Origin of the sequence: Sphingomonas hominis (assembly GCF_013328205.1) — a bacterium.
Classification (GTDB): domain Bacteria; phylum Pseudomonadota; class Alphaproteobacteria; order Sphingomonadales; family Sphingomonadaceae; genus Sphingomonas; species Sphingomonas hominis.
Genome location: NZ_JABULH010000004.1, coordinates 226,201 through 334,397, shown reverse-complemented (window position 1 = coordinate 334,397; position 108,197 = coordinate 226,201). Strand labels below are relative to the sequence as shown.

The following is a 108,197-nucleotide window of genomic DNA, read 5'->3' as shown; positions in this document are numbered from 1 at the left end:
CGTGTCTTCAACCGGCGCTTCCTGGTCATGGCCAACCACTACATGGTCGAGCCGACCGCCTGCTCGCCCGCGTCGGGTTGGGAGAAGGGTCAGGTCGAGAACCAGGTGCAGACCGCGCGCGGCCGCTTCTTCCAGCCACGCCTGCGCTTTACCAGCCTCGCGGAGCTGAACGGCTGGTTGGAGGCCGAGTGTCGGCGCTGGGCCGACATGCACCAGCATCCCGAGCAGAAGGAACTGACGGTCGCCGAGGCATGGGCAGCCGAACAGGCTGTACTCCAGCCTGTTGTCGCACCCTTCGACGGCTTCCACGAGAGCGAGCATGCGGTAAGCGGCACATGCCTCATCAGCTTCGACCGCAACCGCTATTCCGTTTCTGCCAGGGTGGCGCGACGCGCGGTGCAGGTTCGCGCCTATGCCGACCGCATCGTCGTGCGCTGCGATGGTGAAGTCGTCGCCGACCATCCCCGGTTCTTTGGCCGCGACCGGACCATCTACGACCCGTGGCATTATCTGCCGGTGTTGGCGACCAAGCCGGGCGCCCTGCGCAACGGCGCACCGTTCCAGGGCTGGGAGCTGCCGCCTGCGCTGGCACGACTGCGGCGCAAGCTCGGCGTCGGTGACGATGCCGACCGGCGGTTCGTGCGGGTGCTGGCAGCGGTGCTCGACGACGGACTGGAGGCGGTGGAAGCGGCCGTGCGAGAGGCGCTGCTGGCCGGCACCGCCAGCGACGACGTCATCGTCAACATCCTGGCCCGCAGGCGAGAACCGCCACGACCGCTGACCATTGTCACCCCCGAGGACCTGGCGCTGCGCTATCCGCCCCGTGCCGACTGCAACCGCTATGACAGCCTGCGAGGCCTCCATGCAGCGGCATGAGATGATGACGGCCATGACCGAGTTGGGGCTGAAGGGCATGGCTGGCGCCTTCGACGAGGCGGTGACCACCGGTCTCCAGCGCAAGCGCACGACCATGGAGGTCCTGACCGACCTGCTGCGTGCCGAGGCGACGCACCGCCATGCAGCGTCGGTTCGTTACCGGATGTCGGCCGCCAGGCTGCCGGCGGTGAAGGACCTCGACGCCTTCGTCTTCGGCGACACTCCCATCAACGAAGGACTGGTGCGCTCCCTGCACAGCGGCTCGTTCCTCCCCGGCCGGCGCAACGTCGTGCTGGTCGGTGGGACGGGCACCGGCAAGACGCACCTCGCCACCGCCATCACCGCCAATGTGGTACGAGCCGGCGCCCGCGGGCGCTACTTCAACACGGTGGACCTGGTGAACCGGCTCGAGGAGGAAACGCGCCTCGGCAAGGCCGGCACGTTGGCGGCCCAGCTCTCGCGTCTCGACCTCGTGGTGCTCGACGAGCTTGGCTACCTGCCGTTTGCACGCTCGGGCGGTCAGCTGCTCTTCCATCTCGTCAGCAAGCTCTATGAGCAGACCTCGGTCATCGTCACCACGAACCTGGCCTTCGGTGAGTGGCCGACCGTCTTTGGCGACCCCAAGATGACCACCGCGCTGCTCGACCGCATTACCCACCACTGCGACATCGTCGAGACCGGCAACGACAGCTGGCGATTCAAGCACCGCAGCTGACGCGCGGGACCACCGGCAGAAGATGCTTCGCGCTGGTTGCGCCTCCGGTCGGGCTACGCCCGCCCTACGCCGCAACCAGCGCGAACGGCACGCCCGCCATACCCGTCACACCGCTCGACAAACGGGGTCCCTTTTGGACGCCGATAGGGGGTCCTTTTTGGACGCCGATTGACAGCCGCGTCGATCACGCAGGGCATCTCAGCACGAGGCAGTATGCTCGACTGGTGGATGAGTGGGTTGTTGCGGCCGGACTCCGCCGGGCCGAGTACGGCACGCACTCGCTTCGCCGCACGAAAGCATCGATGATCTACAAGGCTACCGGGAACCTTCGGGCAATCCAGATCCTGCTGGGCCACACGAAGATCGAGAATACTGTCAGGTACCTTGGCGTGGACATCGAGGATGCTCTCGTCCTCGCAGAACGGACGGAAATCTGACAAGTGGGGGGCGGCCCATCTCAATGAGAGGTGGGTCGCTTCCGCGCCAGACCGCTTTCGACCCACTTCCAGTCTTTCCAGCGTTGCCTTGGGGCACCTAACTTCTGCCATTATGCCGGGCGCGGAATGCGTCAGACGCGATTGCCGACGAACACAGGATATAACGCGGCCAAGCAAGAGGCCGCCCGCTCCTCACATCGCCGTTGCAGGGGGCTCGAGCATCCCCAGCCAAGCAACCAGCGCCAGGATCGTGACGGCACAGCTCGCCTCGATCGCGAGGCTGCGCCGCAGAGTACCGAGCGCAGCCCGATGATCGCGCGCGGCAACTGAGCGCTCGAACGCCGGCGTCAGCCGAAAGCGATTGAGGGAGGCCAGCCCCAGCATCGCGCCGAACAGCGCCAGCTTAGCGAGGAGGAGCTGGCCGTACAGGGAGGTGGGAAGTCTTGGCAGATTGCTGGCACCGACCAGCAGCCAGCCATTCACCAGACCCGTCACAACGATCGTGCCGACAACGATCGTGCCGACCATACCGAAGCCGTGGAGCGCCCGGTGGGTCAGTCTGAGATGCGCGACGTCGACGCGAGCTGCCGGCCGCACCACGAGGAGCGTCAATCCGAGCAGTGCACCGAGCCAGGCTCCGGCCGACAACAGGTGCAGAATATCGGCCAGCAGATGGACCCAGCCCGTCGCGCCCTCATCCATCGCGCCATGGCCCGTCCAAGCGAGCGTCGCGAGCGCAATGCCCGCCGCGAGTACCACCAGGCCGAGCGGCGCGGTACGTCCTGCCGCGATCAGCGCCGCGATCACGGCCACAATCAGTGCGACCATGCGCGCTTCCCACGCCGTGCCCGTCGCGGACCCGGTAAGCAGCATCCCGATCGCTTCCCGATCGATCGGCCATGCCGGCGCACCGGCCATCGTCGCTGCAAGGAGGACGAGCGCGATGCCGGAAAACAGAAGGCCGAGCAGCCCGGTCCCCACCAGCCAGGGGCGCAAGGCGAGTGCGTCTGCGCGCGCCCCGGCCTTGAGCCCGTAGAGGCTGAACGCCGACAGGCCGAACAGCCCGCTCAACGTCGCATAAAGCGCGAAGCGGACCCCGATCAGCGGCCAGTCGGCGTCCACCTCACTTCACCGCGAAGGCGAAGCTGCCGGACACCCGATGCGTGTCGGCCGAGACGACGTGCCATGCGACGCTGTAGCGGCCCGCACCGAGCGGCGACTTGGGCACCACGACCAGCGTTCGACCGTCGGGTGCAACCTGGGTGGTGGCTGCTACCTTCATCGGCGAGTGCTTGGCGCCGCCATGCCCCGTCATCATCAGGTCCGCACCGGAGAATTTCGGCATCAGCTTCTCGCTGAACTGCAAAGCGACACGCGCGGGCTTGGCAACGGTCGCGTTGGGCGCGGGGGAGGCCACAACGAGCTTCGGGTGGGCCTGCGCCGCACTGGCGAGGCTCAGGAGAGCGAAGGCGGCAGGAAGGGCGAGACTACGCATGGTTACTCCGACGAGGTTCGTGCACCCTTCTACGCGGCGCGCTGCCCGACCCCTCACCAGCGGTTGAGGGGTGATGGGCAGCGATGCGTATCCGATGATAGAGGGGCGGAGTGGAAAGCATGGACGATCTAGACAGAGCATTGGCGCGACTAGCGGGCGCACCCGCTCCGGCCGCGTTGGAGGGTATCGAGGACCAGATCCTCGCGCGGATCGGCAGCCGCCCCGCCGTGCGCGGAGCAGGGCTCGGGATCGGTGTGATAACCGCCGCGGCGCTCGGTATCGGGATCGCCGGTGCCGAGCTGCCCGCGACGGCAAGCCCTGCTGTCTCGCTGGCGCCGCTCGGCGGAGCCTCCCCCCTTGCCCCTTCCGCGTTACTGATCGGCGAGCCATGACCTCGACCAAGCGGGTTGTCCTGTGCGCCTTGCTCGCCTTCCTGGCAGCGATCGGTGGTGTCTTTATCGGGCGCGCGCTGCTGCCGCAGCCCAAGCAACCCGGTGCGGCGCTTCACGAGGTGCTGCACCACAAGCTCGCGCTTGATGGCGACCAGCAGGCCCGATTGAAGGTGCTCGAAGACCGGTTCGCGGTGCAACGCCGCGCCCTCGAGCTGGAGATGCGTGCCGCCAATGCCCGCCTTGCCGAGGCGATCGAGGCCGAGCATGGCAATGGTCCGCGGGTGGCCGCTGCGGTCGACCAGAGCCATGCCGCGATGGGCGAGCTGCAGAAGGCGACGCTGGCGCACATCTTCGCCATGCGTCAGCTCCTCCGGCCCGATCAGACCTCTCAATTCGATGACGCGGTGGTGAAGGCGCTCACCGACGGCGAGGGGTGAGCCTCGTTTGGACCGCGTTGTCGGATGGCGAACTGGCGACGCTCAGCATCGCCGGCCGACAAGCCGCTTTCGCCGAGATCGTGCGACGCTATCGGCAGCCGATGTTCCGGCTTTCGCGCGCCTTCCTCGGCGATGCCGACGACGCGATGGACGTGACCCAGGAAGCGTTCGTGGCCGCACATCAGGCATTGTCGCGCTACGATCCCAACCGCTCGATGCAGGCGTGGCTCACGACCATCGCCGTCAACAAATGCCGCGATTGGGCGCGCAAGCGTGCCGTGCGCCGGTTTCTGTCGTTCGCGCTGCCGAACGACGAACAGGTCCAGAGCATCGTCGACGAACAGGTGCCGATCGACGACGCGGCCGGCGATCGGCAGGAACTCGATCGTGTGACCCGCGCGATCTCGACCTTGCCCGCGAACCTGAAGGAGCCTTTGGTACTTCGGACGATCGAAGGCCTGAGCCAGGCCGAGACGGCCGAGGTGCTGGGGATCAGCCAGAAGGCGGTCGAAACTCGCCTCTATCGCGCGCGAGCACGGCTGCTTGAAAAACTAGGGAACCGCTGAGGGCTGGACGGATCGGCCGCGTAGAAGAAGCGACGGCCCTTTTACGGCCCCATTCTTAGGAGCTTGCATGTCGCGCGTTCTCGACCGCCGCCAGGTGCTGCGCGGTGCCAGTCTGGCAGGCGGCGGCCTCGCCTTGTCGGCCTATATGCCGGCATGGGCACAGCCCGTCTCTGCCGGCATCGCCAAGCCGTTGCCCACGGTCTCGGGCGAGGACATCACCCTCAAGGTCGCGCATCAGATGATGATGATCGACGGGCGTCAGAGCCACGCCATCGGCATCAACGGTACCGTGCCCGCTCCGCTCATCCGCCTGCGTGAGGGCCAGAACGTCCGCCTCCACGTCGTCAACGAGCTCGACGAGGAGACCTCGATCCACTGGCACGGGCTGCTGCTTCCCTTCCAGATGGACGGGGTGCCCGGCATCGCCTTCCCCGGCATTCCAGCGCGCTCGACCTTCACCTACGAGTTCCCGATCATCCAGAGCGGGACCTACTGGTATCACAGCCATTCCGGGCTTCAGGAGCAGGAGGGACACTACGGCCCGATCCTGATCGATCCGAAGAACCCCGATCCCGTGCAGTTCGACCGGGAGCACGTGATCGTGCTGTCCGACCACAGCTTCCATCACCCGCACTACCTCTTCGATCGGCTGAAGAAGGAGTCGGGCTATTTCAATCGCCAGCGCCAGACCCTCGCCGGGCTTCTCGCCGGCAAGGATCAGTCGCTCAAAGAGCGGTTGGAGTGGGGCCAGATGCGGATGGACCCCGCCGACGTCGCCGACGTCACGGGCTCGGTCTACACCTACCTGGTCAACGGCTACGGCCCCAAGGACAATTGGACCGCGCTGTTCCGCCCCGGCGAGCGGGTACGGCTGCGCTTCATCAACGCCTCGTCGATGACCACCTTCAACGTCCGCATTCCGGGCCTGCCGATGACCATCGTCGCGGCCGACGGCTTGAACGTGCGCCCGGTCGAGATCGACGAATTCCAGTTCGGCCCGGCGGAGACCTATGACGCGATCGTCACCCCGCCCGACCTGCGCGCCTATACGCTGGTCGGTGAGAGCATCGATCGCTCCGGCATGGCCCGCGCGACGCTCGCCCCGCGCGAGGGCATGGCGGCTGAGGTGCCCCCGCTCCGCAAGCGCCCGCTCGCGACCATGAAGGACATGGGCATGGGCGGCATGGATCATGGCACGATGGACCACGGCGCTATGAGTCATAGTGCTACGGGCGGCGCCGCGGGATCGATGTCCGGCATGGACCATGCTGCGATGGGGCATGGCGCAGGTACCGGCGCGATGCCGGGTATGGATCATTCGCAGATGAACCACGGCGCGGCCGGCGCCGCAGCAAGCGGCATGGCGGGCATGGACCACGGCCAGGCTCAGGGCGGCGCCATGGCCGGAATGGATCATGGTTCCGGCACGATGCCGGCGATGAACGGCGATCAGATGGGCGGGATGGACATGGGCGGCATGAGCCATTCCATGCGCGATTTCAGCAATGCCCCCGAGGTGAAGAAGGGACCTGGCGTGCAGACCATCTCGCCGATGCCGGTCGATCGGACCGGCGATCCCGGGCAGGGGCTGGAGAACGTCGGGCACCGCGTTCTCACCTATCGCGACCTGATGGCGCTCGACCGCAACCCGGACACACGCGCGCCGGAGCGAGAGATCAAGCTCCACCTCACCGGCAACATGGAGCGCTACATGTGGGGCTTCGACGGCGAGAAGCTGTCGGAGAACCCCGACCCAATCACGCTGCTCCACGGCGAGCGAGTACGGGTGACGCTCATCAACGACACGATGATGGGGCATCCGATCCACATCCACGGCCACTTCTTCGACCTGGTGACCGGCAAGGGCGCCTACGCGCCCCGTAAGCATACGGTGCTGGTGCAGCCGGGAGGCACGGTAAGCTGGGACGTGACCGGCGAGGAAGGCGACTGGGCCTTCCACTGCCACATGCTCTACCACATGCACGCAGGCATGATGCGTGTCGTCCAGGTCCGCAAGGCCGGGGAGGCCGCGGCGTGATCCGGGCGCTCCTCCTCGCCGGTATGGCGCCGCTCGCCCTTGCGACACCCGCATTGGCGCAGACCATGGACCATTCCATGCACAACATGCCGGGCATGACGATGCCGGCAAAGCCGGCGGCCAAACCGGTAGCCAAGCCGAAAGCGAAGGCTGCGGCCAAGCTCGCGACTAAGCGTAAGGCCCCTGTCCGACGCACCGCGCCGCGGCGCGCGCAACCGGCGAAGACGCAGGCTGCCGACCCTCATGCCGGGCATGACATGAGCGGAATGCAGGGGATGGATATGGGCGGTCAGCAGCAGGCTGCGCCCACCCAAAACCCCCATGCCGGGCACGATATGTCGGCCATGCCCGGCATGGGTGCATCTACAGGCGCGGCGCAGGACCCCCACGCCGGGCCCGACATGAGCACGATGCCGGGCATGGCGATGCCCGGCGATCAGCCCGCTGCCAAGGTCGGAACCGACCTTCCTCCCGGCAACAAGCCCGCTCCCGCTCCGGCCGGAGACCACCTAGCCGATCGCTTCTGGGGCGCTGACGCCATGGCCAGCTCGCGCGAGAACGATCTGCGCCGCGAGCATGGCGGGATGACCGTCTACCAGGTCCTCTTCAATCTCGCCGAATATCAGGCACGCAAGGGCGGCGACGGCTATCGCTGGGACGGAGAGGCCTGGATCGGGGGCGACATCAATCGCTTCACGCTGAAGAGCGAGGGCGAAGGCACATTCGGCAAGCCGCTCGAACAGGCCGAGGTGCAGGCGCTCTACAGCCGCGCTCTCGACCCCTATTGGAACCTCCAGGCCGGCGTTCGCTACGATTTCAAGCCCAACCCTTCGCGCACCTATGCGACGGTAGGGATCGAGGGGCTGGCCCCCGGTTGGTTTGAGGTGGAGGGCGCATTGTTCCTCTCCGACAAGGGTGACGTGCTTGGCCGCGCGGAGGGCTATTACGACCAGCGCATCACCAACTGGTTCGTGCTGCAGCCCAGGGTGGAGGCCAATTTTTCCGCGCAGGACGTTCCCGAGACGGGGACCGGCTCGGGGCTGACCGATCTGGAAGCCGGCTTGAGGCTTCGCTACGAGGGTCGCCGCGAGTTCGCGCCCTATATCGGCGTGTCGTGGGAGCGACAGTTCGGCGACACCGCGCGCTTCACCCGCGCACGCGGTGACGATACGGGCGGCTTCAGCTTCGTCGCGGGCGTGAGGACCTGGTTCTGAGCCCGCGGCTCCGCCTCCATGTTGGGGCAAGCAAGGTTCACCGCTGGCTTGCGCTCCTGATCGGGGCGCAGGCGATCGTCTGGTTCACCAGCGGGCTCGTCATGAGCCTGCTGCCGATCGACACGGTGCATGGCGATCACCGGATCGACCGGAACGTCGAACCGGCCCTGATCGCGACCCAGGACTTCGCGCCCGTCCCTGCCCTTCTCGCATCTGCCGGAGCGCCGGTGCGTCAGCTTCAGCACCGGATGCTGCTGGGGCGGCCGATCGTCGAAGCCCAGCTCGGCGACGGCAAGGTGCGTTTGCTGGACGCCCGCACCGCAAAGCCGCTCCCCCCGGTCGACGGCGCATCCGCAGCGCTGATCGCAAGACAGGCGTATCGCGGCGATTCCGGCTCGGCGCCCGTCGTCGAGCGGATCGACCGCGCGAACACCGAGTACCTCGGTGCCCTCCCCGCCTGGCGGGCCTCTTTCCCCGATGACGACGGGGACCCGCATCTACGTGGCAGCTGAGACGGGGAGGCTGACATCGGTGCGAACCGGCACCTGGCGGCTCTACAACTTCTTCTGGGGCCTCCACATCATGGATTGGACCGAGCACGAACGGTTCAACACGCCATGGCTCAACGCTTTCGCAGCGGGCGGACTAGTGTTCGCTGTCGCCGGGGCGATCCTGCTCTTTATGCGCTGGCCCCGTCGACGCCGCAGAAAAGCTCAAGGGATCCAGTAGAGGGCCACGTATCCTTCAGTGGGTGGGGTCGCACAGGAGAGCGCATGATGAACCACGACGACCCCAGCTCCAAACAGGGCGGTATGGGGATGAGCTACGGGCGCTTCGCCGCGATGATCGCGACGTCGACGGTCGTGATGTTCGGGCTCATGTACCTCAACACCTACGCGCTCGCCCATGTCGAATACAGTCAGACCCGGACGTGGATGGCGATCGTCATGGGCGCCACCATGGCGCTCATCATGATCGGCTTCATGTGGGGCATGTACCCCGACCGGCGGGCTAATCTCGGCATCGTGGCGGCCTCGATCGCGGTGTTCGCTGGTGCCTTGTGGCTTGTCCGCAGCCAAGAGACGGTCGGCGACGTCGCTTATATGAAAGCCATGATCCCGCATCACTCGATCGCGATCATGACCAGCGAGCGCGCGCACATCAAAGACCCCGAGGTACGCAAGCTGGCGGACGGGATCATCGATGCTCAGGTCCGCGAGATCGCGCAGATGAAGCGCTACATCACCCGGCTCGAGGCGCATCCCACGTCCGATAATGCGCCCGACCTCCCGTCCTATCGCGACAAGCAGGTGCCTCCGCCGCCCCCCGAAACCGACGAGAGCGTCGGCATCAACACGCTTCAGCCGATCCGCTGAGCAACATCGTTTGAGGGCTAATCGTTTGAAGCCCGTAACCCTGTTGAGCGGGGGGCCTTGACGCAGGAGCGACACGATGAAGAAAATGATGATTATGGCCGTCGCGGCCGCCCTCGGCGCGGTCCCCGCGGTCGCCCAGATGCAGGGCATGGACCATTCCGGCATGAACCACGGGCAGATGATGCGGCCGACGCCGGCGAACCCGTACCCGCAGGCCGAGATGGACATGCATCAGAAGATGATGTCGGCGATGGGTGCTGATGCCACCGAGACGTGGGTCCGCAAGATGGTCGAGCACCACCGTGGTGGCATCGCCATGTCGCGTATCGTGCTGCGCGAGACAAAGGACCCCAAGGTTCGTCAGATGGCCACCAAGACGATCGCAGAGCAGACCCGCGAAGTCGGCGAGCTGAACGCCTGGCTGCGGGCGCATGGCAAGAGCGCCCAGTAAACGATTATCGTCCTCCCCCCGCCGCCGTGCGGGGGGATGAGCTTACGGGGATTCACACATGGCTCGCTTTCGCATTCTCGCCGCCGCGCTGGCGTTCGCTGCCCCTGCGGGCGCTCTCGCCGCGGGCCCCGTCCTGATGCACCGTGATCCGGGTTGCCCTTGTTGCGAGAAATGGGCGCAGCAGGTGAAGGCGCAGTTCGGCCGCGCCGTCCGCGTCGTCGACGATGCGAACCGGCGGGCGTTCATGAAGACGCGCGGCGTGCCTCAGGACCTCGCCTCCTGTCACACTGCCATCATTGACGGCATGACCTTCGAGGGCCACGTCCCGATCGCCGACATGAAGCGCGTCTTGGCCACGCATCCGAAGGGCGTCACCGGCCTCGCTGTCGCCGGGATGCCGATGGGCTCTCCCGGTATGGAGATGCCGGGCATGAAGGCTCAGTCCTATGACGTGGTGGCCTTCGGGCCCGGTGGGCGCCGCGTTTTCGCGCATCACGGAGCCTGACGTATGCATCACGACCACCGCAGCGAGCACGTCCACGACCACGTCTTTCTGGGCGACGCACACGACGCGCACGAGAAGCGCACCCGGTATGTCGTCGCGCTGACGGCCGGCATGATGGTCGTTGAGATCGTTGCCGGGTGGCTCACGGGATCGATGGCGCTGCTCGCCGACGGCTTCCACATGGCGACCCATGCCGGCGCACTCGGCGTCGCGGCGCTCGCCTACCGCTATGCCCGCCGGCACGCTTCCGACAGGCGCTTCACCTTCGGCACCGGCAAGGTCGGCGAGCTGGCCGGCTTCGCCAGCGCACTCGTCCTGGCGCTGATCGCGCTGGGGATCGGAGTGGAGTCGGTCGGACGGCTCTTCGCCACGCCTTCCATCGCCTACGGCGAGGCACTCTGGATCGCCGTGCTGGGCTTGGGCGTGAACCTCGCTAGCGCATGGCTGCTCGGGGGTGATCATCACCACCATGGGCATGGCCACGACCATCACGGCCATCATCATGGGCACGAGCACGGCCACAGCCATGCCCACCACGACAACAATTTGCGATCGGCATACTTCCACGTGCTGGCCGATGCGCTCACGTCCGTGCTCGCCATCCTCGCCCTTCTGGCCGGGCGCTATCTCGGATGGAGCTGGGCGGACGCCGCAATGGGCGTCGTCGGCGCGATCGTCATCGCACGCTGGTCCTGGGGCCTGCTGCGCGACACCGGACGAGTCCTGGTCGACGCCAGCGCGAACCCCGGCCTCGAGGAGGAGATCCGCGAAGGCATCGAGGACGGCGATGCCGTCATCACCGATCTACACGTTTGGCAGGTCGGCCCTGGCAAGTTCGCGGCCATCGTGTCGCTGGTAGCCGAGCGGCCGCTGGCGCCTTCAGATTATGCTTCCCGCGTGACCATCCATGAGGAGCTGGTGCACGTCACCGTTGAGACGCACCGCTGCCCGGGCGAGCACAGCCACCTCAGGGCGGCTTGAAGGCGGGGGCGCCGGAACGGCGTCCCCCACCCGACGTGTCACTTTTTCTGCATGCCCGACATGTCGTGACCGGCGTGCTTGCCGTGCTTCATGTCCTTCATGTCGGCGCAGCAATCCTTCTTCGCGCCGTCCTTGTCCTTGCAGCAATCGGCGCCGTCCTTGCAGCACTCCTTGCCTGCACAGCAGTCAGCGGCGGCGAAGGCCGTGGCCGGAACGAGAGCGAGCGCGACGGCCGCACCGATGAACTTGATGGTCTTCATGTCTGATTATCCTCAAATGCATTGATTGATCGGAAGTCTAATCGATCAGGGAGTTCGAGGAGGTGGCGGCGCAGGACCGCCCGACCGACCAACAAGGGCATGAGGCTCGGGGGCGGGCGGGGCCGTCCGCAAGGCGATCTGCAGCGCCGGAGACGTGTGCACATCGAGGGCGGTTGCGATGCAGGCTCCTAAGCAGTCCACCGGAGGAGCCTTTTTCGCGGGAGTGGGCGGCGCGCGATCGCAATCGGCCATGCCGGCATGCGCCTGCGTAAGCGGAGCCGCCTGCGCCATGGCCTCGCACATCGGCCCCATGCGCACGAGCAGCATCGCGCCCAGCAGGACCAGCGCGAACGTGCGGACGAGGCGGCCGAAGCTCATGCGGCCCTTGTAGGTTGCGCCGGGCCGCCGCGCCAGATCAGTGCGCGACGCCCAGCATCATCCAGATCGCCATGGCGACCATCATCACGTTCTCGGTCAGCGACAGAAAGCCCAGGGGCACATTGCTGTCACCGCCCACGCACGCGCATTTCAGCTCGCGCTTGTCGACATAGACGGCCTTGATGACCGAGACCGCCCCGATCGTCCCGATCACCAGCGCGATCGGCACTGACAACCAGGTCAACACGCCGGCCGCCATCAGCACGCCCGCCGCGCCTTCCGCGTAGGGGTAGATATAGGAGTATGGCACCCAGCGCTTCGCGAGCAGGTCGTAATTGAGGAACATGGTCGCGAACTTCTCGACGTTCTGGAGCTTCAACATCGCCAGCACACACATCGAGAAGGCGATGAACCACTCACCTGCCCGTACCGTGAAGGGTGTGCCGAGCACGGCATAGCTGGCCGCAAGCGCCATTAATGCCGTCATCGCGAACACAACCGCGACGGGCCGGTATGTTACCGCCTTGGGGTCGGCCACGGTCTTGCCGAAGAACCGACGCAAATCGTCATAGCCGCCTACCCGCTCACCGTCGATGAAGGTCTGCGGTGTCGTTTTGACCCCGTGCTTGGCTTTGAACGCGTCGGTTTCCTCGCGCGTCCTCAGCCAATGGTCCTCGACCTCATAGCCGCGTCGTTGCAGCAGGTCCTTTGCCTTGAGGCCGTAGGGGCAGGTGTGCGTCGGCATCACCATGCGGTAGATCGTTGCCTTCTTGGGCACCGCGGTCGCCATGTTCTTCTCCACCATGTTCGCGACGCCTATATGGGGGCCGTACTATGGTACGGGGTCAAGGCATGGCCGACGTGACAATTGCAGGACTCGCGCGCGAGGGTGGCGTCGGTGTGGAGACGGTGCGCTATTATCAGCGCAGAGGATTGCTCAAGACGCCGGAAAGGCCGGAAGGGTCGGGCGCGAATGGCGGTATCCGCCGCTACACAGCAGACGATGTTCGCCGGCTCCGGTTCATCCGATCGGCGCAGGCCGCTGGCTTTACGTTGGAGCAGATCGGAGAACTGGTGGCGCTGGACGCGACCGACGATCGCGATCGAGCACGCCAGCTTGCCAATGAGCGGATCGCGGCGCTGGACGCGAAGATCAAGGAGCTGGAGCGCGTGCGAGTATCACTCCAGCGGCTTGCTCATGAATGTGGGTCCGGCACGAATGGCGCATGTCCCATTCTCAAAGCCTTCGACGCAGATCGATCTACGGACTCTTAGCCTGCTCTCGTCATCCACAGGTCAGAAGGCGACAGCCGAGGGAAACTGCCGGCCAGCGCTTGGTTTCGCTCAGCACCAGAACCGGGCAGACCGACTGCTTGTGACGGTTGTCGTCGGAGACCGGATTGGCAGCTACGTCCCCAGCCTCAGTCACCCCGCTCTATGCCCGGAGCAAGATGAACAAACGGGCGGTTTCTGGAAAGCGCTGAATCAGGCCGAACGTCGGGAACTGGGTCGGAAGCCGTCAGGCAGCTCTACGGCGGACGTGGATCGAAGTCGGTCATCCGGGCAGGTTCTCAGGTGCGAGGGACCGCGACAGCTGCGTTGAGCAGTGACAAGGCAGCCGGTCTGCGTTGCAGACCTTAGAGGCGCTGCATACATCTGTGACGGGTAAAACGTCGACGCGCGAAGGCGTGCGCCCATCCTTTTCTATCTAGGTGTAGCTTGACACAACCGTAACAGGTTGTGGGCGCCCGCTGCCGCGATCTCCAGGGCGCGTTTCGCTGTTTCCTGCCCCTTTACCTGGCGCAGGTCGGGGCCACTGCGCGTGTCGATCACCTCACCAGGGCGAGGCATCGCGAGCAGTTGCTCGCCTTTCAGGTGATTGAGCAGGCCGAGCAGGTCGGGCGCGGCAACCAACTCGATCCCGGCGCTCCAGGCGGCTTCGGGTCCTTGCGCGGCGGGGCAGATCAGGCCCTTCCCCATCTCCGCCGCGTGGATCGCGGCGAGCAGCACGCCCGGCGAAGGTGCTAACCGGCCGTTCAGCCCCAACTCGCCGACGATGACGTAATCGGCGAGCGCCTCGGCATCGACCACGCCCATTGCGGCGAGCAGGCCGAGCGCGATCGGAAGGTCGAAGTGCGATCCTTCCTTCGGCAGATCGGCGGGCGACAGGTTGACCGCGATCCGCTTGGGCGGCAGCGAGAGGCCCATGCTGGCGATCGCGCCGCGCACGCGCTCGCGGCTCTCGCCCACCGCCTTGTCGGCGAGCCCGACGAGGTTGAATGCGGGCAGGCCGGCGATCAATTGCACCTGCACCTCGACCGCGCGCGCCTCCAATCCCAGATACGCCACGGTGGATACGATCGCGACCATGTTGCTGCCCCCCTGCCCGACGTCATAGCTTGCTCGTATCAATTGCGAAGCCGACAAGACTTACCGTAAGGTCAGCGCGCGACGTTGACTTGGAGCCGTGCTTTGCCTATGCGGCGCAGCGTTGGGGCTGCCCGTGTGGTGGCCCCTTGATATTTGTATTCGGGACATGAACGATGAAGCGGACCTTTCAGCCGAGCAACCTGGTGCGTGCACGCCGTCACGGCTTTCGCGCGCGGATGGCGACGGTCGGCGGCCGTGCGGTGATCCGGGCGCGTCGCGCACGCGGCCGCAAGAAGCTGTCGGCGTAAACGAGAAAAGCTCCCCGCGCATGACGCCGGGGCGCATGACGAAGCGGCCGGACTATCTGGCCGCGAACGCCGGGCGTCGGGCTCCGACGCCCGGCTTCGTTTTGTTGGTCAAGGATCGACGCGACGACGATCCCGCGATGCGGATCGGCATCACCGTGACCAAGAAGGTCGGCAACGCTGTGGTCCGCAACCGGATCAAGCGGCGTTTCCGCGCACTAGCGCGTGAGGTGTTGCCCGAGGCGGGATGCGCGGGCGCCGACCACGTGCTGATCGGGCGTGACGCTGCGCTGACGCGCGACCATGCCGCGCTCAAGCACGATCTGGTGCGCGCGCTGGAACGTGCGGCCAAGGCGCCCGAGGGCGACAACCGACCGCCGCGGCGCAAGCGGAAATGATCGCACGCGCGCTGATCCTGGTCGCGCGCGCGTGGCAATTGGGGCCGAGCGTCATGCTGCCGCCGTCGTGCCGGTTTCAGCCGTCGTGTTCGGCCTATGCAATAGAGGCGCTGCGCCGCTATGGAGCGGTCAGGGGCGGATGGCTGGCGGTCAAGCGGATCGCGCGATGCCATCCTTGGGGCGGACACGGACCCGATCCGGTGCCGTGATGACGATGTGGAACGCCAGGTGAACAACGACAACAAGAATTTCATCGTGTTCGCGGTGATCGCGGCGCTGATCCTGTTCGGCTGGCCGCTGGCGCAGAGCCGCTTCTTTCCGACTGCCAACCCGCCCGCGACCAAGATCGTCGACGGCAAGTCGAAAGCATTGCCGCAGCCCGGTGCCGATCCGACCGCCGATGGCCCGGCCGCGATCCGCGACCGACGCGCGGTGTTGTCCGAGAGCCCGCGCGTGCGCATCCAGACGCCGCGGCTGCAAGGATCAATCAACCTGCGCGGCGCGCGCATCGATGATCTCGTGCTGACCGATTACAAGGAAACGGTGGCGAAGAACTCCGCGCCGATCCGGCTGTTGTCGCCCGCCGGGGCGCCAGAGGCCTATTTCGCGCAGTTCGGTTGGCGTGACGGCGGGTTGATGCCGCCCGCGGCCGACGCGACCTGGACCGCGTCGTCGACCGTGCTGTCGCCGGATCGTCCGGTCACGCTGACCGCCGCCAATGCCAACGGCCAGCGCTTCCGCATCGACCTGTCGGTCGACGGCGATTACCTGTTCACCGTCCGCCAGACCGTCGCCAATGCCGGCCGCACCGCGGTGCCGGTGGCGAGCTACGGACTGGTCAATCGCACCGGCGTGTCAAAGGACCCCGATAGCTGGACGATCCACACCGGCCCGATGGCGGTGTACGACAATGCGGCGCATTACGGCCCCAATTTCAAGGACGTCGACGAGGGCGCGCAGCGCTTCGCATCGAAGGGTGGCTGGCTCGGCTTCACCGATAAATATTGGCTGACCGCGCTGATCCCCGATCAGTCGCGCGGCTTCGACGGGCAGTTCCGTGCCGGTGCGAACAAGGCGTATCAGGGCGACTTCACCGGCGCGGCGCAGTTGCTCGCACCCGGCGCGCAGGTGTCGCAGACGACACGCTTCTTCGCGGGGGCGAAGGAAGTGAAGCTGCTCGACCAATATACCGACAACGGCACCGCGGCGAAGCTCGACTATTCGCTCGACTGGGGCTGGTTCCGATTGGTCGAAAAGCCAATCTTCTACTATCTCGACCTGCTGTTCCACCTGGTCGGCAATTTCGGTGTCGCGATCATCCTGCTGACGCTGACGATCCGCCTGCTCGTCTTCCCGATCGCGCAGCGCCAGTTCCGCAGCATGGCGGCGATGCGCGCGATCCAGCCCAAGATGAAAGCGATCCAGGAGCGTCACAAGGACGACAAGCAGCGCCAGCAGCAGGAGATCATGGCGCTGTACAAGGCGGAGAAAGTCAACCCGCTCGCCGGCTGCCTGCCGACGCTGATCCAGATCCCGATCTTCTACGCGTTGTACAAGGTGCTGCTGCTGACGATCGAGATGCGGCACCAGCCGTTCGTGCTGTGGATCAAGGATTTGTCCGCGCCCGATCCCCTCACCCCGCTCAATCTGTTCGGGCTGCTCGACTTCACCCCGCCGCACGTGATCGCGATCGGCGTCGTGCCAATCCTGCTCGGCATCTCGATGTTCTTCCAGTTCCGCTTGAACCCGGCACCGATGGACGACGCGCAGAAGCAGGTGTTCGCGATCATGCCGTGGGTGCTGATGTTCGTGATGGCGCCGTTCGCGGTCGGATTGCAGGTCTACTGGATCACCACCAACTGCATCTCGATCATGCAACAGAAGTGGCTCTACAGCCGGCATCCGCAATTGAAGCAGGCGCCAGTAAAAAGCGGGGCCAAGTGAGCGACGAGCCCTCCGACATCGGCGGCGACGCGTTCAACGCGGAGCAGATCGAGGCGGCGCGCAAATTGTTTGCAGGCCCAGTCGAGTTCCTGAAGTCGGCGCCCGCGCTTAACTTCCTGCCCCCGCCGGTCGTGCCCGAGGTGGCGTTCGCCGGACGATCGAACGTCGGCAAGTCGTCGCTGCTCAACGCGCTGACGGGGCGCAAGTCGCTCGCGCGCACGTCGGTCACGCCGGGGCGGACGCAGGAGCTAAACTTCTTCGACGTCGGGCAGCCGCTCGCCTTTCGACTGGTCGACATGCCGGGCTACGGTTTCGCCAAGGCGCCCAAGGACATGGTCAAGAAGTGGCGCTTTCTGGTCAACGATTTCCTGCGCGGGCGGCAGGCATTGAAGCGCGCGTTGGTGCTGATTGACAGCCGCCACGGCATCAAGGAGGTCGACCGCGAGATCCTGGAGATGCTTGACCGCGCCGCCGTCAGCTACCGGCTGGTGCTGACCAAGGCGGACAAGGTCAAGGCGACCGACCTCGCCGACGTGACCGCCGCGACCGCGGCCGAGGCGCGCAAGCACGCGGCCGCGCACCCCGACATCATCCAGACGTCGAGCGAGGGCGGGATGGGCATTCCCGAACTGCGCGCGGCGGTGCTGGAAGCCGTAAACAGCTGACGCGGCGGGTGGGGCAAGCGGGCGCTTGTGGTCCCCTGCCCGGCCCCGTATCGCTGGCGGCCATGAAGCTCATCATCGGCAACAAGGCCTATTCGTCGTGGTCGCTGCGCGGCTGGCTCGCGTGCAAGCAGTCTGGGCTCGCGTTCGAGGAGGTCGTCGTGCCGCTCTACGACGAGGAGTGGGACAAGCGCCGCGAAGGTGACGAGTTCGCGCCTTCGTCGGGCAAGGTGCCGATCCTGTGGGACGGCGACGCTGTGGTGTGGGATAGCCTGGCGATCGTCGAGTATCTCTCCGACAAGGTCGGGCGCGAACGCTTCTGGCCCGAGGATGAGGCGGCGCGCGCGATGGCGCGGTCGATGGCGGCGGAGATGCACTCGAGCTTCGCCGCGCTGCGTCGCAAGCACAGCATGAACATCCGCCAGATCTTCGCGCCCAAGCGGCCCGACGACGATGTCATCGCGGACCTGTCGCGCATCATGGAATTGTGGGCGCAGGCGCGCGCGCGCTTCGGCGGTGACGGCGATTTCCTGTTCGGCGAGTTCGGCGCGGCGGACATCATGTTCGCGCCCGTTTGTACGCGCATCGTCACCTACTCGCTGCCGACCCCGCGCTTCGCCGCCGCCTATGTCATGGCGGTGCTGTCGCATCCGTTCATGCAGGACTGGATCGCGGGGGCTCAGGCGGAGGATTGGGTGCTCGAACAATTTGAGCAACCTGCGGCGTGAGTGCGCCCGCGACGGTCAATGTGGTGGCGCTGGCCCGCGCGCTGATCGACGCGGAGAGCGTGACGCCGGCGCGCGGTGCGGTGTTCGACGTGCTGGAGGCAGCACTGCTGCCGCTCGGCTTCGCGGTCGATCGCTTCGTGGTCGGCGAGGCGCCCGACGGACCGGTGGAAAATTTGCTTGCGACCCGCGGAACGAGCAGACCCCATCTCGCCTTTGCCGGTCACGTCGACGTCGTGCCCGCGGGTGACGGCTGGACTAGCGACGCCTTTGCCAGCCAGGTACGCGACGGCCTGCTCTACGGGCGCGGCGCGGTCGACATGAAGGGGGCGGTCGCCGCGTTCGTCGCAGCCACCGCCGCGTCGTCCGACGTGGGTCAGGTCACGCTGATCATCACCGGCGACGAGGAAGGTCCTGCTACCTACGGCACCGAGTCGCTGATCGAGCGGATGCGCGACCGCGGGATTGCGCCCGACCTGTGCCTCGTCGGCGAGCCGACCTCCGCGCGCGCGCTCGGCGATACGATCAAGATCGGGCGGCGGGGATCGGTGAACATCTGGATCGAGGTGCCGGGCCGACAGGGGCACGTCGCCTACCCCCACCTCGCCGACAACCCGATCCCCAAGCTGGTCGCCGCACTGGCCGAACTCGACGCGCTGGTGCTCGACAAGGGCAGTGAATGGTTCCAGCCGTCCAACCTGGAGGTGACCGACATTACCGTCGGCAATCCGGCGACCAACGTCATCCCGGCGGCGGCCAAGGCGCGGGTGAGCATTCGCTTCAACGACCTGCACCAGGGCGACACACTGGCGACGCGCGTGGCTGAGATCGTCCGCCGTCACGCACCCGAGGCGATCGTCACCTCGCGCGTGTCGGGCGAGGCGTTCCTGACCGAGCCGGGACCGCTCTCGGCGATGCTGTCCGCGGCAATCCTGCATGAGACGGGGCTCACCCCCGAGTTGTCGACCACCGGCGGCACCTCCGACGCCCGCTTCCTTCGCGCGCTTTGCCCAGTGATCGAGTTCGGCCTGCTCAATGTCACGATGCACCAGCGCGACGAAGCGGTGGCGATCGACGACCTTCACGCGCTCACCCGTATTTACGCCGACCTGCTGCGCCGCGCGTCTTCGGTCGGGTAGCGCGCAACCGGTCACGCCTGCCGCTCGTTGAACTTGGGATGGGCGGCAAGGATTGAGCAATATGAGCGACGCGACCAAGCTACTTCGCGGGCTAGTGGCCGGAGCGATTGCGGGCGCCGTGGCGTCATTCGCCATGGACAGATTTCAGGCAGCGGTGTCTGCGTTCACCACCGATGATGACGACACGCAGTCGGAGCCGGCGACCGAGAAGGCTGCCGACGCGGTCGCCAGGCAGGTTACCGGCCGAGAGATCGCGGAGGCCGACAAGCCGCTCGCCGGGCAGACGATCCACTATGCGCTCGGGATCGGGTTGGGCATCGCCTACGGAATCGTGGCCGAGTTTCGTCCCGCGGCGACGGCCGGCTACGGCACGGGCTTCGGCGTCGCCACCGCGACGATCCTCGACGAAGGCGCAGTGCCGGCCGTGGGGCTTGGCGCCGCGCCGTGGAATACCGATCTATCGGTCAACCTGTATTCTTACGCCTCGCATCTGGTGTTCGGCGCGACGAGCGAGCTGGTGCGGCGGCAGGTTGCCGCCACGCTGGCCGCCTGATCGACGACGCGACGTCCGGAGCTGACAAGGAGCGATCATGACCGATTATAGCAAGACCGAAGAAGCCATCGCGCGCCTGACGCCCGAGCAATTCTATGTCACCCAGCAGAGCGGCACCGAACGGCCGGGCACGGGCGAGTATCTCTACAACAAGAAAGTCGGCATCTACGTCGACGTGGTGTCAGGCGAGCCGCTGTTCGCCTCGGCTGACAAATATGAGTCGCATTGCGGCTGGCCCAGCTTCACCAAGCCGATCGAGCCCGCACGCGTCAACGAACTGTCCGATCGCACCCACGGCATGGTGCGCACCGAAGTACGCTCGGCGGGCGGCGACAGCCATCTCGGCCACGTGTTCGACGACGGTCCGCGCGACCGCGGCGGCTTGCGCTATTGCATCAACTCGGCGGCGCTGCGGTTCGTGCCCAAAGAGCAGATGCAGGCGGAGGGCTACGGCGATTACCTCGACCAGGTGGAGGACGCCTGAGGCGTCAGCGTTTGCGCCTGAGGATGACGTACAACGCACCCGCGCCGCCGTGTCGCGGGTGCGCGTTGCGCACCGCTGCGATCATGTCGGCGTGACGCGATAGCTGCAGCCAATCGCCGATCGCCGCGCGGATCGCACCACGCGCGTGCGGACGCTCGCTTTCCTTGCGCGGCAGGCGTCCGGTCACCAGCAGGATCATGCGCTCGCCCTGCCTGATCGACTGGTCCAGCTGATAGTCGAGCATCGCATGTGCCGACGCGAGTGTGTGACCGTGCAGATCGATGGTGCGATCGGGCGACGCCATGCCGGTCGACAGCTTACGATCCCAGCTACGATCGAGCGTATTTCCGGTTGCGCGCGCCAGCGGCGCGGCAACGCGCGCGGGTGGCGGCATCTGCACGGTCGTTGGCGGGGCTGGTTTCGCCTTCACCGGCTTGGACGGTGCGCCCACGATCGGAATTGGAATGAGCTTCTCGGGTCGAAGCGGTCGGACCGTGGCGCGGACCTGCGCCCAGGCACTCGTTTCCTCAGGGGCGAGGCGTCGTCCCATCGGTCGCCCCCTTGCCGCGCAGCCGTTGAAGCGCGCCGCGCGGCAGCAGCAGGAACGCAGTGCCACGCGCGCTCATGCCTCCGGCGATCGCGCGCGCTTCGGCGCCCGCGCCCCAGAAGGTGTCGAACCGGTTCGCTCCCTTGATCGCGCCGCCGGTATCCTGTGCCACCCAGATGCCGTTGGCGTCGGTCCGATCCATCGACAGGAACACCGGCGCGCCGAGCGGGATGAACTTCGGATCGGCGGCAACGGTCGCACCACCCGTCACCGGCAGTCCCAACGCACCCAGCGGTGCACCGTCGAGCACGCGGAAGAACACGAAGCTCTTGTTCTCGCGCATGATCGCGCGGCCTTCCTCGGGATGATCGTGCAGCCATTGCACGATGCCCTGCATCGACGCCTGATTGGGGCCGATCAGCCCGCGCGCGCGCATCAGCGCGCCAATGCCGGTATAGTCGCGCCCGTTCTGCGTGTCGTAGCCGATCCGCAGCAGCGATCCGTCCGCCATGCGGACGTTGCCCGAACCCTGCACCTGCAGGAAGAAGAACTCGACCGGATCGACCGCGTAGCCCAGCACCCGCGCGCGACCGTTCAGCACGCCTTGTTCGATCGCGGTGCGATCGAAATAGGGCACGAACTTGCTGCCATCGACGCGGCCGCGGATCTTCTTGCCCGCCAGATCGGTCGAGAAGGCGCCGAGATCGACGTCGATCAGATCATTCGGCCGGGCGTAGATCGGGGCGTAACCGGCGCGTTCCTCGCGTGAGCCGCCAATTTCCGGGATGTAATAGCCGGTGGCGTAGGCGCGGCCGTCACCGACCTGCACCGGTTCGAGATAGCGGCGGAAGAAATCGACCGCCTCGCTCGACTGCGTGGCCGATGCGGCGGCACAGGCCGACTGCCAATCGGCGGGTGCGGTCAAGCCCGATTGGTCGGCGCGTCGCACCAGACTCGGGCACGAGGTGCGAAACGCCTGCAACGCCGCCGCGGCATTGTCGGCGGTGATCGGAAGCGACGCCCAATCGACCCCGCTCGTCGTCCCCGCCTGCGCGGCGGTCAGCGCGCCCGGGGTAGCGATCGCCGGCACCGGCAGGATCGGCACCGACGCGACCGGCTGGCGTGGCGGCGACTCGTTGTATCTCTGTGTCTCGCCTCGATCACGCGACGGAAGCGGCGGCGCCGCGCTGGACTGCCCACCGATCTGCGGCCGCGGCGGTGGATTGCCGCCGCCCACGCACGCGGACAGCGCCAATGCGATGGCGAGCGCCGCACCCCCCTGCCGGTAGCTCACGCTTCGTCGGTATCCGCGAGCAGCCAGTTCGGGTCAGCGCTCTTCACGGTGCGCGTGAACGTCCACAGATCGTGCGTCTGCACCGCGTCGCTGGTCGAGCCCGCAACCACGTCTCCATCGGCATTGCGGGTGATCGCGGCGATATCGGCGTCGAAGCGCACCGCGATGCGCGCCTCGCGCCCTTCGAGCGCCGCCGACACGATTGACGCGCGCTCGATCACGACCAGGCGATTGTCGAGCACGTGACCGGCATCGCGCCGCGCCTCGATCGCTTCGACAAAGGCATCGCGCACGTCGGGTACGACCAGCTCGGCCAGCGCGTCCTCGTCGCCGCGCCAGAACGCTTCCAGGATCATGCGGTAGGCCGACTGCGATCCGTCGATGAAGCGCGACACGTCGAAACCCGGGTCGGCGGCGGCGATCGCGCGCAGCCCGGTTTCCGCACCGCTGTCGAACGGGCGAACCGTTGGCGTGCGCGCCTCGGCAACCTTCTCGACCGCGCGCGACGCGACTGGCGCAGCCACACGCTCATCGGCCGGACGCGGCAGGGGTTGTTCGTGCCCGCCACGCTTGCCGAGCACCGAATAAAGGCGAAGGGCCAGAAACGCGGCGACCATCGCGAGCAGGACTACGTAGAACACCGGGCCTCCGATCAGCTAGGGCGCAACATAGTCGTGTCGCGTCCGAACTTCAAATCGCCGAGCGGGCACGTTGTATCCGTGGATCGGCGCTGCTAGGCGCGCGGCACTTGGGCGCGAGCGCCCCGATCACGAGGAATAGGATCATGGACGAGCAGGACAACGGCGGCGCGCAGGGCAGCGACGCGTTCGCGAACGGTGCCGATCAGGCGCCCGCCGCCGGCCTTATCTCGCAATACGTCAAGGACTTGTCGTTCGAGAACCCGAACGCGCCCGCGATCTACCAGAACGAGACCCCGCCCGAAATCAACGTCCAGTTCGACATCGGCGCCAATCAGGTCGGCGAGGAAGTGCACGAGGTCGTGCTGAAGATCGAGGTTCGCGCGACCTCTAACGGGCAGACCGCGTTCATCACAGAGTTGAGCTACGCCGGGCTGTTCGGCCTGCGCAACATCCCGGCCGAGCACGTTCAGCCGTTCCTGCTGGGCGAAGGCCCGCGCCTGCTGTTCCCGTTCGCGCGCCGCGTGGTGTCGGATGCGATCCGTGACGGCGGCTTCCCGCCGCTGGTGCTCGAGCCGATCGACTTCAACGCATTGTTCCTCCAGCAGGCGCAGCAGCAGGGCATCCAGTTCGGCGACGGCCAGGTCGGCCACGCCTGATTTCTGACGGGCCAGGGGCAGATTAAGCGATGAACCTGGCCCGCGCGCTCGGCTCGGTCGGCGGGCTGACGCTCGCCAGCCGCGTGCTGGCATTGGTGCGCGACACGTTGCAGGCGGCGTACGTGGGCGCGAGCTTCGCGTCCGACGCCTTCTTCGTCGCGTTCCGCCTGCCCAACATGTTCCGCGCGTTGTTCGCGGAAGGCGCCTTCTCCGCCGCGTTCATCCCGCTGTTCAACCGCAAGGTGGCGGAAGGCGGCGGAACCGCGGCCGGCGTCGACTTCGCCGAGCGGGCGCTGGCATTGCTGTTCCCGATCCTGGTCGCGTTCACCGCCCTGATGCTGATCGCGGCCTATCCGATCACCTGGGGACTGTCGGGCGGGTTCGAGCGGCAGCACCCTTCTCCGACCGATTTTGCCTTCGCAGTGACGCTGTCGCGCTTCACCATCCCATATTTGATGCTGATCTCGTTGGTGTCGCTACTCGGTGGCATTCTCAACTCGCTCAACAAATTCTGGGTCAATGCCGCTGCGCCGATCCTGTTGAACGTGGCAATGATCGCCGGGCTGGTCTTCTTCCACGGCGACGACGCGTATGACACCGCGCGTGCGCAGGCGATCTCTGTTACGGCGGGTGGCGCGTTGCAGCTCGCCTGGCTCGTGTGGGCGTGCCGCCGCGCGGGCGTGCACTTGCGGTTGCGCTTCCCCAAGCTCGACGACGACGTGAAGCGATTGCTGAAGCTGATCGTCCCCGCCGCCGCCGGCGCAGGAGCGGCGCAGATCAACCTCGCGATCTCGACCGCGCTCGCGGGTGGATTGCTGTCGGCGGGGTCGATCTCGGCAATCTATTATGCCGATCGCCTCAACCAGTTGCCGCTGGGGATGATCGGTATCGGGCTCGGCACGATCCTGCTGCCCGTCGTGTCGCGGCTTTTGAGCGAGGGGCGCGAGGCGGAGGCGATGGAGACGCAGAACCGCGGGCTCGAACTCGCGTTGTTCCTGACCCTGCCCGCGACCGCCGCCTTCGTCTTCGCCGCCGAACCGATCGTGCGCGGGCTGTTCCAGCACGGCGCGTTCGACGCCGCTGACACGACGCGTGCCGCGCTCGCGCTGTCGGCGTTCTCGATTGGCCTGCCCAGCTACGTGCTGGTCAAGGTGCTGACTCCCGGCTTCTACGCGCGCGCCGACACCAAGACGCCGGTGCGGCTTGCGCTATGGTCGGTCGGCATCAACTTGGTCGGCAACCTGATCCTCATTCCGCTGCTCGGGCGTTACGAGATCGGGCAAGTCGGCCCACCGCTCGCCACCGCGCTCGCCTCGACCATCAACGTGGCATCGCTCTACGTCACGCTCGCGAGACAGGGGCATTTCACGCTCGACGCGCAGGTGCGGCGCAAGGTACCTCGGCTCGCGGTCGCGGCGGCGCTGATGGGCGCTACGCTGCTGCTCGTTACACCGCCGATCGATCCCTATCTGACCGGCAGCATCGTGACGCGCGGGTTGGCGCTGGCGGTGCTGGTCGGCGCGGGCGTGCTCGTCTACGCGGTAGCCTGTTTCGCGACCGGCGCGTTCCGCGTGTCCGATCTCCGTTTCCTTCTTCGCCGCAGAGCCTCCTCCCGATGAACCCCGACAGTCCTGCCAGCATGCGCGTCGTCTCCGGCATCAAGCCGACCGGCAATCTCCACCTCGGCAATTACTTGGGCGCGGTGAAGCAGTGGGTTGCGATGCAGGACCAGATCCTGTCGCAGGGCGGCGAGACGATGTACTTTATCGCCGACCTGCACGGGCTGACCGAGTGGATCGCGCCCGCCGAGCTGCGCGCTAACACGATCGAGATGACCGCGACGCTGGTTGCGGCCGGGATTGATCCCGAACGCTCGATCCTGTTCAACCAGGCGCGCGTGCCGCAGCACAGCGAGCTGTCGTGGCTGCTCAACAACGTCGCGCGGGTCGGCTGGCTCAATCGCATGACGCAGTTCAAGGACAAGGCGGGCAAGAATCGCGAGGGCGCGAGCGTCGGGCTGTACGATTACCCGGTGCTGATGGCCGCGGACGTGCTGCTGTACAATGCGACGCACGTGCCGGTTGGCGAGGATCAGAAACAGCATCTGGAGCTCGCGCGCGACATCGCGACCAAGTTCAATGCCGATTACGCGACCGAGCTGTTCACCCTGCCCGCCCCGCTGGTCAGCGAAGCGGCACCGCGCATTATGAGCCTGCGCGACGCGGGCGCGAAGATGTCGAAGTCGAACCCGTCCGAGCAGTCGGTGGTCAAGCTGATCGACACGGACGAGGTGATCGCGGACAAGTTCCGGCGCGCAAAGACCGACCCCGACCTGCTGCCCGAGACGTGGGAAGAGCTGGAAGGCCGCGCCGAGGCACGCAACCTCGTCACCATCTTCGCGGCGCTGGCGGATCGCACTCCGGCTGACGTCGTGGCGGAATATGCCGGCAAGGGCTTCGGACAGTTCAAGCCCGCGCTCGCCGATCTCGCGGTCGCGAAGCTCGCGCCGATCCGCGACGAGATGACGCGCCTGCTCGACGACCGCGGCGCGATCGACGCAATTCTGGAGCGTGGCGCCGAGCGCGCGCGCGACCTGGCGGCGCCGCTGCTGCGGCGCGCGCAGGAGGCGATGGGGCTGCTCGTCTGATCCTGGCGCACCTCGCGCCAACTTATGGCGTGCGGCGCCACCGACTTGAGCCAAAACGCCATGGCTTGCATGCGAGATCAGCGGCTTAGCGGATTGGCACGATTGGTGCTCAGCAACGCGCATCGAGGCTGCGGCCTCCTATGAAGCGGAGCGAAGACCATGACCGATCGAGCAATCACCAGCGACAAGCTGAAATCCGACAAGCCTGCTCGCGACAGCATCTTCGGCGTGTGCGCCGCACTCGCCGCCGATTTCGGCTTCAACCCGCTGTGGTTGCGACTCGCGATCGGTGCGGGGTTGATGGTGAACATGGAGGCGGCGCTCGCCGCCTATGTGGTACTGGGCGTGATCGTGCTGATCAGCCGGCTCGCCGCGCCTGACGTCAAAACCCGTCAGATCCCCGCGGCCGAAAACGTCGCCTTGGTCGCGTCCGAACAGGATATGGACGAGGTGCCGCTCGCCCACGCTGCCTGAGCGGCGTCAGGCCTCGAGCTGGTGAATCAGCGTGCGCACTGCGCCGTCGACGTCGCGGTCGGTGTCGCGCAGCTCCTCGATCCGGCGCACGGCGTGGATCACCGTGCTGTGATCGCGCCCGCCGAACTTGCGCCCGATCTCGGGCAGCGAGCGCGTCGTCATCCGCTTGGCAAGGTACATCGCAATCTGGCGCGGGCGGGCGACGGCACGCGCGCGGCGGGCGGAGAGCAGGTCGATCTGCTTGATGTCGAAATGCTCGGACACGAGCTTCTGGATCTCGTCGATCGTGACGCGCCGCTGTGCGCCGCGCAGCGTGTCGCCGAGCACGCTCTGAGCGAAGCTGAGGTCGATCACCTCCCCTGTTAGCGAGGCATAGGCGACGACGCGGTTGAGCGCGCCCTCGACCTCGCGGATCGAGCTGGCGATGCGGCAGGCGATCATGTCGACCACCTCGGCGGGCACGATCGCGTCGGGCAGCTCGGCCAGCCGCTGTGCGAGTACCGCGCGACGCAGCTCAAGCGTCGACATCTTCACGTCGGCGACCAGCCCCGCGCTCATGCGGCCGAGGATGCGCGTCTCGACCCCGTCGAGCGCCTGCGGCGCGCGGTCGGCGGAGATCACCAGCCGCTTGCCCGCGGCCATGATCTCGTTGATCGTGTGGAAGAACTCCTCCTGTGTCGCGTCCTTGCCCGCGATGAACTGGAGATCGTCAATCAGCAGCAGGTCGCAGCCGCGCAGGCGCGACTTGAACGCGTGGGTGTCACGCGCGCGCATCGCGGCGACGAAGTCGAACATAAAGCGCTCGGCCGACATGCACAGCACGCGCGCGTCGGGACGTGCGTCGAGGAAGGCGTGGCCGATCGCGTGCATCAGGTGCGACTTGCCCTGCCCCGTGCCGCCATGGATGAACAACGGGCTGAAGCGAACCGGACCAGGTTCGGCAAGCGCACGCGCGGCGTTGAGCGCGACGAGGTTCGAGGGGTCGGCGACGAAGCGGTCGAAGGTGTAACGCGGGTCGAGCTGCGGACGCTCGATGAACGACGCAGGCTCGGACACCGGCGGCCGAACTGCAGGCGTGGCGGCGACGAGGTCGAGCAGCGGCGCGGCGACCGCAGCCGGGCGGGCGGCGACAGGTGCTGGCACCGCGATCGTCAGCACCTCGGGCGCGGGTGTCGCACGGCGCGTCTCGATCGTAACGCTGCGTACGCGTGGCAGCAGGGCACGGAACTCGTGCACCAGCCGCTCGGCATAATGGTTGCGCACCCAATCGGTCATGAAGGCGGACGGCAGCGCCAGGCGCACGTCCTCGCCGTCACACGGCTCGACCAGCGACATCGGCGCGAGCCATTGGTCGAACAGCCGTGCGCCCGCGGACAGGCGCAGGTTGGCGCGAACGCGGGACCATGCTCGGCCCGCATCGCTCAACCCAGTCTGTCCATCGGCATGCGTCACACAATATTCTCCCGGTTCCGCGAACAGGGTGTTCGCGGATCGACACTCACGAAGGTCAGAACTTCCCACCACACGGTCCCCACCGCGTCGGGTCGCCAAGCTGATCCGTACTGTCCCAACCGAACGATGCGTCGGCCTGGAGGGACAGGGATAAGAACAGCGGCGTGAGTCGATCAAGTCCGGCCGCGGACACAAAAACGAAATAAAGCGGATTGACACGGATTCCGGCGCGCAAACGCGTCGGAAATCTTATAAGTGTCTGTATAGACTCAGTTTTGTTAGCGAGCGGCAAAGCCCGGAGAGCACGAATCGCGGATTAAACTGGGTTTTCTGAAATGCTCGATTTCGCTGCGTTCAACGATGCTCGAATGTTCCGCGGGACGACTCCGGACAAGAAAAAAGGCCCGTCGGGCGGGTCCCGACGAGCCTTTAATTTCCGGTAAAAATCAGATCAAGCGAGCGCGGACAAACGCTTCGTCAGGCGCGAGAACTTGCGCGACGCCGTGTTCTTGTGAAGCACGCCCTTGGCCACGCCGCGCGCCAGCTCCGGCTGCACTGCGGCCAGCGCCGTCGTTGCGGCCGTCTTGTCGCCGGCCGCGAGCGCTGCCTCGACCTTCTTCACGAAGGTACGGATGCGACCGATGCGGGCACCGTTGACTTCGGCCCGACGCTCGTTGCGGCGGATGCGCTTCTTGGCTTGCGGCGTGTTCGCCATGTAGGTCCTCTGATCTGCTGAAAACGTTGACAAAGGGCGCGGGAACGGCCCGCCACCCTGTTGAAGGTGCTGCGCATAGCGATGCGCGTGCGAAGCGTCAACTCTTGCGGCGGCGCTTGAGCGGTTTCGTGCCCTGGCAGGCGGGACACCAGAAGGTCGACCGCCCGCCCTCGGCATAGCGCGCGACCAGCCCGCCGCACGCGCACGGTTCACCCTCGCGCCCGTAGACTGCGAACTGCTTGGAGAAATAGCCGAGCTCGCCGTTGGGCCGCGCGTAATCGCGCAAGGTCGATCCGCCCGCCGCGATCGCTGCCTCCAGTACGAGGTGAACCGCGTCGACCAATCGAACGAGCGCGTCGTGGCCGATGTCGCCCGCCATCTGATGCGGGTCGATCCGGGCGTCGTACAGCGCTTCGCACACGTAAATGTTGCCGAGGCCGGCCACGACGCACTGGTCGAGCAGTGCGAGCTTGATCGAGGTCCGCTTGCCCGCCAGCGCCGCGCGAAGGTAGACCGCATCGAACGAGCGGTCGAGCGGCTCTGGACCCAGCAGCTGGAACGCGGGAAATGCCGCCAGTGTCTCGGTCGGCACCAGATCAACCGAGCCGAAGCGCCGCGCATCGTTGAGCGCGAGCCGGCGCCCTTCCTCGGTCTCGATCACCAGATGGTCGTGGAGCTGAAGCTCAACCGGGTCGACGCGCCACCGCCCCGACATGCCGAGATGAAAGAGCATCGTGTCGCCGCGATCGGTGCCGATCAGCCCGTATTTGGCGCGGCGATCGAGGTCGGTCACGCGCGCGCCGGTCAGCCGCTGTCGCAGATCGTCGGGGAACGCGCGGCGCAGATTGGCGCGGCGCGTCTCAATGCTGCGGATCACCTGTCCTTGGAGGACCGGACGCAGCCCGCGCACGGTTGTTTCAACTTCTGGAAGCTCTGGCACCACGGCGAGCTAGGTTGGGTTTGCCCGCCCGGCAAGGCTTGGCTAGAGCGGCGGGGTTTCCGCCTCGCGCGGGCGGCGCGCGTGCCAGGACCATCCAGGCCGCCGGTCATGAACGGATGTGAGAGTTGAGCGACCAACAAACCGTCTCCTTCGGCTACGAAGACGTGTCCCCGACCGAGAAGACCGAGCGCGTGCGCGGCGTCTTCTCCAACGTGGCGAGCCGCTACGATCTGATGAACGACGCGATGTCGGGGGGCATGCACCGGTTGTGGAAGGACCGCTTCGTGCGCCGTGTAAAGCCGCGCAGCGGTGAGCAGATCCTCGACATGGCGGGCGGCACCGGCGACATCGCGTTCCGCATGGCGCCGTCCGGCGCGGCGATCACGGTTGCCGACATCAACCCGGAGATGCTCGGCGTCGGCATGAAGCGCGCGCAGGAACGTGGGTTGACGGGGCTGGTGTGGACCGAGGCGAATGCCGAGACGCTGGCGTTCCCCGACAAGTTCTTCGACGCATACACGATCGCGTTCGGCATTCGGAATGTAACTGACATTCCGAAGGCGCTGCGCGAGGCGCACCGCGTGCTGCGGCGCGGTGGTCGGTTCTTCTGTCTCGAATTCTCCACCACCACTTGGCCGGGGTTCGGCGAAGTATATGATGCTTACTCGCACAAGGTGGTGCCGCAGCTCGGCAAGCTGCTGGCGAACGATCCCGATAGCTACCGCTACCTGATCGAGTCGATCCGCCGCTTCCCCGACATGCCGGCGTTTCAGCGGATGATCGGCGAAGCGGGCTTCGTGCGCACCCACGTCGAGCCGATGCTGGGCGGGCTGGTCGCGATCCACAGCGGCTGGAAGATTTGACCTCCGCGATCGTTCACACCTGGCGGCTGCTGACCTGGGGCCGCACGCTGGCGCGGCATGGCGCCTTGCGCGGGATCGAGCGCGATCCCAACACGCCCGCGCGGCTGCGTCGTTTGCTGCGGCTCGCGCGGTTCGGCGCGCGCGTGCCCGCGGTCCCGCGCTACGCCGACGCGTTCGAGGCGCTGGGGCCGGCGGCGATTAAGCTCGGGCAGACGCTCGCGACGCGCCCAGACATCGTCGGCGAGGATGCCGCGACGAGCCTGTTGCGGTTGCAGGATGCGGTGCCGCCGATCCCCTTCTCGGTCGTGTGCGCGCAGATGAAAGCGAGCTTCGGCCGGCCGCTTGACGAATTGTTCAGCGAGATCGAGGAATCGCCGGTCGGTGCGGCCTCGATCGCGCAGGTGCACCGCGCGCTCACGACCGACGGGCGGCGCGTCGCGGTCAAGGTGCTGCGCCCCAACGTCGAGGAAGATTTCGCGCGCGCGATCGACACCTACGAGTGGGCGGCGGCGCAGATCGAGCCGATGGGTGGCGAGCTCGCGCGGCTGCAACCCCGGCTGGTAATCGAGACGTTCAAGCGCTGGACCGCGCGCGAGCTCGACCTGCGCCGCGAGGCCGCGTCGTCGTCGGAACTCGCGGAGACGATGTCGGCCGAGCCCGGCTTCCTGGTGCCCGCGATCGACTGGCAGCGCACCACGGGCAAGGTGCTGACCAGCGAGTGGATCGACGGCATCAAGCTGTCGAACCGGCCTGCGCTGATCGCGGCGGGCTACGACCTGCCCGAACTGGCGCGTGTGCTGATCCACGCCTTCCTGCGGCAGGCGATCGCCGACGGTTTCTTCCACGCCGACATGCACCAGGGGAACCTGTTCGCGATGCCGGGCAACCGCGTGGTGGCGATCGATTTCGGCATCATGGGGCGGATCGACCGGCGCGCGCGGGTGTGGCTCGCGGAAATCCTCTACGGCCTGATCACCGGCAATTACCGGCGCGTGGCGGAGATACACTTCGAGGCGGGCTACGTGCCCGCGCACCACGACGTCGGCGAGTTCGCGACGGCGCTACGCGCGGTGGGCGAGCCGATGCGCGGGCTGCCGGTCAAGGAGATGTCGATCGGGATGATGCTCGACTCGCTGTTCTCGATCACGCGCGACTTCGACATGATCACGCAGCCGCACCTGCTGCTGCTGCAGAAGACGATGGTAATGGTGGAAGGCGTGGCGACCAGCCTCGACCCCGACATCAACCTGTGGGAAACCGCCGGGCCGTTCGTCGAGGAATGGATCCGCACTGAATTGGGCCCCGAAGCCGCCATCGCCGACCGCCTGGTCGCCGACGTGCGCACGCTCGCGCGGCTACCCGACCTCGTCCGGCGGATCGAGGCGCGCTACCCCGCGCCGGGCGGTGCGCCCCCTGCCCCGCCGCTGCGCGAGATCGAGGTGGTGCGGATCGGCGGCGGCTGGCGCTACGTCGCGGTGGCGGTGGCGAGCGCAGCGCTCGCGGTCGGTGCGACGTTGGTCGGGATCGCGTGGTAGCGGAAACGCTCTCGTGGTTGCGTGAACCAAGTCGCCTTGCCGGGGTGCGCCTCCAATCTGCGCGATGGCTGCTGGCGATCGTGGCAGTGGTTTCAGTCACGGCGGCCATGCTGGCTGACCCGGTCACGCTGGGCGATAATGATCACGCTGCTGTCGTCGCTGCGATGCGCAGCGGAAGCGATTTCTACGGATTGATCGGCGGCATCGTGCCGGCGGGTGCGTTCGCGGGTCGCCTCATTCCCCTGCCCACGCTGGCCCTGGTCGAGATGGTCGCACGCGCGTTCGGCACGGTCGTCCTGCTCTGCGGCGTGTTGGCGGCAGTGCTGCTGGTCGGGTGGGACCGGCTTGGCGAGGTGTTCGCGGATAAGCGCGGTCGCGTGCTCGGCGCGCTCATGCTGCTGGGTGGCACGACTGCGACGGCGCTGCTGGTCATCGCCGAGCCTCACGCCGGATGGTGCGCGCTGCTCGCCGGTTGGTCGCTGCTATTACGTCGACGCGGGCGCTGGATCGAGGCGGCCGCCATCGCCTGCATCGCGGCGACGATCGACCCGTCGGCGATCGTGCTCGCGCTCGTCATGGGTGCCGCGGCGTGGCACGAGGGCGAGCGGCGCGAGGGGCTGGGATGGCTAATCGTCATCACGGTCACCGGGGTGGCATGGGCAGCGCACTGCGTTGCGCTTGGGCGAGTGGGACTTGGTGCGGTGGCGGACGGCGCGCAGATCGGGCCGTTCGACATGGTCGCCGCGGCATTCCTGCCGATGATGCCGCCGGCGCTCGCTGCAGCGGCGCTGGTGATCGCGATCGTAGGATGGAGCGTCGTTCGCGGCACGCTGGCTGTCAGGACAGCGGCGGTGGCAGTCGTCAGTCCGATGATCGCGTACGTGCCGGGCATGCAGTCGGCGGCCGCGCTCGCGCTGACCCTGCTGCCGCTCGGGTTGGTGTTCGCGGTGGAGGCTGGAGCCTTGCTGGCGACGGCGGCGATCAGTCGGCGACGGATCACGGTGACGAGGGTGACGCGATGAGAGTTTGGGCGTGAGCCGTATCCTGCTGATCGTCGGCGGTGGAATCGCCGCGTACAAGGCGTGCGAGATCGTGCGTACCTTGCGCAAGCGCGGTCATTCGGTGCGCTGCGTGATGACGGAGGGCGCAGCGCACTTCGTGACACCAATGACGCTCGCCGCTTTATCCGAGGACAAGGTCTACACGACCTTGTGGGACCTGAAGGACGAGGCCGAAATGGGTCATATCCAGCTCAGCCGTCAGGCCGACCTCGTGGTGGTGGCGCCGGCCTCCGCCGATCTGCTCGCGCGGATGGCAGCGGGGCTGGCGAACGATCTGGCGACCACCTTGCTGCTGGCGACCGACAAGCCGGTGCTTGCTGCCCCCGCGATGAACGTGCGGATGTGGCATCACCCGGCGACGCAGCGCAACGTCGCGCAATTGCGCGCAGACGGCGTGACGGTGATCGAGCCCGACGAGGGTGCGATGGCATGCGGCGAATGGGGGACCGGACGCCTGCCCGAACCTGACGCCATCGTCGCGCGGATCGAGGCCATGCTGGCTCCCGCTCCGATGCGGTCGCTCACTGGGAAACGGGTGATCGTTACCGCTGGACCGACACACGAGCCGATCGATCCAGTACGCTACATCGCCAATCGCTCCTCGGGGAAGCAAGGCTTCGCGATCGCGGCTGCACTGGCGCGGCTGGGTGCGGATGTCCGCTTGATCGCAGGGCCGGTGATGCTGCCGACGCCCGCCGGCGTGACCCGGATCGATGTGGAGACCGCGCGTGAGATGGCGCAGGCGGTCGACACGGCGCTTCCTGCCGACGCGGCGGTGATGGTGGCGGCCGTCGCCGACTGGCGCGTCGACGCCATCGCCGGGCAGAAGATCAAGAAGGGTGACGCGCAACCCGCGCTGACGCTGACCGAGAACCCTGACATCCTCGCCGAGCTGGGGCGCAGCGCGCGTCGCCCACGATTGCTGATCGGCTTCGCGGCCGAGACCGAGCGGGTGATCGAGCACGCCGCTGCCAAGCGCGCGCGCAAGCAGGCCGACTGGATCGTTGCCAACGACGTATCGGGCGACGTGATGGGCGGCGATGCCAACACGATCCACCTCATCACCGCCGACGGTGTCGAGCACTGGGCCAAATTGCCCAAGGACGAGGTCGCCGCACGCCTCGCAGGAAAGATTGCCGATGCCCTCCAATGAAGTAACCATTGCCGTTCTGCGTCTCGTTCATGGTGCAGACTTGCCCCTGCCCGATTATGCGACTGCGGGCGCCGCTGGCATGGACGTCATCGCCGCCGAGAACGTCACGCTCGCACCCGGCGCACGCGCCGCGATCGCGACCGGTTTTGCGCTCGCGATCCCAAACGGCTATGAAGTGCAGGTGCGTCCGCGATCCGGCCTTGCCCTCAAACACGGTGTCACGTGCCTGAACACGCCGGGCACGATCGACAGCGATTATCGCGGTGAGGTGAAGGTGATTTTGGCGAATTTGGGCCAGGAGCCGTTCGTGGTCGGGCGCGGTGATCGCATTGCGCAACTCGTGCCTGCGCCGGTGCTGCGCGCCGATCTGGTCGAGGTGGACTCGCTTGACGCGACGACGCGCGGCGCTGGCGGGTTCGGATCAACGGGACGCTGATGCTGCTCGCGCTCGCCCTGCAGGTCGCGGTGGTGACGATCCCCAGCCCGCCGTTCGACTGGAGCGGGCTGCCGCCGCTGCGGGTGCCGCGCGCGGAGGCGAGCGCGTCGGTTGCCGATTTCGTGCGCGAGGAAGTGCGTGCGGGCCGATGCGCCGCGCCTCAGCCCAATTCGATCGCGGTCGACCTGGCGATCTACGTGACTGGTGACGGCAAGGTTCGCCGCATCGTGCCGCGGGCAATCAACTGTCCGACTGTCGAGCAATACGCCTCCGGCATCGCGCTGCGCACCATCAGCGGCAAGATCGAACCGCCGAAGGACGCCGGCTGGCACCGCATGGCGGTGACGTTCGTGTGGCAATGACGCTCTCACCCGACGAACTCGCCCGCTATGCCCGCCACGTCATCCTTCCCGAGATCGGCGGCCTTGGCCAGTTGCGGTTGCGACGCGCGCAGGTGACGGTGATCGGTGCAGGCGGCATCGGTTCACCGGCACTGCAATATCTGGCCGGGGCGGGCTTCGGGCGGATCGTCGTCGTTGATGATGATCGGATCGATACATCGAACCTGCACCGGCAGACCTTGTTCTCGGGCGATGAGCGCGGGGAAGCCAAGGCCGAGCGGGCGGTGGCGGCGATCACGCGCATTAACCCGCACGTCGAGGCGCGCGCCGCGGTCGAGCGGATCGACGCGGGCAACGCGCTTCGCCTGTTGGACGGGGCTGATGTGGTGATCGACGGTAGCGACAATTTTGCGACCAGGCTGGCGGTTGCCGATGCGGCACTCGCGTTGCGCATCCCACTGGTGTCGTCCGCGGTCAGCCGCTTCGAAGGGCAAGTCGCCGTGTTCCGCGGGTGGGAGCGTGACAAGCCGTGCTATCGCTGCTTCGTCGGCGACGATCCCGCACGCGAGGGGCTGACCTGCGCCGAGGAAGGCGTGCTGGGCCCGGTTACCGGTGTGCTCGGCAGCATGGCGGCGCTGGAAGCGATCCGCGCCGTTGCGCCGTTCGGAGAGGATAGCGCCGGCACGTTGTTGCTGGTCGACCTGCTCGCACTACGGTTCCGGACGTTGCGCCTGCCCAAGGATCCGGGTTGCCTCGCTTGTGGGACCGGACGGCAGTAAGCCAAGGCATACTGCCGCCCTGCCCGGTCAGCCGAGCAACCGCTGCGCGAACGAGCGCACCGCCGGACCGATGTCGTCGCGTGCCAGCGCAAGTGCCAGATTGGCCTGGATGAAACCGGCCTTGTCACCGCAATCGTAGCGATCGCCGTTGAAGGTGAAGCCGTGGAACGGCTGCTGTCCGATCAGCTGCGCCATCGCGTCGGTCAACTGAATCTCGCCGCCCGCGCCCGTCTCCTTACGGTCGAGGATACGCATGACCTCGGGCTGGAGGATATAGCGCCCCGGAATCATCAGGTTCGACGGTGAGGTGCCCGCGGCCGGCTTCTCGACCAGGGCGGTCACTTCGGTCAGGCGGCCATCGATGTTGCCTGGCGAGATGATGCCGTATTTGCTCGTCTCCTCTTCGGGCACCTCCAGCGCACCGATGACGTTGCCGCCGACCTGATTATACGCTTCGACCATCTGTGCGGTAAAGTTGGGGCGACCCACCATCAGTTCGTCGGGCAGCAGCACCGCGAACGGCTCGTCGCCGACGATCTCGCGCGCGCACCACACCGCGTGCCCGAGCCCGAGCGGTTCCTGCTGGCGGACGTAGACGGGTGATCCGGGCTGCTGGCGGATGCCGTCGATTAGCGCCAGGCTCTTGCCACGCGCGCGCATCGTGGCTTCGAGCTCGTAGGAGATGTCGAAATGATCCTCCAGCGCGCCCTTCCCGCGGCCGGTGACGAAGATGATCTGCTCGATGCCCGCCTCGAGCGCTTCCTCGACCGCGTATTGGATCAGCGGCTTGTCAACGACCGTCAGCATCTCCTTCGGCATCGCCTTGGTCGCAGGCAGGAAGCGTGTGCCCAGCCCCGCGACCGGAAACACCGCCTTGCGCACCTTCTTGATCGTCATTTCTTCCCCTGTCGGAAAAATCATCGGCGCGCTGTAACGGTCCGGCAAGGCAGCGGCAAATTACATAATATACAAGGATGTAACCGATGTTGCGCATAGGGTTGCCGCGACGCCCTGCAAACCGTAAGCGACGTTGCTCACATCATGCTCCGTAAACTGTTCCGCGGCGGCGCTCGGGCGTCGGCCACACCACCATCGATGATCCCGCCCGGCGAGCGCGTCTACGCGATCGGCGACGTGCACGGGTGCCTGACGCAGCTCGACGCGCTGCTGGCGATGATGGCGCAGGACGAGGCGGAACGTGGCGCGGCCGAGACGACGATCGTCATGCTGGGCGACGTGGTCGATCGCGGCCCCGCGTCGGCGCAGGTTGTGGAGCGATTGATCGCGCTCAAGGCCGAGGCACCGCGTACCCGGTTCCTGAAAGGCAACCACGAGGAGGTGTTCCTCCACGCGCTGGGCGGCGACGATCAGGCGTTGCGGATGTTCTGTCGCATCGGCGGACGGGAGACGATCATGAGCTACGGCGTCGATGCGCGCGAATATGAGCGTCTCGACTACGCCGAACTGGCCAAACGGCTGCTGGCGGTGGTGCCCGATGCGCATCGCGGCTTCCTTGATGCATTCGAGGATGTGGTGACGATCGGCGATTATGCCTTCGTTCACGCCGGCATCCGGCCCAACGTCGCCTTGTCGCTGCAGAAGTCGAGCGACCTGCGCTGGATTCGTGGCGCGTTCCTCGACTATCCTGGACGGCACGAGAAGATGATCGTCCACGGCCATACGATCACGCCTGAGGTCGAGCGTCGCGCGGGTCGCATCGGGATCGATACCGGTGCCTATGCCGGCGGACCGTTGACTGCGCTGGGGATCGAAGGCGACGCGACTTGGGTCTTGCAGGCTCCTGCCTGAACCCAGGCGACGGGTGTGTTCGGGATGTTGCACATGCTGGAGAAATGTCACAGCCGGTCTTGGAGAGACTTGATTTCAACACAATGCCGCTATATCGGCACACGGGAAGCAAAGGGAGTTTCACATGCGTCTTGCTAAGTACATGCTCGCCGCCGCTGCCGCGTCGGTTTCGGTCGCTCCGGCGATGGCCGCTCCGGTGAACGCCGCCAGCAGCCTGTCGGTGTCGCGCGCTGCGTCGTCGTCGGCCAAGAAGAACGAGCTCGCCGGTGGCGGCTTCATCGTCGCGATCATCGCGGCGGCTGCCGTGATCGCAGGCATCATCGTGGTCGCTGACAGCGACGACGAGCCGGACAGCAACTAAGTCCGTTCGGCGAAAGCTGAGAAAAGGTAGCGGCCCTCGGGCCGCTATTTTTTTGCCTGTCATAGGTGAGCATGGCCTTGGCGCTGGTGGCAGCCCGCGATCACCATTGCTGACGGAACAACGCGACTAGCCGCACCTACCCAGCGAAGGTGGCAATCACGCCTCTGTGGTACATCTGCACCTAGACACCCAACGGTGCCGAGACAAAGAAAAAGGCGAGGCCGGATGATCCGACCTCGCCTCCACTCTCAGTTACCAAGCCTCAGTAGAAGTCAGCGCCCACCCGGCATCGCGCCGCCCGGCAGGCCACCCTGCTGCTGCATCATCTGCTGCATCGCACGGATCTGCGCTTCGGACATGAACTCGATCAACTCGACGTCGAATTGCAGCGTCGAGTTGGCGGGGATCGGCCCCTTGTCCTCGGCACCGTAAGCGAGTTCGGGTGCGATCCAGAAGCGGTACTTTGCGCCCTTGTTCATCAGCTTCAACCCTTCGGTGAAGCCGGGGATCATGCGCGAGACGGGCAGCGGGGTGGGCTGATCGGCCTTGTCGAAGACCGTGCCGTTCATCAGACGCCCCTCGTAGCGGACCAGCGCCACGTCGCTGTCGGTCGGGTGCGCGCCGGTGCCCGCTTTCAGCACCTTGTAGCGCAAGCCTGATGGCGTGGTCTGGATGCCGGTCGAGCCAACCTTAGCGAGCGCGACGCCCGCAACCAGCGCGAAGGCGAGACCGAGCCAGAGCCACAGCACGTAAGCCCGCTTGACCGGTGCGATCGGAACGGCGGTGATGGTCGACATGGATCAGCACACCTGCATTTGTCGCGGTCGCGTGAGGACCGCCATCACCCGTGGAACGTCACAAAGGTCAAACCCCTACGCGTATGCGCGCGCGGGGTGCGCCCCTGATGCTTACCGTGCGCCGTCGCGCTCGGCGCGCTTGCGCTCCAGCTTGCGCGCGCGGCGAACCGCGGCCGCACGCTCGCGTGCGCGCTTCTCCGACGGCTTCTCGTAGTGACGGCGCAGCTTCATCTCGCGGTACACACCCTCGCGCTGCAGCTTCTTCTTGAGCGCGCGAAGGGCCTGGTCGACGTTGTTGTCGCGAACGATGATCTGCATAAAACCAATGAACTCCGGGAAAACAGCTACAGCGGCGGCAGGCAGGCCTGCGCCGAACGCGTCGCGTCTATCAGCTAGGGTGCGGCTCCGCAACCCGCGAAGGCGCGCCGTTCAGGATGTTACGTGCACCGCTCCAATGGCACGGCGGTGGCTGAGTACAGGTATGCGCGCCTGCACGCGTTCCACCTGGCCGAGATCGAGGTCGACGTAGCCGATGCCGGCGCCTTCTCCCATGTCGAGCAGAACCTCGCCCCAGGGATCGACGACGAGCGAGTGGCCGTAGGTCTCGCGGCCGTCCTGATGAACGCCGGTCTGCGCCGCCGCGATCACGAACGCGCCCGCCTCGATCGCGCGGGCGCGGAGCAGAACGTGCCAGTGCGCGGCGCCGGTCGGACGCGTGAAGGCCGCGGGCACCGACAGGATGCGCGCACCGGCATCGCTCAGCGCGCGGAACAGGTCGGGGAAGCGGAGATCGTAACAGATCGTCAGACCCAGACGGCCGAGCGGCGTGTCGGTCGCCACCGCCTGCTCACCCGCGGCATAGGTCGCCGACTCGCGCCAGCGCTCCCCGGTCGGCAGATCGACGTCGAACAGGTGCATCTTGTCGTAGCGCGCCCGGATCGTGCCGGCGGAGTCGATCACGAAGCCGCGATTGGCGAGCATCCCGTCGTCGCGGCGAAGCGCCAGCGAGCCGAGATGAACCCAGATGCCCGCCGCCCGCGCCGCGTCTGTTACAGCGGCGAGCACCGGATCGTCGCCTTCGGCATGGATGTTCGACGCGGCGCGCGCCCGGTCGCGGTCGAGCAGCCCCGACATTTCGGGCGTGAACAGCATCGCCGCACCTGCCCTGCCCGCTTCCTCGATCGCGGCGACGAGCCCGCGGGCGTTGGCGGCAGGGTCGATCCCGGTGGTGGTTTGAGCAAGTGCGATCTTCATGCGCCGCTTGTGCCACGCGCGCCGGGCAAACGCGCGCGCTTTCGCCGCCGAGCGGCTTGGCGGGTGCGCTGGCGTGCGGTTAAGAGGTCGCATGACTGGCGCCCCCCTCACCCTCTACAACAGCCTGACGCGTGCGACCGAGCGGTTCGCGCCGATCGATCCCGGTAACGTCCGCGTCTATTCGTGTGGGCCGACCGTCTACCATTACGCCCACATCGGAAACTTACGCGCCTACGTTTTCACCGACACGCTGTCGCGCGTGCTGACGTGGAAGGGCTGGCCGCTGACGCACGTCATCAACATCACCGATGTCGGGCATCTGACCTCTGACGCGGACGCGGGCGACGACAAGATGGAAGCGGCAGCGCGCGCGAGCGGGCGCGATATCTGGGAGATTTCGCAGCATTATACGCAGGCGTTTAAGCGCAACCTGGCCGACCTCAACATCCGCGAGCCGAGCCGCTTCCCGCTCGCGACCGACCACGTCGCCGAGATGATCGAGTGGGGCGAGGCGATCGAGGCAAAGCATTGCTACCGGCTGGACGACGGGCTCTACTTCGACGTGACGACCGTGCCCGATTACGGTGCGCTGGCGGGCGCGGCCGACGATGCGGCGGCCGGCCGGATCGAGACGGTCGCGGGCAAGCGGCACCCGCAGGATTTCGCGATCTGGCGCACGACGCCGCCGGGCGAGTCGCGGCAGATGGAGTGGGACTCGCCCTGGGGCCGCGGTGCGCCGGGCTGGCATCTGGAATGTTCGGTGATGAGCCGAAAATATCTGGGCGCGTCGTTCGACATCCACACCGGCGGCATCGATCACCGCGAGATCCACCATCCGAACGAGATCGCGCAAAACCAGGCCTATTGCGGCTGCGCCGACACGGGCGCGACTTTCTGGATGCACAACAACTTCCTCGTCGATCGCACGGGAAAGATGAGCAAATCGTCGGGCGAGTTCCTGACGCTCGACGTGCTGGTGGCGCGCGGCTTTCACCCGTTGGCGTACCGGATGATGTGTTTGCAGGCGCACTATCGGTCGGAGCTGGAATTCTCCTGGGACAATCTGGCGGCGGCGCAGGTGCGATTGAAGCGGCTGGTCCACGCGGTCGGTGCCTTGCGCGATCGACCGGCAAAGGCTGGCAGCGCGACAACGGAGGCGTACCGTGACCAACTGGACGCGGCGGTGTCGGACGACCTCAACACCGCGCGTGCGCTGCCGGTGCTTGATGCGATGCTGGCGGACAAGAAGGTGTCGCCGGGCGATCGACTCGCCGCGCTCGCCGACTTCGACGCGGTGCTGGGGCTCGGGCTCGCGGACCTCACGCGCGAGGCATTGCGCGTTCGCCCGTCGGCGAGCGCGATCACCGCGGACGAGATCGAGGCGCGTTTGGCCGAGCGACGCGAGGCGCGCGCCGCAAAGGATTTCCCGCGCTCCGACGCGATCCGCGACGAACTCGCGGCGGCAGGTGTCGAGGTGATGGACGGCGATCCGCTCGGTTGGGATTGGAAGGTAACGCTATGAAGGCCGTTCTCCCCGAGATCGCGCGACCGCTGCTCGAAGCCAAGCTGCCGAGCGACCTGGAGGTGGCGTGGTTCACCTCACCCGACGAGGCCAAGGCGATGATTGCCGACGCCGAGATCGCCTGGGTCGACATGCAACCGACGAGCCACGTCGCCGAGGCGATCCGCGCCGCCGGACCCGAGCTCAAGTGGGTATCGACGATCTATGCCGGGCTCGACGCGTTTCCGCTCGACCTGCTACGCGAGCGAAGCGTTACGCTGACCAACGGCGTCGGCATCAACGCGATCGCAGTCGCTGAGTATGCGGTGATGGGCGTGCTGGTCGCGGCCAAGCGCTACGACGAGGTGTTGCGCGCGCAGGACCGGCGCGAGTGGCCGAAGGACGCGCCGGGCAAGATCGAGTTGGCCGATACGCGCGCGCTGATCATCGGGATGGGCGCGATCGGACGATTGATCGCGGAGCGGCTGGCCGCTTTCGGCGTGGACGTGACCGGCGTGACGCGGTCGGGTCGCGACGGCTCGCTCACACCGGACGCGTGGCGCGCGCGGTTGGGCGAGTTCGACTGGGTGATTCTCGCCGCGCCATCGACCGGCGACACCAAGGCGATGATCGGCGCGGACGAACTCGCCGCGATGAAGCCGGGCGCGTGGCTGATCAACATCGCGCGCGGCGATATGATCGACGACGACGCGCTGCTCGCGGCGCTGCGCGAGCGGCGGATCGGCGGCGCCTTTCTTGATCCGACCAACCCGGAGCCGCTGCCGTCCGACCACCCGCTGTGGAGCGCGCCCAATTGCATGATCACCATGCATCTGTCTGGCCGCAGCCAGACCAAGATGTTCGAGCGTGCAGGTGCGTTGTTCCTCGACAATCTGAGCGCATATCGCGCCGGCCGCGCGTTGAAGAATGTCGCCGATCTCGATGCGGGCTATTGATCTCCAAGCGCGACCAACCGGTTTTTCGACGCGACCGAGGATCGATCGACGGTGAACGATCGTGCTTAGACGATTGCGGCGAGCCGTTTATTTCCTTAACACGCCCTGGCTTTGAACCGGGAGTTTGGAGTTGGAAGCAAGATTGATGGTTGCCTACGGCCTGATCGCGGCAATCGCCCTGGTCGGAAGCGTCGTTGGGTTGGTGTGGTCAAAGAAGCGCAAGGCGCGCAAGCGGCGACTGCGCGGGATTAAATCCTATACGCCGGTCAGCGGCCGCTCCACCGCGCAGTGAACGGCGCACCGCAGACACGTTGAGAACGGTCGAATGGACCTGAACCTTCGCGGACGCACCGCGATCGTCTGCGCGTCGAGCCAAGGCTTGGGACGTGGTTGTGCGCTGGCGCTCGCCGAGGCGGGCTGCGCGTTGGTGCTGAACGGGCGTGACGAGGACGCGCTCGCCGCCACAGCGGCAGCGATCCGCGAGGCAACGGGCGCTCGGGTCGCGACCGTCGCAGGCGACATCGCCGAGGACGCGACGCAGGAGGCGTTGGTTGCCGCGGCGAGTGGCGCGCCCGACATTCTGGTCAACAACAATGCGGGACCGCCGCTGCGCGACTTTCGCGCGCTCGACGGCGCGGCGATGCGTGCCGGGCTGGAGGCGAACATGGTGACGCCGATCCGGATGGTGCAGCGCGTGATCGACGGCATGGTCGAACGGCGGTTCGGGCGGATCGTCTGTATTACCTCGGCCGCGGTCAAGGCGCCGGTGGCGGGACTTGACCTCTCGAGTGGCGCGCGTGTCGGGCTGACCGGCTTTCTGGCCGGGGTGGCGCGCTCGGTCGCGCATGCGAACGTCACGATCAACTTTCTGCTGCCCGGACTGTTCGACACGCGGCGACTAGCGGGTGTCCACGCCTTCGCCGCGGCGCAGCAGGGCATCGACGTGGACGAGGCCGCGCAGCGCGCGCGCGAGCGGATCCCGGCGAAGCGTTTCGGCGCGCCCGACGAGTTCGGCGCTGCCTGTGCGTTCCTGTGCTCGGACAAGGCCGGGTTCATCACCGGACAGAGTTTGCTGATCGACGGCGGCGCGTTTCCGGGCGTGCTCTGACGCGGTCATCCACGGTTCATCGGCGCTCACGCACCGCGAACGCGTTGTGACAGGCAGGCGAGTGGATCATGCAGCGTCGCTGGCAATGGATGATGTTGTGGTTGTTCTGTGCGCTCGGCTGGCTGCTGGCGATCGGGTATCTGGTCGCGGACGTGCGCGGCGGATCGCTCGACCTGTTCTGACGGCGTGATCGGCATGTCCGATCACTGCGCGTTCGATTGCAAACTTTTCTTCGTTGCGTGCAAGGGCTAACGGACGCACGGATTGTTGCTCTTGTTAAGTGATGGAACTGCACATGGCCGCCAATTGGGCCCCCGATAGCTGGACTCGCCACGAGGCGCGGCAGCTCCCTACCTATCCCGACGCCGCGGCGTTGAAGGACGCGACCGATCGCTTGGCGAACTTCCCGCCGCTGGTGTTCGCGGGCGAGGCGCGCAACCTGACGGGCGATCTGGCGAAGGTGGCAGAGGGCAAGGCGTTCCTGCTTCAGGGCGGCGATTGCGCGGAAAGCTTTGCCGAATTTCACCCCAACAACATTCGCGACACATTTCGCGTCATCCTGCAGATGGCGGTGGTGCTGACCTTCGCGTCCAAGCTGCCGGTGGTGAAGCTCGGGCGGATGGCGGGGCAATTCGCCAAGCCGCGCTCGGCCGACAACGAGACGATCGACGGCGTCGAGCTGCCGAGCTACCGCGGCGACAACGTCAACGACATTGCGTTCACAATCAGTTCGCGCGTGCCCGACCCCGAGCGAATGGTGCGCGCCTACGCGCAGTCGGCGGCGACGCTCAACCTGCTGCGGGCGTTCGCGCAAGGTGGCTACGCGAACCTGCACCAGGTGCATCGCTGGACGCACGACTTCATGGGTCGATCCCCCTGGGCGAAGAAATATGCCGAGACTGCCGATCGGATCGGCGAAGCGCTCGACTTCATGGAAGCGTGCGGGATCAGCCCCGACACGGTGCCGCAACTATCCCAGACGACCTTCTACACCAGCCACGAGGCGCTGCTGCTGCCGTTCGAGCAGGCGATGGCGCGGCAGGATTCGCTGACCGGCGACTGGTACGACACGTCGGCGCACTTCCTGTGGATCGGGGACCGCACGCGGTTCGAGGGATCGGCGCACGTCGAGTTCCTGCGTGGGATCGGCAATCCGATCGGCGTCAAGTGCGGGCCGAGCCTGGAGCCCGACGCGCTGCTGCGCATGCTAGACACGCTCAACCCCGCGCGCGTGCCCGGGCGCATGACGCTGATCACGCGTTACGGCCACGACAAGATCGAGGCACATCTGCCGCGGCTGGTGCGCGCGGTGACGCGTGAGGGGCATCCGGTGGTGTGGTCGTGCGACCCGATGCACGGCAATGTCGTCAAGGCCGCCAACGGCTACAAGACGCGGCCCTTTGATCGCATCCTGGCAGAGGTGCGCGGCTTCTTCGCGGTGCATCGCGCCGAGGGGACGCACGCGGGTGGTATTCACGCCGAGATGACCGGGCAGAACGTCACCGAGTGCACCGGCGGCGCGATCGACGTGACCGAGCAGAGCCTGGCCGATCGCTACCACACGCATTGCGACCCGCGGTTGAACGCCGGACAGAGCCTGGAGCTCGCGTTCCTGCTGGCCGAGATGCTCAACACCGAGATGGCGGAGCGTCGCAAGGCGGCATGATCGCCGACGCGGGCGGGCGCGACTGTACCCGCCTGCTCGGTGCCGAGCAAAAGCGTGCTTGACGCCCAAGCGGCATCGCCGTATCTGCGCGCCTCACACTGCGCACGGCCCCTTCGTCTAGCGGTTAGGACGTCGCCCTCTCACGGCGAAAACACGAGTTCGATTCTCGTAGGGGTCACCAGCTTTTCGCGTCGCGGTTCGCGCATCATCCTCGGCAATGGTTACTCGGTCGATGGCGCTTTCTTACAGCATTGAGCCGCGCGCCGGTTTGGACTAGCGAACCTGCCATGAGTGCAACGATCGCCCTGGTCGACGATGATCGCAACATCCTGACCTCGGTGTCGATCGCGCTGCAGGCCGAAGGTTTTCTGACGCGGCTCTATCCTGACGGTGAGGCGGCGTTAAAGGCGTTGATCGAGAACCCGCCCGATCTCGCGATTCTCGACATCAAGATGCCGCGGATGGACGGGCTCGAACTGCTGCGTCGCCTGCGTGAGAAGCAGTCGACGCCGGTTATTTTCCTGACCAGCAAGGACGACGAGCTCGATGAAGCGCTCGGCCTTGCGCTCGGTGCAGACGATTACATCGCCAAGCCGTTCAGCCAGCGGCTGCTGATCGCGCGCATTCGTGCCATCCTGCGCCGCACCGAACTAACCGCCGGGTCGGACCCGGAGCAGGCCGAGACGAACGGCCCGATCGAGCGCGGGCGGCTGGTAATGGATCCGGCGCGCCACCGCGTGTCGTGGAACGGCACGCCGGTCACGCTGACCGTCACCGAGTTCCTGATCCTGGAAACGCTCGCGCAGCGCCCTGGCATCGTCAAGACGCGCAACCAGTTGATGGATGCGGCGTACCAGGACGACATTTACGTCGACGATCGCACGATCGATTCGCACATCAAGCGCGTGCGCCGCAAGTTCCGCGAGGTCGACCGCGACTTCGACTCGATCGAAACGCTATATGGCGCCGGCTACCGCTTCTCCGAGGAGTGAGCCGGGCGACCCCGCGCGGCGGTGGTCGGATCAGGTCTCGCTCACGCCGCGCATCCTGGCGGTCAACGTCTTTGCGCTGCTGCTGCTGGGCGGCGGGTTCTTCTACCTCGATTCGTTCCGAACCCGCATTCTCGACAGCCGGGTCATGCAGGTGCGTCGCGAAGCGGGGTTGATGGCGGAAGCGCTGAACGCCGCCCCGCCTGCTAGTCGTCCCGCGGTGCTCACGCGGTTGGCGCGTGATACGGGCGGCAGATTGCAATTGCTCGACCGATCCGATCGCGTGCTGATGGACAGCGAACGACTGGGCGGTTCCGACTTCACGCTGGTCGATCCGCGCACCGACGGGCTGGGGCAGCGCGCCGCGCGGTGGCTCGATGCGTTGATCGATTTTATCGTGCGTGCGCCCTCCTCCCCGGCATTCCAGGGCGATCCGAGCCGCTCGCAGGTCGACCCGGGCATTGCCCGCACCACCCGTACCTTGTCTGCTACCGTATGGCGCGCGCCCGATCGCACCCCGGTCATCACCGCCGCGGCCCCCTTGCCTGGTGGCTCGGTGGTGCTGTCGACGATCAACGCGCGCGACATCACCGAGCGCGTCCGGGTTGAACGTTATCGCCTGAGCCTGGTGGTGCTCACCGCGCTGGCGATCTCGGTCGCGTTGTCGCTGTACCTGGCGCGCACGATCGTCGATCCGCTCCGCCGGCTGGCGCGCGCCGCGGTACGTGTTCGGTTGGGACGTGCGCGCGAGGTGGTGGTGCCGCGGCTGCCCGAGCGTCGCGATGAGATCGGGATGCTCGCGCGCGCGCTCTCCGACATGAGCCTAGCGCTGCGTGCCAGGATCGACGCGACCGAGGCATTCGCCGCCGACGTGACGCACGAGTTGAAGAACCCGCTCGCTTCGCTGCGCAGCGCGGTCGACTCGCTCACGCTGATCGACGATCGCGACGCGCAGGCAAGACTGCTCGCGATCGTCGCCGACGACGTGCACCGGCTTGACCGGCTGATCAGCGACATCTCCGAAGCATCGCGCCTCGACGCGCAGCTCAGCCGCGCGAAGTTCGAGCGAATCGATCTGATCGCGATGATCGCGAGCCAGATCGCGCAGCGCGAGCAGCGCGGCACTGTGCGCGGCATTAGGCTTCACCTCGACCTGCTCCCCGACGCGCAGGTGCCCGTTATGGCGGAGGGTGCCCGGTTGGAGCGCGTGTTCGACAATCTGATCGACAATGCTTTGTCCTTCTCGCCAGACGGCGGGATCGTCTCCATCGCGGTGCGACGCGTCGACGAGGACATCGAGGTGCGCGTGGAGGACGAAGGACCCGGCGTACCCGCGGAAGCGCGCGAGGCGATCTTCCGCCGCTTCCACTCGGTCCGACCGAGTGAGGAAGCGTTCGGCAAGCACTCGGGCCTGGGGCTCGCCATCGCCCGCACCATCGTCGAGGCACATCAGGGCAGCGTCGCGGTCGAGAGCCGCGAGGACCGGCTGAGCGGCGCGCGCTTCGTCGTTCGGTTGCCGATTGCCGACGCGGTCGAACCCGCGTGAGCGCGGTTCACGCGACGACCGTGGCGATCGGGGGCCACGGCGTAATGCTGCTCGGATCATCGGGTGCGGGCAAGTCGGATCTCGCGCTCCGCCTGATCGACCGCGGCGCGCTGCTCGTGAGCGACGATTATACCCAGCTGGTGGCGCTGGAGGGCAAGCTGATCGCCACGCCGCCCGCGACGATCGCGGGCCGGATGGAGATAAGGGGCATCGGCATCGTCGTTATGCCATTCACCCCCTCCATCACGGTCCGAATGGTGGTAGGCCTCGGCGATGAGGTCGATCGTATGCCGAGGCCTAGCTGGCGCACCATCGCCGACCAGCGCGTGCGCGCGATCGTGATCGATCCGCGCGCCCCGTCTGCCGCGATCAAGGTCGAACGCGCGCTGGCGCAATTTCTGGCGGAGTGCGGCGCGTGACGACGCCGGTTCTGCTGGTCGTCGGCATGTCGGGCGCCGGCAAGTCGACGGTGCTCAAGACGCTGGAAGATGTCGGTTGGGAGACGGTCGACAATCTGCCGCTCACCTTGTTGCCGCGCTTTCTCCACGGCACGCAGCCTGAGGCGGGCGCGACCGAGCGACCGCTCGCGCTCGGGTTCGGATCGCGCACGCGTGACTTCGATCCGGACGCATTCATCGCGCAGGTCGCCGCGTTGCGGACGCGCAGCGACCTCGACATCGGCACCTTGTTCCTCGACTGCTCCGCCGACGAGCTCGCGCGTCGCTACGCCGAGACGCGGCGCCGCCACCCGCTGGCGGAGGATCGCCCGGTGCGCGACGGTATCGCGCGCGAACGCGCGCTGCTCGCACCGCTGCGGCAATGGGCGAACCGGTTGATCGATACCGGCGAGTTGAAGGCCAATGCGCTGGCGCAGCAGATCCGCGCCACCTTCGCGCGCGACGATGCCGCGGCGACCACGCTGACGATCGAGTCGTTCGGCTTCTCCCGCGGGGTGCCGGCGGAGGCCGATCTGATGTTCGACATGCGCTTTCTGCGCAATCCGCACTGGGAGCCGACGCTGCGACCCAAGACGGGACGCGATCCCGACGTCGCCGCTTACGTCGCGGCCGATCCGGCGTACGAGGAAGCGGTGAGCCGGATCGAGGACCTGCTGCTGCTGCTGCTGCCGCGCTACCGGGCAGAGGGAAAGCCCTATGTTACGGTCGCGTTCGGGTGTACCGGCGGCAAACATCGTTCGGTGCACGTGACGGAGCGGGTGGCGGCGCGGTTGCGCGACGCGGGGTTTTCGCCCACCGTCCTGCATCGCGATTTGGCGGCGGCGCCGCAGGACATGCTTGAGGGGCGACCGCAGGGTCAATGAACGGTAAGTCAATGCAGATCATCGGGCTGGTGCTCGTCACGCATGGCCGGCTGGCCGACGAGTTCGTCACTGCGATGGAACACGTGGTCGGACCGCAGAAGCAGGTACAGACCGTCGCGATCGGCCCCGAGGATGACATGGAAGCGCGCCGCGCCGATATCGCGCAGGCGATCGCCGATGTTGACGGCGGGCGCGGCGTGATCGTGCTGACCGATCTGTTCGGCGGAACCCCCTCCAACCTCGCCATCTCGCTGATGGAGCGTGGCCGGATTGAAGTAATCGCGGGCATCAACCTGCCGATGCTGATCCGGCTCGAGTCGGCGCGCAAGGCGATGTCGGTGGTCGCTGCCGTCGCCGCGGCGCGAGAGGCTGGGCGCAAGTACATCTCGGTCGCCTCCGAAGTGCTGGGCGAGGCCGCGGCGTGAGCGCGTCGCGCACCGTCGAGATCACCAACCGCCGCGGGCTGCACGCGCGGGCGAGCGCCAAGTTCGTGACGCTCGCCGCCGGGCAGCCGATCCCGGTCGAGGTGGCACGCGGCGGCTCGACCGTCACCGGCACGTCGATCATGGGGCTGATGATGCTGGGCGCGGCCAAGGGCGACACGATCACGATCAGCGCCGAGGGCGACGAGGCCGAGGCGGTGGTCGCGACGATGTGCGCGCTGGTGGAGGACAAGTTCGGCGAGGAGTGATCCCGCCGAGCCGCTCCCTCCCGGTCTGCTAGCCGATGCCGCGCCAGATCACCGCTTATTCCAACCCGCTGATCAAGCAGGTCCGCGACCTGCGCGACAAGCGCCACCGTCGCGAACAGGGCCTGTTCCTGGCCGAGGGTTTGCGCATCCTGACCGAGGCACGCGAGACCGGGCGTGTGCCGCGCTTCCTGTTCTTCGCCGCTGCCTCCGCCGGACACCCACTGGTTGGCGCGCTGATCAACGCGGTCGAGGCGTCGGGCGGTGAGGCGATCGAGACCACGCCCGACATCCTGTCGAAGCTGTCGGGCAAGGACAATCCGCAGGCGGTAGTCGGCGTGTTCGCGGCGTTCGAGACGCCGCTGTCCGCGCTCGACCGAACGAATTCGCCAATCTGGCTCGTGGCCGAGCGGCTGCGCGATCCGGGCAATCTCGGCACGATCCTGCGCACCGGCGACGCGGTCGGTGCCGGCGGGCTGATCCTCGTCGGCGAGTGCGTCGATCCTTTCTCGGTCGAGGCCGTGCGCGCCAGCATGGGGGCGCTGTTCACCGTGCCAATCGTGCGGACCGAGTGGGCGCCCTTCATCGCTTGGCTTCGCGCCGGGCCGGGGCAATTGGTGGGCTTGAGCCTCCAGACCGAGCATGATTACCGCACCGCCGATTATGCCGCGCCGACGTTCCTGCTGACCGGCAACGAGGCGCAAGGGTTGCCCGACGATTATGAGGCGGCGTGCGACCTGCTGGTCAAGCTGCCGATGCTGGGCAAGGCGGATAGCCTGAACGCAGCCGTCGCGACCGCGGTGATGGCTTACGAGGTGCTCGCCCGGCATCGCTGATACTGTTGATGCGACATCGCGACGCGCTTGCCTAGTTGGATGGCTCACCGCCTGACCAACAAAGATCAGCAACGAAGCGCAAAGCCGTGGGTTCTGTGCGCCGTGACTACCGGCTTCCCCACCTTCCTTCGCCTTCCCGCCGCCACGCTCGACGACCTGCCCGACACGCCTGTCGTGGTGTTGGGCGCTGCCGAGGCGACGCCGTACGATCCCGCCCAGCGCAGCCATTCCGCCGATGCACCCGGTGCAATCCGAGCGGCATCGCAGCAGTTCGCCGGGCAGGTATCGCAGCATGACTTCGACTTGAACGCCACGTTGCTGACCAAAGGTGCCGATCCGGTGTCGGTCGGAGTCGACATCGGCGACGTCGTGACCAAGGTTCAGGATGCCGACGGCAACCGCCACCGCATCGCCGCCGCGGTCGAGCAAGTGCTGGATGCCGGCGCCTTGCCGGTGGTGCTGGGCGGCGACGATTCGGTGCCGATCCCGGTGCTCGCCGCCTTTGATCGCTTCGGCCCAGTGACGGTGGTGCAGATCGACGCGCACGTCGACTGGGGCGGGACGATCCAGGACGAGGACAATGGCTATGGCTCGCCGATGCGGCGCGTTGCCGAGATGCCGTGGGTGACGGGCATGCTCCAGGTCGGCATTCGTGGCCTGGGCAGCGGCGCGGCATGGCAGCACGATGACGCGCGCGCCTTCGGTGACCAGATCCTTACGGCACGCGAGTGGCATCGACGCGGTGCCGAGGCGGTGCTTGACGAGCGGCCGGGGGGCGAGCGCTACGTCGTGTCGATCGACTGCGACGGGATCGATCCTGCCGCCTTCCCGGCGGTGGCGATGCCGACGCCGGGCGGGCTGACCTACGAGGATTGCCTTGACCTGCTCCACGGTCTCGCAGCGCGCGGGCAGATCGTCGGGCTTCTTCTCGCCGAGTACGTGCCAAGCCGCGACGATCCGCAGCGGCTCTGCGCGCAGATCGCAGTGCGGCTGGTGACCGTCGCGATCGGGCTGATGCGGCGTTGAGCTCTTACTCCGCCGCCGCGTCGTAGCTGAGCTTGGTGAGCGGCCGCACCGCCTGCTCGCCGACCGGCAGCGACTCGATCGACTTGGTGCCGGTATCGATGTTGAGCGCTTCGAAGCGGCGCGCGCTGGTCAGCACCTGGCTCTCCAGGCTGCCGACGAACGAATTGTACGCGCCCATCGCGGTGTCGAGGTTTTTGCCGAGTTTGGCGACGTGCCCGCCCATCACCGCAAGACGGCTGTAGAGCTCCTTGCCGAGCGTTGCGATCTCCTGCGCCTGTGCGGCGAGTTTCTCCTGCCGCCACACCGCCGAGACGGTGCGCGCGATCGCAATTAGGTTGGTCGGCGTCGCAAGCAGCACGCGGCGATCGAAGGCGTCGTCCCACAGCTTCGGGTCGTGCTCGAGCGCGGCACCGAGGAAGTGTTCGCCGGGCACGAACATGATGACATAGTCGGGCGCGTCGTCGAACTGCGTCCAATAAGCCTTGGCGCCGAGCGACAGCACATGGTTGCGCATGGAGAGCGCATGCGCGGCGAGGCCGAGCTGGCGCTCGTTCTCGTCCACCGCGCCGAACGCGTCCTGGTAGGCGTTCAACGACACCTTGGCGTCGATAATCAGCGACTTGCCGCCGGGGATACGCACGATCGCGTCGGGGCGCAGCCGCGCGCCGTCGTCGAGCGACACGCTGACCTCCATCTGGAAGTCGGTATGTTCGGCGAGGCCGCACGATTCGAGCACGTTGCGGAGCTGCTGCTCACCCCAGCGACCGCGTGCCTTAGGGGCATTGCGTAGCGCGTTGACGAGCTTGGCAGCCTCGCTCGACACGCGTTCCTGCCCGGTGCGCATCGCCTCGATCTGGCCATGGAGCTGGCCGAAGGCGTCGCGGCGCTCGGCCTCGATCCGCTGGACGCCTTCCTCGTAGCGCAGCAGGCGGTCGTTGACGGGTTGCAGCAGCGCCTTGATCCCCTGCCCCGTCGCTTCCTCGCTCTGGCGGAGGCGTGCCTCGGCGCGGTCGAGGAACTGCTTCTGCGCGTCGCCGAGCGCGGACTGCGCGACCTCCTTGAAGCGGAGGCTCATCTCGTCGGCGGCGACTTTCAGGTCGGCGATGCGCTGCTCGGCGGCGCGACCCTCGGCTTCCAGCCGCGAGACGTGGAGACGCGCGGTCTCGCGTTCGTCGCGCGCTTGGGCGAGGTCGCGGCGGAGGTGTTCGGCGGCGCGGGCACGTTCCTCGGCACCCGCCAGATCGGCGATGGCGCGGCGGAATTGCTCGGTCTGTGCGTCGCGCTCGGCACGCGCGGCGTCACGCTCCCCGCGCATCTGGTCGCGCTCGGCTGTCACGCCGCTCGTGGCCTGCCGCGTCAGGAACCAGCCGAGTGCGGCGCCGACGACCAGCGCGATGAGGGCGATCAGCAGTGTCTCGGCCATGCGGCGCTCCGGTGGAAGGTCACGAAAGTCACAGCCCTACGCGGCTGCGCGCGCGGGCCTGCGCGCGTGGGGGGCGGCGCAGGAGGCGGAACATAGATCGAACAGCCAGTGTAGGATAGGGGGTATTTGGGACGCGGATGAGCTGCGTAGAAAGCAGCGGGGCCTGGACCAGGTTCGGGGTGACGAGAAGAAGGAGCGCGTTGCCTGCTCCACCTTCCGAGCCAAATCGCGCCGTCCGGCGAAGCTGTCGGCGCCGATGCTTCGCGCGTAGCCTACCCACCCCCGGCCCCTCCCTTCCAGGGAGGGGAGTTAAGCGCTCAACCGTTGCGGCGCATCTTGTCGAGCTTCTTCATCAACATACCGCGCTTCAATCGCGAGATATGGTCGGTGAACAGCACGCCGTTCAGGTGATCGATCTCGTGCTGCATGCACGTCGCCATCAGCCCGTCGAACTCCTGCTCGTGCGGCTGCCCGTCGGTGTCTAGCCAACGGACGTGGCAGCGCGCGGGGCGGGTCACCTCGGCATATTGCTCGGGGATCGAGAGGCAACCCTCGTTGTAGGTCGAGGTTTCCTCGCTGACCGACACCAGCTCGGGATTGATGAACGCGTGCGGGTTGCGCGTGCCGCCGGCGTCAGCCTCTGCTCGATCCTCGTCGGCGCTCTCGGCCGTCTCATCGCCTTCAGGTCGCTCCTGCAAGTCGATCACGACGATGCGCTGGAGGATGCCGACCTGGCTCGCGGCGAGGCCGATGCCGCGCGCGTCGTACATCGTGTCGAACATGTCGGACACGATGCCGCGTACCTCGTCTGTCACCTCGACGACGGGCGCGCACATCTTGCGCAGGACGGGATCGGGGACTTCTACGATCGGGAGAATGGCCATGACGGGGCAGCTAGGTCGCCGTCATTGCAGCGTCAAGCGACGGGACGGCGCGCGCGGAGCGCCTGGGCGAGCGTGCCCTCGTCGAGATAGTCGAGCTCGCCGCCGACCGGCAGGCCGTGCGCGAGCTGGGTCAGCCGCACCGGATAGCGCTCCAACCGGTCGGCGACGTAATGCGCCGTCGTCTGCCCCTCCAGCGTCGCGTTCATTGCGAGCACGACCTCGTCGATCTCCCCCTTGGCGACGCGCGCGACGAGCGGTTCGATCGCGAGATCCTCGGGCCGGACGCCTTCGAGCGCCGACAAACGCCCGCCGAGCACGTGAAAGCGGCCGGGGAACAACCGCGAGCGCTCCAGCGCCCACAGGTCGCTCACGTCCTCCACCACGCACAGCGAGCGCTGGTCGCGGCGGGAGTCGGCGCAGATCGCGCACGGGTCGCTGGTGTCGACGTTGCCGCAGGTCGAGCAGGTCGACAGCCGTTCCTCCACCGCGGTCAGCGCGGCGCGCAAGGGGACGAGCGCATTCTCACGCTTCTTGACCAGGTGCAGCACCGCGCGTCTGGCCGAGCGGGGACCGAAGCCGGGCAGACGGGACAGCGCCTGCGTCAGCGCCTCGATCTCGGGGGATGCCATGCGTGGTATATGGCGATCCCCTGCCCCGTGCGCCAGCGCGTGGGGTGACGCACGCCGCGCGATGTGGAAAAGGCTCGGCCATGCGGATCGTCTTCATGGGAACCCCCGATTTCGCGGTGCCGACGCTCGACGCGCTGGTGGAGGCCGGACACGAGATCGTCGCGGCGTACAGCCAGCCGCCGCGGCCGGGCGGACGGCGTGGGCGAGAACTGGTCGCCTCGCCGGTGCAGCGGCGCGCGGAGGCGCTGGGCATCGCGGTGCGAACGCCCGTGTCGTTGAAAGGCGCGGAGGAGCAGGCGGCATTTGCGGCGCTGAACGCGGACGTCGGCGTGGTCGCGGCGTACGGGCTGATCCTGCCGCAGGCGGTGCTCGACGCGCCGCGGCTCGGGTGTCTGAACGTTCACGGCTCGCTCTTGCCACGCTGGCGCGGCGCGGCGCCGGTCCAGCGCGCGATCATGGCGGGCGACGCGGAGACGGGTGTCGGGATCATGCAGATGGAGGCGGGGCTCGACACCGGGCCGGTGCGGCTGGCGGGACGGACCCCGGTCGAGCGCAAGACCGCGGGTGAGTTGACCGCCGAGCTGGCGCAGATGGGTGCGCGGTTGATGGTCGAGGTGCTGGCCGACGTGGACGCGCACCCGCCGGTGCCGCAGCCAGGCGATGGTGTCACCTATGCCGCGAAGATCAGCAAGGCCGAGGCGAAGATCGACTGGACCCGCAGCGCAGGCGAGATCGAGCGGATGGTGCGCGGGCTCAACCCGGCGCCGGGCGCGTGGTTCGAGCTCGCGGGCGAGCGCGTCAAATTGCTCGCCGCCGACGTGCTGCCGTTCACCTTCCCCGGCGGCGAGGGCGTGACGGTCGACGCCGCGCTGACGATCGGCTGCGGCGACGGCGCGATCCGCCCGACCTTGGTGCAGCGCGCCGGGCGCGGAGTCACGAGCGCGGAGGAGATGCTGCGCGGATTTCCGGTCCGGTCGGGGACCGAGCTCGCGTGACGCGCTTCGCGCTGACGGTCGAGTTCGACGGGCGGCCATTCATGGGGTGGCAGCGCCAACCGCACGGCGCCAGCGTGCAGGGCGCGATCGAGGACGCGCTGCACACGATCACCGGCGAGGACGCGACGGTGCATGCCGCGGGGCGGACCGACGCCGGGGTCCACGGGCTCGCGATGCGCGCGCACGTCGACGTCGCAAAGGTGATCACGCCGTTCCGGTTGATGGAGGCGCTCAACGCGCGGCTCCGCCCGCAGCCGGTCGCGGTGCTCGCGTGCGAGGAAGTGCCGGACGACTGGCACGCGCGCTTCTCGTGCCTGGGGCGCTCCTATGAGTATCGCATCGTCAATCGCCGTGCGCCGCTGACGTTCGAGCGTGGCCTCGCGTGGCAGGTGCCGCAGCCGCTCGACGCGGAGGCGATGGCTGGGGCGGCGCAGGTGCTGGTCGGGAAGCATGACTTCACGACCTTTCGCTCGGTCCATTGTCAGTCGGCGAGCCCGGTCAAGACGCTCACGCGGCTGGGCGTCCGGCGCGTGGGCGATCGCGTGATGGTAGAAGCGGCGGCGCGATCGTTCCTCCACCATCAGGTGCGCTCGATGGTCGGCTGCCTCGTACTCGTCGGCCTCGGGCGGTGGAGCGTCGAGCGGTTACGCGAGGCGCTTCAGGCCGCGGACCGCGCTCAACTCGGCCTCAACGCGCCGCCCGATGGCCTGTTCTTCGTCGCCGCGGATTATTGACGCGAGAAGCGAGCGGCGAGTTCGGTGTGGGTCGACCAGCGGAACTGCCCGACCGGCACAATCCAATCGAGGTGATAGCCGCCTTCGCACATGATCTTGGCATCGCGCGCGAAGCTACTGGGATTGCACGAAACGTAGGCGACGTGCGGAACGCGTGCGGCAGCGAGCGCGTCGATCTGCTCGCGCGCACCGGCGCGCGGCGGATCGAGCACGACCGCGTCGAAGCGGTCGAGCTCGGCGGTGGTGAGCGGGCGACGGTAAAGGTCGCGGTGCTCGGTGAAGAAGAGCCGCTGCGCGCGGTCAGCGCCGGCCTTCAATGACAGGATCGCGTCACGTCCGCCTTCGGCGGCATAGACGCGGCCGGGTAGTGACAATGCGAAGGTGCCTAGCCCGGCGAACAGGTCGGCGGTGATGCGTGGGCTCCCGATCGCCTCGTGCACCGCGGCGACCAGCGCCGCCTCGCCTTCGCGCGTCGCCTGGAGGAAGGCGGCGGGCGGCAGCGGTACAGGCGTGTTGCCGAGCGTGATCGTGACCGCGTCGGGCTCCCAATGCGTCTCGGGGCCGAGCCCGTCGTCGAACGCGATCCGCGCGACGCGGTGCGCCTGCGCGAAGTCGGTGATCGCGTCGGCGTGCTTGAGCCCGGACGGCGTCACGCCGGTGATCAGTACGTCGACGCCCTGATCGGCGAGGATCAGGTGAACGTCGAGGCGGCGCTTGGGCTTGAACACCGGCAGCAGGCGCTTGAGCGGGCGCACCAGCGCGAACAACTCGGGCGCGAGCACGTGGCATTCGTGCAGGTCGATCAGTTGATGGCTCTTCTCCGCCGCGAAGCCGAGCCGGCCGGCGGGGTCGTAGTGCAGCGTCGCGCGGCGGCGCGTGCGCGGCGACGACAATTGGGCGGCGCGTATGTCGGTCGTCAGCCCCTGCGCGGCGAGCGCGCCGGCGATGCGGTCGGTCAGGAAGGCGGACCAGCTCTCGTCGTCGAGGTGCTGGAGCTGGCACCCGCCACATTCTGGGAAGTGGCGGCACGGTGGAGTCTGGTGGTGCGGGCCGGGCGTGATCGTGCCGTCGGGTGCCAGGCTGTCACCGGGTGCGGCAAAGGCGACGTGGCGGCCGTCCTCGGCGACGCCCTCGCCGCGCGCTGCGACGCGTAGAATGATGCTCATCGCGGTGCCGTAGAGCGGTTTGCCCGGCGCGTCACGCGGGTGCGGCACCGTTCCGACACGTGCGACGTCAGCGCGGCGGCACCGCTCCGGCAACTGCCGCTCTGGCGGGCCCCAGCGCACAGGCGAGATCGTCGGCGATGAACGCCGGACCGCAGCGCCGCGCTGCCTCACCGTGCAGCCACACGCCGGCCGCGGCGGCGCCGAGCGGATCGAGGCCGGCGGCGAGACAGGCAGCGATCGCGCCCGCGAGCACGTCGCCGCTGCCCGCGGTCGACAACCAGTTGCTGGCGGCAGGCGCGAGCCGCGCGCGTCCGTCGGGCGAGGCGACCACGGTGTCGGCGCCCTTGAACACGATCGTGGCGCCGGACGCCTGCGCGGCGGCGCGGGCGCGGTCGAGCTTGCCGGCGTCACTCGAACCGAACAACGCGTCGAACTCGCCGGCGTGCGGCGTCAGGATCATCTGGCCGCCACGTGCGCGCAATTGCTCGGGCGTGACGAGGTGGAGCGCGTCACCGTCGACGACAAGTGAGTGATCGGTGGCGAGCGCGCGTTCGAGGGTGGCGCGCATGTCGTCGTCGCGGCCGAGCCCGGGGCCGACGACCAGTGCGCCGATGCGTGGATCGCCCAGCGACTCGTCATTGAGCTTGCGCCTGACCAGCGCGTGCGGTGCGGCGGGGATCGTAGAGCCGAGCAGTGCGACATAGCCGGAACCCGCGTGCATTGCCGCGGCGGCGGCCAGCTCGGCCGCGCCGGCCATGCGTCCACGCACGATTGCGACCATGCCGCGGTTGAACTTGTGCGAATGCGGCCCGGGCATCGGCAGCGCGGGCGCGGCGACCACCTGCATGGTGTCGGGCGCGGACACGCCGATGTCGAGCAGGCGAACCGCGCCGCAGTGCGACGCTGCCGGTTGCAGCAGGTGCGCAGGCTTGAGCGCGCCCAAGGCAAGGGTGATGTCGGCAGGCGCCGGGCACCCGAGCAGCGCGCCGCTATCGGTGTCCACCCCGCTCGGCAGATCGATCGCGATCGTTAGCCGTGCCGCCGCGATTAGCACCAGGAGCGCTTGCGCGATTGCAGGATCGAGCGGGTGCGAAAGCCCGATCCCGAACAGCGCGTCGACCAGCACCGGCGCCGGCGCTGTGTCGTGCAGCGTCTCGACGGGGCCGACCCAGCCGGCACGCGCTTGCTGCGCCACGTCACTGCCCGGCGTGCCGAGCGCTGCGACACGAACCGGATGGCCGTCGGCGGCGAGCGTCGCCGCGATGACGTAACCGTCGCCGCCGTTGTTGCCCGGTCCGCACAGCACCAGCACCTCCGATCCGGCGGACAGGCGACGGATCGCGGCGGCGCACGCCTGCCCCGCGCGACGCATCATCGCGGCGGCGCTGTCACCCTGCTCGAATGCGGCCTGCTCCACCGCGCGCATGTCGGCGGCGGTGAGGACCGCGGCACCCTCGATCTGTCTCACGGACGCTTCGTGTCGGTCGGCTTCACCGTCACTGGCAGACGATAGATGTCGTCGCCGAGTGCGACCTCGATCTCACTGGCGCCGACCAGCGTCACCTGCGCGGGTTGCGCGCCATCGGCCGCGACGACGCCGCGGCCGTCCTTGGTGACGAGCAGGCGACGAAACCCGCCGTCGGGGTGACGCACGGTCAGCACGAGCCCACGGTCGCTCTCCTGCCGCTCGACGCTGCACACGCGCGACAAGGTGGCGGCCGCACCGACCGCACAGTTGAGCAGGCCATCGTCGGCCGCCTCCTGGTCCTGCACCGCCTCGACGTTCGCCAGCACCTGCGTGTTCGCGGTCTGCTCGGGTGAGCAGGCCCCGGCGAGCGCGGCGAGCAGAACCGCGCTAGATGTCCGCGTAAACATGCGTTTCCGCTTGCGCGCCAGGATGGGTGACAGCGCCCTTGTAGGCCGGACCGACGTTCTGAGCATAACGCCACAATGCGCCCGAGCCATAGTCGTTGCGCCGCGCCTGCCAGCGCGCGCGGCGATCTGCGAGGACCGCGTCCGCTACGTCTAGGTCGATCGTGCCGGCCTCGGCGTCGATGCGGATGATGTCGCCGTCCTCGACCAGCGCGATCGGGCCGCCATCCGCTGCCTCCGGTCCGACATGGCCGATGCAGAAGCCGCGCGTCGCGCCGGAGAAGCGCCCGTCGGTGATGAGCGCGACCTTCTCGCCCATCCCCAAGCCGTAGAGCGCGGCGGTGGTGGACAGCATCTCACGCATGCCGGGTCCGCCCTTCGGCCCTTCGTAGCGGATGATGATGATCTCGCCTTCCTTGATCTGGCGCGCCTCGACTGCGGCGAACGTGTCCTCCTCGCAGTCGAAGCAGCGCGCGGGCCCCTCAAACTGGAGCCGGTGCATGCCCGCCACCTTCACGATCGCGCCATCGGGGGCGAGCGTGCCGCGTAAGCCCACGACGCCGCCGGTTGGGGTGATCGGCGCGCGCGCGTCGTAGATCACCTTCTGATCGGGGTTCCACGTCACCTGCTCGATGTTCTCGGCCAGCGTACGTCCGGTGACGGTCAGGCAGTCGCCGTGAAGCAGCCCTTCCGCCAGCAACGTCTTCATCAGCATGTAGATGCCGCCGGCTTCGTACATGTCCTTGGCGACGTACTTACCGCCGGGCTTAAGGTCGGCGATGTAGGGCGTGGTCTTGAAGATCTCGGCGACGTCGAACAGGTCGAAGTCGATCCCCGCCTCGTGCGCCATCGCGGGCAGGTGCAGCGCGCCGTTGGTCGAACCGCCGGTCGCGGCGACGATGCGTGCGGCATTCTCGAACGCGTCGCGGGTGCAGATGTCGCGCGGGCGGATATTGGCGGCGAGCAGCTCCATGACTTGCGCGCCCGCCGCAACCGCGATCTGCTCGCGTGAGGTATAAGGTGCGGGCACCATGTTGCTGTTCGGCAACGACAATCCGATCGCCTCACCGACGCAGGCCATGGTATTGGCGGTGTACTGCCCACCGCACGCGCCGTGACCGGGGCACGCCACCTTCTCGAGCGCGTGCACCTCGCTGATCGGGCAGGTGCCCGCGGCATAGCGGCCGACAACCTCGAACACGTCGACGACGGTGACGTCGCGATCCTCGAACCGGCCGGGCAGGATCGATCCGCCATAGACGAAGATCGACGGCACGTTGAGCCGGAGCATCGCCATCATCATGCCAGGCAGCGACTTGTCGCATCCAGCGAAGCCGACGAGCGCGTCGTAACAGTGGCCGCGCACGGATAGCTCGACCGAATCGGCGATCACCTCGCGGCTGACAAGGCTCGACTTCATGCCCTGGTGGCCCATCGCGATGCCGTCGGTGACGGTGATGGTGTTGAAGCGCCGCGGCATGCCCCCGCCCTGCTCCACCCCGCGGCGTGCGGCATCGGCCTGCGCGTCGAGTGTCGTGTTGCACGGCGCGCTGTCATTGCCCGCGGAGGCGAGTGCAACGAATGGGCGCGCAATCTCCTCCTCGGAGAGGCCCATCGCGTAATAATAGCTGCGGTGCGGCGCGCGCTCGGGACCGACCGAGACGTGGCGGCTCGGCAGGTGGTTCTTGTCAAAACGTGTGGTCATGGTGCCTGCGCTATGCTGCGCATGCGCAAGCTATGGCAAGCCTCGAAGCTGTGCCGAGACAGAAAAGTTCGCAGGCCTCAGCCGAGTTTGGCGAGCGCCTGCTCGACGCCTTCCATCGTATAGGGTTTAGGCAGCATCGGGCGGTCGCGGTACTCAGGCGCGATGTCCTCGCCACCGCCGCCACTGGCGAACACGAAGGGAATGTTCTTCGCCGCCAGCGCTTCGGCGATCGCGAAGCTCTTCTCGCCGCCGCGCAGGTTGACGTCGAGGATCGCGGCATCGAGCCCGCCCGCCGCCACCATCGGCAGCGCGGCCGCCACGCTGTCGGCGGTGCCGGCATGCTGGCGATCGAGCGCATCGAGAAAGTCCTCGAGCATCATTGCGATAAGCGGTTCGTCTTCGACCAGGAGCACGCGCATCGTCATCGCGTGCCGCCATAACGTGCGCGCGGGCGAGTGCAACCTTTGCGCAGTCGCGCTTGATCCACGTCAAACACCCGCCAGAACGTCGCGCGCCGCCTCGGCGAGCTGCTGAACGGAGAAGGGTTTGGGCAGGAACGCGACATTGTCGAGGTCGATCGAGCGGCGGAGCTGTTCCTCGGCATAGCCCGACATGAACAGGATCGGAATGTCGGGATAACGGGCGCGCACCGCGCGCGCGAGGGTTGGCCCATCCATCACCGGCATCATGACGTCCGACACGATCAGGCTGGGACGCTCGGCATTCTCCAGCAACTCGAGCGCGGCCTCGCCGTGATCGGCGGCGAGCACGGTATAGCCCTGGCGGGTCAGCGCGCGCTCGGCGATCGCGCGCACCATGTCCTCGTCCTCCACCAGCAGGATCGTGCCCGTGCCCCAGGTGTCGGTCGACTTGGCACGCGCGACCGGTCGCGAGGGCGCCGCATCGGGGCTGACCGCGTGAACCGGGAAGTAGATGGTGAAGGTCGCACCCTGCCCCGGCTTCGAATCGGCGAAGATGAAGCCGCCCGATTGCTTGACGATGCCGTAAACGGTCGAGAGGCCCAGCCCGGTGCCCTTGCCAACCTCCTTGGTGGTGAAGAAGGGCTCGAAAATCTTTGGCAGCACGTCGGGCGGAATGCCGGTGCCGGTGTCGGCGATCTCCAGCGCGGTGTAATCGCCGAGCGGCATGATGTCGGTGCCGCGGTGGCGCAGTTCGGCGATCGTCGCCGCGCGGGTCTGGATCGTGACGCGCCCGCCGGCTCCCTTGGCGAGCATCGCGTCGCGCGCGTTGACCGCGAGGTTGACGACCACCTGTTCGAGCTGCCCCGGATCGGCACGGACGGCGCCCAAGTCGCGGCCATGCTTGACCTCTAGCACGACCGTTTCGCCGAGCAGCCGTCGCAGCAGCGTCGACACTTCTGACACGACGTCAGGCAGTTGCAGAATTTGCGGGCGAAGCGTCTGCTGCCGCGAGAAGGCTAGTAACTGCCGGGTCAGGCTGGCGGCGCGGTTCGAATTGGCGCGGATTTGCTGAATGTCGTCGTAATCGCTGTCGCCGGGCGAATGGCGCATCAGCATCAGGTCGCAATGCCCAATGATCGCGGTCAGGATGTTGTTGAAATCGTGCGCGACGCCGCCGGCTAGCTGGCCGACCGCCTGCATCTTGGTCGCTTGCGCCACCTCACGCTTCAGCCGGTTCTCCTCGCCATTGTCCTTGAAGGATAGCAGCACGGAGGCGCCACCGAAACCGCGTGTGGCGGCGATCGACAGCGCGAGCGGTTCGTCGGGGTGGTCCTTCAACCGGATGGCCAGATCGGCCGACTGCGCGCCGCCTGTAGCGAAGCGGCGCACCGTGTCGGCGACTGCGGCCTTGTCCTCGCGCACCACCAGGTCGCCGGGATAGAGCGGCGGCGCGGACGGCTCCACCCCGGCCACGCGCGAGAAGGCGGCGTTCATGGCGATGAACCGGCCTTCGCGGTCGACCAACGCGAGCCCGAAGGGGATCACCGACAGGAGTGTGTGGACGTCCTGCGGATCGCCGATCGCGGGCGCGCCGCCGAGGTCGTCGATCAACGCGACGAGGACGGGGGATTGCTCGCCGCTGCCGAGCGGCACCTGGAGCAAGCGCAGCGGCCCCGCTTCCTCGTCGCGCGCGAAATGGATGCTGCCTCGTGCGTCGCCGACGAGCAGTTGGGCGAGATCCTGCCCTGTGATAGAAGCGTTCGGCTGACCGGTGGCGCGCGCGCCGAGCACGCGATTGCCCGCGATCACCTGACCCGCGGGCGTCATCAGTGCGGCCATGATGCCCGCTTCACCGAGCCGATCGCCGAGCGACCCGTCGATCTCGCGAACCAGCGACTCGACGGTGTCGACTGCGCGATGACCGGTGAAGCGCCAGACGAGGTGGTCGCCGGCGTGGCCCGAGCGCGTCACCGAGACGGCGACGGGCGTACCCGCGACCTCGATTTGCGCCAGGGCGGCGTGACCGTCGCGCCAGGCGTCGCGCCCGGCGGCGGTGAGCGCGACGAGCGCGGGCTCGGCCAGGGCTAGCGCGGGCGGTGTGGGAAGCCCGCCGCACAGCGTCTCATATGCCTCGTTCGCGCAGACCAGATGCCCACCTCGCCCGGTTACCGCAATCGCGTCGGCGTTCGCGCCGGCGAGTGCTGAGGCCAGCGACCAATCGGTTTCGGGTTCAACGACCGTGCGGGTCGGAAAGGCCGCTTTTACAGCCAGGGCGATGCCGGCGAGCACCACCGCCGCCGCGACGAAGCCAGCCGCGACGATCATGCTGCCGACCAGCCACAAAATGATCCCGCCCGCGATCGCACCCGCCGCGCCTGCGATAAGCAGGGCAGCGCGTGTTCCGCCGATCATCGGACCTGTTGCACCCTCACGCATTGCCGCGCGATCGTCAGTTGAGCGTCACGCGCGGTGCGCGTGAACGGTGCGGTGGGCGTGAGATGCGCACGGGCGCGCGATCGCGCACGACCACGTGGAAAACAGGATCGAATGGCGCATCAGCAGTCACCCGCGGGAGGAATGTTCCTCCTTACGGCGACATCCGAACAGGCGCCAGTGCGGCGCGTGCTAATCGCGCTCGTGCCGCGTCTTCCACTTGCGCGCGATCCACAGTCGCCAGCCGAGCGCCGCCGCGCCGTAGCCGACGAGCGCGCTGACAACGGTGATGACGAGCAGACCCAGGATCAGGTTCGGCCCTGCGTCGCGCAGCCATTGCAGCCACCCGGTCGCTGCCTCCGCCACCGGCTGCGCCACCGCCGCCGCGTTCGAGCGCAGCAGCCACGCGCCGATCTGATAAGCGGCGAACAGGATGAACGGCGTCGTCAGCGGATTGGTGATGAAGGTGACGAGCGCGGCGACCGGCACGTTGGCGCGGAACGGCAACGCGATCAGCGCCGCAATCGCGATCTGCCCGACCGGGAACAGGATGCCCGCCACCATGCCGAGCGCCACGCCGCGCGGCACCGAACGGCGGGTGAAGCGCCACAATTCGGGCGCGAGTACACGATGCGCGACCGGGCGCAGCATGCGGCTGCGCTCCATCGCCTCGCGCGTCGGCAGGTTGCGCCTGCTCCACGCGGCCATTTTGTCCCATGCCGTCATCGGGCGGCTCGCCATCAGCCGTGGTCGCGCATGATGCGCCCGGCATCACGCTTCCACTCGCGTTCCTTGATGTGCTCGCGCTTGTCGTGCGCCTTCCTGCCCTTCGCCAACGCCAACTCCACCTTCGCACGACCCTGTCCGTTGAAGTAAACGGTCAGCGGGACGAGCGTCATGCCGTCGCGTGCGACCGCACCGTGCAGCTTGTTAATCTCGCGCTCGTGAAGCAGGAGTTTACGCGGACGCTTCGCCTCGTGGTTGAAACGGTTGCCGTGGCTGAATTCGGGCACGTTGGAATTGACCAGCCACACCTCATCGCCGCGCACCTCGGCGTAGCTTTCCGCGATCGACCCCTCGCCGAAGCGCAGCGACTTCACCTCGGTACCGGTCAGGACGATGCCGGCCTCGTACACGGTGTCGACCGCGTAATCGAACCGCGCGCGGCGGTTCTCGGCGACAATCTTCTTCTTGTCGAAGGTGGCAGGCTTGGGACGCGACATGGCCGCGATGTAGGCACACGAGGGGCAGGCGGCAAAGGGCGATCGTTACGATTGAACCCGCGCAAGGGGCGACCGAGCCCGACGGGACGTCAGAAAGGGCGCTTGAGACGGAGCATGATGCGGTTGGTCGGGATGCCGCCGACGTCGCCCTGCTCGGCTTCGGCCGCCACCGTGTTGCCGCCGATCGTAGTCTGCGCCTTCGGCAGTGCCTGCGGGTCGGCGGAGTAACGCTCGGGGATTGAACGGAGGCGGAACTCTTCTTGCCCGCGCCCGCAGACGATGATCGTGGTGTCGCCTTCCTGCGGCTTGGGGCAGTCGCGCGGCAGCACGGAGCGGGGTTTCGGGAGCATCGGCCCGGCAACCGCCGCCTGCAGCAGCAGCGCGGCGATCATCGAAGTGCTTCCGGGTGGCGGGTGGGATGCCTTGTGCTGCCCTGCCCGCCCATCCGCTTACAGCCCAGCGTGCGCTAAGCCGGCATCGACCGCGGCGCGCGATGCCTCACCGGGCCAGGTCATCGGTAAGCGCAGCCCGCGGGGGAAGTCGGGTCTGACCTTGTTGACCGCATATTTCACCGGCCCCGGCGAAGCGTCGGTGAACAGCGCGGTGTGTAGCGGGAACAGCCGATCGTGGAGCGTCCGTGCGGCCGCGAAGTCGCCGTTGGCGCACGCCGTCTGGAAGTCGGCACATAAGCGCGGTGCGACATTGGCGCTGACCGAGATGCAGCCGACGCCGCCGGTCGCGTTGAAAGCGAGCGCGAGATCGTCGTTGCCGGAGAGTTGGCAGAACGCCTCGCCCAGGCTGGCGCGGTGCTGCGACACGCGCGTGATGACGCCGCTCGCGTCCTTGACCGCGACGAACACTTGCGGGAACGCCTCAACGATCCGCGCGAGCGTGTCGGGCAGGATGTCGGTCACGGTGCGCGCGGGCACGTTGTAGAGCACGATCGGCAATGGCGCGTCCGCACCCAGCGCCTCGAAATGGCGGAAGATACCCTCCTGCCCCGGCCGGTTGTAATAAGGCGGCACCATCAGCGCGGCGTCGGCGCCGGCCTCTTTCGCGGCGACGAGGTTCTCGCGCGCGACGCGCGTGTCGTTCGAGCCCGCACCCGCGATCACCGGCACGCGACGGCGCGCCTGATCGACACAGACGCGCACGATCGCGAACTGCTCCTCCTTTGTCAGCGTCGCCGCCTCGCCGGTCGTGCCGCACGGCACCAGCGCGGAGGATCCTTCGGCGATCTGCCACTCGATGAACTCACGGTAGACCTGCTCGGCAAACGCGCCATCGTCGTCGAACGGGGTCACCAGCGCGGGGATCGAACCTGTGAACATAAAGACGAACGCTCTCTCCGGCGCGGTGGAATAATGAAGTCGTTCAGGACAGATACGGGTTGGATCGCTATCCTGTCCACCAATCTGAGAGTGATGATGAAGGCGGGCGCGTTGATCGGAATAATGGCAGGTGTCGGGGCGGCGCTGTTGCTGGCGCAGAGCCAGGTCGGTTCGGTGGGGCAATATCCTGCGCAGGCTGGCGCACAGGCGAACGCGCAAGCTCAGGCGGCCGGGCTGGCGCAGGCGGTGGCGCAGTGGAAGGTGCTGCAACAGAGCGACTCGTTGCCGTTCGACACTTATGCTAGCTTCCTCCTCGCGCATCCCGGTTGGCCCAATCAGGTCGCCAACCGGCGCGCGGCGGAGAAGCAGGCGGCGAGCGGCTATGCCGCACCAGCGAACGTGATCGCCTTTTGCCGCCGTTTCCCGCCGCTGACGGGCGGGGGCTGGCTGGCATGCGCGCGCGCTTATCAAGCGAGTGGTGCCTCGGCCGAAGCATATGCTGCCGCGCGTGCGGCATGGCGCAGCGGCAGTCTGTCGCCGACCGACGAGAGCGCGGTGCTGACCGGCTTCGCGGGCGCGCTGACACCGGCCGACCACGATGTGCGAATGGATATGCTGCTGTGGCAGGGTCAGACGGGTGCGGCGGCACGGCAGATCGCGCTGACCAGTGCGGGCGCACGGCCGTTGTTCGAGGCTCGGCTGGCGTTCCGTACCGGTGGTGCGAATGCCTCCGCGCTCGCTGCCGCCAACGATGCGGCGGGCGCGACCGATGCGGGCTATCTCGCCGACAAGGCGGTGTGGCTGCGCAACAGCGGCGCGTCGCTGAGCGCGCGCGGGTGGCTGGCACGGTCGCGGCAGGGGCTGGTGCGGCCGGGTAACGTCGAGAAGTTCTACGAGGTATTGCTGACCAACGCGCGCGGCGCGGCAGCCGACAATCAGTGGCAGACTGCCTATGACATCGCGCGTCAGATCGACGACGCCTATCCCGCTGGCACCGACATCTCGACCAAGCCGTACGGCGAGCGCGACGATTACACCAGCCTGGCGTGGCTGGCAGGTCAAGCGGCACTGACCAAGCTCAACCGTCCGGCTGATGCCGCCTTCCTGTTCCAGCGCTACGGTGAGGCAAGCCAGTCGCCACAGACGCGCGCCAAGGGCTTCTATTGGGCGGCACGCGCCGCGGAAGCCGCCGGCAAGCCCGAGGCGGCGGGACTGTTCGCGCGCGCGGGCGGTTACCGCGACCAATATTACGGCCAGTTGGCGCTGGAACACATGCGTCAGCCACTGGTCGCGCCGCCCACGGTGGCGCCGCGCACGATCGATCCCGCGATCCGCGCCGCCTTCTTCAACCGTGAAACGGTGCGTGCCGCGCAGATGCTCGGGCAAACGGGGCAGCGGCAGGACCAGACCGCGTTCGTCCGCCTGATCGCGAGCGATGCGAAGACCGACACCGACCATCTGCTGACCGAGGAACTGTCGCGCCAGTTGGGGCGCCCCGATCTGGCGGTGCTGGTCGGGCGGAACGCGATGCAGAACGGCTTGACCGAATATAGCGCGGTCGCCTTCCCGACGGTGCCGGTGCCCGGCGGTTACGAGAGCCAGTGGACGATGATCCACGCGGTCAGCCGGCAGGAAAGCCAGTTCGATCGCGAAGCGCGCAGCCCGGTGGGCGCGAGTGGGTTGATGCAGCTAATGCCCGCCACCGCGCGCGAGCAGGCGGGCAAGCTCGGACTGCCTTATGACGCAGGCCGGCTGACCGCGGACACCAGCTACAACGTCATGCTGGGATCGAGCTATTTCCAGCGCATCTTCACCCTGTACGGTAGCTACCCGCTGGCGATCGCGGCGTACAATGCCGGGCCGGGCAATGTGAATAAATGGCTGCGCGCCAACGGCGACCCGCGCACCGCCGGGGTCGACATGGTCGATTGGGTGGAGGCGATCCCGTATAGCGAAACGCGCAACTACGTGCAGCGTGTGCTGGAGAATGCGGTCGTCTACGACCTGATGTATCCCGCACGCGCGAAGAGCCGCGGGCCGGCGAACCTGAGCTGGTATCTCGGCCGCAGCCGCTCGGGTTGATGGGCAGGGTGACGCCAGCACGGCTGTTGGCTAGGCGCGGGTGATGGATCGTCCGAACTACATCACCCCGGCGGGCTATGCCGTGCTGCGCCGCGAATACGAGCAGTTGTTCGGCAACGAGCGGCCTAAGCTGGTTGAGACAATCTCCTGGGCGGCGGGCAACGGCGATCGCAGCGAGAACGGCGACTATATCTACGGGCGCAAGCGGCTGCGCGAGATCGACCGGCGGCTCGGTTGGCTGTCCCGGCGGATGAAGGCGGCGAAGGTGGTCGATCCCGCCAGCGCGCCCGACCGCTCGCGCATCTTCTTCGGCGCCACCGCGACAATCGCCGACGAGGACGATCAGGAGCGGACGCTGACGCTGGTCGGCGACGACGAGGCGGACGCGGGCAAGGGAATGATCGGGTGGAATTCGCCGATGGCGCGTGCGTTGCGCGGAGCCGCAATAGGCGATGTGCGCCGCGTGGCACTGCCCGCAGGCGAGCGCGAGTATGAGGTCGTCGCCCTCTCCTACCCGCCATCCCGCGCCGCCGGGTAAGGAACGCCCGCTCGCCGTGGTTCGTTCGAGCCGGTGAAGGAGAAGCCACCATGACCGAGCAGACCCGCACCGACAGCGCGCGCGACCACGACGACAAGGACCTGATCGAGGGCATGATCGCCAGCGACGACGCGCAGACCGGCACCAGCGGCGGCGCACTCGCGCGCGACGTCGGATCACAGGCCGACATGAAGACCGTGACCGATCCCGACGGCGAGACGCGCGCCACCAAGCAGGACGATATCAGCGCCAACGTCGCCTATGATAGCGACCGCCGCGGCTCAAACGGCTGAGTGACGCCGATCTTCGCGCGGCCATGATGAGCCGCGCGCATGGTCGAACAAGAAAGCTCGCGTCGCTTGACGTCGGTGCGTGCACGGCCGACACCCGCCCCCATGCCGACCGACGACACGCCCACCCGGAACATCGCGCTGCTGATCGACGCCGACAACGCGTCGTGGCATGCGCTGGACCCTGTCCTGACCGTTTTGGCGGAGCTCGGCACCGTCAACATTCGCCGCGTCTACGGCAATTGGTCGAAGCCGGGATTGAAGGGCTGGCGCGACATGAGCGTCAAGCATGGGATCGAGCCGCAACAGCAGTTCGATCTCACCAAGGGCAAGAATGCCACCGACATGAAGATGACGATCGACGCGATGGACCTGCTGTTCCGGGGGCGCGTCGAGGGGTTCGGGATCATGTCGTCCGACAGCGACTTCATGCCGCTCGCCACGCGCATCAGACAGGATGGGTTGCCGGTCTACGGCTTCGGCAATGCCAAGACGCCGCAGGGCTTTCGCCAGGCGTGCAGCCGCTTCATCGACGTGGCGGCGCTGCTGAGCGACGGCGGCGAGGCGGGTGCGAGCACGACGCCGACGGCGAGCGCCGAGGTGCCGTTGACCGAGGCGCTGCCGCCCGCGATCAGTGGTCGCACGCCCGTCGCTGCGGCTGCGTCACCGCCCACGCGCAAGACCAAGGCACCGGTCGATCAGGAATTGCTCAAGCTGCTGGTCGACGCATATGACGCATCGAAGCGCGACGAGAAGGGCTACGTCAGCCTGTCTGCGATGGGGCAGCTCGCCGCCAATCGCTCGTCGTTCGACGTGCGCAATTACGGGTACAAGAGATTGTCCGACCTGGTCGAATCGGTGCCCAATTTCCAGATCGAGCGGCGTGACGGCCGCGCTCTCGTCAAAAGGGTTCGTTGATGCGCTCCATTCTGCTCGCCGGCCTTGTCTCGGCACTGCTGTCCACCGCTGCGGCCGCGCAGACCGACCCGGCACGCCTGTCCCAGACGGTAAAGACGCTCGCCTCGGATGAGTTCGGCGGTCGTGCGCCGGGCACCAAGGGCGAGAAAGTGACGGTCGACTGGCTGGTCGCGCAGTTCAAGGCCCTGGGGCTGGAACCCGGCGCGGCGAACGGCGCCTGGACGCAAGCCGTTCCAATGATCCACACCCGGATCGGTGCGGGCGCGACGCTGCGTGTGGGGAACACGGTGCTGACGCAGGGCAAGGAGGTCGCGGTAACTACGGTCGCCGATGCGACCCGCATCGCCGTGGCGAACGCGCCGATGGTCTTCGTCGGCTACGGCGTCACCGCACCCGAGGCCAAGTGGAACGACTTCAAGGAACAGGACCTGCGCGGCAAGGTCGCGGTGTTCCTGGTCAACGATCCCGATTTCGAGGCCCAGGCGGGCGACGACGCCAAGGGCCGCTTCGGTGACCGGCGAATGACCTATTACGGGCGCTGGACCTACAAGTTCGAGGAGGCCGCCAGGCGGGGCGCCGCTGCGGCGTTGATCGTCCACGATACCGGCGGTGCTGGCTATCCATGGTCAACGGTCAACGCGTCCAACGGCGAGAATTATGACATCGTGCGGGCGAAGGACGATCGTCGCGTACCGCTGCAAGGCTGGATCGAGCACGACGCCGCCGATCGGCTGTTCCGGCAGGCAGGGCTCGATCTCGCCGAGCTGCGCGTCAGGGCTCGCTCGGCGTCGTTCCGTCCCGTCGACATGAAGATGCGGCTGTCGACGTCGATGCCCGTGTCGGTCGAGCGGATCGAGAGCGCCAATGTGCTGGCCAAGCTGCCGGGCAGCAAGCGCCCGAACGAGAGCGTGATGTTAGGCGCGCACTGGGACGCCTACGGCGAAGGCCCGGCGGATGCGAGCGGGGCGACGCTGCGGCCGGGCGCCAACGACGACGCGCTGGGTGTCGCGGGCGTGATCGAGCTCGCGCGCCAGTTCAAGGCCGCGCCACCGCCTGAGCGGACGTTGGTGTTCGCTTTATGGACCGGCGAAGAGCGCGGGCTGCTCGGGTCCGAATATTACGCGACGCACCCGGTGTATCCACTGGCGACCAGCGCGGCGAACCTGACGCTCGACATCCTGCAGACCGCCGGGCCGGCGCGCGACGTCATTCTGGTGGGCAAGGGGCAGAGTTCTCTCGACGACCTACTGACCCAGGCGGCCGCGAAGCAGGGTCGCTCCATCACGCCCGAGACGTTCAGCGAGCGCGGATTATTCTACCGCGCGGATCATTTCTCGGTCGTCCGCCGCGGCGTGCCGTCGCTGCTGCTGATGGCACTGGGCGGTGCGCCCGACTTGCGCGCCGGCGGCGCGGCGGCGGGGCAGAAGTGGCTCGATGGCTATATGGCCTGCTATCACAAGACGTGTGACCGCTGGTCGGCGGACTGGAACCTGACGGGCGCGGCGCAGGAGGTCGACCTGTTCCGCGACATGGGCGAGCGGTTGAGCCACGCGGGCGTGTGGCCGACGTGGAGCGCGACGTCCGAGTTCACCGCGACGCGCGCGCAAACCGCAACCGAGCGTCGCTGACGCTTAGGCGGTTTGCAAGGTGAGCTGGACCGTCTCCAGCTCGCTCAACGTGTCGAGCGCGCAGGCGGGCAGTTCCTGCGCGTGCTCGACCAGCGCCGTCGCGTCGGCGCGCTCGACCGCGTCGGCGAGCAGGGCGATCCGACGCGCGCCGATGCTGAGCGCCGCGCCTTTCAGGAAATGCGCAGCGGCACGCGCGTTGGCGAGATCGCCCTGGCGCGCGAGATGCAGCACCATCGACGGGCGGGTTTCCAGTTCCTTGGTAAAGGTACGGATCAGCTGCAACACCTGCGCACCCGGCAGGAAGTCGGCAAACTCGCTCAGCTGCGACGGGTCGATCAACGGGGCGGACGAGTCGTTCGCGACTGCGATCATGATTGCACGCGCTGAAGCATGAGGATCGCCTGCGTGCGATTGGGCACCGCCAGCTTCTTAAGGATGGCTTTCACGTGCGCTTTCACAGTGATCTCCGATAAACCCAGGTCGAACGCGATCTGCTTGTTGAGTCGCCCGCTCTCCATCGCGTTCAGCACCCTCGACTGCGCGTTGGTGAGCGAGGACAGCCGCGCGAACTCGCTCTCGGGCGCGAGCGCCGCGTCGGATGGCTCGAACGAGAACCACGTGCCTCCCGAAATCACCGCGCGCATCGCCTCCACCATCACCGAGATCGGCGTCGCTTTCGACAGGTAACCGTCCGCGCCGGTCGCCGCGACCTGCTGCTCGATGTCGGGGTTGAGCGCGCCGCTGATCACCAGCAGCTTGAGGCCGGGAAATCGTTCGAGCAGCGCGGGAACGCCGAGCACCGAACGGTTGTCGGGCAATGCCAGATCGAGCGTCATCAGCTTCGCCTCCCCTGCCCGCGCACTCGCCTCGGCGAGCGACGCTGCCTCAACGACCGTCAACTCGGGCGCGGCGACGCCCAGCGCCATCCCGGTCGCCTGGCGGCACATGGGATGGTCGTCGACGACGATAGCGATCGCGGACATGATGATGTGCTCCGACAAAATGCGCACCCGCTCGGCGGTGCGATGATGCGTCGTGTGGCACGGCAATGGTAAGCAAAGCGGAAACGATACTCGGAAAGATTACTCGACGGTGTCAGTTGATGCTGGCGATCAGCGCTCTGAGCTGACGACGGCCGAGGTCGTTGACCGAAATGTTGGTGCGCGAGGCCGCGGCCTTTTGCCCGACGGTGCGCAGCAGCGCCGCCTGATAGCTGGCGCAACCGGTGCTGGCGGCGGTGTTGAGGCACACGGTGCTGCCGTCCATCGCGGTGCGGGCGACGATCGGGCGCGACGGCGTGGCACGGCCGGTGTCGGCCTGCGCCGGAAAGGCCAGCACGGTGGCAAGGGCGGCGGCGGCGATCAGCGGGAAGCGGGTCATGAGCTTGGCTCCGATTATTCTGGTGACGGGCGATCAGCGCCCTCTCGATGATCCGCTTCTGCCGGTTCGCAGCGTTCGACGATATTACCCGTTGGGGTGAGATCAGGCAGCTTGCGTCAACACGCGCAGGCCGTCCTCGAGAACCGCGGGCAGATCGTCGCCGACGCACCCCGACACCGCCTGCTCGACACCTGCGGCCGCGTCGGCGAGCGGCGATGCGCCACTCGCAGCGAGCGTCCGCAGATGTGCGGAGATCTCGATCAGCGTGTTTTCCTCGAACGCGCCGCGGCGGATCAGCGTCGACAGCGCTTCCAGCACACCGCGGCAATCGGGTGCGGCGGCGCGGCCCCAACGATCGAGCACTTGCTGCAACTCGGCCAACCGCAGCGGCTTGGCGAGGTGCGCCTGCATGCCCGCGGCAAGGCACAGGTCGATGTCGTCGGCATAAGCATTGGCGGTCAAGGCGACGATCGGCAGGTGTCGCGCATCGCGGCCCGACGCGCGCAGGCGACGCGTCGCCTCCAGCCCGTCAACCTCGGGCATCTGCATGTCCATGAGGACGAGGGCGAACGGATCGCCTGCGGCCTCCGCTTCGTCAACCGCGGCGACCGCGGCGGCACCGTCTGGCGCGACGACGCAGCGCGCACCCAACCGCTCCAGCATCGCGGACGCAAGCATCTGGTTGATCTCGTGATCCTCGGCGAGCAGCACGCGGATGTCGGGCGTGGCAGGCCGCGCCGGCAGCGCGGGCACCACGGGAGCTGGCACCTCGGCCGCAGCCGCAGCGACGAGCGGCACGCGCAGGAAGAAGCTGCTACCCTTTCTCGGCGCACTCTCCAGCCGCAGCGAGCCATGCATCAATCGCGCGAGCTGCGCGCCGATCGAGAGGCCGAGCCCCGATCCGCCGTAGCGGTGTGCGGTGCCCGCGTCCGATTGCATGAACTTGTCGAAGACGGCAGTGTGACGTGCGGGCTCGATACCGATGCCGGTGTCGCGCACCTCGATCTCGAGGAAGTCGCGGTCGTCCACGCGCACGACATCGGCGCGCAACGTGACGGCACCCGTGTCGGTGAACTTCACCGCATTGCCGAGCAGGTTGAGCACGATCTGCCGCAGCCGCAGCCCGTCGCCGACCACGCGCGGCGGGATCGCGTCGGCGAAGTCGCAAGTGAGCGCCAGGCCTTTCTGCTCGGCGAGCGGCGCCATCAGCTTCGCGCAACCGCGCAGCGCGTGACGCAAATCGACCGGCTCGGACGCGAGCTTCATCTGACCGGCGTCGATCTTCGACAGGTCGAGAATGTCGTTGAGCAGCCGCATCATTGCGCGACCCGACTCGGCGATCACCTGCACGCGCGCGCGCTGATCCGGCTCCAGCGCGCCGTCGAGCAGCAACTCGGTTGCACCGATCACACCGTTCATCGGGGTGCGGATCTCGTGGCTCATGTTGGCAAGGAAACTCGCCTTGGCATTGCCCGCCACCTCGGCCGCGTCGCGCGCGGTGGCGAGCTGGAGTTCGAGTTCCTTGCGCGCCGTAACGTCGCGGATCGAGACGATGATCTCCTGCGCCGCGCCGCTCGCGGGGTTGCGGACGAGACCGCAATTCGCCTCCAGCCAGCGCCACGTGCCGGGGCGATCGACCGGGTTCGAGCGGTAGCTGACGACCATCTTATCGACGATGCCGCGCGCCAGATCTTGATACGCGCGACGCACGACTGCGTCGTCTTCGGGATGGAAGCGGCTGAGCATCGATGCGCCGAGCAATCGCTCCGGCGGCGCACCGATCACCTCACGCACCGAGGGCGAAGCGTAGAGGCAGGTGCCGTCGAGTGCGAGGCGGAACACCGCGTCGGTGGCGTTGCTGGCGAGCAGGCGCAACTGCGCCTCGCTGTCGGCGAGTGCGGCAGCAGCGAAGGTGCGTTCGCTGATGTCGATCGTGACGCCGATATGGCCGACCGGGCAGCCGAACAGGTCGCGCTCTACCGCGCTCATCGCATCGACCCAGAGCAGCGCGCCGTCGGCGTGAACGAAGCGAAACTCGCCGCGATACTTGCCACACGCACCGGCGGTCGCCTGCCAGTCGGCGAAGACGCGGTCGCGGTCGTCGGGGTGGACCGCATCGCTCCACCCATCTCCCCGCGCCTGTTCATGGGTCAGCCCGGCGAGCACGTACCAGGCCCGGTTGGCGTAGGTCAGCCCACCGCGCGCATCGGTGCGGAAGATGCCCACGGGTGCCAAATCCGCCAGCGTCTGAAATCGGTGCTCGCTCTCGCGTAGCGCCTGCTCGAATACGAGCCGCTCGGTCACGTCGTGGAGCGAGCCGACGACAGAGTGCGGCACGCCGGCATCATCGAACAATACGCGCGCACTAACGTCGACGTGGCGGATCGCACCGTCTCGCCGGATGATGCGCAAACGCCCGACCTGCCCCTCAAGCGTACGGGCGGCGTGACGCTGCTGGAAGTCTTCGAAGATCGGCATGTCGCCCGGATGCACCACCTCGCGTGCCCGGGTGCCGATTGCCTCGGCGACGGAGACGCCGGTCAGTCGCTCCCACGCGGGATTCAGGAAGGACCAGCGCCCCTCGGCGTCGATGCGGTACAGGACCTCTTGCATGTTGGCGAGCATCGCCTGCGCGTTGTCGTTGCGGGTGCGCAGGTCGTTGCGCGCGCGCTGGAGCCGGCGCAGGATTACGGCGACGGGCAGGCCGAGGCAGAAATTGGCGGCAAGGAACAATTGCAGCACCAGCATCCGGCCGAGCGCGTCGCCGCGGGTCAGTGTGATCGGGCCGACCCCGCGATAGGTCGCGATCGAGGCGACCGCAGCGAGCATCACGACCGTCAGCGCGGCACCGAAGCGCCCCAGACGCATCGCCGCCAGCATCACCACTGGACCGGTCAGAAACAACAGCGGATAGCGCGACTGCGAGAACAACAGGCCGGCCACCACCAGCGACAAGGCGCCGATCGCGACAGCTTCGAACACGCGAACACGGCGAACACCATCGCGCCGGTTAAATGCATCGGCGCTGGCGCAGACCAGCGGGGTCACCAGCAGCAGACCCAAGGTGTGCGCCGCGGCCCAACTAACGGCGACGGTCACGGCGAAACCCGCACCGTGCCACCAATAGGACGCCGCCACCAACACCGACAGGAGCAACGGTGCGAGCAGCGCCACACCGGTGAAGCGCGCGAGCTGACGCAGGCTGTCGAGCCCGGGCACACGACCTACCCCGTGCATCGCCGCCACGACGATCAGCACCTCGGCCATGTTGATGCTCGAGCGCAGCACGATCTGGATCGGCGACAGATCGACGCTGAACAGGGCGGCGGCGAGCAATGCCAGACTACACAGCATCAATGGCCGCAGCCTGAGCGTCGCCGACTGGATCAGCACGCCGACGAGCAGCGCATTGGGCAACCACACGAGCGCCACCGGCGAACCGGTGCGGGTGTAGGCGAGGCACAACCAGGCGGCGACGCCGAACACGACGGCGAGAACGAGGTCGGCGAGCAGCGAACGCGATGGCCGGTCAAGGGTCATGCCGTGTGGCGTAAACCCAGGTGGTTAATGCGCAGCTAACGCACTGTGTTCATTCAGGCGTAAGCGTAGGGGCCACCCACCTCCAGCGCCTTCTGATAGGCCGGGCGCGCATGCACCTTTTCCAGCCAGGCGATCGTGTTGGGGCGATCCTTATCAAGCCCGGCGCGGCTGCGCGCGGCCTCGAGCGGGAAGCTCATCATCACGTCGGCGGCGGTGATCCGATCGCCTGCGAACCAGGGACGATCGGCGAGCGATTGTTCAACGAAGTCGAGATGGACGTCGATCATCGGCTGAATGCGCTTGGTCGCGGGCTTGCCCATCAGCGGGATGCGGCCGAGCACCAGCTTGAGCAGCAGCGGTGGCATCAGCGAGCCTTCGGCATAGTGGAGCCAGAAACGATAAGCGAGCGCATCGTCGCGCCTGGGCGGTGCGCCGAGCTTTCCATCCGCCTTGTCGACGAGATATTCCACGATCGCGCCGGTTTCGGCGATCACGCGGCCGCCGTCGTCCTGGTCCTGGATCACCGGCGACTTGCCAAGCGGGTGGATGCGGCGCAGCTCGGGCGGGGCGAGCATGGTCTTCTTGTTCCGCTCGTAGCGCTTGACCTCGTACGTTAGTTCGAGCTCCTCCAGCATCCACAGCACGCGCTGCGAGCGCGAGTTCTCAAGGTGGTGGACGATGATGGTCATGCGGGCTCCCCTGCGGCGCGTGCGGTCCAGATCCAGGCGGAGACCGGCATGGCGACGCGCCCGTTTCGTGCATAACGCGCGAGCCGGGTTCCGATCCGCTCCAGCAGATCGGCGCGGGCATGATCCGGCGCGGTACGGATCGTGGCGGCGGCGGGACCGATGCGGGTGAAGAAGGCGATCGCGTCGGCGATCGCGGCGGCGTCGTCCGCGCCCTCTCCCGCCACATAGTCGAAATCGGCTGCTTCGCTCGACTCGACGCTCCAGCCGGTGCGCGCGAGCAGGTCGGCGACGAAGGCGTGGTCGGCGAACCCGAACGGGTCGGGCGCGTAGCTGCGGTCGTCACCCACAGACTGACCAGTGGCGTCGGCGAGTTCGAGCGCCCATCGATTGTGGCTGCGCCCGCGAAAGCAAGAGAAGACAAGCGGGGCGCCCGCACTCACCCGTCGGCGCAGGTGGGTGAAGGCGGCAACAGGGTCGGCGAAGAACATCACGCCGTGGCGCGAGAAGACGAGGTCATCCAATCGGCTGGTCGCCATGTCGAGCACGTCGCCATCCACGAAGCGGAGATTGGGTGCGTCGTGTCGTGCTCGCGCGATCGCGACCATCGCGGCGGAAAGGTCGACGCCTGTGACGCGGGTGTCCGGGTAGGCAGCGGCGATGGCGGCGCTGGTCGTGCCGACGCCGCAACCGAGATCGAGGAACTGGCCGCGATCGGGCGCAACCGACAGGATCGCGCGACGTAGCAACGGTTCGAGGTGAGCGAAGCTGCGCTCGGTGCGCGGCCACTCGCGTGCCCAGACGTCACCGACCTTGCCGATCCAGTCGCCTGCTGCAGTCACCGTCGCGGGACGTTCATGGAAGGTGAGGTCACGCCGAGATCATTTAAACGGGGCGATGATGCGAAGGTGGTGCAGTGTGGTGTAATGCCGGCGCTGGCTGGACCGGGCGCGACGTGGTGTCGACGTCCCTCACCCCGCTGCGGGTAGAAAGAAGCGGGACCCCGGATCAAGTCCGGGATGACGGTATGAGCATGGTTGGCGCTGCGCTGCATCAGCGGTCTTTGGCTCGGATCGAGATGCTCTCTGGCGGAGCGACGATCGCGGAAGGTCACACGAAGGTCAGTCCAACGCGCGTCGTCGCCGATGTGCAAAACGGACGCGGCCCGCCGTTTCCGGCGAGCCGCGCTGCGATCAGACCGGGCGACCGTCCAAATCAGATGTCGTCGTCCTCCGACGGGCCGGCCATCATCTCTTCGGCAACCGCGTCGGTACGGGCGCGGATCGCCTTTTCGAGGCGGTCGGCCATTTCCTTGTTTTCGCGCAGGAAGTTCTTCGAATTCTCACGTCCCTGCCCGATGCGGACGCTGTCGTAGGAGAACCACGCGCCCGACTTCTCGACCAGCCCGGCCTTGACGCCGAGGTCGAGGATCTCGCCGATCTTGGAGATACCCTCGCCGTACATGATGTCGAACTCGACCTGCTTGAACGGCGGCGCGACCTTGTTCTTAACGACCTTCACGCGGGTGGCGTTGCCGGTCACCTCGTCGCGGTCCTTGATCGCGCCGGTGCGGCGGATGTCGAGCCGGACCGAGGCATAGAACTTCAGCGCGTTGCCGCCGGTCGTCGTCTCCGGGTTGCCGTACATCACGCCGATCTTCATGCGCAGCTGGTTGATGAAGATCACCATGCAGCGCGAGCGGCTGATTGAGCCGGTCAGCTTGCGCAGGCTCTGCGACATCAAACGCGCCTGGAGGCCGACGTGGCTGTCGCCCATCTCGCCCTCGATCTCCGCGCGCGGGACGAGGGCTGCGACCGAGTCGACCACCAGCACGTCGATCGCGTTCGAGCGCACCAACGTGTCGACGATCTCCAGCGCCTGCTCACCGGTATCGGGCTGCGACACGATCAATTCGTCAATGTTGACGCCCAGCTTCTTGGCGTAAACGGGGTCGAGCGCGTGTTCGGCGTCGACGAAGGCGGCAGTGCCGCCGTTCTTCTGCGCTTCGGCGATGACGTGGAGCGCGAGCGTCGTCTTGCCCGACGATTCGGGGCCGTACACCTCGATCACGCGGCCGCGCGGCAGCCCGCCGACGCCCAGCGCGATGTCGAGCCCGAGCGAGCCGGTCGAGATCGCCTCGACCTGCATCGCTTCCTTTTGCCCCAGCTTCATCGCCGAGCCCTTGCCGAACGCTCGGTCGATCTGCGCGAGGGCGGCGTCGAGCGCCTTTTGACGGTCGTTAGTCGCGGTTGCCATGCCGGTATCGATCACCTGAAGTTTGGCGGCCATTGCCGATCCCTTTCGCTAGAGCACCCGCGCGTGACGTTCAACGCGTTCCTGCTCGTGTACACATTCTGTTCCACAGGAACAAGTGGGGAACATGGCCGTTATTTCAAGCGCGTAGATACCGTTTAGTGGCAGCGGCGAAGCGCGGGGCGGCGAACGAATTCTCGAACGCGCGGTCGTGCGCAGCGTCGACGGGATCGCGGATCGTCGACTTGAGCAGACACAGCGCGGCGACATCGTTGGCGGCGATCGCGGCCGCGACCTCGGCCGGGTCGGCGAGCAGGTCGACGAGGCCGATGCGGTGCGCCTCGGCGGCGTCGATCGTGGCAGCGGTGAACAGCAGGCGTGCGGCCTGCCCCTGCCCGACCCGTGCGGACAAGCGCGCCACATCGGGCGCGGGATAGCCGATGCCGAGCCGCGCCGGCGGGATCGCGAAACGGGCACCCGGCGCAGCGACGATCAGGTCGCAGGCAAGCGCCAGCGCGACCGCGGCACCGTGGCACCCGCCCTCGACGCCGGCGACGACCGGCATCGGCAGCGCGGCGACCGCGTCGATGCCGGCGCGCATCGCGGTACGAAAGGCAGTGCGTGCGGGCACGTCCTCACTGAGCCGCGCGAGATCGACGAGGTCGGCCCCGGCGGAGAAGATGCCGGGGACGTCGGAAGCGATGAGTACGACGCGCGCGTCGATGGGCACCTGCGCGACCGTTGCGGCGAGATCGTGCCACGCGGCGGTCGGCAGCGCGTTACGCGCGGCCGCACGGTCTAGCGCGATCCGTGCGACGCCGTCGTCGACGCTGAGGTTGATCACTGGATGGCCGTTTCGAGCCGCCACCACGCCGGGTGCACGGCGGCGATGGCGCGCGCGGCGGCGTCGCGGGCGTTCTCGTCGTCGAACAGCGCGAAGCAGGTCGCGCCCGATCCCGACATGCGGGCGAGGCGAACGCCCGCTTGCTGTGCCAGCAACGCGAGCAGATCAGCGATGACAGGTGCGAGCTGCTCGGCGGGAGGCTGGAGGTCGTTCCGCCCGGCGAGCGCCCACGCGAGCGTGCCATCGTCGCCGAACGAACCGCCTTCACGCAGGGCGCCGCGGTCGACACGGTCCCAACGCGCGAAGACGGCGGCCGTGGAGACGGCGACCCCTGGGTTGACCAGCAAGGCGGGCATGTCACCCAGGCCGGGGATCGTCGTCAGCGCGTCGCCCTTGCCGTCGCCGAAGGCGGCGCGGCCGAGCAGGCAGGCGGGCACGTCGGCGCCGAGCGTTGCGGCAATGTCGATCAGTTGAGCATCGTCGTGCGCGATGCCGTGTAACGTCGCCAGCGCGCGCAGCGTCGCAGCGGCATCGGCCGAGCCGCCGCCGATCCCCGAGGCGACCGGCAGATGCTTGTCGAGCGTGATCGTGTGCTGCGCCGTCACGCCGAACTGCGCACAAAAGGCAAGTTCGGCGCGCGCGACGAGATTGTCGGCCCCGGCGTCGAGCCCGGCGGCGAACGGCCCGGTGATCGTGAGCGATGGTGCGCCAACCGCGACGCTGACGCTATCGCCGTCGCGCGCGAAGACGAACAGCGTTTCGAGGTCGTGATAGCCATCGTCACGGCGGCGGCGGACGTGGAGCGCGAGGTTCAATTTGGCGGGGGCGCGCTCAACGATCACCTTTTCCCGTATCTCCACCTTCGGCACCTCAGCCCCTCACAACCCGTTCGCGATCTTCCCCGACAGGCGCTGTGCGACCACCGGTGTTTCGGCACTAACGCGCGCGGCGGTCCAGGCATAGCGCGCCTCGTAGCGGCGCCCGAGCTGCCAGTAGATGTCGCCGAGATGCTCGCCGATCTCGGGATTGATCGAGTCGGCGGCAGCAGCGCGCTCGATCAGCGGCAGCGCGCGCTGCGTCGCGCCGGCACGGAACAGCGCCCAACCGAGCGAGTCGGCAATCGCGGGATCGTTCGGACGCGCGCGTGCCGCCTGTGCCAGCATCGCCTGCGCCTCGGTCGGGCGCTCGCCATGCTCGGTCAGTGCGTAGCCGAGATAGTTGAGCACCAGCGGCTGGTCGGGCGCGAGCGCGTGGGCGCGTTCCAGCGCGGTGCGAGCAGCCGGCCAATCGCCCGCGCGGTCGAGCGCGGCGCCATATTGCAGCCAGTCGGTCCAGTCGGCGCCGGCGCGCTCGGCCAAGCGACGGTAGAGTGGAGCCGCGTCGCGTGCACGCTCGAGCCGCAGGTAGAGGTCGGCGAGCCGCTGAACATCGGCCGGGCCGGCATCGGACGCCATCCCGAGCGGCTCGGCCAGGCGCAGCGCGTCCTCGGTCCGGCCGGCGTCGGCGAGCACTTCGATCCGCCCGGCCGTCGCCTGCGCGGCGTAGATGCCGCGCGGGTCGACCTCGCCCAGCACGGTCAGCGCGCGGTCGGCCGCCTTGTCCTTCGACAGCGCGCCGGCGAGCAGCAGCCGCGCACGGTCGTTGGCCGGATCGGCACGCAGTGCGGATTGCGTCAGCGTGTAGGACAGGTTGCCGGGCGGCCCCATCGCCAGGTCGGAGGCGACGCGGGTGAGCAGCCACGACACCCCAAAGGCGAAACCGGGATCGCCGCGCCACCTCGGCTGCTCCCGCAAGGCCACTTCGGGCGGCGTGCTGCCGGTGAGCAAGGTGCGGGCGAGATCGGGCTTGCGACGCGCGATCAGCAGCCGCGCGGCGGCGATGCGGGTGTCGATGCTCGACTGATCGTTGCCGAGCAGCGGACGCAGCGTGGCGAGCCCTTCCTCGCTGTGCCCTTGCGCGAGCAGGATCAGCGCGCGCGTTTCCGCGACGAAGCGGCGCGCGACCGCGTCGTCGGACGCGGGCGCCAACGGGGCAAAGGGATCGCCCCGCCACTCGAGCGCCGCCCAGGCGCGCAGCGGCGCAGATAGGATCTTGAGCGGCGTCGCGTCGAGCGCAGTCAGCGCGCGCTCGGCCCCGGCGCGGTCGTGCGCGCGCGCGGCGGCGGCGAGCGCGAGCAGCGGGGCGTCGTTGGGAAGCACGTCGGCGCTCGCCAAGGTGACGGCGGCACGGTCGACGAGCGCGAAGTCGCCCGCCTGGATTGCCTCGCGATAGGCGCGGACCGCGACCACGGGATCGGCGGCGGTCGCGGGCAGCGCTTGTGCGTAATCCGTGACGGCGAGTGCAACACGACCGGCGGCGTCGGCGACGCGCGCGCGCAGATAGGCGGCGATGTCGGGGTCCGAGGTGCCGGCGGCAGGCGCGACCCGTGGAGCGTCGGTCTTGGCGGCCACGGGTGTGGCGGCGATCAGTACGGCAAGGAACATGGAGCCCCCCACCACGCGGCGGCGGTGGAGGGCAGAACGGATCGGGTCACATGTTCGGGTAATTGGGTCCACCACCGCCTTCGGGCACGACCCAGTTGATGTTCTGTGTCGGGTCCTTGATGTCGCACGTCTTGCAGTGAACGCAATTCTGCGCGTTGATCACCAGACGGGGATCGTGCGTGTCTTCGCCCACGATCTCGTAAACGCCCGCCGGGCAATAACGCTGCGCGGGTTCGTCGTAGAGCGGCAGATTGTGCACGACCGGCACCGACGCATCCTTGAGCGTCAGGTGGACAGGCTGATCCTCCTCGTGGTTGGTGTTCGACAGGAACACCGAGGAGAGCTTGTCAAAGGTCAGCACGCCGTCGGGCTTGGGGTATTCGACCTTCTTGACCAGATCCTTGCGCCACAGCGTCTCGTTGTCGGGATGGTGGTGCATCGTGAACGGCATCTTGAGCCCGAGATATTCGGACCACATGGTGATGCCCGCGAGGCCCGAGCCCATCAGGTCGCCGAACTTCTTGACCAGCGGCACGACGTTACGGACGATCGACAGCTCCTTCTTGACCCAGCTGGTCTCGAACGCATCCGGATAGGCGGTCAGCTCGTCGCTCTGACGCTGCGACAGGATCGCGTCGACCGCAGCCTCTGCCGCCATCGTGCCCGACTTCATCGCGGTGTGCGTGCCCTTGATCCGCGGCACGTTGAGGAAGCCGGCGCTGTCGCCGATCAACGCGCCGCCCGGGAACACGAGCTTGGGGATCGACTGCAGCCCGCCGTCCGAAATCGCGCGCGCGCCGTAGCTGACGCGCTTGCCTCCCTTGAGCAGCGCGGCGACCTCAGGATGCGTCTTCCACTTCTGCATCTCCTGGAACGGGGAGACGTAGGGGTTGGTATAGTTGAGCCAGGTCACGAAGCCGATCGACACCTGGCCGTTCGCCTGGTGGTAAATCCAGCCGCCGCCGTTCGAGCCGTCGGTCTCGCTGAGTGGCCAGCCCTGCGTGTGAACGACCTTGCCCGGCGTGTGCAGCTCGGGATCGATGTCCCACAATTCCTTGATACCCAGACCATAGACCTGCGGGTCGCAGTTCGCGCGCAAGTCGAAGATGCGCATCAGCTCCTTCGACAGATGTCCACGGCAGCCTTCGGAGAAGAAGGTGTATTTCGCATGCAGCTCAAGGCCGGGCTGCCAGTCGCCCTTGTGCGTGCCGTCGCGCGCGACGCCCATGTCGCCGGTCGCGACGCCCTTGACGCTGCCATCCTCGTTGAACAGCACCTCGGCAGCGGCGAAGCCGGGGAAGATCTCGACGCCGAGCTCCTCCGCCTTGCCCGCCATCCAGCGGCACAGATTGGCGAGGCTGCCGGTATAGGTGCCCTTGTTGTGGAGGAACGGCGGGGTCCACAGGTGCGGCAGGTCGACCTTCTTGTTCTTGGTCAGCACCCAATGGATGTTCTCGGTAACCGGCACCTCGGCGAGCGGGCAGCCGTCGTCGCGCCAGTCGGGCAGGAACTCGTCGAGCGTACGCGGATCGATCACCGCGCCCGACAGGATGTGCGCACCGACCTCCGAGCCCTTCTCGAGCACGCAGACAGAGATGTCCGCTTCCTTCTCCGCGGCGAGTTGTTTGATGCGGATCGCCGCCGACAGACCGGCCGGGCCGGCGCCGACGATCACCACGTCATACGGCATGGATTCGCGATCGCTCACTTCACTCTCTCCTCTGGTGCCCGCTGACAGGGGCGTTCCGCTCCTCGTCGCACCGCAGCAACATCCTGACCGTGCCGCGGTGCCAGTAACTTGACCTTCGCGTCAACCATCCATGCTATGCCGACCGGATGGGGGCAGACCAGAATCTCGATTGGGGCGCGGCGGCAGCGAGCGCGCTTGATTGGTGGCGCGACGCCGGTGTCGACGTGGTGGTGGGTGACGCGCCCGTCAACTGGTTGGAAGCGAAGAATTTTGCCGGCGATCAGCTTGCGCCGCACGAGCCCGTCGCCGACCCGGCGCCAAGCGCCGCACCGCTGCCGGCAACCGCCCTGCCCGGCGTGCTGGCCGAGTTCGTGTCGTGGCGAATCGGGCGCGAGGCACCCGATGCGGTATGGGCGGGCGAGGCGATCGGCTGGGCCGGGCCGGAAAGCCCCGAGCTGATGGTGCTGGTCGATTGTCCCGAGCGCGACGACCGTGGACAATTGCTGGGCGGTGAGGTCGGGCGATTGTTCGACAACATGCTGCGTAGCATCGGGCGCACGCGCGCCGACGTGCTGCTCGCCTCCGTCTGCGTACGGCGGCCAACGACCGGGCGCGTACCGCGCGACCTGGAGCAGCGATTGGGCGAGGTGACGCGGCATCATCTGTCGCTCGCCGCACCCAAGGCGCTGCTGGTGCTGGGCGATGCGGCGACCCGTGCGGTTCTGGCGACGAACGTAGCGCAGGCGAGAGAGCGTTTGCACGTCTTTAACCATACAGGTGGCACCAGCACGCACGTGGTTGCGAGCCATCACCCCCGCGTCCTGTTGGACCGGCCGGCCTGCAAGTCCGAAGCGTGGAAGGACCTGATCTTGCTCAACGAAGGATTGGCGAAGTGACGGGGTTGAAGCGGTTGTTGCTCGCGGGCGCGTGTTGCGCCGCCGCCGTGACCTCTGCGGTTGCCGAACCCGCACCGCCGACGCCGGCGGTCGGCATTCCCAAGCAACTGACCGCCGAGCAGCGCGACGGCTATCGCGGCGTGTTCACCGCCATCCGTGAGAGCCGCTGGAGCGACGCGCAGATCGCGCTCGACAGCATGGCGCCTGGTCCCTTGCACGCCTACGCCCGTGCCGAGCTCTACACCGCCAAGGGAAGTCCGCGCGTCGAGGCCGACGCGCTGCTGAAACTCATCAACGAAGCGCCCGAACTGCCGCAGGCCGAGGCGTTGGGGCGGATCGCCCGCGCGCGCGGCGTCGCCGAACTGCCGCCGCTGCCGGTGCAGCAGCGGCTGATCTGGAACGACGGTGCCCCTGCACGCATCCGCGCCAAGGCGACAAAGAGCGACCTGATCGCCGCCGACCTGGCGGTGAAGATGCAGCCCTACGTCAAGGCAGATTCAGGTGCTGAGGCGGAGGCGCTGCTCGATGCGACACCGGGGCTAACCCCCGAGGCGCTGACGGAGTGGCAGACGCGGATCGCGTGGATCTATTACCTGCAAGGCATGGACCGCGAAGCGCGCGCGCTGGCGGCCAAGGCGGAGCTGGGCGCGGGCGACTGGACCACGCAGGCGCGCTGGACTGGCGCGCTGGCGGCGTGGCGGCAGCGCGACTGCGGCGCGGCGCCAGCGGGGTTCGAGAATGTCGCGGCGCGCGCATCCGACACCGACCTGCGCGCCACCGCGCTCTACTGGGCTGCGCGCGCCGACATGATGTGCGGGCGCCCCGACCGGATCGAGGCGCGATTGAAGCAAGCGTCGCAGTTCGGCGAAACGTTCTACGGGCTGCTCGCGCGGCAGGCACTCGGCCTGAGCCCGGCCAAGTCGCGCGCGCAGCGGGTGACCGGGGACTGGGCCGCGCTGGAACGCCGCCCCAACGTCCGCGTCGCCGCGGCGCTGGTCGAGATCGGCGAGGACGAGGAAGCCGAAGGCGTGCTGCGGCAGCAGGCGCGGATCGGCGCACCGCAGGAATTCACCAGCCTGACGCGGCTCGCCGAGCAGCTTGACCTGCCCGCGACCGCGGTGTGGATGGCGCACAACATGCCGCAGGGCGTGACCGCGACGGCCGAATCGCATTATCCGCAACCCAACTGGACGCCCGACAGCGGGTGGCGGATCGACAAGGCTTTGGTCTACGCGCACACGTTGCAGGAATCGGGCTTTCGTCCGCGCGTGAAGAGCCCGGCGGGCGCCTACGGCCTGATGCAAATCATGCCCGCGGCAGCGACCGATTACATGCGCGAGCGCGGATTGACCGTCGACCAGGCAGCGCTCACCCGTCCGTCGACCAACATCGACATCGGGCAGCGCCATATCGAGCGGCTGCGCGACATGGGCACGACCGGCGGGCTGCTGCCCAAGGTGATCGCTGCGTATAACGCCGGTCCGGTGCACGTCGCCGAGTGGAACGGCATCGTGCGCGATGGTGGCGATCCTTTGCTCTATATTGAGAGCATCCCGTATTGGGAGACGCGCGGCTACGTCGTGACGGTGCTGCGCAATTACTGGATGTACGAGGCGCAGGGCGGCAAGGCAGCGTCGCCGAGCCGGTCGGCGCTGGCGCAGGGCATGTGGCCGCGCTTCCCCGGACTGCCGGGCGCGAGCGCCGTGCGGATGAACGCGCAGGCGTCGAAGACCGCGATCGCGATCAACGGCACGGTCAGCCCCGCCTCCACCACGCGCGCCGAGTGAAGCGGCGTGCCGATCGACGAGACGCGTGACTTTCTGCCGATCCGTATCGCGGTGCTGACGGTGTCGGACACGCGTGGGCTGGCAGAGGATCGCTCGGGCGACACGCTGGTGGCGCGCATCGAGGGAGTCGGACACGTACTCGCCGATCGTGTGATCCTGCGCGACGACGTCGAGCAGATCGTCGCGCAGCTCAACCACTGGATCGACGACGCGTCTGTCGACTGCATCATCACCACCGGCGGCACCGGCGTGACCGGCCGCGACGTGACGCCTGAGGCGGTGGAGCGCGTCGCGGACAAGATGATCCCAGGCTTTGGCGAGCTATTCCGCTGGCTGTCGTTTCAGACGATCGGCACTTCGACCGTGCAGAGCCGCGCCTGCGCTTGCGTGTCGCGCGGCACCTATATCTTCGCGCTGCCCGGTTCGACCGGCGCGGTGAAGGACGCGTGGGACGATATCCTGCGTGACCAGCTCGACAGCCGTCATCGCCCGTGCAACTTCGTCGAGTTGATGCCGCGCCTGCTGGAACGCTGAGCGGCAACGTTCTTGCTATGTTCCGGTTGTTCGCCTAGCCTTTAGGCATGGGCGAGAAGACTCGGGCAGTTCGCGGCGCGACGCTGAACGTGGAGAGCCGGCGCTTCAATTTGCCGCAGACCGAGGCGGACGGCGACTGGCTCGACGCGCGCGGCGACGTGGATGGCGCGATGTCGCCGCTGCGCACGACGGTGATCGTCGAGCATCCGCGCACGATCCTGACGCGCAACACCTCGCCCGACGTGCCGTTCGACCGCTCGATCAACGCCTATCGCGGGTGCGAGCACGGCTGCATCTATTGTTTCGCGCGGCCCAGCCACGCCTTTCATGACCTGTCGCCGGGGCTCGACTTCGAAACCAGGCTGTTCGCCAAGCCTGATGCGGCGGAGCTGCTCAAGGCCGAGTTGCGCAAGCCGGGCTACACCTGCGCACCGATCGCGATGGGCACCAACACCGATCCCTATCAGCCGATCGAGCGTGAGTGGCGGATCACGCGCGCGCTGCTGAAGGTGCTCGCCGCGTGCGAGCATCCCGTCGTCATCACGACCAAGTCGGACCGCGTGGTGCGCGACATTGACCTGCTCGGCGGCATGGCAGCGAGACGGCAGGCGGCGGTGGCGATCTCGATCACCTCGCTCGACCCGCGCATCGCGATGACCGTCGAGCCGCGCGCACCAACGCCGGCACGACGACTGGCGGCGGTGCGGCAGCTCACGGAGGCGGGCGTGCCGACCTACGTCAACATGGCACCGGTGATCCCGGCGGTGACCGATCACGAGGTCGAGGCCGTCGTCGCGGCGGCCGCCGAGGCGGGTGCGCTCGGCGTGTCGTACATTCCGGTGCGACTGCCGTGGGAGGTCGCGCCACTGTTCCGCGCCTGGCTCGACGAGCAATTCCCCGATCGCGCGGGCAAGGTGATGGCGACGATCCAGAGCTTGCGCGGCGGGCGCGACAACGATCCCGGCTTCTTCTCGCGCATGCGCGGACAAGGCGTATGGGCGGAACTGCTGCGCACCCGCTTCCGCATCGCGCGCGCGAAACACGGCTTCAGCGACGATCGTCGGCGGCTGAACCTCGACTGCTCGTGCTTCCGTCCGCCGGCGGGCGCGCAGGGCGAGCTGTTCTGATCACACGTCACCCCTGACTGGCTGCGGGGCCCCCTTCTCTCGCGCGGAGCAAGGAAAGGGAAGCCCGGGTCAAGCCCAGGATGTCGGCAGCAACGTCGCTACCCCACCGCGCGCAGGCGCACTTCCTCGACGTCGAAGCTGACCGAGGCGATGCCTGCTATTCCCTCGATCCGCTCGGCCAGTTCGGCATCGAGCGAGAAGTCGTGGCCGAGCAGCACCTTGGCATGGCCGCCGTCGGGCACCGGCACGGTCAGGGTCACCTTGCCGCGCTGCCCGCGACGCTCGCCGATCAGCGCGGCAAGTGTGGGGATCGCGCGCACGTCGTCCACCGCTACCTCGAGCGCGAAGCGCGTCGTCGCGGCAAGCGTCTCGAACGGCTTGATCGCCTTGATGCTGACACGCGGCGTTTCCTCGCCCGGCCGGCGATCGAGCTCGACCGTCAGCAGCCCGCAACCGCCGATCCGCGCCGCCTCCTCCAGATCGGTCGAGGTCGAATCCTCGAAGCAAGTCGCGTTGAACTGCCCCGTCGCATCCGACAGCGTCGCCATCAGGTAGCGCCGCCCGCGCGCCGAGGTGCGCCAGCGCGCTTCCTCGACCAACACCGCCAGCGTCGCGCCGACGCGCGCGCCATCGGCGATATGCAGCTCGTTCAACGTGGCGAAGGTGCGCGCGCCGTGCATCTTGGCGAGCATGCGGTAGCGATCGACCGGGTGCGCAGAGAAGTAAAAGCCGAACGCCTCCTTCTCCTGCTCCATCCGCTGCATCAGGCTCCAGCGCACGTCGGTCGGCAGCTTGATGACCTCGCTGCCATGGCTCTCCTCGCCGAACAGGCCGCCCTGCCCGCTGGTGCGCCCGTGGTGCGCGCTGGCGGCGATCGCGAGGATCGTCTCGGCAATCGCGTGAACGCCGGCGCGGTTGGGGTCGAGCCCGTCGAAGGCGCCGCCCGCCGCCAGCGTCTCCAACTGACGCTTGTTGACGAGCCGCGGGTCAACCCGGTCGGCAAGGTCGCTCAAGCTCTTGAACGGGCCATCACTGGTACGCGCCTCGACCAGCCGCTCCATCGCGCCCTCGCCGACCGATTTGAGCGCAGCGAGCGCGAAGCGGACCGCGAGGCCACCGTCTGGCGTCGCCTCGACGTCGAACTCGGCCTGGCTGGCGTTGATGCATGGCGGCAGCAACTCGACGCCCAAGCGCCGCGCGTCATCGACGAAGATCGCTAGCTTGTCCGTCAAGTGCAGGTCGTAACACATTGAAGCCGCATAAAATTCATGCGGATGATGCGCTTTCAGCCACGCGGTCTGATACGCGAGCAGCGCATAGGCGGCGGCGTGGCTCTTGTTGAACCCGTAGCCCGCGAACTTGTCGATCAAGTCGAACAGCTCGTTCGCCTTCGCCTTAGGGATGCCGTTCACTTCCTGGCAGCCGGCGACGAAGATCGAGCGCTGCGCGTCCATTTCCGCCTTGACCTTCTTGCCCATCGCGCGCCGCAACAGGTCGGCGCCGCCGAGCGAATAGCCCGCCAGCACCTGCGCCGCCTGCATCACCTGTTCCTGGTAAACGAAGATGCCGTAGGTCTCGGCCAGGATCGGCTCCAGCAGCGCGTGCGGATACTCGATCGGCTCGGTGCCCTGCTTGCGGCGACCGAACGACGGAATGTTGTCCATCGGACCCGGACGGTAGAGCGAGACGAGCGCGACGATGTCGCCGAAATTGGTCGGGCGCACCGCCGACAGCGTGCGGCGCATGCCTTCCGATTCGAGCTGGAACACGCCCACGGTGTTGCCGCTTTGGAGCAGTTTGTAGACCGCCTCGTCGTCCCACAGCAGCGCGTCGAGATCGACCGAAATGCCGCGCTTCGCAAGCAGTTGCACCGCCTTCTTGAGCACCGACAGCGTTTTCAGGCCGAGGAAGTCGAACTTCACCAGCCCCGCACCCTCGACATACTTCATGTCGAACTGCGTCACCGGCATGTCGGAGCGCGGATCGCGGTAGAGCGGGACGAGCTGCGCGAGCGGCCGGTCGCCGATCACCACGCCGGCCGCGTGCGTCGACGAGTGGCGCGGCAGCCCCTCCAACTGCGTCGCCAAGTCGAGCAAATGCCGAACCTGGTTGTCGTTGGCATATTCCTTGGCGAGCTCGGGCACGCCGTTGAGCGCGCGCTTGAGATCCCAAGGGTCGGTCGGGTGGTTGGGTACGAGCTTGGCCAGGCGATCGACCTGCCCGTAGCTCATCTGCAACACGCGTCCGGTGTCCTTTAGCACCGCGCGCGCTTTCAGCTTACCGAAGGTGATGATCTGCGCCACCTGATCGCGGCCGTATTTCTCCTGCACGTAGCGGATCACCTCGCCGCGCCGCGTTTCGCAGAAGTCGATGTCGAAGTCGGGCATCGACACGCGCTCGGGATTGAGGAAGCGCTCGAACAGCAGACCAAGCTTCAACGGATCAAGGTCGGTGATCGTCAGCACCCAGGCGACGACGCTGCCCGCGCCCGACCCGCGGCCCGGGCCGACCGGGATGTCGTGGGCCTTCGCCCATTGAATGAAGTCGGCGACGATCAGGAAATAGCCGGGGAAGCCCATCTGGATGATGACGTCGAGTTCGAATTCGAGCCGGTCGCGGTAGCCCTGCCTCCAGTCGGGTGCGAGCGGCTCGGCAGCGTCGCCCGCGGCGGCGTGCAATTCCTCGATCCGCTGCAACCGCGCGTCGAGCCCCGCGCGCGCGAGATCGCGCAGCATTGCCGCCTCGCCCTCGCGGTCACCGGCGAGGCTGGGCAAGATCGGCTTGCGCTTGGGCGCCGCCACCGCGCAGCGCCGCGCGACGACCAAGGTGTTGTCGATCGCCTCGGGCAGGTCGGCGAACAGCTGGCGCATCTCGGCCGCGGGTTTCATCCACGCCTCGGGCGAACTGCGGGGGCGGTCCTCGGTCTCGACATAGGTGGAGTTGGCGATGCACAGCATCGTGTCGTGCGCTTCGCCGAAGCTCGCTTCTTCGAAGCACGACGGGTTGGTCGCGACGAGCGGCAGGTTCCGCGCATAGGCTAGGTCGATCAGCGCTTCTTCCGCCGCATCCTCAACCGGATCGCCGCGCCGGACGAGTTCGACGTAGAGCCGATCAGGGAACAGCGCCTGTAGGCGATCGGCGTAAGCGGCGGCGCGCGCGGGCTGATCCTCCGCGAACAGGCGCGCCAGACCACCCTCGCCGCCCGCGGTCAGCGCGAGGAGGCCGGTGGTGTGCCGCTCAAGCGCGTCGAAGGTGACGTGCGGCGCATGCTCCAGCGGGCGATCGAGGTGCGCCTGGCTGACCAGCGCGCACAGATTGTCATAGCCAGTCGTGTCTTGCGCGTAGAGCGCGATCCAGTCGACCACCGGGCAGCCGCCCTCGGGCATGTCGGGGCGGCAGATCCCCAGCATCGTGCCGATCACCGGCTGCACGCCCGACGCGAACGCCCCATCGGAGAAGGCCATTGCGGCATAGAGCCCGTTGCGGTCGGTCAGGCCGGCGGCGGGGAAGCCGAGCTTTGCGGCACGCTTGGCAATCGCCTTCGGGTCGATCGCGCCGTCGAGCATGGTGTAGCAGGAAAAGATGCGGAGCGGCACGAACCCGGAGTGAGGCATCGCGCCAACCTAGGCGCTGTTGGATGATTCGACCAGCGCGCAACCGCGGAGGAACCGTGGCGCGTTCGCGCCCGTTCGACCGCGCAAGTAGGAGGAAGTGCGATGACGGACGTGCGCGGTGATGGCCGATCGGGCAGCGGTGCGGTTGGTGCCGGCTGGGGCTGGATCATGGCGTACGGCATCGTGTCGGTGGTGCTCGGCATCCTGGCGTTCGCGTCGCCGTTCGCCGCCACGTTCGCAGCGACCGTGGTGATCGGCGCGTTCTTCTTCGTGTCGGGCGCGTTCGCGATCGCGGCGTCGCTGTTCGGGCACGGCAGCGCGCATCGCGGCTACACGATCCTGTTCGGTGCGCTGTCGGTGATCGTCGGACTGATCATGCTGCTCGAACCTGCGACCGGTGCGTTGTCGCTGACGCTGATGGTCGCCGTCTGGCTGGGTGTGCGCGGCGTGCTGGAGCTGGTCTATGGCTTCCGGCTCAAGCGGCGGCGCGGCATGTTGATCACGCTCGGCATCATCAACGTGCTGCTCGCGCTGTTCATCCTGGCGACGGTGCCGTTCTCGGCGCTGACGCTGCCGGGCTATATCTTGGGGATCAGCTTCATCTTCGGCGGGGTCACCTCGATCACCGCCGCGGCCGACCACCGCAAGGGCGCGAGCGCGTTCGCGGTGCCCGGCTGACCTATTAGCGGTAGTGCAGGACTGCGAGTAGCGTAAGCAGCCCTACCATGACGAGGCAGATCAGCGCGAACATCGCGATCAGGATGCGCCACGTGCCGCTGGGATCGAGCGACTTCACAGCAGCGCCTCGATGTCGCGACGGATCTCCTCGGGCTTGGTGGTCGGCGCGTAGCGGCGGACGGTGTGGCCGTCGCGGTCGACTAGGAACTTGGTGAAGTTCCATTTGATCGCTTTGGTGCCCATCACGCCGGGCGCGTCGGCTTTCAATCGCTCGAACAGCGGATCGGCGGCGTCGCCGCTGACGTCGACCTTGGCGAACACCGGGAACGTCACGTCGTAGGTCAGCGAGCAGAAGTTCGCGATCTCGGCAGCGTCGCCGGGTTCCTGCGCGCCGAACTGGTTGCACGGGAACGCCAGCACCTCGAACCCACGTGGAACCAGATCGCGATGAAGCGCTTCTAATCCCTCGTACTGCGGGGTGAAGCCGCATTTGGACGCGGTGTTGACGATCAGCAGTACCTTGCCGCGCCACTGGTCGAGGCGGGTCGGCGTGCCATCGGCGGCAATGACGGTCAGGTCGGTGATCGCGGTCATCGTCTATCCTCTCGTACGAGCAGGTGATCGAGGTTGCGCCGGACCTGCGGCCACTCTTGCGCCATGATCGAGTAGACCGCACTGTCGCGCACCTCACCGTCGGGCGTCACCATGTGCCCGCGCAAGATGCCGTCGAGCCGCGCGCCGAGCCGCTCGATCGCGGCACGCGACGCGCGGTTGAGCACGTTGGTGCGCAATTGCACGCACTGGCAGCCGAGAATATCGAAAGCGTGGGTGAGCAGCAGCCGCTTCGCCTCGGTGTTGACGCCGGTCCGCTGGACGCGCGGCGCGTAGACGGTGCCGCCGATCTCGACGCGGGCGTACGCCTCGTTCATCCGCAGGAAGCGCGTGACGCCTGCAACCGTGCCGTCGGCGTCGAGCACCGTGAAGGGAAGCGCGCGGCCCGCCGCTACCTGCTTGTCAATCGCGTCATACCAGCCGTCGACCGTGGTTGCGTCGGGTACAATCGTCGCCAAGCTCGGCCCCACGTCGGCCAGTGCTGCGACGATCGCGTCGCGGTCGCTGCGCGCGAGCGGGCGGAGCGTGACGTGCCGGCCCGAGAGCGTCACCGCCTCGCGCCACGCGCTCACTGCAACTGGCCCTCGTGCAGCCGCACCACTCGGTCCATCCGCGCCGCCAGCCGCTCGTTGTGCGTCGCGACGAGCGCCGCCGAACCTTCCTCGCGCACCAGCCGCAGAAATTCGGCGAGCACCACGTCGGCGGTATGTTCGTCGAGGTTGCCGGTCGGCTCGTCCGCGAGGATCAGCGCGGGACGATTGGCGAGCGCACGCGCGACCGCGACCCGTTGCTGCTCGCCGCCCGAGAGCTGCGACGGGCGGTGCGTGAGGCGATGACCGAGCCCGAGCACCGTCAGCAGGTTCGTCGCGCGCGCTTCCGCCGCGGGGCGTTCATCGCCGTGGACGAGCTGCGGCAGAATTACGTTCTCGATTGCGTTGAAGTCGGCGAGCAGGTGGTGGAACTGATAGACGAAGCCGAGCCGGTCGCGCCGCACCGCGGTGCGGCCCTTTGCGTCGAGCCGCGCCGCTTCCTCGCCCGCGATGCGGATCGAGCCCTCGAACCCGCCCTCCAGCAGCCCAATCGCCTGGAGCATCGTCGACTTGCCCGAACCCGACGGGCCGAGCAGCGCGACGATCTCGCCCGGTGCGATCGAGAGATTCACGCCGCGCAGCACGTGAATCGTTTCCGAGCCTTGCGTAAAGCTGCGCGCAAGGGCGCGCGTCTCAAGCACGGGCCCGTTACTGGCTTCATGCCCGCCGCCGTCGGATGCGGCGAAGTCGCCTGTGCCGATCGCTCCTGGGGCGGCACCGATGCGCCGGCCGATCGCGCCCTCGTCGCTATTCATATCTGAGAACCTGCACCGGATCGGTACTCGCCGCCTTGTAGGCGGGGTAGATCGTCGCGAGGAAGGTCATGACGAGCGTGATGATGACGATGGCGATGATCTCCACCGGATCGGGTTTGGACGGCAGCTCGGTCAAATAACGGATCGAGGGATCCCACAAATTCTGCCCCGTCACGAACTGGACGAAATTGACCACCGCTTGGCGGTAGAACAGGAACACCGCACCCAGCACGAGCCCCGCGATCGTGCCGAGCACGCCGATCGTCGTGCCGACCGTCATGAAGATGCGCAGCATCGCCCCCCTGCTCGCCCCCATGGTGCGCAGGATCGCGATGTCGCGTGTCTTGGCACGCACCAGCATGATGAGCGAGCTGGCGATGTTGAACGCGGCGACCAGGATGATAATGCACAGGACCACGAACATCGCGACCCGCTCGACCGCCAATGCGTCGAACAATTCGGCGTTCAGCTGTCGCCAGTCACGGATAATCGCGTAGCCCTGCACCTTGGGTGCGAGCGGGGCTAGGATCTCGCCGACGCGGTCGGCATTCTGCGTTTCCAACTCGATCATGCTGACCGAGTCGCCCATCAGCAGCAGCGTCTGCGCGTCCTGGATCGGCATGATGACGTAGGCCTTGTCGTAGTCGTAGATGCCGACCTCGAAGATCGCGCCGACCGTATAGCTCACCTGACGCGGCACGGTGCCGAACGGGGTCGACTGCCCTTGCGGGTTCCAGATCGTGATCTGCGAACCGATCGTCGCGCCCAGCGCCTCCGCCAGCCGCGCGCCGATCGCGACGTTGTTGCTACCGGGCGTCACCGAGGAGAGGCTGCCGACCACCACCTTCGACTGGATCGTCGCATTCTGCCGAATGTCCTGCGTCCGCATGCCGCGCAGCAGGATGAACTCCGCGCGGCCATTGTAGGTCGCGAACAGCGGCTGCTCGATCAACGGAGTGGCCTCGGTCACGCCGGGCGTCGCGCGCGCCTCGCGCACTACCTGCTGCCAGTCGGGCAGGCGCCCGCCGACCCCTTGCACCACCGCGTGACCGTTCAGCCCGACGATCTTGTCGAACAGCTCGGCGCGAAAGCCGTTCATCACGCTCATGACGATGACGAGCGCGGCGACGCCCAGCATCACCGCGCCCAGGCTGAACCCGGCGACCAGAACAATGAAGCGTTCACCGCGGCCAGGCAGAAGGTACCGGCGCGCGATCATGCTCTCGTAGCGCGACAGCAACATGCGCGCCGCTCTAGGATGAGAGGGCGGCGCTGGCAACGCCCCGCCCCAATCCATCGCGATCGTTACAGCTGTGGCGAATACGACACAGGCGTGGCATAATCGGATTAACCGGCGTTCATAACAGTCGACACAGCGGCGACCCTCACCTAGCAATCATCGCACTGGCACACAGGCAGAAGCCGTGGTTCGGGGAAAGCAGACCAGCCCCGCTTCGTGAACAACGAGGCGTGCGGGCGGAAAGCAGGATTAGGGGGCTGACGAGTTCATCGTCACGCAGGCGCCCGGGTCGGAAACGGCCCGGGCGTTTGCTTTGCAACAACTCCCGAATACTTGAAGCTCGCCGCAAACGGTCTGACGCCGCGCCACACGATCCAACCCAGGCGCCGCCTGGGCCGGACCGCATGTCTCAAAACGATGCCGAAAAGGTCACGCCATAGGTGCGCGGATCGCCGGGTTGCCCGACCACCAGCCCGGTATTGCCCGACTGCGTCGCGAGCAGCTCGAAGTAGTCCTGATCGAACACGTTGCGCACCCAACCGAACACATTGAGGCGGCCCCCCTCGCGATAACCGACGCGCACGTTGGAGATCGAGTAGCCGTCGACCTGCGTGTAGATCGACTCGGACGGGTTGGACGAGAAGTTGGACCGGTAACTGCCGTCGTAGCCGAGATATACGTTGCCCTCGTTGCCGCCGAAGTTGGTCGGCACGCCGTACTCCGCGCCGTAGGAGAAGGCCCATTTCGACACGCCTGGAATGCGCTGACCCGACACGTTGCAGAACGGCAGGCTGTTCCCCGGCGTCCCGGCCGCCGCGGGCGTGCCAACGATTTGGCCGTTGACGATCGGCAGCGCGGTACCCCCCGCCAGCTCGGGCGGGCACGGCGCGTCGGTGAAACGCTGGTATTTGGCGTCGGTATAGGCGGCGTTGGCGTAGACGTTCAGCCGGCTGGTCGGGCGAAACGCCGAGTCTATCTCCACGCCGCGGGTGCGAACGTGCCCGGCATTGGCGAGATAGCCGCGCAGAACGCTCAACTGGCTGTTGGTGACGGTTGCCTGATAATCGAAGATGTCGGTCCAGAATGCGGCGATGTTGACGGTCGCGCGACGGTCGAGAAACTGGTTCTTCAGTCCCAGCTCGTAATGATTGACCGTCTCGGGCTTGACCGTGGCGGTCGCGAGCAGCGGCAGGTTGTCGGCGCCCAGCGGCAGGCCCGACAGGTTGATCCCGCCCGATTTGTAGCTGCGCGCATAGGTGGCGTAGAAATGATTGTCGGGCGACAGGTCGTAGGCGAGCGTCACGTCGCCCGACACGTTCCAATCATCGAACTTGGGCTGGTAGCTCTGCGGCGCGAGGACGCCGCAGCGGTCGCGCGTCACGCCGTTCGCCCCTTGCGCGGTGGCCGAGCAATCGAGCGTCGCGCCGCTGCCCGTCGTCACCACCGAGACGTAATCGCCGCTCTTCTTGTCGTAATTGACGCGCAGACCCGGCGCGATCGAGAGGCGGTTGGCGATGTGCCACGTCAGCTTGCCGAAGGCGGCCGCGCTCGTGTTGCTGAACCCGATCGTGTTGCGCGAGGTCAGCCCGTTCAGCACCGCGGGATTGCACGCGTTGGCGGTGCTCGCCGCGGTGCAGCCGCCCGCGGGCGGAGCGAGCAGGAAACGGCTGGCCGCCGACCCCTGCACCTGCAACCCCTGCGTGTCGATCGTCTGGTGGAAGTAGAACAGCCCGGCGACGTAATCGACCGTGCGGCGACCGTTGGACGCGATGCGCAGCTCCTGGCTCACCTGCTCCTGCTGCGACGGATTGGCCGACACGGTGGTGATCGGCAGCCCGACGTAATCGCGGTCGTTTGACGGCTTCCAGTCCCATTTGCGCCACGCGCTGACCGAGGTGAGCAACGCGCTGCCGAGATCGAGCTCGCCGACCAGCGAGACGCCACCCAACTCCTGTCGCGCGCGCAACGGCGTGTCGAGGTCGGTCACGCGGTCGAACGGGTTGCGCGACGGCGGCTGGTACCCGAACGCGGCGGCGAGCGCTTCATACTGCCGCGCGACCGGGCGCTGGGTCGCGCCGACGCGAACGAAATATTGCGCGCAGCAATCGGGGTTCTGATGGTTGTAATCGGCCGACAGCGTCAGATCGAGTGTGTCGGTCGCGTGCCAATAAAGCTGCCCGCGCAGGCTCTGATTGTCCTGCGCGTTGACGTGCACGCCGGTGCGCACGTTGTTCACCGTACCGTCGCGCCGCGTCACCGAGGCCGACAGTCGCACTGCGAGCTTGTCGTCGACGAGCGGCCCCGACGCCGACGCCTTTGCCTGAACGAATTCGTAATTGCCCGCGGTCAGCTCGACCCGTGCTTCGGGCGTGAAGCTGGGCTTGCGCGTCGTGATGTTGATCGCGCCCGCGGTCGTATTCTTGCCGTACAGCGTCCCCTGCGGCCCGCGCAGGATCTCGATCCGCTCGGTATCGGTAAAGTCGAACGTCGCCGAGGCGATACGGCTGTAATAGACCTGGTCGACGTAGATGCCGACGCCCTGCTCGATCCCATCGTTGGTGAGGCCGAACGGCGCGCCCAATCCGCGGATGTTGGCCGCCGAGTTACGCGGATTGGTGGAATAGAATTGCAAGCTCGGCTGCAATTGCGTCAGTCGGTTGACATTATACGCGCCCGTGTCCGCCAGCGCCTGACCGCCGATGACCGAGATCGCGATCGGCACCTGCTGCACCGTCTCGGCGCGACGCCGGGCGGTGACGACGATGTCGCCGCCACCCTGCTGCGCGGTGCCGAGCCGGCCCGCCGCAGCCTCACCCTCACCTTCCTGCGCGACCGGTGCAGGTGCCGGTCCGTTGGTCTGATCCGCAGGTGTGGGTTGGGTGGCGAATTGCGCGAGCAGCAGCGCGAGCGTGATCGACATTGGCGAGGTCCCCTTTGCTTACCCGCTTGATAGCCAGCGCGCCCAAAGCCCATCAATGAAGTAGATGTTTGCGGCAGGCTTGAAACGCTTCGCCCGTTCACCATCTCGGAGCCGTGCGGTGCCGCGCAGTCGGGCCGCACGAATGCCGGCGTCGCGGGCACCCGGACGCCGCTTTTCAACTCGCTCAACCAAGAGGATTTGAGATGCGTTTCGACCTTACCCCTTATCGCCGCTCCACCATCGGGTTCGATCGTCTGTTCGACATGATCGAGGCCAATGCGCGCGGCGCGTCAGAGAATTACCCGCCGTTCAATCTCGAGCGTCTCGCCGACGATCGTTATCGCATCACGCTGGCGGTCGCCGGGTTCAGCCGCGACGAGGTGGAGATCACCGCACAGCAGAATTTGCTGCTGGTCGCCGGCAAGAAGGACGATCGCGCCGAGGGGCCGAGCTTCCTGCACGTCGGGATCGCTAACCGCAGCTTCGAGCGTCGCTTCGAACTGGCCGACTTCGTCTTCGTCGAGGACGCGCGGCTCAACGATGGGCTGCTGGTGATCGACCTGGTGCGTGAAGTGCCAGAAGCGATGAAGCCGAAGAAGATCGCCGTGCGCACCGGCGCGCCGCTCGCCGCGGTCGACAATGTGCCTGCAGCGGACGAGGCGCGCGCGGCCTGATCTTTCGCTTGAAGGTCCCGAGTTCGGCGCCTCTTTGCTCCCTTTCGAGGCGTCGTGGAGGCGTCCGGGCGTTTAGCCCGGGCGCCTTTTGTTATGGGCACTCTCTATTTGCTTGGTCCTGGTTCCCGCCACTACGCTCGTCGAACAAAGAAGCCGCATGGCGAGTAGATAGGTCCGACGTGCCGTAGCCTACGGGTCAGGCGATCAGCCGGTGATGACGCGCAGCACCGCCAATCCCGCGGCAGTCAGCACGACGTGCCCCATGAAATGCCGCGTCAACCCCAGCTCGAACAACAAGGACAGAATGCTGCGGTCGGTATCGGGGGGCAGGAAATGTCGCGGCCCGGCCTGTCGCGCCGAGCGGATGGCTGATTGTGCGGGTTGCGGCAGGCCGGCGGCCGCCGTTGCTGCGAATGTCATGGATGCGATCCCCACCGGTCCTGATGAACCGGGTTACAGCATCGTCACTGCACCCCGATCAAGTCGTGCCCTAGCGTTAAGCGATGAACGACGGCTTGACCGGGATGGGTCGAAATCGACCCATCCATGGTGGTTATTATCACCTTCCTGATCAGGCGGTTCTCGGCTCGACCTGCGATCCGCTTACTTGAGCATGACGTAGTGCAGCCCCCGACCGAGGCCGGAGCTTAAGCGTGGGGAACAGCCGGATGCCGCCTGGCAGCGGGGGCGTTTGCTCCGCGACCCCCAATCGACGTCAGACCAGCCGGCTCTGCTTGACCGCCGCGGCAATGAAGCTCGCGAACAAGGGATGCGGGTCGAACGGCTTGGACTTCAATTCGGGATGGAATTGCACGCCGACGAACCACGGATGGTCGGGCCGCTCGACGATCTCGGGCAACATGCCGTCGGGCGACATGCCGGAGAAGACCAGCCCGCCCGCCTCCAGTCGTTCGCGATAGCCGGTGTTGACCTCGTAGCGATGGCGATGCCGCTCCTCGATCTCGCCCGACCCGTAGACCGAGGCGACGACGCTGTTGCCGTCGAGCTTCGCCGGATAGGCGCCCAACCGCATCGTGCCGCCCATGTCGCCATCCGCCGCGCGCTTCTCCAGACCCCGCTCGCCCATCCATTCGGTGATCAGGCCGACGACCGGCTCCGGGGTCGGGCCAAACTCGGTCGACGAGGCGTCCGCGATCCCCGCCAAGTCGCGCGCACCCTCGACGCACGCCATCTGCATGCCGAAGCAGATGCCGAAATACGGCACGCGCCGCTCCCGCGCGAAGCGGACCGACTCGATCTTGCCCTCCGCGCCGCGCGATCCGAACGCGCCGGGAACGAGGATCGCGTGGCACGGCTCCAGATGCGCCGCGATCTCCGACTCGTCGCCTTCGAACAATTCGGCGTCGATCCAGCGGATGTTGACCTTGACCCGGTTGGCGATGCCGCCGTGGACCAGCGCCTCGTTCAACGACTTGTATGCGTCCTGCAGTCCGACATATTTGCCGACCACGCCGATCGTCACCTCGCCCTCGGGGTGCTCCAGCCGCTCGACGATCTGTTCCCAGCGGCTTAGGTCGGGCGCCGACGACGGCGTGATGCCGAACGCGCGCAGCACCTCTGAATCGAGCCCTTCGCCGTGATATTGCAGCGGCACCGCGTAGATGCTCTTCGCGTCGAGCGCGGGGATCACTGCGCTTTCGGGCACGTTGCAGAACAGCGCGATCTTGGCACGCTCGGTCATCGGCAACGGCTGTTCGCAGCGGCAGACGATCACGTCGGGCTGCACGCCCAGCGCCGCGATCTCGCGCACCGAATGCTGCGTCGGCTTGGTCTTCAGCTCGCCCGCCGCCGCGATATACGGCACCAGCGTCACGTGGATCGAGATCGCGTTGCCGCGGCCCAGTTCGTTCTTCAACTGGCGGATCGCCTCGATGAACGGCAGCGACTCGATGTCACCCACCGTGCCGCCGATCTCGCACAGCACGAAATCGACGTCGTCGGTCTCCGCCAGCGCGAACGCCTTGATCGCGTCGGTGACGTGCGGGATAACCTGCACCGTCGCGCCCAGGTAATCGCCGCGTCGCTCGCGCTCGATGATCGTCTTGTAGATGCGACCCGAGGTGACGTTATCCGATTGGCGCGAGGCGACGCCGGTGAAGCGCTCGTAATGGCCGAGGTCGAGGTCGGTCTCCGCGCCGTCGTCGGTCACGTAGACCTCACCGTGCTGATACGGGCTCATCGTGCCGGGATCGACGTTCAGATACGGATCGAACTTGCGGATGCGAACGCGGTAGCCGCGCGTCTGGAGGAGCGCGGCGAGGCTCGCCGCCATGAGCCCCTTGCCGAGCGAGGAAACCACGCCGCCGGTGATGAAGATAAACCGCGCCATGGGGATAAACGCCTAACCCTGAAATACGAACGACCACAAGCGCGCGGTCACCCACGCGCGGCGAATTCACGATGAACCGAGTGCCGACACGAACCGCGTGTCGACAGCTAAACGAGCAGCGTCAGCGCGCCAGCGGCACGCCGTTGTCGGCCTGCGCCGGGGCCGGAGCAGCGGCGGCCGCCGCATTGCGGGCGGCATCCGACAAGGCGTCCTGGTTGGCTGGTGCCGGAGCGGCCGCCGCGGCAGGCGCGCGCCGCTGGAGCGAGGTGTCGACCGACGTCGCGTTGCGGTTCGCCGCCAGGAACGCGAGCAGGATCGACAGCAGCACGAAGGCGCCCGCCAGCACCGAGGTGGCACGAGTCAGGAAATCCGCCGCGCCGCGCGCCGACATCAGGCCCGACGGGCTGCCGCTCGACGTCAACCCGCCGCCTTCCGAACGCTGCATCAGGATAACCGTGACGAGCGCGGCCGCGACGATCGCGTGGATGACGAGCAGGAAGGTGAACATGGGGCGACGACGCACTTCTATCTGGGGAGCGCCGGATCGGGCGCGACGCGCGGCGACATAGGCCGAAGCGCCCGCGCAATCAACCGTGGCGGGTAGCTGCGACGACCCGTGGCAAGGGCGCGCCACGCCGCACGTCGGGGCTCCCGCAAATTCATGACGATGCTGAAACCAGCGCGTGAACAAGGCGTTAAGATCGCACAAACCCGGAACGATCCGGGGGCGCGAACGAGCGGGACGAGGAAGTGGCAAGTCTTATTCAGCCCGAACTTGGTCAGTGGATGAACGCGCTGGTCGATTACGTGCGCTCGGGCGAACCCGATCTCACCAATCGACAGATGGCGTTGTTGCTGGTGGTTTACTTGCGGCCCGGGCCGCATACGGTACGTGGTTTGGCGCGCGCGCTGAACGTATCGAAACCGGTCGTTACTCGTGCCTTGAACAGGCTGGGGACGCTCGGCTATCTGCGCCGGCAACGCGACGACAGCGACAAGCGCAACATCTTCGTCGCGCGCACATCCGAAGGGGCAGATTTTCTTGAGGAGTTCGGGCAGTTCATCGGCGAGGGCGACGCCCATGCCGCACCCGTCAGGGCCGCAGTCAACGCCTGAAGCGCCCACCGCGACGCGGCTGCCGCGTCGCACCTTCGCACTGACCGGTCCGTCGCAGCCAATCGATCGGCGAACCAATGCCGTGCGTGCCGATATTGCGGACGTACGCCTGGCCGAGCTGGTGTTCGCGCCGCATTACGCCGCGCCGTTACCGCGTGTCGTGACCCGGCCCGCGTCGTTGCGGCGTGAGCGCGCAGCCGATGCGGAGGTGTTGACCGAGCTCGCAGCGGGCGCGCGGTTCGACCTGCTCGACGTGACCGGCGGCATCGGCTGGGGCATCGCGCTCGACGCCGATCTGGTCGGCTACCTCGACGCCGACGCGATCGCCGCGGCATGACCACTACCATCTTCATCGATGGCGCGGTCGGCACGACGGGGCTGGAGATCCGGGAACGATTGTCGGGGCGCGGTGACGTGTCGCTGCTGGTCCTCGACGAGGCGCGGCGCAAGGATGCGGCGGCGCGTCGCGACGCGCTCAACGACGCCGATCTGGTCGTGCTCTGCCTGCCCGACGATGCCGCGCGCGAGGCGGTGGCGATGATCGACAATCGCCGCACGCGCGTGGTCGACGCCTCCACCGCACACCGGGTGGCGGAGGGCTGGACCTATGGGTTCGCCGAACTGGAGCCCGGACGCAGTGACGAGATCGCCGCCGCGCGGCTGGTGTCGAACCCTGGCTGCTACCCGACCGGCTTCCTCGCACTCGTCCGCCCGCTGGTGCGCGCGGGGTTGCTGCCTGCCGACGCGCTGCTCAGCGTCAACGCGGCTTCCGGCTACTCGGGCGGCGGCAAGAGCATGATTGCCGAGTTCGAGGACGGAGACGCCGACACCGCCTTTCGCCCCTACGCCCTCACCCTCGCGCACAAGCACGCGCCCGAAATGACGCGGCACGCCGGGCTCGCGCACGCGCCGATCTTCCAACCTGCGGTCGCCAACACCTATCGCGGCATGGTGGTCGAGGTGCCGGTGCACCAGTCGCAGCTCGTACCGGGCACGAGCGTCGAGGCAGTCGCCGCCACCCTGCGCGATGCCTACGCCGGTGCGGCGCTGGTGCGCGTCGCATCGGACGCGCCGGCGACGATCCGCATTGAGGACGATGCCAACACCGATCGCATGACGCTGCACGTCTTCGCCAATCCGGCCGCGGCGCAGCTTCGCCTCGTCGCCACGCTCGACAATCTCGGCAAGGGTGCGGCGGGCGCGGCGGTGCAGAACGTCAATTTGATGGCGGGGCTGGACCCGTTGGCGGGTCTCACGCGCTAACGCCGTCATTATCGGTCAACCCGCTCCACGGACACGCCGTGAGCCAATTTTCTCGGAGCCCCCATGCAGCGCAATCCTGTTGGCAAGCTTCTCCTGTTCGGCGCTACCGGCGATCTGTCCAAGCGGATGCTGCTGCCCTCACTCTATGGGCTGCACGCCGACGGATTGCTGCCCGAGGGGCTGACGATCACCGGCTCGGCGCGCGGCGACGAGGATGACGACAGCTTTCGCGAGATCGCGCGCGCAGCACTCGATGCGCAATTGAGCGACGACCGCAAGGACGAGGAGAAGATCGCCTCCTTCCTCGACCGGATCTTTTTCCAGCCCGCCGATCTGTCGGACGAGTCGACGTTTCAGGCGCTCGCCGACAAGATCGGCGACGTATCGGGCGGGCTCGCCATCTATCTTTCCACCGCGCCGTCGTTGTTCGAGCCGGCGGTAAAGGGATTGGAGAAGGTCGGTCTCGCCGGCAACACGGTGCGGATCGGCCTGGAAAAGCCACTCGGCTACGATCTCTCCTCCAGCCGCGAGATCAACGACACCGTCGCCGCGGTGTTTCCCGAAGACCGGATTTTCCGCATCGATCATTATCTCGGCAAGGAGACGGTGCAGAACATCCTCGCGCTCCGCTTCGGCAACAGCTTCTTCGAGCCCGTCTGGAACGCGCAAGGGATCGACAACGTCCAGATCACGATCGCCGAGACGGTCGGGCTGGAGGATCGCGCCGGTTACTACGAGGGCGCGGGCGCGTTGCGTGACATGATCACCAACCACATCCTGCAATTGCTCGCGCTGATCGCAATGGAGCCGCCAGCGCGCTACAGCAAGGACGACATCCGCGACGAGAAGGCCAAGGTGTTCCGCTCGCTGCGCGTGATGACGCCCGCCGAAGTGCCGCAGAACACCGTCACCGGCCAGTATGAGGAAGGCGCGGTCAGCAGCAAGGTCGTCAAGGGTTACGACGACGAGCTCGGCTATGATTCGGACGTCGAAACCTTCGTCGCGATCAAGGCGCATATCGACAATTGGCGTTGGCAGGGCGTGCCCTTCTATCTGCGCACCGGCAAGCGGATGGCGAAGCGCCGCAGCGAGATCGCGATTCAGTTCAAGCCGGTGCCGCACTCGATGTTCGCGGGGCGCGGCGGGCTGCTCCAACCCAACACGCTCGTGATCCGCCTCCAGCCCGAGGAATATATCGAGCTGCTGGTGATGGCGAAGGAACCGGGGCTCGACCGCGACGGCGTGCGGCTGCGCGAGGTGCCATTGAAGCTCAGCCTTGACGCCGAGTTCGCCGGCACGCGCCGCCGGATCGCCTACGAGCGCCTGCTGCTCGACCTGATCGAGGGCGACCAGACCTTGTTCGTCCGTCGCGACGAGGTGGAAGCGCAATGGGTGTGGACCGACGCGATCCGCGCGGGCTGGGCAGCGAACGGCACCAAGCCGAAACATTATCCCGCGGGCACCTGGGGGCCTTCCGCCGCGATCGCGCTGACCGAGCGCGACGGCGTTACCTGGCAGGACGATTGAGCGCTTCGGCGCCCTGCCCCAATTTCATGTGAGTGAGAGTAAAATGACTACCGAGATCGAATGGTGGGAATATGACGACGCGGCCGAGCTGGCCGACGCGGTCGCGGGCGACATCCAGTTCGTGATCGAGAGCGCGCTCGACGCGCGCGGCTCGGCGGTGATCGCGCTCGCCGGCGGCAAGACCCCGCTGCCCGCCTACGAGAAGCTCGCCAAGGCGAAGCTCGACTGGAAGCGCGTGACGATCATCCCCAGCGACGAGCGGATCGTGCCGCTGGGTGACCCGCTGTCGAACGTGACCGCACTCGGCAAGACCTTCATCCCCAAGGGCGCGCGCGTAATCCCGGTCGTGCCCAAAGCGACCGACGACTACAAAGCGGCGGGCCGCTCGGCCGATGCGTTGATGCAGGACCTGCACTGGCCGCTCGACCTGTGCATGCTGGGCGTCGGCGGCGATGGCCACACCGCGTCGATCTTCCCCGGTCCCGACTTCGACGAGGCGCTGAACGGCCCGCGCGAGCGCCGCGCGCTGGGCGTCATGCCTGACCCGCTGCCGCCCGAGGCGCCGGTCGCGCGCGTGACGCTCAGCCGCGCCGGCATCATCACCGCGCGCGCGCTGCTGATCGCTGTCACCGGTAAGGACAAGCGCACGGTGATCGAAGACGCGATCAAGCAGGGCGCGGGCTCGACCTATCCGATCGGCCGCGTGCTCGCCGACGTCGAGCTGCCGGTCGACATTCACTGGGCCCCGTAACTAGGCCGAGTAACACCACGTAGTAGATTGCCCTGACGCCCTGAGCCACTAGAAGCACGCGACCAGCTCAGGGCGAACGGAAGATTGCAACGATGAACCCCGCCGTACAGGCCGTCACCGATCGCATCGTTGCGCGCTCGCGCGATACCCGTCGTGCGTACCTCGACCTGATTGAGCGCGAGCGCGACACCTGGATCGGTCGCCCGCGGCTCGGCTGCGCGAACCTCGCCCATGCTTATGCCGGCACGCCCGAGGACCGCGCGGCGATGCGCGGCGGCGACGGCATGAACATCGGCATCGTCACCTCGTACAACGACATGTTGTCGGCACACGCGGTCTATTATCGTTATCCCGAACAGATGAAGGTCTGGGCGCGCGAAGTCGGCGCGACCGCGCAGGTGGCGGGCGGCGTCCCTGCGATGTGCGACGGCGTGACGCAGGGCTATCCGGGCATGGAGCTGTCGCTGTTCAGCCGCGACACGATCGCGCTGTCGACCGCGGTGGCGCTGTCACACGGCACG

Annotated in this window: 115 protein-coding genes, 1 tRNA gene and 2 pseudogenes (1 of these 118 running past the window's edge); 69 read left to right on the top strand and 49 right to left on the bottom strand. The window is 67.3% G+C overall.

Annotated elements, in window-relative coordinates; all coding sequences use genetic code 11:
• The 3 genes and pseudogenes from HRV97_RS11765 to HRV97_RS11755 form a co-directional block, all read left to right on the top strand.
• Positions 1-876: Mu transposase domain-containing protein (locus HRV97_RS11765; protein ID WP_425505765.1), on the top strand; the 876-nt coding region annotated here is incomplete at its 5' end.
• On the top strand, positions 863-1,591 hold the full coding sequence (gene istB, locus HRV97_RS11760) for an IS21-like element helper ATPase IstB (RefSeq protein ID WP_061781605.1): 729 nt from the start codon (positions 863-865) through the stop codon (positions 1,589-1,591). The genes HRV97_RS11765 and istB, both read left to right, overlap by 14 nt.
• A gap of 173 nt (positions 1,592-1,764) precedes the next feature.
• Positions 1,765-2,028, top strand: a pseudogene (locus HRV97_RS11755) (tyrosine-type recombinase/integrase); the annotation flags it as partial.
• Between the two features lie 192 nt (positions 2,029-2,220).
• On the opposite strand, the gene copD reads toward HRV97_RS11755, so the two are convergent.
• Together copD and copC are read right to left on the bottom strand one after the other, a co-directional pair.
• Positions 2,221-3,150 carry a copper homeostasis membrane protein CopD gene (gene copD, locus HRV97_RS11750; protein ID WP_174194441.1) on the bottom strand — a complete coding sequence of 310 codons (930 nt, stop codon included), beginning with the start codon at positions 3,148-3,150 and terminating at the stop codon, positions 2,221-2,223.
• 1 nt (position 3,151) lies between these two features.
• A complete protein-coding gene (gene copC, locus HRV97_RS11745) occupies positions 3,152-3,523 on the bottom strand; it encodes a copper homeostasis periplasmic binding protein CopC (RefSeq protein ID WP_174194440.1) in 372 nt (123 codons plus the stop codon).
• A gap of 119 nt (positions 3,524-3,642) precedes the next feature.
• Here copC and HRV97_RS11740 point away from each other — a divergent pair, with 119 nt between their 5' ends.
• The 10 genes from HRV97_RS11740 to dmeF all read left to right on the top strand — a co-directional run bounded on the left by HRV97_RS11740 (position 3,643) and on the right by dmeF (position 11,483).
• Positions 3,643-3,915 carry a hypothetical protein gene (locus HRV97_RS11740; protein ID WP_174194439.1) on the top strand — a complete coding sequence of 91 codons (273 nt, stop codon included), beginning with the start codon at positions 3,643-3,645 and terminating at the stop codon, positions 3,913-3,915.
• A complete protein-coding gene (locus tag HRV97_RS11735; RefSeq protein ID WP_174194438.1) occupies positions 3,912-4,352 on the top strand; it encodes a periplasmic heavy metal sensor in 441 nt (146 codons plus the stop codon). Before HRV97_RS11740 ends, HRV97_RS11735 begins: the two co-directional genes overlap by 4 nt.
• A complete protein-coding gene (locus HRV97_RS11730) occupies positions 4,349-4,918 on the top strand; it encodes a sigma-70 family RNA polymerase sigma factor (RefSeq protein WP_174194437.1) in 570 nt (189 codons plus the stop codon). The genes HRV97_RS11735 and HRV97_RS11730 overlap by 4 nt, the downstream gene beginning before the upstream one ends.
• Positions 4,919-4,985: 67 nt before the next feature.
• Positions 4,986-6,956, top strand: coding sequence for a copper resistance system multicopper oxidase (locus tag HRV97_RS11725; protein WP_174194436.1), 1,971 nt, complete (start codon positions 4,986-4,988; stop codon positions 6,954-6,956).
• A 23-nt stretch (positions 6,957-6,979) separates the two neighbouring features.
• Positions 6,980-8,170, top strand: coding sequence for a copper resistance protein B (locus HRV97_RS11720; protein ID WP_174194477.1), 1,191 nt, complete (start codon positions 6,980-6,982; stop codon positions 8,168-8,170).
• A gap of 101 nt (positions 8,171-8,271) precedes the next feature.
• Positions 8,272-8,682, top strand: a complete 411-nt coding sequence (locus tag HRV97_RS17430; RefSeq protein WP_246248689.1) for a hypothetical protein — start codon at positions 8,272-8,274, stop codon at positions 8,680-8,682.
• A gap of 264 nt (positions 8,683-8,946) precedes the next feature.
• Positions 8,947-9,546: a DUF305 domain-containing protein gene (locus HRV97_RS11710; RefSeq protein WP_223176806.1), complete on the top strand. Its 600-nt coding sequence runs from the start codon at positions 8,947-8,949 to the stop codon at positions 9,544-9,546.
• 76 nt (positions 9,547-9,622) lie between these two features.
• Positions 9,623-9,997, top strand: a complete 375-nt coding sequence (locus HRV97_RS11705; protein ID WP_174194435.1) for a DUF305 domain-containing protein — start codon at positions 9,623-9,625, stop codon at positions 9,995-9,997.
• Between the two features lie 58 nt (positions 9,998-10,055).
• A complete protein-coding gene (locus tag HRV97_RS11700) occupies positions 10,056-10,502 on the top strand; it encodes a DUF411 domain-containing protein (RefSeq protein WP_246248688.1) in 447 nt (148 codons plus the stop codon).
• A 3-nt stretch (positions 10,503-10,505) separates the two neighbouring features.
• A complete protein-coding gene (gene dmeF / locus HRV97_RS11695; protein WP_174194434.1) occupies positions 10,506-11,483 on the top strand; it encodes a CDF family Co(II)/Ni(II) efflux transporter DmeF in 978 nt (325 codons plus the stop codon).
• 38 nt (positions 11,484-11,521) lie between these two features.
• On the opposite strand, the gene HRV97_RS11690 is transcribed toward dmeF, so the two are convergent.
• The 3 genes from HRV97_RS11690 to HRV97_RS11680 are packed head-to-tail and all read right to left on the bottom strand — an operon-like array spanning position 11,522 to position 12,911.
• Positions 11,522-11,743 (bottom strand): hypothetical protein, encoded by a 222-nt coding sequence (locus tag HRV97_RS11690; RefSeq protein WP_174194433.1) that lies wholly within the window; start codon positions 11,741-11,743, stop codon positions 11,522-11,524.
• 45 nt (positions 11,744-11,788) lie between these two features.
• The gene (locus HRV97_RS11685) at positions 11,789-12,121 is read right to left on the bottom strand and encodes a hypothetical protein (RefSeq protein ID WP_174194432.1); all 333 of its coding nucleotides are present in this window, start codon (positions 12,119-12,121) and stop codon (positions 11,789-11,791) included.
• A gap of 37 nt (positions 12,122-12,158) precedes the next feature.
• A complete protein-coding gene (locus tag HRV97_RS11680) occupies positions 12,159-12,911 on the bottom strand; it encodes a MauE/DoxX family redox-associated membrane protein (RefSeq protein ID WP_174194474.1) in 753 nt (250 codons plus the stop codon).
• Positions 12,912-12,973: 62 nt separating this feature from the next.
• On the opposite strand from HRV97_RS11680, the gene HRV97_RS11675 reads away from it, so the two are divergent.
• A complete protein-coding gene (locus tag HRV97_RS11675; RefSeq protein ID WP_174194431.1) occupies positions 12,974-13,396 on the top strand; it encodes a MerR family DNA-binding protein in 423 nt (140 codons plus the stop codon).
• A 456-nt stretch (positions 13,397-13,852) separates the two neighbouring features.
• Here HRV97_RS11675 and HRV97_RS11670 read toward each other — a convergent pair.
• Positions 13,853-14,491, bottom strand: a pseudogene (locus tag HRV97_RS11670) (magnesium chelatase domain-containing protein); the annotation flags it as partial.
• Positions 14,492-14,664: 173 nt separating this feature from the next.
• Between HRV97_RS11670 and rpmH the strand changes: the two are divergent.
• The 9 genes from rpmH to msrB all read left to right on the top strand — a co-directional run bounded on the left by rpmH (position 14,665) and on the right by msrB (position 20,701).
• On the top strand, positions 14,665-14,799 hold the full coding sequence (gene rpmH / locus HRV97_RS11665; RefSeq protein WP_028056723.1) for a 50S ribosomal protein L34: 135 nt from the start codon (positions 14,665-14,667) through the stop codon (positions 14,797-14,799).
• 35 nt (positions 14,800-14,834) lie between these two features.
• Positions 14,835-15,194 carry a ribonuclease P protein component gene (gene rnpA, locus HRV97_RS11660; protein WP_174194430.1) on the top strand — a complete coding sequence of 120 codons (360 nt, stop codon included), beginning with the start codon at positions 14,835-14,837 and terminating at the stop codon, positions 15,192-15,194.
• A complete protein-coding gene (yidD, locus tag HRV97_RS11655) occupies positions 15,191-15,403 on the top strand; it encodes a membrane protein insertion efficiency factor YidD (RefSeq protein WP_174194429.1) in 213 nt (70 codons plus the stop codon). Before rnpA ends, yidD begins: the two co-directional genes overlap by 4 nt.
• A 19-nt stretch (positions 15,404-15,422) precedes the next feature.
• Complete coding sequence (gene yidC / locus HRV97_RS11650; protein WP_174194428.1) at positions 15,423-17,138, top strand: membrane protein insertase YidC; 1,716 nt, start codon at positions 15,423-15,425, stop codon at positions 17,136-17,138.
• Positions 17,135-17,803, top strand: coding sequence for a ribosome biogenesis GTP-binding protein YihA/YsxC (yihA, locus tag HRV97_RS11645; protein ID WP_174194427.1), 669 nt, complete (start codon positions 17,135-17,137; stop codon positions 17,801-17,803). The genes yidC and yihA overlap by 4 nt, the downstream gene beginning before the upstream one ends.
• A 62-nt stretch (positions 17,804-17,865) precedes the next feature.
• Positions 17,866-18,528, top strand: coding sequence for a glutathione S-transferase family protein (locus tag HRV97_RS11640; protein ID WP_174194426.1), 663 nt, complete (start codon positions 17,866-17,868; stop codon positions 18,526-18,528).
• Positions 18,525-19,664, top strand: coding sequence for a succinyl-diaminopimelate desuccinylase (dapE, locus tag HRV97_RS11635; protein WP_174194425.1), 1,140 nt, complete (start codon positions 18,525-18,527; stop codon positions 19,662-19,664). Before HRV97_RS11640 ends, dapE begins: the two co-directional genes overlap by 4 nt.
• A 61-nt stretch (positions 19,665-19,725) precedes the next feature.
• Positions 19,726-20,217 carry a DUF1440 domain-containing protein gene (locus HRV97_RS11630; RefSeq protein ID WP_174194424.1) on the top strand — a complete coding sequence of 164 codons (492 nt, stop codon included), beginning with the start codon at positions 19,726-19,728 and terminating at the stop codon, positions 20,215-20,217.
• A gap of 37 nt (positions 20,218-20,254) precedes the next feature.
• Entirely contained in the window at positions 20,255-20,701 is a 447-nt protein-coding gene (gene msrB / locus HRV97_RS11625) for a peptide-methionine (R)-S-oxide reductase MsrB (protein WP_174194423.1), read from the top strand.
• 4 nt (positions 20,702-20,705) lie between these two features.
• Here msrB and HRV97_RS11620 read toward each other — a convergent pair whose 3' ends face one another.
• From HRV97_RS11620 to HRV97_RS11610, 3 genes are read right to left on the bottom strand one after another with little or no spacing between them, the layout of a single operon-like run.
• Positions 20,706-21,251: a Smr/MutS family protein gene (locus HRV97_RS11620; protein ID WP_174194422.1), complete on the bottom strand. Its 546-nt coding sequence runs from the start codon at positions 21,249-21,251 to the stop codon at positions 20,706-20,708.
• Positions 21,229-22,542 (bottom strand): MltA domain-containing protein, encoded by a 1,314-nt coding sequence (gene mltA / locus HRV97_RS11615; protein ID WP_174194421.1) that lies wholly within the window; start codon positions 22,540-22,542, stop codon positions 21,229-21,231. The genes HRV97_RS11620 and mltA overlap by 23 nt, the downstream gene beginning before the upstream one ends.
• Positions 22,539-23,183 carry a Tim44/TimA family putative adaptor protein gene (locus tag HRV97_RS11610; protein ID WP_174194420.1) on the bottom strand — a complete coding sequence of 215 codons (645 nt, stop codon included), beginning with the start codon at positions 23,181-23,183 and terminating at the stop codon, positions 22,539-22,541. The genes mltA and HRV97_RS11610 overlap by 4 nt, the downstream gene beginning before the upstream one ends.
• 143 nt (positions 23,184-23,326) lie before the next feature.
• On the opposite strand from HRV97_RS11610, the gene secB reads away from it, so the two are divergent.
• From secB to HRV97_RS11590, 4 genes are all read left to right on the top strand, one after another.
• Entirely contained in the window at positions 23,327-23,839 is a 513-nt protein-coding gene (gene secB / locus HRV97_RS11605) for a protein-export chaperone SecB (protein WP_174194419.1), read from the top strand.
• A gap of 29 nt (positions 23,840-23,868) precedes the next feature.
• Positions 23,869-25,458, top strand: coding sequence for a murein biosynthesis integral membrane protein MurJ (murJ, locus tag HRV97_RS11600; protein WP_174194418.1), 1,590 nt, complete (start codon positions 23,869-23,871; stop codon positions 25,456-25,458).
• 20 nt (positions 25,459-25,478) lie between these two features.
• Entirely contained in the window at positions 25,479-26,486 is a 1,008-nt protein-coding gene (trpS, locus tag HRV97_RS11595) for a tryptophan--tRNA ligase (protein WP_174194473.1), read from the top strand.
• A gap of 159 nt (positions 26,487-26,645) precedes the next feature.
• Positions 26,646-26,960, top strand: coding sequence for a PspC domain-containing protein (locus tag HRV97_RS11590; RefSeq protein WP_174194417.1), 315 nt, complete (start codon positions 26,646-26,648; stop codon positions 26,958-26,960).
• Between the two features lie 6 nt (positions 26,961-26,966).
• Here the strand turns inward: HRV97_RS11590 and dnaA are convergent, their stop codons facing one another.
• From dnaA to mutM, 3 genes are all read right to left on the bottom strand, one after another.
• A complete protein-coding gene (dnaA, locus tag HRV97_RS11585; protein WP_174194416.1) occupies positions 26,967-28,412 on the bottom strand; it encodes a chromosomal replication initiator protein DnaA in 1,446 nt (481 codons plus the stop codon).
• A 451-nt stretch (positions 28,413-28,863) separates the two neighbouring features.
• Positions 28,864-29,127, bottom strand: coding sequence for a 30S ribosomal protein S20 (rpsT, locus tag HRV97_RS11580; RefSeq protein WP_174194415.1), 264 nt, complete (start codon positions 29,125-29,127; stop codon positions 28,864-28,866).
• 97 nt (positions 29,128-29,224) lie between these two features.
• Positions 29,225-30,067, bottom strand: a complete 843-nt coding sequence (gene mutM, locus HRV97_RS11575; RefSeq protein ID WP_174194414.1) for a bifunctional DNA-formamidopyrimidine glycosylase/DNA-(apurinic or apyrimidinic site) lyase — start codon at positions 30,065-30,067, stop codon at positions 29,225-29,227.
• A 125-nt stretch (positions 30,068-30,192) separates the two neighbouring features.
• On the opposite strand from mutM, the gene HRV97_RS11570 reads away from it, so the two are divergent.
• The 7 genes from HRV97_RS11570 to HRV97_RS11540 all read left to right on the top strand — a co-directional run bounded on the left by HRV97_RS11570 (position 30,193) and on the right by HRV97_RS11540 (position 36,235).
• Positions 30,193-30,930, top strand: a complete 738-nt coding sequence (locus HRV97_RS11570) for a class I SAM-dependent methyltransferase (protein WP_174194413.1) — start codon at positions 30,193-30,195, stop codon at positions 30,928-30,930.
• Positions 30,927-32,465, top strand: a complete 1,539-nt coding sequence (ubiB, locus tag HRV97_RS11565) for a 2-polyprenylphenol 6-hydroxylase (protein ID WP_174194412.1) — start codon at positions 30,927-30,929, stop codon at positions 32,463-32,465. Before HRV97_RS11570 ends, ubiB begins: the two co-directional genes overlap by 4 nt.
• A gap of 80 nt (positions 32,466-32,545) precedes the next feature.
• A complete protein-coding gene (locus tag HRV97_RS11560; RefSeq protein WP_174194411.1) occupies positions 32,546-33,487 on the top strand; it encodes a hypothetical protein in 942 nt (313 codons plus the stop codon).
• A 10-nt stretch (positions 33,488-33,497) separates the two neighbouring features.
• Positions 33,498-34,679, top strand: coding sequence for a bifunctional phosphopantothenoylcysteine decarboxylase/phosphopantothenate--cysteine ligase CoaBC (coaBC, locus tag HRV97_RS11555; RefSeq protein ID WP_174194410.1), 1,182 nt, complete (start codon positions 33,498-33,500; stop codon positions 34,677-34,679).
• Complete coding sequence (dut, locus tag HRV97_RS11550) at positions 34,666-35,115, top strand: dUTP diphosphatase (RefSeq protein ID WP_174194409.1); 450 nt, start codon at positions 34,666-34,668, stop codon at positions 35,113-35,115. The genes coaBC and dut overlap by 14 nt, the downstream gene beginning before the upstream one ends.
• Positions 35,115-35,477: a hypothetical protein gene (locus HRV97_RS11545; protein WP_174194408.1), complete on the top strand. Its 363-nt coding sequence runs from the start codon at positions 35,115-35,117 to the stop codon at positions 35,475-35,477. Before dut ends, HRV97_RS11545 begins: the two co-directional genes overlap by 1 nt.
• Entirely contained in the window at positions 35,474-36,235 is a 762-nt protein-coding gene (locus tag HRV97_RS11540; protein WP_174194407.1) for a HesA/MoeB/ThiF family protein, read from the top strand. Before HRV97_RS11545 ends, HRV97_RS11540 begins: the two co-directional genes overlap by 4 nt.
• 27 nt (positions 36,236-36,262) lie before the next feature.
• On the opposite strand, the gene galU is transcribed toward HRV97_RS11540, so the two are convergent.
• Positions 36,263-37,132 carry a UTP--glucose-1-phosphate uridylyltransferase GalU gene (gene galU / locus HRV97_RS11535; protein ID WP_174194406.1) on the bottom strand — a complete coding sequence of 290 codons (870 nt, stop codon included), beginning with the start codon at positions 37,130-37,132 and terminating at the stop codon, positions 36,263-36,265.
• 144 nt (positions 37,133-37,276) lie between these two features.
• Between galU and HRV97_RS11530 the strand changes: the two genes are divergently transcribed.
• The gene (locus tag HRV97_RS11530; RefSeq protein ID WP_174194405.1) at positions 37,277-38,044 is read left to right on the top strand and encodes a metallophosphoesterase family protein; all 768 of its coding nucleotides are present in this window, start codon (positions 37,277-37,279) and stop codon (positions 38,042-38,044) included.
• A gap of 124 nt (positions 38,045-38,168) precedes the next feature.
• Positions 38,169-38,405 (top strand): hypothetical protein, encoded by a 237-nt coding sequence (locus HRV97_RS11525; protein WP_246248687.1) that lies wholly within the window; start codon positions 38,169-38,171, stop codon positions 38,403-38,405.
• 272 nt (positions 38,406-38,677) lie between these two features.
• Here HRV97_RS11525 and HRV97_RS11520 read toward each other — a convergent pair whose 3' ends face one another.
• From HRV97_RS11520 to HRV97_RS11510, 3 genes are all read right to left on the bottom strand, one after another.
• A complete protein-coding gene (locus tag HRV97_RS11520) occupies positions 38,678-39,202 on the bottom strand; it encodes an FKBP-type peptidyl-prolyl cis-trans isomerase (protein ID WP_174194404.1) in 525 nt (174 codons plus the stop codon).
• Between the two features lie 111 nt (positions 39,203-39,313).
• Positions 39,314-39,520: a 30S ribosomal protein S21 gene (gene rpsU, locus HRV97_RS11515; RefSeq protein ID WP_007404630.1), complete on the bottom strand. Its 207-nt coding sequence runs from the start codon at positions 39,518-39,520 to the stop codon at positions 39,314-39,316.
• A gap of 111 nt (positions 39,521-39,631) precedes the next feature.
• Positions 39,632-40,456: a carbon-nitrogen hydrolase family protein gene (locus HRV97_RS11510; RefSeq protein WP_174194403.1), complete on the bottom strand. Its 825-nt coding sequence runs from the start codon at positions 40,454-40,456 to the stop codon at positions 39,632-39,634.
• A 91-nt stretch (positions 40,457-40,547) separates the two neighbouring features.
• On the opposite strand from HRV97_RS11510, the gene cysS reads away from it, so the two are divergent.
• The 14 genes from cysS to HRV97_RS11440 all read left to right on the top strand — a co-directional run bounded on the left by cysS (position 40,548) and on the right by HRV97_RS11440 (position 52,093).
• Complete coding sequence (cysS, locus tag HRV97_RS11505) at positions 40,548-41,978, top strand: cysteine--tRNA ligase (protein ID WP_174194402.1); 1,431 nt, start codon at positions 40,548-40,550, stop codon at positions 41,976-41,978.
• A complete protein-coding gene (locus tag HRV97_RS11500) occupies positions 41,975-42,913 on the top strand; it encodes a D-2-hydroxyacid dehydrogenase (RefSeq protein WP_174194401.1) in 939 nt (312 codons plus the stop codon). The genes cysS and HRV97_RS11500 overlap by 4 nt, the downstream gene beginning before the upstream one ends.
• Before the next feature lie 145 nt (positions 42,914-43,058).
• A complete protein-coding gene (locus HRV97_RS11495; RefSeq protein WP_174194400.1) occupies positions 43,059-43,205 on the top strand; it encodes a hypothetical protein in 147 nt (48 codons plus the stop codon).
• 33 nt (positions 43,206-43,238) lie between these two features.
• Entirely contained in the window at positions 43,239-44,021 is a 783-nt protein-coding gene (locus HRV97_RS11490; protein ID WP_174194399.1) for an SDR family oxidoreductase, read from the top strand.
• 295 nt (positions 44,022-44,316) lie between these two features.
• A complete protein-coding gene (locus tag HRV97_RS11485; RefSeq protein ID WP_174194398.1) occupies positions 44,317-45,687 on the top strand; it encodes a class II 3-deoxy-7-phosphoheptulonate synthase in 1,371 nt (456 codons plus the stop codon).
• A 106-nt stretch (positions 45,688-45,793) separates the two neighbouring features.
• Positions 45,794-45,868, top strand: a tRNA-Glu gene (locus tag HRV97_RS11480).
• Positions 45,869-45,974: 106 nt separating this feature from the next.
• The gene (locus tag HRV97_RS11475; protein ID WP_174194397.1) at positions 45,975-46,679 is read left to right on the top strand and encodes a response regulator transcription factor; all 705 of its coding nucleotides are present in this window, start codon (positions 45,975-45,977) and stop codon (positions 46,677-46,679) included.
• The gene (locus HRV97_RS11470; protein ID WP_174194396.1) at positions 46,648-48,222 is read left to right on the top strand and encodes an ATP-binding protein; all 1,575 of its coding nucleotides are present in this window, start codon (positions 46,648-46,650) and stop codon (positions 48,220-48,222) included. Before HRV97_RS11475 ends, HRV97_RS11470 begins: the two co-directional genes overlap by 32 nt.
• Entirely contained in the window at positions 48,219-48,641 is a 423-nt protein-coding gene (locus HRV97_RS11465; protein WP_343044493.1) for an HPr kinase/phosphorylase, read from the top strand. The genes HRV97_RS11470 and HRV97_RS11465 overlap by 4 nt, the downstream gene beginning before the upstream one ends.
• Positions 48,638-49,543 (top strand): RNase adapter RapZ, encoded by a 906-nt coding sequence (gene rapZ, locus HRV97_RS11460; RefSeq protein WP_174194395.1) that lies wholly within the window; start codon positions 48,638-48,640, stop codon positions 49,541-49,543. The genes HRV97_RS11465 and rapZ overlap by 4 nt, the downstream gene beginning before the upstream one ends.
• A gap of 17 nt (positions 49,544-49,560) precedes the next feature.
• Entirely contained in the window at positions 49,561-49,968 is a 408-nt protein-coding gene (locus HRV97_RS11455; protein ID WP_174194470.1) for a PTS sugar transporter subunit IIA domain-containing protein, read from the top strand.
• Complete coding sequence (locus HRV97_RS11450) at positions 49,965-50,234, top strand: HPr family phosphocarrier protein (protein WP_174194394.1); 270 nt, start codon at positions 49,965-49,967, stop codon at positions 50,232-50,234. The genes HRV97_RS11455 and HRV97_RS11450 overlap by 4 nt, the downstream gene beginning before the upstream one ends.
• Positions 50,235-50,269: 35 nt before the next feature.
• Positions 50,270-51,067 carry a TrmH family RNA methyltransferase gene (locus HRV97_RS11445; protein WP_174194393.1) on the top strand — a complete coding sequence of 266 codons (798 nt, stop codon included), beginning with the start codon at positions 50,270-50,272 and terminating at the stop codon, positions 51,065-51,067.
• Between the two features lie 102 nt (positions 51,068-51,169).
• Positions 51,170-52,093 (top strand): arginase family protein, encoded by a 924-nt coding sequence (locus HRV97_RS11440; RefSeq protein ID WP_174194392.1) that lies wholly within the window; start codon positions 51,170-51,172, stop codon positions 52,091-52,093.
• Positions 52,094-52,097: 4 nt separating this feature from the next.
• On the opposite strand, the gene HRV97_RS11435 is transcribed toward HRV97_RS11440, so the two are convergent.
• From HRV97_RS11435 to recR, 3 genes are all read right to left on the bottom strand, one after another.
• Complete coding sequence (locus HRV97_RS11435; RefSeq protein ID WP_174194391.1) at positions 52,098-53,516, bottom strand: DNA recombination protein RmuC; 1,419 nt, start codon at positions 53,514-53,516, stop codon at positions 52,098-52,100.
• Positions 53,517-53,833: 317 nt separating this feature from the next.
• On the bottom strand, positions 53,834-54,400 hold the full coding sequence (gene def, locus HRV97_RS11430) for a peptide deformylase (protein ID WP_174194390.1): 567 nt from the start codon (positions 54,398-54,400) through the stop codon (positions 53,834-53,836).
• A gap of 32 nt (positions 54,401-54,432) precedes the next feature.
• Positions 54,433-55,029 (bottom strand): recombination mediator RecR, encoded by a 597-nt coding sequence (gene recR, locus HRV97_RS11425; RefSeq protein ID WP_174194389.1) that lies wholly within the window; start codon positions 55,027-55,029, stop codon positions 54,433-54,435.
• 80 nt (positions 55,030-55,109) lie between these two features.
• Between recR and fmt the strand changes: the two genes are divergently transcribed.
• Both fmt and truA read left to right on the top strand, forming a co-directional pair.
• Entirely contained in the window at positions 55,110-56,024 is a 915-nt protein-coding gene (gene fmt / locus HRV97_RS11420; RefSeq protein ID WP_174194388.1) for a methionyl-tRNA formyltransferase, read from the top strand.
• Complete coding sequence (truA, locus tag HRV97_RS11415) at positions 56,021-56,758, top strand: tRNA pseudouridine(38-40) synthase TruA (protein ID WP_174194387.1); 738 nt, start codon at positions 56,021-56,023, stop codon at positions 56,756-56,758. Before fmt ends, truA begins: the two co-directional genes overlap by 4 nt.
• Here the strand turns inward: truA and HRV97_RS11410 are convergent.
• From HRV97_RS11410 to dapA, 10 genes are all read right to left on the bottom strand, one after another.
• Complete coding sequence (locus HRV97_RS11410; RefSeq protein WP_174194469.1) at positions 56,752-57,924, bottom strand: class I SAM-dependent RNA methyltransferase; 1,173 nt, start codon at positions 57,922-57,924, stop codon at positions 56,752-56,754. The genes truA and HRV97_RS11410 overlap by 7 nt on opposite strands.
• Positions 57,925-57,991: 67 nt before the next feature.
• A complete protein-coding gene (locus HRV97_RS11405; RefSeq protein WP_174194386.1) occupies positions 57,992-59,392 on the bottom strand; it encodes an NAD(P)H-hydrate dehydratase in 1,401 nt (466 codons plus the stop codon).
• A complete protein-coding gene (locus HRV97_RS11400) occupies positions 59,389-59,799 on the bottom strand; it encodes a hypothetical protein (RefSeq protein ID WP_174194385.1) in 411 nt (136 codons plus the stop codon). The genes HRV97_RS11405 and HRV97_RS11400 overlap by 4 nt, the downstream gene beginning before the upstream one ends.
• On the bottom strand, positions 59,780-61,501 hold the full coding sequence (gene ilvD / locus HRV97_RS11395; protein ID WP_174194384.1) for a dihydroxy-acid dehydratase: 1,722 nt from the start codon (positions 61,499-61,501) through the stop codon (positions 59,780-59,782). The genes HRV97_RS11400 and ilvD overlap by 20 nt, the downstream gene beginning before the upstream one ends.
• 77 nt (positions 61,502-61,578) lie before the next feature.
• Positions 61,579-61,926 (bottom strand): response regulator, encoded by a 348-nt coding sequence (locus HRV97_RS11390; protein WP_174194383.1) that lies wholly within the window; start codon positions 61,924-61,926, stop codon positions 61,579-61,581.
• Positions 61,927-61,989: 63 nt separating this feature from the next.
• Positions 61,990-64,359: a hybrid sensor histidine kinase/response regulator gene (locus HRV97_RS11385; RefSeq protein ID WP_174194382.1), complete on the bottom strand. Its 2,370-nt coding sequence runs from the start codon at positions 64,357-64,359 to the stop codon at positions 61,990-61,992.
• 189 nt (positions 64,360-64,548) lie between these two features.
• Positions 64,549-65,082, bottom strand: coding sequence for a DUF2062 domain-containing protein (locus tag HRV97_RS11380; RefSeq protein WP_246248685.1), 534 nt, complete (start codon positions 65,080-65,082; stop codon positions 64,549-64,551).
• A gap of 14 nt (positions 65,083-65,096) precedes the next feature.
• Positions 65,097-65,579: an SsrA-binding protein SmpB gene (gene smpB / locus HRV97_RS11375; protein WP_019514965.1), complete on the bottom strand. Its 483-nt coding sequence runs from the start codon at positions 65,577-65,579 to the stop codon at positions 65,097-65,099.
• An 89-nt stretch (positions 65,580-65,668) separates the two neighbouring features.
• Positions 65,669-65,971 (bottom strand): 5'-nucleotidase, encoded by a 303-nt coding sequence (locus tag HRV97_RS11370; RefSeq protein ID WP_174194380.1) that lies wholly within the window; start codon positions 65,969-65,971, stop codon positions 65,669-65,671.
• Positions 65,972-66,028: 57 nt separating this feature from the next.
• Positions 66,029-66,910 carry a 4-hydroxy-tetrahydrodipicolinate synthase gene (dapA, locus tag HRV97_RS11365; protein ID WP_174194379.1) on the bottom strand — a complete coding sequence of 294 codons (882 nt, stop codon included), beginning with the start codon at positions 66,908-66,910 and terminating at the stop codon, positions 66,029-66,031.
• A 33-nt stretch (positions 66,911-66,943) separates the two neighbouring features.
• Between dapA and HRV97_RS11360 the strand changes: the two genes are divergently transcribed.
• From HRV97_RS11360 to HRV97_RS11340, 5 genes are all read left to right on the top strand, one after another.
• Positions 66,944-68,992 carry a lytic transglycosylase domain-containing protein gene (locus HRV97_RS11360; RefSeq protein ID WP_223176773.1) on the top strand — a complete coding sequence of 683 codons (2,049 nt, stop codon included), beginning with the start codon at positions 66,944-66,946 and terminating at the stop codon, positions 68,990-68,992.
• A 43-nt stretch (positions 68,993-69,035) separates the two neighbouring features.
• Positions 69,036-69,530, top strand: a complete 495-nt coding sequence (greB, locus tag HRV97_RS11355; protein ID WP_174194378.1) for a transcription elongation factor GreB — start codon at positions 69,036-69,038, stop codon at positions 69,528-69,530.
• A 50-nt stretch (positions 69,531-69,580) separates the two neighbouring features.
• Positions 69,581-69,823: a hypothetical protein gene (locus HRV97_RS11350; RefSeq protein WP_174194377.1), complete on the top strand. Its 243-nt coding sequence runs from the start codon at positions 69,581-69,583 to the stop codon at positions 69,821-69,823.
• A 102-nt stretch (positions 69,824-69,925) separates the two neighbouring features.
• On the top strand, positions 69,926-70,738 hold the full coding sequence (locus tag HRV97_RS11345; RefSeq protein ID WP_174194467.1) for an NYN domain-containing protein: 813 nt from the start codon (positions 69,926-69,928) through the stop codon (positions 70,736-70,738).
• Positions 70,738-72,366 (top strand): M28 family peptidase, encoded by a 1,629-nt coding sequence (locus tag HRV97_RS11340; protein ID WP_174194376.1) that lies wholly within the window; start codon positions 70,738-70,740, stop codon positions 72,364-72,366. Before HRV97_RS11345 ends, HRV97_RS11340 begins: the two co-directional genes overlap by 1 nt.
• 3 nt (positions 72,367-72,369) lie before the next feature.
• Here the strand turns inward: HRV97_RS11340 and HRV97_RS11335 are convergent, their stop codons facing one another.
• The 11 genes from HRV97_RS11335 to HRV97_RS11285 all read right to left on the bottom strand — a co-directional run bounded on the left by HRV97_RS11335 (position 72,370) and on the right by HRV97_RS11285 (position 85,260).
• On the bottom strand, positions 72,370-72,738 hold the full coding sequence (locus HRV97_RS11335; RefSeq protein WP_174194375.1) for an Hpt domain-containing protein: 369 nt from the start codon (positions 72,736-72,738) through the stop codon (positions 72,370-72,372).
• Entirely contained in the window at positions 72,735-73,349 is a 615-nt protein-coding gene (locus HRV97_RS11330; protein WP_174194374.1) for a LuxR C-terminal-related transcriptional regulator, read from the bottom strand. The genes HRV97_RS11335 and HRV97_RS11330 overlap by 4 nt, the downstream gene beginning before the upstream one ends.
• 112 nt (positions 73,350-73,461) lie before the next feature.
• The gene (locus HRV97_RS11325) at positions 73,462-73,746 is read right to left on the bottom strand and encodes a hypothetical protein (protein WP_174194373.1); all 285 of its coding nucleotides are present in this window, start codon (positions 73,744-73,746) and stop codon (positions 73,462-73,464) included.
• Between the two features lie 102 nt (positions 73,747-73,848).
• Positions 73,849-77,286: a PAS domain S-box protein gene (locus tag HRV97_RS11320; protein WP_174194372.1), complete on the bottom strand. Its 3,438-nt coding sequence runs from the start codon at positions 77,284-77,286 to the stop codon at positions 73,849-73,851.
• Positions 77,287-77,339: 53 nt separating this feature from the next.
• Positions 77,340-77,975: a glutathione S-transferase family protein gene (locus HRV97_RS11315; RefSeq protein ID WP_174194371.1), complete on the bottom strand. Its 636-nt coding sequence runs from the start codon at positions 77,973-77,975 to the stop codon at positions 77,340-77,342.
• Positions 77,972-78,814, bottom strand: a complete 843-nt coding sequence (locus HRV97_RS11310; protein WP_174194370.1) for a methyltransferase domain-containing protein — start codon at positions 78,812-78,814, stop codon at positions 77,972-77,974. Before HRV97_RS11310 ends, HRV97_RS11315 begins: the two co-directional genes overlap by 4 nt.
• Positions 78,815-79,187: 373 nt before the next feature.
• Positions 79,188-80,261 (bottom strand): recombinase RecA, encoded by a 1,074-nt coding sequence (recA, locus tag HRV97_RS11305; RefSeq protein WP_174194369.1) that lies wholly within the window; start codon positions 80,259-80,261, stop codon positions 79,188-79,190.
• Positions 80,262-80,364: 103 nt separating this feature from the next.
• Entirely contained in the window at positions 80,365-81,069 is a 705-nt protein-coding gene (locus HRV97_RS11300; protein ID WP_174194368.1) for an enoyl-CoA hydratase-related protein, read from the bottom strand.
• Entirely contained in the window at positions 81,066-81,923 is an 858-nt protein-coding gene (locus HRV97_RS11295) for a 4-(cytidine 5'-diphospho)-2-C-methyl-D-erythritol kinase (protein WP_343044495.1), read from the bottom strand. Before HRV97_RS11295 ends, HRV97_RS11300 begins: the two co-directional genes overlap by 4 nt.
• A 24-nt stretch (positions 81,924-81,947) precedes the next feature.
• A complete protein-coding gene (locus HRV97_RS11290) occupies positions 81,948-83,552 on the bottom strand; it encodes a tetratricopeptide repeat protein (RefSeq protein ID WP_174194367.1) in 1,605 nt (534 codons plus the stop codon).
• Between the two features lie 46 nt (positions 83,553-83,598).
• Positions 83,599-85,260 (bottom strand): 4Fe-4S dicluster domain-containing protein, encoded by a 1,662-nt coding sequence (locus HRV97_RS11285; RefSeq protein ID WP_174194366.1) that lies wholly within the window; start codon positions 85,258-85,260, stop codon positions 83,599-83,601.
• Between the two features lie 128 nt (positions 85,261-85,388).
• Here HRV97_RS11285 and HRV97_RS11280 point away from each other — a divergent pair, with 128 nt between their 5' ends.
• Genes HRV97_RS11280 through HRV97_RS11265 form a run of 4 tightly spaced genes read left to right on the top strand, consistent with a single transcriptional unit; the run spans position 85,389 to position 89,586 of the window.
• A complete protein-coding gene (locus tag HRV97_RS11280) occupies positions 85,389-86,138 on the top strand; it encodes a uracil-DNA glycosylase family protein (protein ID WP_174194365.1) in 750 nt (249 codons plus the stop codon).
• A 5-nt stretch (positions 86,139-86,143) separates the two neighbouring features.
• Complete coding sequence (locus HRV97_RS11275; RefSeq protein ID WP_174194465.1) at positions 86,144-87,925, top strand: lytic transglycosylase domain-containing protein; 1,782 nt, start codon at positions 86,144-86,146, stop codon at positions 87,923-87,925.
• Positions 87,926-87,931: 6 nt separating this feature from the next.
• Positions 87,932-88,459, top strand: a complete 528-nt coding sequence (moaB, locus tag HRV97_RS11270) for a molybdenum cofactor biosynthesis protein B (RefSeq protein WP_174194364.1) — start codon at positions 87,932-87,934, stop codon at positions 88,457-88,459.
• Between the two features lie 47 nt (positions 88,460-88,506).
• Entirely contained in the window at positions 88,507-89,586 is a 1,080-nt protein-coding gene (locus HRV97_RS11265; RefSeq protein WP_174194363.1) for a PA0069 family radical SAM protein, read from the top strand.
• Between the two features lie 98 nt (positions 89,587-89,684).
• Here the strand turns inward: HRV97_RS11265 and dnaE are convergent, their stop codons facing one another.
• Positions 89,685-93,200 (bottom strand): DNA polymerase III subunit alpha, encoded by a 3,516-nt coding sequence (dnaE, locus tag HRV97_RS11260; protein WP_174194362.1) that lies wholly within the window; start codon positions 93,198-93,200, stop codon positions 89,685-89,687.
• A gap of 102 nt (positions 93,201-93,302) precedes the next feature.
• Between dnaE and HRV97_RS11255 the strand changes: the two genes are divergently transcribed.
• On the top strand, positions 93,303-93,878 hold the full coding sequence (locus HRV97_RS11255; RefSeq protein ID WP_174194361.1) for an HdeD family acid-resistance protein: 576 nt from the start codon (positions 93,303-93,305) through the stop codon (positions 93,876-93,878).
• Positions 93,879-93,992: 114 nt separating this feature from the next.
• Here the strand turns inward: HRV97_RS11255 and HRV97_RS11250 are convergent, their stop codons facing one another.
• From HRV97_RS11250 to HRV97_RS11230, 5 genes are all read right to left on the bottom strand, one after another.
• Positions 93,993-94,472, bottom strand: a complete 480-nt coding sequence (locus tag HRV97_RS11250; protein WP_174194360.1) for a glutathione peroxidase — start codon at positions 94,470-94,472, stop codon at positions 93,993-93,995.
• Positions 94,469-95,062, bottom strand: a complete 594-nt coding sequence (locus tag HRV97_RS11245; RefSeq protein ID WP_174194359.1) for a GNAT family N-acetyltransferase — start codon at positions 95,060-95,062, stop codon at positions 94,469-94,471. Before HRV97_RS11245 ends, HRV97_RS11250 begins: the two co-directional genes overlap by 4 nt.
• The gene (locus HRV97_RS11240) at positions 95,059-95,835 is read right to left on the bottom strand and encodes an ABC transporter ATP-binding protein (RefSeq protein WP_246248684.1); all 777 of its coding nucleotides are present in this window, start codon (positions 95,833-95,835) and stop codon (positions 95,059-95,061) included. The genes HRV97_RS11245 and HRV97_RS11240 overlap by 4 nt, the downstream gene beginning before the upstream one ends.
• On the bottom strand, positions 95,828-97,078 hold the full coding sequence (locus tag HRV97_RS11235; protein ID WP_174194358.1) for a lipoprotein-releasing ABC transporter permease subunit: 1,251 nt from the start codon (positions 97,076-97,078) through the stop codon (positions 95,828-95,830). Before HRV97_RS11235 ends, HRV97_RS11240 begins: the two co-directional genes overlap by 8 nt.
• Positions 97,079-97,484: 406 nt before the next feature.
• Positions 97,485-99,995 (bottom strand): TonB-dependent receptor, encoded by a 2,511-nt coding sequence (locus HRV97_RS11230; protein ID WP_174194357.1) that lies wholly within the window; start codon positions 99,993-99,995, stop codon positions 97,485-97,487.
• Between the two features lie 203 nt (positions 99,996-100,198).
• On the opposite strand from HRV97_RS11230, the gene HRV97_RS11225 reads away from it, so the two are divergent.
• The gene (locus tag HRV97_RS11225; RefSeq protein ID WP_174194356.1) at positions 100,199-100,669 is read left to right on the top strand and encodes an Hsp20 family protein; all 471 of its coding nucleotides are present in this window, start codon (positions 100,199-100,201) and stop codon (positions 100,667-100,669) included.
• Between the two features lie 204 nt (positions 100,670-100,873).
• Here the strand turns inward: HRV97_RS11225 and HRV97_RS11220 are convergent, their stop codons facing one another.
• From HRV97_RS11220 to secG, 3 genes are all read right to left on the bottom strand, one after another.
• Positions 100,874-101,089 (bottom strand): hypothetical protein, encoded by a 216-nt coding sequence (locus HRV97_RS11220; RefSeq protein ID WP_174194355.1) that lies wholly within the window; start codon positions 101,087-101,089, stop codon positions 100,874-100,876.
• Positions 101,090-101,384: 295 nt separating this feature from the next.
• A complete protein-coding gene (pyrG, locus tag HRV97_RS11215; RefSeq protein ID WP_174194354.1) occupies positions 101,385-103,019 on the bottom strand; it encodes a CTP synthase in 1,635 nt (544 codons plus the stop codon).
• Between the two features lie 121 nt (positions 103,020-103,140).
• Entirely contained in the window at positions 103,141-103,527 is a 387-nt protein-coding gene (gene secG, locus HRV97_RS11210) for a preprotein translocase subunit SecG (RefSeq protein WP_174194353.1), read from the bottom strand.
• A gap of 278 nt (positions 103,528-103,805) precedes the next feature.
• Here secG and HRV97_RS11205 point away from each other — a divergent pair, with 278 nt between their 5' ends.
• The 6 genes from HRV97_RS11205 to edd all read left to right on the top strand — a co-directional run.
• A complete protein-coding gene (locus tag HRV97_RS11205) occupies positions 103,806-104,135 on the top strand; it encodes a MarR family transcriptional regulator (protein ID WP_174194352.1) in 330 nt (109 codons plus the stop codon).
• Positions 104,101-104,472 (top strand): SH3 domain-containing protein, encoded by a 372-nt coding sequence (locus HRV97_RS11200; RefSeq protein ID WP_223176772.1) that lies wholly within the window; start codon positions 104,101-104,103, stop codon positions 104,470-104,472. Before HRV97_RS11205 ends, HRV97_RS11200 begins: the two co-directional genes overlap by 35 nt.
• A complete protein-coding gene (gene argC / locus HRV97_RS11195) occupies positions 104,469-105,398 on the top strand; it encodes an N-acetyl-gamma-glutamyl-phosphate reductase (RefSeq protein WP_174194351.1) in 930 nt (309 codons plus the stop codon). Before HRV97_RS11200 ends, argC begins: the two co-directional genes overlap by 4 nt.
• A gap of 63 nt (positions 105,399-105,461) precedes the next feature.
• Complete coding sequence (gene zwf / locus HRV97_RS11190; protein WP_174194350.1) at positions 105,462-106,925, top strand: glucose-6-phosphate dehydrogenase; 1,464 nt, start codon at positions 105,462-105,464, stop codon at positions 106,923-106,925.
• A 43-nt stretch (positions 106,926-106,968) separates the two neighbouring features.
• Positions 106,969-107,676, top strand: a complete 708-nt coding sequence (pgl, locus tag HRV97_RS11185; RefSeq protein WP_174194349.1) for a 6-phosphogluconolactonase — start codon at positions 106,969-106,971, stop codon at positions 107,674-107,676.
• Positions 107,677-107,768: 92 nt separating this feature from the next.
• A protein-coding gene (gene edd, locus HRV97_RS11180; protein WP_174194348.1) for a phosphogluconate dehydratase crosses the window boundary here: on the top strand, positions 107,769-108,197 show its start. 1,398 nt of this gene lie beyond the right edge of the window; the window shows 429 of its 1,827 coding nt (coding positions 1-429); it begins with the start codon at positions 107,769-107,771; its stop codon lies off the right edge, out of view.

Excerpts from the sequence above, each read along its gene's own strand:
- HRV97_RS11220 (WP_174194355.1), bottom strand. The coding sequence starts at position 101,089 with ATGACATTCGCAGCAACGGCGGCCGCCGGCCTGCCGCAACCCGCACAA.
- HRV97_RS11690 (WP_174194433.1), bottom strand. The coding sequence starts at position 11,743 with ATGAAGACCATCAAGTTCATCGGTGCGGCCGTCGCGCTCGCTCTCGTT.
- dut (WP_174194409.1), top strand. The coding sequence starts at position 34,666 with ATGCCCTCCAATGAAGTAACCATTGCCGTTCTGCGTCTCGTTCATGGT.
- HRV97_RS11345 (WP_174194467.1), top strand. The coding sequence starts at position 69,926 with ATGCCGACCGACGACACGCCCACCCGGAACATCGCGCTGCTGATCGAC.
- HRV97_RS11475 (WP_174194397.1), top strand. The coding sequence starts at position 45,975 with ATGAGTGCAACGATCGCCCTGGTCGACGATGATCGCAACATCCTGACC.
- galU (WP_174194406.1), bottom strand. The coding sequence starts at position 37,132 with ATGACGATCAAGAAGGTGCGCAAGGCGGTGTTTCCGGTCGCGGGGCTG.
- HRV97_RS11500 (WP_174194401.1), top strand. The coding sequence starts at position 41,975 with ATGAAGGCCGTTCTCCCCGAGATCGCGCGACCGCTGCTCGAAGCCAAG.
- istB (WP_061781605.1), top strand. The coding sequence starts at position 863 with ATGCAGCGGCATGAGATGATGACGGCCATGACCGAGTTGGGGCTGAAG.
- recA (WP_174194369.1), bottom strand. The coding sequence starts at position 80,261 with ATGGCCGCCAAACTTCAGGTGATCGATACCGGCATGGCAACCGCGACT.
- dmeF (WP_174194434.1), top strand. The coding sequence starts at position 10,506 with ATGCATCACGACCACCGCAGCGAGCACGTCCACGACCACGTCTTTCTG.
- smpB (WP_019514965.1), bottom strand. The coding sequence starts at position 65,579 with ATGTCGCGTCCCAAGCCTGCCACCTTCGACAAGAAGAAGATTGTCGCC.
- HRV97_RS11510 (WP_174194403.1), bottom strand. The coding sequence starts at position 40,456 with ATGAAGATCGCACTTGCTCAAACCACCACCGGGATCGACCCTGCCGCC.
- zwf (WP_174194350.1), top strand. The coding sequence starts at position 105,462 with ATGCAGCGCAATCCTGTTGGCAAGCTTCTCCTGTTCGGCGCTACCGGC.
- HRV97_RS11225 (WP_174194356.1), top strand. The coding sequence starts at position 100,199 with ATGCGTTTCGACCTTACCCCTTATCGCCGCTCCACCATCGGGTTCGAT.
- rnpA (WP_174194430.1), top strand. The coding sequence starts at position 14,835 with ATGACGAAGCGGCCGGACTATCTGGCCGCGAACGCCGGGCGTCGGGCT.
- pgl (WP_174194349.1), top strand. The coding sequence starts at position 106,969 with ATGACTACCGAGATCGAATGGTGGGAATATGACGACGCGGCCGAGCTG.
- HRV97_RS11340 (WP_174194376.1), top strand. The coding sequence starts at position 70,738 with ATGCGCTCCATTCTGCTCGCCGGCCTTGTCTCGGCACTGCTGTCCACC.
- HRV97_RS11490 (WP_174194399.1), top strand. The coding sequence starts at position 43,239 with ATGGACCTGAACCTTCGCGGACGCACCGCGATCGTCTGCGCGTCGAGC.
- msrB (WP_174194423.1), top strand. The coding sequence starts at position 20,255 with ATGACCGATTATAGCAAGACCGAAGAAGCCATCGCGCGCCTGACGCCC.
- HRV97_RS11390 (WP_174194383.1), bottom strand. The coding sequence starts at position 61,926 with ATGACGATGCGCGTGCTCCTGGTCGAAGACGAACCGCTTATCGCAATG.
- dapA (WP_174194379.1), bottom strand. The coding sequence starts at position 66,910 with ATGTTCACAGGTTCGATCCCCGCGCTGGTGACCCCGTTCGACGACGAT.
- HRV97_RS11470 (WP_174194396.1), top strand. The coding sequence starts at position 46,648 with ATGGCGCCGGCTACCGCTTCTCCGAGGAGTGAGCCGGGCGACCCCGCG.
- HRV97_RS11725 (WP_174194436.1), top strand. The coding sequence starts at position 4,986 with ATGTCGCGCGTTCTCGACCGCCGCCAGGTGCTGCGCGGTGCCAGTCTG.
- HRV97_RS11335 (WP_174194375.1), bottom strand. The coding sequence starts at position 72,738 with ATGATCGCAGTCGCGAACGACTCGTCCGCCCCGTTGATCGACCCGTCG.
- rpsU (WP_007404630.1), bottom strand. The coding sequence starts at position 39,520 with ATGCAGATCATCGTTCGCGACAACAACGTCGACCAGGCCCTTCGCGCG.
- HRV97_RS11325 (WP_174194373.1), bottom strand. The coding sequence starts at position 73,746 with ATGACCCGCTTCCCGCTGATCGCCGCCGCCGCCCTTGCCACCGTGCTG.
- rpmH (WP_028056723.1), top strand. The coding sequence starts at position 14,665 with ATGAAGCGGACCTTTCAGCCGAGCAACCTGGTGCGTGCACGCCGTCAC.
- HRV97_RS11495 (WP_174194400.1), top strand. The coding sequence starts at position 43,059 with ATGGTTGCCTACGGCCTGATCGCGGCAATCGCCCTGGTCGGAAGCGTC.
- HRV97_RS11280 (WP_174194365.1), top strand. The coding sequence starts at position 85,389 with ATGGGGGCAGACCAGAATCTCGATTGGGGCGCGGCGGCAGCGAGCGCG.
- HRV97_RS11700 (WP_246248688.1), top strand. The coding sequence starts at position 10,056 with ATGGCTCGCTTTCGCATTCTCGCCGCCGCGCTGGCGTTCGCTGCCCCT.
- HRV97_RS11400 (WP_174194385.1), bottom strand. The coding sequence starts at position 59,799 with ATGTTTACGCGGACATCTAGCGCGGTTCTGCTCGCCGCGCTCGCCGGG.
- HRV97_RS11410 (WP_174194469.1), bottom strand. The coding sequence starts at position 57,924 with ATGAGCATCATTCTACGCGTCGCAGCGCGCGGCGAGGGCGTCGCCGAG.
- HRV97_RS11360 (WP_223176773.1), top strand. The coding sequence starts at position 66,944 with ATGAAGTCGTTCAGGACAGATACGGGTTGGATCGCTATCCTGTCCACC.
- HRV97_RS11240 (WP_246248684.1), bottom strand. The coding sequence starts at position 95,835 with ATGAATAGCGACGAGGGCGCGATCGGCCGGCGCATCGGTGCCGCCCCA.
- HRV97_RS11255 (WP_174194361.1), top strand. The coding sequence starts at position 93,303 with ATGACGGACGTGCGCGGTGATGGCCGATCGGGCAGCGGTGCGGTTGGT.
- argC (WP_174194351.1), top strand. The coding sequence starts at position 104,469 with ATGACCACTACCATCTTCATCGATGGCGCGGTCGGCACGACGGGGCTG.
- murJ (WP_174194418.1), top strand. The coding sequence starts at position 23,869 with ATGAACCTGGCCCGCGCGCTCGGCTCGGTCGGCGGGCTGACGCTCGCC.
- HRV97_RS11330 (WP_174194374.1), bottom strand. The coding sequence starts at position 73,349 with ATGTCCGCGATCGCTATCGTCGTCGACGACCATCCCATGTGCCGCCAG.
- HRV97_RS11720 (WP_174194477.1), top strand. The coding sequence starts at position 6,980 with ATGGCGCCGCTCGCCCTTGCGACACCCGCATTGGCGCAGACCATGGAC.
- HRV97_RS11630 (WP_174194424.1), top strand. The coding sequence starts at position 19,726 with ATGAGCGACGCGACCAAGCTACTTCGCGGGCTAGTGGCCGGAGCGATT.
- HRV97_RS11590 (WP_174194417.1), top strand. The coding sequence starts at position 26,646 with ATGACCGATCGAGCAATCACCAGCGACAAGCTGAAATCCGACAAGCCT.
- HRV97_RS11370 (WP_174194380.1), bottom strand. The coding sequence starts at position 65,971 with ATGATCGCCGCGCTGCTGCTGCAGGCGGCGGTTGCCGGGCCGATGCTC.
- HRV97_RS11230 (WP_174194357.1), bottom strand. The coding sequence starts at position 99,995 with ATGTCGATCACGCTCGCGCTGCTGCTCGCGCAATTCGCCACCCAACCC.
- HRV97_RS11520 (WP_174194404.1), bottom strand. The coding sequence starts at position 39,202 with ATGTCGACCATCACCGCCGTTCCGATCGCACCGGTCAAGCGGGCTTAC.
- HRV97_RS11680 (WP_174194474.1), bottom strand. The coding sequence starts at position 12,911 with ATGGCGACCGCGGTGCCCAAGAAGGCAACGATCTACCGCATGGTGATG.
- HRV97_RS11540 (WP_174194407.1), top strand. The coding sequence starts at position 35,474 with ATGACGCTCTCACCCGACGAACTCGCCCGCTATGCCCGCCACGTCATC.
- rpsT (WP_174194415.1), bottom strand. The coding sequence starts at position 29,127 with ATGGCGAACACGCCGCAAGCCAAGAAGCGCATCCGCCGCAACGAGCGT.
- cysS (WP_174194402.1), top strand. The coding sequence starts at position 40,548 with ATGACTGGCGCCCCCCTCACCCTCTACAACAGCCTGACGCGTGCGACC.
- HRV97_RS11315 (WP_174194371.1), bottom strand. The coding sequence starts at position 77,975 with ATGACCATCATCGTCCACCACCTTGAGAACTCGCGCTCGCAGCGCGTG.
- HRV97_RS11445 (WP_174194393.1), top strand. The coding sequence starts at position 50,270 with ATGCCGCGCCAGATCACCGCTTATTCCAACCCGCTGATCAAGCAGGTC.
- HRV97_RS11705 (WP_174194435.1), top strand. The coding sequence starts at position 9,623 with ATGAAGAAAATGATGATTATGGCCGTCGCGGCCGCCCTCGGCGCGGTC.
- pyrG (WP_174194354.1), bottom strand. The coding sequence starts at position 103,019 with ATGGCGCGGTTTATCTTCATCACCGGCGGCGTGGTTTCCTCGCTCGGC.
- fmt (WP_174194388.1), top strand. The coding sequence starts at position 55,110 with ATGCGGATCGTCTTCATGGGAACCCCCGATTTCGCGGTGCCGACGCTC.
- HRV97_RS11530 (WP_174194405.1), top strand. The coding sequence starts at position 37,277 with ATGCTCCGTAAACTGTTCCGCGGCGGCGCTCGGGCGTCGGCCACACCA.
- HRV97_RS11640 (WP_174194426.1), top strand. The coding sequence starts at position 17,866 with ATGAAGCTCATCATCGGCAACAAGGCCTATTCGTCGTGGTCGCTGCGC.
- ilvD (WP_174194384.1), bottom strand. The coding sequence starts at position 61,501 with ATGACCACACGTTTTGACAAGAACCACCTGCCGAGCCGCCACGTCTCG.
- HRV97_RS11350 (WP_174194377.1), top strand. The coding sequence starts at position 69,581 with ATGACCGAGCAGACCCGCACCGACAGCGCGCGCGACCACGACGACAAG.
- recR (WP_174194389.1), bottom strand. The coding sequence starts at position 55,029 with ATGGCATCCCCCGAGATCGAGGCGCTGACGCAGGCGCTGTCCCGTCTG.
- HRV97_RS11620 (WP_174194422.1), bottom strand. The coding sequence starts at position 21,251 with ATGGGACGACGCCTCGCCCCTGAGGAAACGAGTGCCTGGGCGCAGGTC.
- HRV97_RS11675 (WP_174194431.1), top strand. The coding sequence starts at position 12,974 with ATGGCCGACGTGACAATTGCAGGACTCGCGCGCGAGGGTGGCGTCGGT.
- HRV97_RS11205 (WP_174194352.1), top strand. The coding sequence starts at position 103,806 with ATGAACGCGCTGGTCGATTACGTGCGCTCGGGCGAACCCGATCTCACC.
- HRV97_RS11735 (WP_174194438.1), top strand. The coding sequence starts at position 3,912 with ATGACCTCGACCAAGCGGGTTGTCCTGTGCGCCTTGCTCGCCTTCCTG.
- trpS (WP_174194473.1), top strand. The coding sequence starts at position 25,479 with ATGCGCGTCGTCTCCGGCATCAAGCCGACCGGCAATCTCCACCTCGGC.
- HRV97_RS11740 (WP_174194439.1), top strand. The coding sequence starts at position 3,643 with ATGGACGATCTAGACAGAGCATTGGCGCGACTAGCGGGCGCACCCGCT.
- secG (WP_174194353.1), bottom strand. The coding sequence starts at position 103,527 with ATGTTCACCTTCCTGCTCGTCATCCACGCGATCGTCGCGGCCGCGCTC.
- HRV97_RS11200 (WP_223176772.1), top strand. The coding sequence starts at position 104,101 with ATGCCGCACCCGTCAGGGCCGCAGTCAACGCCTGAAGCGCCCACCGCG.
- HRV97_RS11435 (WP_174194391.1), bottom strand. The coding sequence starts at position 53,516 with ATGGCCGAGACACTGCTGATCGCCCTCATCGCGCTGGTCGTCGGCGCC.
- HRV97_RS11710 (WP_223176806.1), top strand. The coding sequence starts at position 8,947 with ATGAACCACGACGACCCCAGCTCCAAACAGGGCGGTATGGGGATGAGC.
- def (WP_174194390.1), bottom strand. The coding sequence starts at position 54,400 with ATGGCCATTCTCCCGATCGTAGAAGTCCCCGATCCCGTCCTGCGCAAG.
- greB (WP_174194378.1), top strand. The coding sequence starts at position 69,036 with ATGGATCGTCCGAACTACATCACCCCGGCGGGCTATGCCGTGCTGCGC.
- copC (WP_174194440.1), bottom strand. The coding sequence starts at position 3,523 with ATGCGTAGTCTCGCCCTTCCTGCCGCCTTCGCTCTCCTGAGCCTCGCC.
- HRV97_RS11380 (WP_246248685.1), bottom strand. The coding sequence starts at position 65,082 with ATGACGGCATGGGACAAAATGGCCGCGTGGAGCAGGCGCAACCTGCCG.
- HRV97_RS11485 (WP_174194398.1), top strand. The coding sequence starts at position 44,317 with ATGGCCGCCAATTGGGCCCCCGATAGCTGGACTCGCCACGAGGCGCGG.
- dnaE (WP_174194362.1), bottom strand. The coding sequence starts at position 93,200 with ATGCCTCACTCCGGGTTCGTGCCGCTCCGCATCTTTTCCTGCTACACC.
- HRV97_RS11235 (WP_174194358.1), bottom strand. The coding sequence starts at position 97,078 with ATGTTGCTGTCGCGCTACGAGAGCATGATCGCGCGCCGGTACCTTCTG.
- HRV97_RS11545 (WP_174194408.1), top strand. The coding sequence starts at position 35,115 with ATGCTGCTCGCGCTCGCCCTGCAGGTCGCGGTGGTGACGATCCCCAGC.
- HRV97_RS11250 (WP_174194360.1), bottom strand. The coding sequence starts at position 94,472 with ATGACCGCGATCACCGACCTGACCGTCATTGCCGCCGATGGCACGCCG.
- HRV97_RS11290 (WP_174194367.1), bottom strand. The coding sequence starts at position 83,552 with ATGTTCCTTGCCGTACTGATCGCCGCCACACCCGTGGCCGCCAAGACC.
- HRV97_RS11385 (WP_174194382.1), bottom strand. The coding sequence starts at position 64,359 with ATGCGTGAGGGTGCAACAGGTCCGATGATCGGCGGAACACGCGCTGCC.
- HRV97_RS11685 (WP_174194432.1), bottom strand. The coding sequence starts at position 12,121 with ATGAGCTTCGGCCGCCTCGTCCGCACGTTCGCGCTGGTCCTGCTGGGC.
- secB (WP_174194419.1), top strand. The coding sequence starts at position 23,327 with ATGGACGAGCAGGACAACGGCGGCGCGCAGGGCAGCGACGCGTTCGCG.
- HRV97_RS11320 (WP_174194372.1), bottom strand. The coding sequence starts at position 77,286 with ATGACCCTTGACCGGCCATCGCGTTCGCTGCTCGCCGACCTCGTTCTC.
- HRV97_RS11525 (WP_246248687.1), top strand. The coding sequence starts at position 38,169 with ATGCGTCTTGCTAAGTACATGCTCGCCGCCGCTGCCGCGTCGGTTTCG.
- HRV97_RS11265 (WP_174194363.1), top strand. The coding sequence starts at position 88,507 with ATGGGCGAGAAGACTCGGGCAGTTCGCGGCGCGACGCTGAACGTGGAG.
- HRV97_RS17430 (WP_246248689.1), top strand. The coding sequence starts at position 8,272 with ATGAGCCTGCTGCCGATCGACACGGTGCATGGCGATCACCGGATCGAC.
- yidD (WP_174194429.1), top strand. The coding sequence starts at position 15,191 with ATGATCGCACGCGCGCTGATCCTGGTCGCGCGCGCGTGGCAATTGGGG.